At 57.5% G+C, this 115,343-nt stretch carries 104 protein-coding genes and 3 tRNA genes (2 of these 107 only partly in view); 40 read left to right on the top strand and 67 right to left on the bottom strand.

What is annotated here, in order from left to right:
- Both Q1A74_RS03155 and Q1A74_RS03150 read right to left on the bottom strand, forming a co-directional pair.
- Positions 1-59, bottom strand: the 5' end (the start) of a protein-coding gene (locus Q1A74_RS03155) for an SDR family NAD(P)-dependent oxidoreductase (RefSeq protein ID WP_299592305.1). Its footprint begins 796 nt before the window's first position; the window shows 59 of its 855 coding nt (coding positions 1-59); the start codon lies at positions 57-59; its stop codon lies beyond the left edge, outside the window.
- Positions 60-69: 10 nt separating this feature from the next.
- Complete coding sequence (locus Q1A74_RS03150) at positions 70-378, bottom strand: REDY-like protein HapK (protein WP_299592303.1); 309 nt, start codon at positions 376-378, stop codon at positions 70-72.
- A gap of 200 nt (positions 379-578) precedes the next feature.
- On the opposite strand from Q1A74_RS03150, the gene Q1A74_RS03145 reads away from it, so the two are divergent.
- The 4 genes from Q1A74_RS03145 to Q1A74_RS03130 all read left to right on the top strand — a co-directional run bounded on the left by Q1A74_RS03145 (position 579) and on the right by Q1A74_RS03130 (position 4,085).
- Entirely contained in the window at positions 579-1,247 is a 669-nt protein-coding gene (locus Q1A74_RS03145) for an isochorismatase family protein (RefSeq protein ID WP_299592302.1), read from the top strand.
- 9 nt (positions 1,248-1,256) lie between these two features.
- The gene (locus Q1A74_RS03140; RefSeq protein ID WP_299592301.1) at positions 1,257-2,213 is read left to right on the top strand and encodes a polysaccharide deacetylase family protein; all 957 of its coding nucleotides are present in this window, start codon (positions 1,257-1,259) and stop codon (positions 2,211-2,213) included.
- Positions 2,210-3,151: a polysaccharide deacetylase family protein gene (locus tag Q1A74_RS03135; RefSeq protein WP_299592299.1), complete on the top strand. Its 942-nt coding sequence runs from the start codon at positions 2,210-2,212 to the stop codon at positions 3,149-3,151. The genes Q1A74_RS03140 and Q1A74_RS03135 overlap by 4 nt, the downstream gene beginning before the upstream one ends.
- A gap of 142 nt (positions 3,152-3,293) precedes the next feature.
- Positions 3,294-4,085: a GntR family transcriptional regulator gene (locus tag Q1A74_RS03130; protein WP_299592297.1), complete on the top strand. Its 792-nt coding sequence runs from the start codon at positions 3,294-3,296 to the stop codon at positions 4,083-4,085.
- A 25-nt stretch (positions 4,086-4,110) separates the two neighbouring features.
- On the opposite strand, the gene Q1A74_RS03125 is transcribed toward Q1A74_RS03130, so the two are convergent.
- On the bottom strand, positions 4,111-5,043 hold the full coding sequence (locus tag Q1A74_RS03125) for a hydroxymethylglutaryl-CoA lyase (protein WP_299592295.1): 933 nt from the start codon (positions 5,041-5,043) through the stop codon (positions 4,111-4,113).
- 130 nt (positions 5,044-5,173) lie between these two features.
- Here Q1A74_RS03125 and Q1A74_RS03120 point away from each other — a divergent pair, with 130 nt between their 5' ends.
- Complete coding sequence (locus Q1A74_RS03120) at positions 5,174-6,409, top strand: CaiB/BaiF CoA-transferase family protein (RefSeq protein WP_299592293.1); 1,236 nt, start codon at positions 5,174-5,176, stop codon at positions 6,407-6,409.
- A gap of 78 nt (positions 6,410-6,487) precedes the next feature.
- On the opposite strand, the gene Q1A74_RS03115 is transcribed toward Q1A74_RS03120, so the two are convergent.
- The 5 genes from Q1A74_RS03115 to Q1A74_RS03095 form a co-directional block, all read right to left on the bottom strand.
- A complete protein-coding gene (locus Q1A74_RS03115; protein ID WP_299592291.1) occupies positions 6,488-7,885 on the bottom strand; it encodes an MmgE/PrpD family protein in 1,398 nt (465 codons plus the stop codon).
- Positions 7,882-8,541: a 3-isopropylmalate dehydratase small subunit gene (leuD, locus tag Q1A74_RS03110; RefSeq protein ID WP_299592289.1), complete on the bottom strand. Its 660-nt coding sequence runs from the start codon at positions 8,539-8,541 to the stop codon at positions 7,882-7,884. Before leuD ends, Q1A74_RS03115 begins: the two co-directional genes overlap by 4 nt.
- A complete protein-coding gene (locus Q1A74_RS03105; protein WP_299592287.1) occupies positions 8,538-10,019 on the bottom strand; it encodes a 3-isopropylmalate dehydratase large subunit in 1,482 nt (493 codons plus the stop codon). Before Q1A74_RS03105 ends, leuD begins: the two co-directional genes overlap by 4 nt.
- Positions 10,016-10,744 carry a hypothetical protein gene (locus tag Q1A74_RS03100; RefSeq protein ID WP_299592285.1) on the bottom strand — a complete coding sequence of 243 codons (729 nt, stop codon included), beginning with the start codon at positions 10,742-10,744 and terminating at the stop codon, positions 10,016-10,018. Before Q1A74_RS03100 ends, Q1A74_RS03105 begins: the two co-directional genes overlap by 4 nt.
- 65 nt (positions 10,745-10,809) lie before the next feature.
- The gene (locus Q1A74_RS03095) at positions 10,810-11,586 is read right to left on the bottom strand and encodes an enoyl-CoA hydratase-related protein (protein WP_299592283.1); all 777 of its coding nucleotides are present in this window, start codon (positions 11,584-11,586) and stop codon (positions 10,810-10,812) included.
- Positions 11,587-11,766: 180 nt separating this feature from the next.
- Here Q1A74_RS03095 and Q1A74_RS03090 point away from each other — a divergent pair, with 180 nt between their 5' ends.
- Positions 11,767-13,203, top strand: a complete 1,437-nt coding sequence (locus tag Q1A74_RS03090; RefSeq protein WP_299592281.1) for a sodium/proline symporter — start codon at positions 11,767-11,769, stop codon at positions 13,201-13,203.
- Here the strand turns inward: Q1A74_RS03090 and Q1A74_RS03085 are convergent.
- The 5 genes from Q1A74_RS03085 to Q1A74_RS03065 form a co-directional block, all read right to left on the bottom strand.
- The gene (locus Q1A74_RS03085; RefSeq protein WP_299592279.1) at positions 13,166-14,575 is read right to left on the bottom strand and encodes an amidase; all 1,410 of its coding nucleotides are present in this window, start codon (positions 14,573-14,575) and stop codon (positions 13,166-13,168) included. The two genes, Q1A74_RS03090 and Q1A74_RS03085, sit on opposite strands and share 38 nt — an antisense overlap.
- A gap of 47 nt (positions 14,576-14,622) precedes the next feature.
- Entirely contained in the window at positions 14,623-16,026 is a 1,404-nt protein-coding gene (locus tag Q1A74_RS03080) for a phenylacetate--CoA ligase family protein (protein ID WP_299592278.1), read from the bottom strand.
- A gap of 58 nt (positions 16,027-16,084) precedes the next feature.
- Positions 16,085-17,509 carry an MmgE/PrpD family protein gene (locus Q1A74_RS03075; protein ID WP_299592277.1) on the bottom strand — a complete coding sequence of 475 codons (1,425 nt, stop codon included), beginning with the start codon at positions 17,507-17,509 and terminating at the stop codon, positions 16,085-16,087.
- A 5-nt stretch (positions 17,510-17,514) separates the two neighbouring features.
- Positions 17,515-18,459: a polysaccharide deacetylase family protein gene (locus Q1A74_RS03070; protein WP_299592275.1), complete on the bottom strand. Its 945-nt coding sequence runs from the start codon at positions 18,457-18,459 to the stop codon at positions 17,515-17,517.
- A 64-nt stretch (positions 18,460-18,523) separates the two neighbouring features.
- Entirely contained in the window at positions 18,524-19,453 is a 930-nt protein-coding gene (locus tag Q1A74_RS03065; RefSeq protein ID WP_299592273.1) for a hypothetical protein, read from the bottom strand.
- Positions 19,454-19,602: 149 nt separating this feature from the next.
- Here Q1A74_RS03065 and Q1A74_RS03060 point away from each other — a divergent pair, with 149 nt between their 5' ends.
- Both Q1A74_RS03060 and Q1A74_RS03055 read left to right on the top strand, forming a co-directional pair.
- On the top strand, positions 19,603-20,817 hold the full coding sequence (locus Q1A74_RS03060) for a class I SAM-dependent methyltransferase (RefSeq protein ID WP_299592271.1): 1,215 nt from the start codon (positions 19,603-19,605) through the stop codon (positions 20,815-20,817).
- Positions 20,818-20,826: 9 nt separating this feature from the next.
- Complete coding sequence (locus Q1A74_RS03055) at positions 20,827-21,195, top strand: hypothetical protein (RefSeq protein ID WP_299592269.1); 369 nt, start codon at positions 20,827-20,829, stop codon at positions 21,193-21,195.
- Positions 21,196-21,420: 225 nt separating this feature from the next.
- Here Q1A74_RS03055 and Q1A74_RS03050 read toward each other — a convergent pair whose 3' ends face one another.
- The 6 genes from Q1A74_RS03050 to Q1A74_RS03025 form a co-directional block, all read right to left on the bottom strand.
- Positions 21,421-22,611 carry an aromatic ring-hydroxylating dioxygenase subunit alpha gene (locus Q1A74_RS03050; protein WP_299592268.1) on the bottom strand — a complete coding sequence of 397 codons (1,191 nt, stop codon included), beginning with the start codon at positions 22,609-22,611 and terminating at the stop codon, positions 21,421-21,423.
- Between the two features lie 154 nt (positions 22,612-22,765).
- A complete protein-coding gene (locus tag Q1A74_RS03045) occupies positions 22,766-23,419 on the bottom strand; it encodes a glutathione S-transferase family protein (RefSeq protein WP_299592266.1) in 654 nt (217 codons plus the stop codon).
- 15 nt (positions 23,420-23,434) lie between these two features.
- Positions 23,435-24,100 carry a hypothetical protein gene (locus Q1A74_RS03040; protein ID WP_299592264.1) on the bottom strand — a complete coding sequence of 222 codons (666 nt, stop codon included), beginning with the start codon at positions 24,098-24,100 and terminating at the stop codon, positions 23,435-23,437.
- Between the two features lie 96 nt (positions 24,101-24,196).
- On the bottom strand, positions 24,197-24,982 hold the full coding sequence (locus Q1A74_RS03035) for a hypothetical protein (protein WP_299592262.1): 786 nt from the start codon (positions 24,980-24,982) through the stop codon (positions 24,197-24,199).
- A gap of 101 nt (positions 24,983-25,083) precedes the next feature.
- The gene (locus Q1A74_RS03030; protein WP_299592261.1) at positions 25,084-25,818 is read right to left on the bottom strand and encodes a hypothetical protein; all 735 of its coding nucleotides are present in this window, start codon (positions 25,816-25,818) and stop codon (positions 25,084-25,086) included.
- A gap of 103 nt (positions 25,819-25,921) precedes the next feature.
- Complete coding sequence (locus Q1A74_RS03025; RefSeq protein WP_299592260.1) at positions 25,922-28,738, bottom strand: peroxidase family protein; 2,817 nt, start codon at positions 28,736-28,738, stop codon at positions 25,922-25,924.
- Positions 28,739-28,984: 246 nt separating this feature from the next.
- On the opposite strand from Q1A74_RS03025, the gene Q1A74_RS03020 reads away from it, so the two are divergent.
- Positions 28,985-29,659: a TetR/AcrR family transcriptional regulator gene (locus Q1A74_RS03020; RefSeq protein ID WP_299592258.1), complete on the top strand. Its 675-nt coding sequence runs from the start codon at positions 28,985-28,987 to the stop codon at positions 29,657-29,659.
- Between the two features lie 72 nt (positions 29,660-29,731).
- Here Q1A74_RS03020 and Q1A74_RS03015 read toward each other — a convergent pair whose 3' ends face one another.
- Together Q1A74_RS03015 and Q1A74_RS03010 are read right to left on the bottom strand one after the other, a co-directional pair.
- Positions 29,732-30,421, bottom strand: a complete 690-nt coding sequence (locus Q1A74_RS03015) for an NAD(P)-dependent oxidoreductase (RefSeq protein ID WP_299592257.1) — start codon at positions 30,419-30,421, stop codon at positions 29,732-29,734.
- Between the two features lie 120 nt (positions 30,422-30,541).
- A complete protein-coding gene (locus tag Q1A74_RS03010) occupies positions 30,542-33,154 on the bottom strand; it encodes a TonB-dependent receptor (RefSeq protein WP_299592255.1) in 2,613 nt (870 codons plus the stop codon).
- A 273-nt stretch (positions 33,155-33,427) separates the two neighbouring features.
- On the opposite strand from Q1A74_RS03010, the gene Q1A74_RS03005 reads away from it, so the two are divergent.
- The 4 genes from Q1A74_RS03005 (at position 33,428) to Q1A74_RS02990 (ending at position 37,125) form a co-directional block, all read left to right on the top strand.
- Entirely contained in the window at positions 33,428-34,405 is a 978-nt protein-coding gene (locus Q1A74_RS03005; RefSeq protein WP_299592253.1) for a DUF1838 family protein, read from the top strand.
- Positions 34,406-34,557: 152 nt separating this feature from the next.
- Positions 34,558-35,424 (top strand): NAD-dependent epimerase/dehydratase family protein, encoded by an 867-nt coding sequence (locus Q1A74_RS03000; protein WP_299592252.1) that lies wholly within the window; start codon positions 34,558-34,560, stop codon positions 35,422-35,424.
- Between the two features lie 62 nt (positions 35,425-35,486).
- Entirely contained in the window at positions 35,487-36,296 is an 810-nt protein-coding gene (locus Q1A74_RS02995; RefSeq protein ID WP_299592250.1) for an SDR family oxidoreductase, read from the top strand.
- A gap of 19 nt (positions 36,297-36,315) precedes the next feature.
- Complete coding sequence (locus Q1A74_RS02990) at positions 36,316-37,125, top strand: hypothetical protein (protein ID WP_299592249.1); 810 nt, start codon at positions 36,316-36,318, stop codon at positions 37,123-37,125.
- 104 nt (positions 37,126-37,229) lie between these two features.
- Here Q1A74_RS02990 and Q1A74_RS02985 read toward each other — a convergent pair whose 3' ends face one another.
- The gene (locus Q1A74_RS02985) at positions 37,230-38,036 is read right to left on the bottom strand and encodes a hypothetical protein (protein ID WP_299592248.1); all 807 of its coding nucleotides are present in this window, start codon (positions 38,034-38,036) and stop codon (positions 37,230-37,232) included.
- Positions 38,037-38,267: 231 nt separating this feature from the next.
- On the opposite strand from Q1A74_RS02985, the gene Q1A74_RS02980 reads away from it, so the two are divergent.
- From Q1A74_RS02980 to Q1A74_RS02965, 4 genes are all read left to right on the top strand, one after another.
- Positions 38,268-39,584 carry an MFS transporter gene (locus Q1A74_RS02980; RefSeq protein WP_299592246.1) on the top strand — a complete coding sequence of 439 codons (1,317 nt, stop codon included), beginning with the start codon at positions 38,268-38,270 and terminating at the stop codon, positions 39,582-39,584.
- Between the two features lie 81 nt (positions 39,585-39,665).
- Entirely contained in the window at positions 39,666-40,514 is an 849-nt protein-coding gene (locus Q1A74_RS02975; RefSeq protein ID WP_299592244.1) for a hypothetical protein, read from the top strand.
- Positions 40,515-40,548: 34 nt separating this feature from the next.
- The gene (locus Q1A74_RS02970; protein WP_299592242.1) at positions 40,549-41,445 is read left to right on the top strand and encodes an isocitrate lyase/PEP mutase family protein; all 897 of its coding nucleotides are present in this window, start codon (positions 40,549-40,551) and stop codon (positions 41,443-41,445) included.
- Between the two features lie 31 nt (positions 41,446-41,476).
- Complete coding sequence (locus Q1A74_RS02965; RefSeq protein WP_299592240.1) at positions 41,477-42,991, top strand: aldehyde dehydrogenase; 1,515 nt, start codon at positions 41,477-41,479, stop codon at positions 42,989-42,991.
- 107 nt (positions 42,992-43,098) lie between these two features.
- Here the strand turns inward: Q1A74_RS02965 and Q1A74_RS02960 are convergent, their stop codons facing one another.
- The 15 genes from Q1A74_RS02960 to Q1A74_RS02890 form a co-directional block, all read right to left on the bottom strand.
- Positions 43,099-43,557, bottom strand: a complete 459-nt coding sequence (locus Q1A74_RS02960; RefSeq protein ID WP_299592238.1) for a DUF2141 domain-containing protein — start codon at positions 43,555-43,557, stop codon at positions 43,099-43,101.
- Between the two features lie 61 nt (positions 43,558-43,618).
- The gene (locus tag Q1A74_RS02955) at positions 43,619-44,521 is read right to left on the bottom strand and encodes a hydroxymethylglutaryl-CoA lyase (protein WP_299592236.1); all 903 of its coding nucleotides are present in this window, start codon (positions 44,519-44,521) and stop codon (positions 43,619-43,621) included.
- A 51-nt stretch (positions 44,522-44,572) separates the two neighbouring features.
- The gene (locus Q1A74_RS02950) at positions 44,573-45,772 is read right to left on the bottom strand and encodes a CaiB/BaiF CoA-transferase family protein (RefSeq protein ID WP_299592234.1); all 1,200 of its coding nucleotides are present in this window, start codon (positions 45,770-45,772) and stop codon (positions 44,573-44,575) included.
- A 151-nt stretch (positions 45,773-45,923) separates the two neighbouring features.
- Positions 45,924-46,892 (bottom strand): hypothetical protein, encoded by a 969-nt coding sequence (locus tag Q1A74_RS02945; protein ID WP_299592232.1) that lies wholly within the window; start codon positions 46,890-46,892, stop codon positions 45,924-45,926.
- A 121-nt stretch (positions 46,893-47,013) separates the two neighbouring features.
- Positions 47,014-49,662 (bottom strand): TonB-dependent receptor, encoded by a 2,649-nt coding sequence (locus tag Q1A74_RS02940; protein ID WP_299592230.1) that lies wholly within the window; start codon positions 49,660-49,662, stop codon positions 47,014-47,016.
- 182 nt (positions 49,663-49,844) lie between these two features.
- Positions 49,845-50,621: an Asp/Glu racemase gene (locus Q1A74_RS02935; protein WP_299592228.1), complete on the bottom strand. Its 777-nt coding sequence runs from the start codon at positions 50,619-50,621 to the stop codon at positions 49,845-49,847.
- A 64-nt stretch (positions 50,622-50,685) separates the two neighbouring features.
- Positions 50,686-51,963, bottom strand: coding sequence for an MFS transporter (locus Q1A74_RS02930; RefSeq protein ID WP_299592226.1), 1,278 nt, complete (start codon positions 51,961-51,963; stop codon positions 50,686-50,688).
- A 17-nt stretch (positions 51,964-51,980) separates the two neighbouring features.
- A complete protein-coding gene (locus Q1A74_RS02925) occupies positions 51,981-52,814 on the bottom strand; it encodes an Asp/Glu racemase (RefSeq protein WP_299592224.1) in 834 nt (277 codons plus the stop codon).
- A 22-nt stretch (positions 52,815-52,836) separates the two neighbouring features.
- Positions 52,837-54,090, bottom strand: a complete 1,254-nt coding sequence (locus Q1A74_RS02920) for an NAD(P)/FAD-dependent oxidoreductase (RefSeq protein ID WP_299592222.1) — start codon at positions 54,088-54,090, stop codon at positions 52,837-52,839.
- Positions 54,087-54,707 (bottom strand): isochorismatase family protein, encoded by a 621-nt coding sequence (locus tag Q1A74_RS02915; protein WP_299592220.1) that lies wholly within the window; start codon positions 54,705-54,707, stop codon positions 54,087-54,089. The genes Q1A74_RS02920 and Q1A74_RS02915 overlap by 4 nt, the downstream gene beginning before the upstream one ends.
- Positions 54,707-55,627: an alpha/beta hydrolase gene (locus Q1A74_RS02910; protein WP_299592218.1), complete on the bottom strand. Its 921-nt coding sequence runs from the start codon at positions 55,625-55,627 to the stop codon at positions 54,707-54,709. Before Q1A74_RS02910 ends, Q1A74_RS02915 begins: the two co-directional genes overlap by 1 nt.
- The gene (locus Q1A74_RS02905) at positions 55,624-57,072 is read right to left on the bottom strand and encodes an aldehyde dehydrogenase (RefSeq protein ID WP_299592216.1); all 1,449 of its coding nucleotides are present in this window, start codon (positions 57,070-57,072) and stop codon (positions 55,624-55,626) included. The genes Q1A74_RS02910 and Q1A74_RS02905 overlap by 4 nt, the downstream gene beginning before the upstream one ends.
- Before the next feature lie 75 nt (positions 57,073-57,147).
- Positions 57,148-58,413: an acyl-CoA dehydrogenase family protein gene (locus Q1A74_RS02900; RefSeq protein WP_299592214.1), complete on the bottom strand. Its 1,266-nt coding sequence runs from the start codon at positions 58,411-58,413 to the stop codon at positions 57,148-57,150.
- Between the two features lie 121 nt (positions 58,414-58,534).
- Positions 58,535-59,281, bottom strand: coding sequence for a hypothetical protein (locus Q1A74_RS02895; RefSeq protein ID WP_299592212.1), 747 nt, complete (start codon positions 59,279-59,281; stop codon positions 58,535-58,537).
- Between the two features lie 126 nt (positions 59,282-59,407).
- Positions 59,408-61,192 (bottom strand): nitrilase-related carbon-nitrogen hydrolase, encoded by a 1,785-nt coding sequence (locus tag Q1A74_RS02890; protein ID WP_299592209.1) that lies wholly within the window; start codon positions 61,190-61,192, stop codon positions 59,408-59,410.
- A 250-nt stretch (positions 61,193-61,442) separates the two neighbouring features.
- Between Q1A74_RS02890 and Q1A74_RS02885 the strand changes: the two genes are divergently transcribed.
- Positions 61,443-62,786, top strand: coding sequence for an MFS transporter (locus Q1A74_RS02885; protein WP_299592207.1), 1,344 nt, complete (start codon positions 61,443-61,445; stop codon positions 62,784-62,786).
- A gap of 80 nt (positions 62,787-62,866) precedes the next feature.
- Here the strand turns inward: Q1A74_RS02885 and Q1A74_RS02880 are convergent, their stop codons facing one another.
- The gene (locus Q1A74_RS02880; RefSeq protein ID WP_299592205.1) at positions 62,867-63,682 is read right to left on the bottom strand and encodes an SDR family oxidoreductase; all 816 of its coding nucleotides are present in this window, start codon (positions 63,680-63,682) and stop codon (positions 62,867-62,869) included.
- A 259-nt stretch (positions 63,683-63,941) separates the two neighbouring features.
- On the opposite strand from Q1A74_RS02880, the gene Q1A74_RS02875 reads away from it, so the two are divergent.
- From Q1A74_RS02875 to Q1A74_RS02845, 7 genes are all read left to right on the top strand, one after another.
- Positions 63,942-64,556 (top strand): hypothetical protein, encoded by a 615-nt coding sequence (locus Q1A74_RS02875; RefSeq protein WP_299592203.1) that lies wholly within the window; start codon positions 63,942-63,944, stop codon positions 64,554-64,556.
- Positions 64,557-64,694: 138 nt separating this feature from the next.
- The gene (locus tag Q1A74_RS02870) at positions 64,695-65,708 is read left to right on the top strand and encodes a hypothetical protein (protein WP_299592201.1); all 1,014 of its coding nucleotides are present in this window, start codon (positions 64,695-64,697) and stop codon (positions 65,706-65,708) included.
- A gap of 15 nt (positions 65,709-65,723) precedes the next feature.
- On the top strand, positions 65,724-67,199 hold the full coding sequence (locus Q1A74_RS02865; RefSeq protein ID WP_299592199.1) for an FAD-dependent oxidoreductase: 1,476 nt from the start codon (positions 65,724-65,726) through the stop codon (positions 67,197-67,199).
- A gap of 83 nt (positions 67,200-67,282) precedes the next feature.
- The gene (locus tag Q1A74_RS02860) at positions 67,283-68,254 is read left to right on the top strand and encodes a hypothetical protein (protein WP_299592197.1); all 972 of its coding nucleotides are present in this window, start codon (positions 67,283-67,285) and stop codon (positions 68,252-68,254) included.
- Positions 68,244-68,783, top strand: coding sequence for a flavin reductase family protein (locus tag Q1A74_RS02855; protein WP_299592195.1), 540 nt, complete (start codon positions 68,244-68,246; stop codon positions 68,781-68,783). The genes Q1A74_RS02860 and Q1A74_RS02855 overlap by 11 nt, the downstream gene beginning before the upstream one ends.
- 108 nt (positions 68,784-68,891) lie before the next feature.
- A complete protein-coding gene (locus Q1A74_RS02850; protein WP_299592193.1) occupies positions 68,892-69,581 on the top strand; it encodes a Crp/Fnr family transcriptional regulator in 690 nt (229 codons plus the stop codon).
- A 71-nt stretch (positions 69,582-69,652) separates the two neighbouring features.
- Positions 69,653-70,738, top strand: a complete 1,086-nt coding sequence (locus Q1A74_RS02845) for an alpha/beta hydrolase (RefSeq protein ID WP_299592191.1) — start codon at positions 69,653-69,655, stop codon at positions 70,736-70,738.
- Positions 70,739-70,821: 83 nt separating this feature from the next.
- Here the strand turns inward: Q1A74_RS02845 and Q1A74_RS02840 are convergent, their stop codons facing one another.
- Together Q1A74_RS02840 and Q1A74_RS02835 are read right to left on the bottom strand one after the other, a co-directional pair.
- Positions 70,822-71,217, bottom strand: a complete 396-nt coding sequence (locus Q1A74_RS02840) for a heme-binding protein (protein ID WP_299592189.1) — start codon at positions 71,215-71,217, stop codon at positions 70,822-70,824.
- Between the two features lie 281 nt (positions 71,218-71,498).
- Positions 71,499-71,813 carry a cupin domain-containing protein gene (locus tag Q1A74_RS02835; protein ID WP_299592187.1) on the bottom strand — a complete coding sequence of 105 codons (315 nt, stop codon included), beginning with the start codon at positions 71,811-71,813 and terminating at the stop codon, positions 71,499-71,501.
- Between the two features lie 319 nt (positions 71,814-72,132).
- On the opposite strand from Q1A74_RS02835, the gene Q1A74_RS02830 reads away from it, so the two are divergent.
- Positions 72,133-72,597: a hypothetical protein gene (locus Q1A74_RS02830; RefSeq protein WP_299592185.1), complete on the top strand. Its 465-nt coding sequence runs from the start codon at positions 72,133-72,135 to the stop codon at positions 72,595-72,597.
- 10 nt (positions 72,598-72,607) lie between these two features.
- The gene (locus tag Q1A74_RS02825; RefSeq protein WP_299592183.1) at positions 72,608-73,273 is read left to right on the top strand and encodes a hypothetical protein; all 666 of its coding nucleotides are present in this window, start codon (positions 72,608-72,610) and stop codon (positions 73,271-73,273) included.
- 194 nt (positions 73,274-73,467) lie between these two features.
- Here Q1A74_RS02825 and Q1A74_RS02820 read toward each other — a convergent pair.
- The 10 genes from Q1A74_RS02820 to Q1A74_RS02775 all read right to left on the bottom strand — a co-directional run bounded on the left by Q1A74_RS02820 (position 73,468) and on the right by Q1A74_RS02775 (position 81,640).
- Positions 73,468-73,544: transfer RNA gene (locus Q1A74_RS02820), tRNA-Pro, on the bottom strand.
- A gap of 137 nt (positions 73,545-73,681) precedes the next feature.
- Positions 73,682-74,047, bottom strand: a complete 366-nt coding sequence (locus Q1A74_RS02815) for a MerR family transcriptional regulator (protein ID WP_299592181.1) — start codon at positions 74,045-74,047, stop codon at positions 73,682-73,684.
- Positions 74,028-74,333 (bottom strand): integration host factor subunit alpha, encoded by a 306-nt coding sequence (gene ihfA, locus Q1A74_RS02810; RefSeq protein WP_043315900.1) that lies wholly within the window; start codon positions 74,331-74,333, stop codon positions 74,028-74,030. The genes Q1A74_RS02815 and ihfA overlap by 20 nt, the downstream gene beginning before the upstream one ends.
- Before the next feature lie 132 nt (positions 74,334-74,465).
- Positions 74,466-76,856 carry a phenylalanine--tRNA ligase subunit beta gene (gene pheT, locus Q1A74_RS02805; RefSeq protein WP_299592176.1) on the bottom strand — a complete coding sequence of 797 codons (2,391 nt, stop codon included), beginning with the start codon at positions 76,854-76,856 and terminating at the stop codon, positions 74,466-74,468.
- Positions 76,857-76,914: 58 nt separating this feature from the next.
- Positions 76,915-77,928: a phenylalanine--tRNA ligase subunit alpha gene (gene pheS / locus Q1A74_RS02800; protein ID WP_299592174.1), complete on the bottom strand. Its 1,014-nt coding sequence runs from the start codon at positions 77,926-77,928 to the stop codon at positions 76,915-76,917.
- Positions 77,929-78,185: 257 nt separating this feature from the next.
- On the bottom strand, positions 78,186-78,545 hold the full coding sequence (rplT, locus tag Q1A74_RS02795) for a 50S ribosomal protein L20 (protein ID WP_010131381.1): 360 nt from the start codon (positions 78,543-78,545) through the stop codon (positions 78,186-78,188).
- Between the two features lie 36 nt (positions 78,546-78,581).
- The gene (gene rpmI / locus Q1A74_RS02790; protein WP_248215837.1) at positions 78,582-78,776 is read right to left on the bottom strand and encodes a 50S ribosomal protein L35; all 195 of its coding nucleotides are present in this window, start codon (positions 78,774-78,776) and stop codon (positions 78,582-78,584) included.
- Between the two features lie 148 nt (positions 78,777-78,924).
- Positions 78,925-79,452 carry a translation initiation factor IF-3 gene (infC, locus tag Q1A74_RS02785; RefSeq protein WP_299592170.1) on the bottom strand — a complete coding sequence of 176 codons (528 nt, stop codon included), beginning with the start codon at positions 79,450-79,452 and terminating at the stop codon, positions 78,925-78,927.
- Between the two features lie 55 nt (positions 79,453-79,507).
- The gene (gene thrS / locus Q1A74_RS02780) at positions 79,508-81,442 is read right to left on the bottom strand and encodes a threonine--tRNA ligase (RefSeq protein ID WP_299592168.1); all 1,935 of its coding nucleotides are present in this window, start codon (positions 81,440-81,442) and stop codon (positions 79,508-79,510) included.
- 121 nt (positions 81,443-81,563) lie between these two features.
- A tRNA-Val gene (locus Q1A74_RS02775) sits at positions 81,564-81,640 on the bottom strand.
- 241 nt (positions 81,641-81,881) lie between these two features.
- Here Q1A74_RS02775 and Q1A74_RS02770 point away from each other — a divergent pair.
- Entirely contained in the window at positions 81,882-82,844 is a 963-nt protein-coding gene (locus Q1A74_RS02770) for a DMT family transporter (RefSeq protein WP_299592166.1), read from the top strand.
- A 20-nt stretch (positions 82,845-82,864) separates the two neighbouring features.
- Here Q1A74_RS02770 and uvrB read toward each other — a convergent pair whose 3' ends face one another.
- A complete protein-coding gene (gene uvrB, locus Q1A74_RS02765; RefSeq protein WP_299592165.1) occupies positions 82,865-84,877 on the bottom strand; it encodes an excinuclease ABC subunit UvrB in 2,013 nt (670 codons plus the stop codon).
- Positions 84,878-85,113: 236 nt separating this feature from the next.
- Here uvrB and Q1A74_RS02760 point away from each other — a divergent pair.
- A tRNA-Asn gene (locus Q1A74_RS02760) sits at positions 85,114-85,189 on the top strand.
- A 199-nt stretch (positions 85,190-85,388) separates the two neighbouring features.
- On the opposite strand, the gene Q1A74_RS02755 is transcribed toward Q1A74_RS02760, so the two are convergent.
- The 14 genes from Q1A74_RS02755 to gyrA form a co-directional block, all read right to left on the bottom strand.
- Positions 85,389-87,422, bottom strand: a complete 2,034-nt coding sequence (locus Q1A74_RS02755; protein WP_299592163.1) for a nucleoside-diphosphate sugar epimerase/dehydratase — start codon at positions 87,420-87,422, stop codon at positions 85,389-85,391.
- 38 nt (positions 87,423-87,460) lie between these two features.
- Positions 87,461-88,330, bottom strand: coding sequence for a glycosyltransferase family 4 protein (locus Q1A74_RS02750; RefSeq protein WP_299592161.1), 870 nt, complete (start codon positions 88,328-88,330; stop codon positions 87,461-87,463).
- A 23-nt stretch (positions 88,331-88,353) separates the two neighbouring features.
- Entirely contained in the window at positions 88,354-89,310 is a 957-nt protein-coding gene (locus Q1A74_RS02745; RefSeq protein WP_299592159.1) for an NAD(P)-dependent oxidoreductase, read from the bottom strand.
- 91 nt (positions 89,311-89,401) lie between these two features.
- Entirely contained in the window at positions 89,402-89,698 is a 297-nt protein-coding gene (locus Q1A74_RS02740) for a ComEA family DNA-binding protein (protein ID WP_299592157.1), read from the bottom strand.
- Positions 89,699-89,864: 166 nt separating this feature from the next.
- Complete coding sequence (gene pyrF / locus Q1A74_RS02735) at positions 89,865-90,569, bottom strand: orotidine-5'-phosphate decarboxylase (RefSeq protein WP_299593828.1); 705 nt, start codon at positions 90,567-90,569, stop codon at positions 89,865-89,867.
- 82 nt (positions 90,570-90,651) lie between these two features.
- Positions 90,652-91,842, bottom strand: a complete 1,191-nt coding sequence (gene lapB / locus Q1A74_RS02730; protein WP_299592155.1) for a lipopolysaccharide assembly protein LapB — start codon at positions 91,840-91,842, stop codon at positions 90,652-90,654.
- A 1-nt stretch (position 91,843) separates the two neighbouring features.
- Positions 91,844-92,152: a LapA family protein gene (locus Q1A74_RS02725; RefSeq protein ID WP_299592153.1), complete on the bottom strand. Its 309-nt coding sequence runs from the start codon at positions 92,150-92,152 to the stop codon at positions 91,844-91,846.
- Positions 92,153-92,352: 200 nt separating this feature from the next.
- On the bottom strand, positions 92,353-92,658 hold the full coding sequence (ihfB, locus tag Q1A74_RS02720) for an integration host factor subunit beta (protein ID WP_299592151.1): 306 nt from the start codon (positions 92,656-92,658) through the stop codon (positions 92,353-92,355).
- Positions 92,659-92,798: 140 nt separating this feature from the next.
- Complete coding sequence (rpsA, locus tag Q1A74_RS02715) at positions 92,799-94,478, bottom strand: 30S ribosomal protein S1 (RefSeq protein ID WP_299592149.1); 1,680 nt, start codon at positions 94,476-94,478, stop codon at positions 92,799-92,801.
- 183 nt (positions 94,479-94,661) lie between these two features.
- Positions 94,662-95,351 (bottom strand): (d)CMP kinase, encoded by a 690-nt coding sequence (gene cmk, locus Q1A74_RS02710; protein ID WP_299592147.1) that lies wholly within the window; start codon positions 95,349-95,351, stop codon positions 94,662-94,664.
- Between the two features lie 98 nt (positions 95,352-95,449).
- Positions 95,450-97,708 carry a bifunctional prephenate dehydrogenase/3-phosphoshikimate 1-carboxyvinyltransferase gene (locus tag Q1A74_RS02705; RefSeq protein ID WP_299592145.1) on the bottom strand — a complete coding sequence of 753 codons (2,259 nt, stop codon included), beginning with the start codon at positions 97,706-97,708 and terminating at the stop codon, positions 95,450-95,452.
- Positions 97,709-98,812, bottom strand: a complete 1,104-nt coding sequence (gene pheA, locus Q1A74_RS02700; protein ID WP_299592143.1) for a prephenate dehydratase — start codon at positions 98,810-98,812, stop codon at positions 97,709-97,711.
- A gap of 41 nt (positions 98,813-98,853) precedes the next feature.
- Entirely contained in the window at positions 98,854-99,933 is a 1,080-nt protein-coding gene (gene serC / locus Q1A74_RS02695; RefSeq protein ID WP_299592142.1) for a 3-phosphoserine/phosphohydroxythreonine transaminase, read from the bottom strand.
- 205 nt (positions 99,934-100,138) lie between these two features.
- Positions 100,139-102,730: a DNA gyrase subunit A gene (gyrA, locus tag Q1A74_RS02690; protein WP_299593826.1), complete on the bottom strand. Its 2,592-nt coding sequence runs from the start codon at positions 102,728-102,730 to the stop codon at positions 100,139-100,141.
- A 246-nt stretch (positions 102,731-102,976) separates the two neighbouring features.
- Between gyrA and Q1A74_RS02685 the strand changes: the two genes are divergently transcribed.
- The 5 genes from Q1A74_RS02685 to murQ all read left to right on the top strand — a co-directional run bounded on the left by Q1A74_RS02685 (position 102,977) and on the right by murQ (position 107,688).
- Positions 102,977-104,344: a TRZ/ATZ family hydrolase gene (locus Q1A74_RS02685; protein ID WP_299592140.1), complete on the top strand. Its 1,368-nt coding sequence runs from the start codon at positions 102,977-102,979 to the stop codon at positions 104,342-104,344.
- 14 nt (positions 104,345-104,358) lie between these two features.
- On the top strand, positions 104,359-105,063 hold the full coding sequence (ubiG, locus tag Q1A74_RS02680; RefSeq protein WP_299592138.1) for a bifunctional 2-polyprenyl-6-hydroxyphenol methylase/3-demethylubiquinol 3-O-methyltransferase UbiG: 705 nt from the start codon (positions 104,359-104,361) through the stop codon (positions 105,061-105,063).
- An 18-nt stretch (positions 105,064-105,081) separates the two neighbouring features.
- Positions 105,082-105,750 (top strand): HAD family hydrolase, encoded by a 669-nt coding sequence (locus Q1A74_RS02675; protein ID WP_299592136.1) that lies wholly within the window; start codon positions 105,082-105,084, stop codon positions 105,748-105,750.
- A gap of 84 nt (positions 105,751-105,834) precedes the next feature.
- Positions 105,835-106,578 carry a YciK family oxidoreductase gene (locus Q1A74_RS02670; protein ID WP_299593824.1) on the top strand — a complete coding sequence of 248 codons (744 nt, stop codon included), beginning with the start codon at positions 105,835-105,837 and terminating at the stop codon, positions 106,576-106,578.
- Between the two features lie 177 nt (positions 106,579-106,755).
- Entirely contained in the window at positions 106,756-107,688 is a 933-nt protein-coding gene (gene murQ, locus Q1A74_RS02665) for an N-acetylmuramic acid 6-phosphate etherase (RefSeq protein ID WP_299592134.1), read from the top strand.
- Positions 107,689-107,770: 82 nt separating this feature from the next.
- On the opposite strand, the gene Q1A74_RS02660 is transcribed toward murQ, so the two are convergent.
- Positions 107,771-108,109 carry a hypothetical protein gene (locus tag Q1A74_RS02660; RefSeq protein WP_299592132.1) on the bottom strand — a complete coding sequence of 113 codons (339 nt, stop codon included), beginning with the start codon at positions 108,107-108,109 and terminating at the stop codon, positions 107,771-107,773.
- Positions 108,110-108,275: 166 nt separating this feature from the next.
- Here Q1A74_RS02660 and Q1A74_RS02655 point away from each other — a divergent pair, with 166 nt between their 5' ends.
- From Q1A74_RS02655 to Q1A74_RS02640, 4 genes are all read left to right on the top strand, one after another.
- Positions 108,276-108,731, top strand: a complete 456-nt coding sequence (locus tag Q1A74_RS02655; protein ID WP_299592130.1) for a hypothetical protein — start codon at positions 108,276-108,278, stop codon at positions 108,729-108,731.
- Positions 108,732-109,059: 328 nt separating this feature from the next.
- On the top strand, positions 109,060-110,211 hold the full coding sequence (locus tag Q1A74_RS02650) for a sigma-70 family RNA polymerase sigma factor (protein ID WP_299592128.1): 1,152 nt from the start codon (positions 109,060-109,062) through the stop codon (positions 110,209-110,211).
- Between the two features lie 120 nt (positions 110,212-110,331).
- The gene (locus Q1A74_RS02645; protein WP_299592126.1) at positions 110,332-110,928 is read left to right on the top strand and encodes an acyloxyacyl hydrolase; all 597 of its coding nucleotides are present in this window, start codon (positions 110,332-110,334) and stop codon (positions 110,926-110,928) included.
- Positions 110,929-111,131: 203 nt separating this feature from the next.
- The gene (locus Q1A74_RS02640) at positions 111,132-112,145 is read left to right on the top strand and encodes a glycosyltransferase family 4 protein (RefSeq protein ID WP_299592124.1); all 1,014 of its coding nucleotides are present in this window, start codon (positions 111,132-111,134) and stop codon (positions 112,143-112,145) included.
- On the opposite strand, the gene Q1A74_RS02635 is transcribed toward Q1A74_RS02640, so the two are convergent.
- Positions 112,124-113,314 carry a glycosyltransferase family 4 protein gene (locus tag Q1A74_RS02635; protein WP_299592122.1) on the bottom strand — a complete coding sequence of 397 codons (1,191 nt, stop codon included), beginning with the start codon at positions 113,312-113,314 and terminating at the stop codon, positions 112,124-112,126. The two genes, Q1A74_RS02640 and Q1A74_RS02635, sit on opposite strands and share 22 nt — an antisense overlap.
- 175 nt (positions 113,315-113,489) lie before the next feature.
- Between Q1A74_RS02635 and Q1A74_RS02630 the strand changes: the two genes are divergently transcribed.
- Positions 113,490-114,443 (top strand): TraB/GumN family protein, encoded by a 954-nt coding sequence (locus tag Q1A74_RS02630; protein ID WP_299592120.1) that lies wholly within the window; start codon positions 113,490-113,492, stop codon positions 114,441-114,443.
- Between the two features lie 90 nt (positions 114,444-114,533).
- Positions 114,534-115,343 carry the 5' portion of a porin gene (locus Q1A74_RS02625; RefSeq protein ID WP_299592118.1) on the top strand. Its footprint extends 453 nt past the window's final position, so the window shows 810 of its 1,263 coding nt (coding positions 1-810); the start codon lies at positions 114,534-114,536; the stop codon falls past the right edge of the window.

Below are 115,343 nucleotides of genomic sequence, written 5' to 3'. Positions count from 1 at the left end.
CCGGTAATGACGGCGACCTTGCCTTCAAGTTCCGGATATTTACTTGCCAGATTGGTCATGGCCGCCTCCTCAAATACTCTCGGTCAACATGAACTGCGGGTTGTCGGCAAACTGCTGAAACTCGGCAGCGACCTTCTGCATGGTCTCACTGGATACATCGCCACCAAGCTGGGCCATATCCTTCACTTCCAGCAGTTCCACATACTGAAAAGGTGCCGGCGCGTCGGAGCCGAGCAGACCGGTGGTGCGCAGCACGGAAAACTGGGCGACAGACGGCAGCCGGTTCACATTGGGCAGATCCGTGGTGCGCGCCCATTCCTCGTAGTCGGAGGCATTCACACCGGATTTGAGGTTGAAGAGGACAACAATCATGGTCATGGCGGTAACCTCGCAGAAACACGTTTGGTGATGGATTGCGAAGCTATGGTCACCCAATCGGCGGGCGCCATCTTTGACTTTTGTCGTGTTGGCGGGCACATCGCCGGGGTATACCTATGCCATCAAACTGGCACAGCTGACAGTTACCCCCCGGTCACGTCAAATGATGCCAATACGAGAAGCAACAACAAGGCTGAGTGATGGAAACAAGCAACAAGACCGCCCGCGAACTCTACGAGGAAATCAAGGCCAATCCTGCGCGCAAACGGTTCGGCTTCGGCAACAAGGCCGTGCTCGTCAACGTCGACCCTCAGAAGGCCTACACCCGCACCGATCTGTTCAAAACCGCCTACGCAACCGACCCAGACCAGATGCACCACATCAACGAGCTGGCCAAAGTGTTTCGGGAAAAAGGCTGGCCGGTAGTGTGGACTCAGGTGGCGTACATGGACTCCGCTGAAGATGCCGGCGTCTGGGGTACCCGCACCGATACCCCCGACTCCCTGCAGAACATCAAATTTGACAGTGAGCGCAGCCAGTTCGACGACCGCCTCGAGATCGACCGGCAGCGGGATGTGATTTACTGCAAAAAAATGCCCAGTGCCTTTTTTGAAACCCAGCTGCAATCCCTGCTGGTATGGCACCAGGTCGATACCGTGGTGATTACCGGCGGTTCCACCTCCGGCTGTATTCGGGCCACGGCAGTAGACAGCTTGTCACGGGGCTACCGCACCATCGTGCCCGAAGAGTGCGTGGCCGATAAACACGAGAGCTACCACTTTGCCAACCTCACCGACCTCTCACTGAAGTACGCCGACGTGGTGGATGTGGCCGAGGTGTTCGAGTGGCTCAATGGCAGCAACGATTGAGGTGCGGGCATGAAAGCAGATCCCGGCTTTTACGATTACTGGCCCTACGAAAATCGGCCAAAAATTCAATGGCCCGGCGGCGCACGTCTGGCCTTTTGGGTGGCGCCCAACATCGAGTTCTACGAACTTAACCCACCGGCCAACCCGCAGCGCAAAGCCTGGCCCCACCCCAGCCCGGCGGTGCCCGGCTACAGTATTCGCGACTACGGAAATCGAGTCGGTCATATGCGCCAGATCGCGGTGCTGGATAAATACGGCGTGCGCGGCTCCATCTCCCTGTCCACGGCTCTGTGTGACCACCATCCGGAAATCATCGCGCTGTGCAAGGAGCGCGACTGGGAATTTTTCAGCCACGGCATCTACAACACTCGCTACACCTACGGTATGTCCGAGGCGCAGGAGCGGGAGATGATTCGTGATTCCATTGAAACCATCTATCGCCACACCGGCCAGAAATGTGCCGGTTATCTGGCACCCGCCCTCTCCCACTCCGAGCAGACCCTGGACCTGTTTGCCGAAGTAGGCACCGAGCTGTTTGGGGATGACGCCGGCTATTACACCTGCGATCTGTTCCACGATGACCAGCCCACCCCGATCAACTTGCGCAGTAACAAGCGGTTTGTGTCGATTCCCTATTCTCTGGAGATGAACGACACCATCGCGTACGTGGTGAACAAGGTAGAGCCGCGCCGCTACGGCCAAATGCTGAAAGACAATTTTGACCGGCTGTATGCGGAAGGCGCGGAGAGTGGCACGGTGATGTGCATCCCCACGCACAACTACCAGGTAAGTTGCCCCCATCGCCTGCGCGCTTTTGAAGAAGCGCTGGAATACATCACCGGCCACAGCGACGTGTGGGTGACCACCGGCCGCGAAATCGCCGAGTACTACCGCACGCATTATTACGATCAGGCGCGTCAGGATATTGCGGAAAAATCCAATATGACGGCGGAGGTCTGTGCATGAGCAGCTCGCAACTGGATAAGTCCCACCTCGAATACCCCCAACGTCGCCACGGCATGGATCACAACTGGTACGACTGGCAAATGCTCAGCCAGCGCAACCCGGTGCACTGGCCAGACGGCAAGAAGCTGGCCCTGTGGGTCAATGTGAGCCTGCAGTTTTTCCCGCTGAATCAACAGGGAAAACCCTTCCCGCCCCCGGGAGGCATGACCATGCCCTATCCCGATCTGCGGCATTTTTCCCTGCGCGATTACGGCAATCGTGTAGGCATCTACCGGATTCTCAAGGCGTTGGACCAGCACCAGATACGCGCGACCTTCGCCATCAATGGAGAGCTTGCCGAGCGCAGCCCGTACCTAATGGAGGTACTGCGGTCCCGCGGTGACGAGATCATCGCCCACGGCTGGAACATGGACCGCCCCCATTACGGCGGCCAACCGCTGGAAGCGGAGCGCGAACAAATACGCGCAACCCTGGCGACATTGCAGAAATACACCGGGCAAACGGTCAGGGGCTGGCTCAGCCCGGGGAAGGTGCACAGTGAAAATACCCCCAACCTGCTCGCCGACGAAGGGGTGGAATATCTTTGCGATTGGGTGAACGACGACATGCCCTATCCCTTCCACACAGACAACGGCAATCTGTGGGCTATGCCGTTGTCCACGGAACTGGAGGACCAGTTCATCCTGCGCAACAACCAGCATTCGGAAGCGTCTTACCAGGAGCAGATCGAAGATGCCTGTCGGTTCCTGCTGACGGAAGCCGAACACAGCGGCGGCCGCATACTCGCACTCAATATTCATCCCTGGATGCTGGGGCAACCCCATCGCATCGCGTATCTGGAGCGCGCCCTCGGGTTTATTACCGCGCAACCGGGTGTGTTCAGCGCCCCGGCCGGTGAACTGCTGAGCCATTGCAAATCGATGGCAGCGCCTGGGTAGGCAATTTCCCTGCGCTGGCAAAAGATATAAAAAGATATATCATTAGGTGCTTTCACCAGCACCACTCCAGCACCCCGCCGCGCCGGCCCCGATATTACAGTGCCGACGCGATTCCGGGGCATACCGCATAAGAGCCCGCCTCATGGACGCCGTATCCCAACTGTTTACCAAGCAACAACTGAACTCGCTGTCGGAAGATACGCATACGCCGCTGTATTTTCAGCTTTACACCCTGCTGAAAACCGCCATCGTGAATGGCACGCTCGAGCGCGGTGCGCAGATGCCCACGGAACTCCAGTTAGCGGAAGCCTTTGGGGTATCGCGCATTACCGCCAAGCGCGCCATGGATGAATTGGCTGCGGAAAGTTTTGTGGAACGAAGACGCGGCAAAGGCACCCATGTTATTTACCAGTACAAACCGCGCCCGGTGAAAGCGCCGCTGGTGGCAATGCTGCAGGAAATTGAAAGCATGGCTCGCCACTCGGATGTAAAAGTCCGCGCCTGTGAGCAATTGCAGCCCCCGGCCGAAATACGGGAAGCACTGGGACTGGAGGCCGGAGAGCAAGCCCTCTACCTCGAGCGCGTCCGGGCGAGAAATGGCTCCCCTTTCGGACACTACGTCAGCTGGACCACCGGACTGGACGGCAAAATTTCCGCACGCCAATTTAGCAAGACGCCGCGACTGGAAGTCTTTCGCGAACACGGGCTGGAAATATCACACGTCACCCAGACATTGAGCGCCATCGCCGCCAGTGAACCGGTCGCCAGCGAACTGGACATCGCGCCGGGTGCACCACTACTCAGCCTGACCCGGCGCTCCTACTGCAAAATTAACGGCGAGGAAAAGCTCGCAGATTTTATGCAAGTCTTGTATCACCCCGACCGTTTTCAGTACCAGATGGATTTGACCGCGGAAGACCTCAAGGCCGGCTAGTGGCCGGCGCACTTCCGCAATCGAGTCAAACGCCCGGCTGAAACCCCTTCGGCAGCCCCGCATCCGGTGTGAATCCGTACAGGGGAACATCGGTTAAGGCTGCCTGAAGTACCTTGCGCGCTTCGAGCATTTTGTCGAAGTCCACCCCGGTACGCAGCCCCATGGCCTCCAGCAGGAATACCAGATCCTCGGTCACGATATTGCCGCTGGCGCCGGGAGCAAAGGGACAGCCACCAATCCCCCCCATTGAAGCATCCACCGTCGTCAGGCCGGCTTCCACCGCCGCCAATACGTTCGCCAGGCCCTGGCCACGGGTATTGTGCAAGTGGATGCCGGTGAGGCGATCGCGCCCCACCGCCTCGTGCACCCGGCCAATCATTCGCCGTACCTGCACCGGGTTGCCGTAGCCGGTGGTATCCGACAGGCCCACTTCGTCGCAGCCGGCGTCGATCAAGGCTTCCGCCATACGCACCACCAGGTCCTCACTCACCGCGCCTTCCAGAGTGCAGCCAAAACAGGTGGAAAGACTGCCCTCCAGATGCGGGCGCTGCGCCTGCGGTAATCCCCGCAGCAAATCCGCAACGCCGCGCACTTCATCCAGCACCTGCGCGTGCGTGCGGCGCAGGTTTTTCAGGCTGTGGGTCTCACTCACCGAAAGCGGAATCGTCAACTTGTGAGCGCCCGCGGCAACCGCGTCGGAGGCGCCGCGTAAATTCGGCACCAGCACGGCCACGGTGACCCCTGGAATTTCTCGCGCAAAACGCACAATTTCCGCGGTATCCGCCAACTGCGGCAGGATCTTGGCGGGTACAAAAGAACCCACTTCAATTTCGCCAAACCCGGCGGCGGCCAACGCGCTTATCCACGCCTTCTTGTCTTCGGTGGCCATGATCTGGGGGATGCTCTGTAACCCATCCCGCGGCCCCACCTCACTGATTTCGATATCCACCTTTGCCATTGATCAACTCGCTTTGCCGGCTTGCTTAAAAGATCTATTGTTATATCATATATGCAATTAAGCAGCGAGAGCTACCCCCGGTTGCCGAGCCAACCCGGATAAACCAATAATTGAACGGCGGAGAAATGCCATGGCTGACACCCCCAACCTGCCCCTGCAGGGCATAAAAGTTATCGAATTCACCCACATGGTGATGGGGCCGGCCGCTGGCGGAATTCTCGCGGACCTCGGCGCCGAGGTCATCAAGGTAGAGCCCTACCAGGGCGACAATACACGGCGCCTCAAAGGTTCGGGTGCAGGTTACTTTGCCATGTACAACCGCAACAAAAAGAGCCTGGCGCTCGACCTGAAATCCGATGAAGGACGCACCCTGGCGCTCAACCTGATCGACAGCGCGGATGTGGTGATCGAGAACTTTCGCCACGGCGCCATGGACCGCCTCGGATTCGGATACGACGCTCTGAAAGCGCGCAATCCGGGCATTGTGTACTGCTCACTGAAGGGCTTCCTGAGCGGCCCCTATGAAAACCGCACCGCCCTGGACGAAGTCACCCAGATGATGGGCGGACTCGCGTACATGACGGGCCTGCCAGACCGGCCGCTGCGCGCGGGCACCTCAGTGGTCGATATCACCGGCGGCATGTTTGGTGTGATTGGCATACTTTCAGCACTGCAACAGCGCCAGCACACCGGCGAAGGCCAGCGTGTCACCAGTTCCCTGTTCGAAACCACCGCGTTTCTTGTTGGGCAGCATATGGCCCAGCAGGCGGTCACTGGCGAAGAACCCCCGCCCATGTCCGTGCGCCGCAGTGCCTGGTCCATCTACGATATTTTCCACAGCGCCGAGGGCGAGCGAGTGTTTGTCGGCGTGGTGAGTGACACCCTGTGGCGGGCCTTCTGCGCGGAGTTTGCGCTCGATGAGCTGGCAGCGAACGAAGACCTGGCAACCAATGCCGGACGGGTAGCCGCCCGGGAAACCCTGATTCCACAGATCGAAGCCCTGTTCGCCAGCCTCAGTAAGGAAGAAATGATGCAGCGCCTCGATCGCGCCGGCATTCCCTTCGCCCCCATCAACAAACCCGCCGATTTATTTGACGACCCGCACCTCAACCACGGCGGTGGCCTGCTCGACCTGGATTTACCGGAAGGCGGCAGCGCGCGTTTGCCGGCACTGCCCATTGAGTTGGGACACGGTGCCGATATTCACCGTCCGGGTGTTCGACACAACCTGCCCCTCGCCGGCCAGCACAGTACGGAAATTGCGCGTGCCGCGGGCTTGAGCGAACAGGATATTCAGGACCTGATCGATCGCGGCATTCTGCGGGACAAAGCGAACACGCCACAAAAGGAAACCGCCGAGGCCTGATGCGCACTGCGCCCAACGAAAAAACCGGAGCCAGTGCTCCGGTTATTTTTGGGGTATCCCCGGCTCTGTCCTTCTCGACTATTTTTCCGGTTTCCTTTCAGGTTTCCTCTCCGGTTTACCTGCAAGCGCATCGGTTAGCGACGCAAACCACCCATCCAGCGACGCCGCACCAAGCAGCTGAAGCGTCGATTCACACACTTTGTCAATCGCGCCCCCGTTTACCTGCGCCGCGGACATCAGGGTATGGCACTTATCCATTAGATCCTGACGTTGTAACGGGTTTTCCGGATCGCCCCAGGCATCGGCAATCTGTACCACCTGCTCACTGCCATCATTGAAGCGCACGCTGACCCGAGCACCAAACTGCTGTGGATATTCCCGGGAAATATCCTGGTCTTCGAGCACCCGCACCTTGCCTCGCAAAGCGGCTACCGACGGGCGATGTAACTTATCCGCCTCGAAGGACGCCAGGCGTGGCCGCCCCTCCAGCAGGCAGATGGCAACACAGTGTTGCAGACTGAATTGCGCCTGAATTCGGTCGGCGGGTAGCGGCCGATCACAAAATGTCAGCGCTTCGGCATAGGTCGCCACTGTCACCGATTCGATTTCCCGAACCTGGCCTGAGTTCAAGTCCAGGGCCAAGGCGCCGTCGATTGCACTGTGGGTGTGCCGGCAGGCAGGCCAGGGCTTAAAACTGCAATCAAAGATCAACCAGGGACCTTCCGGATCTGCGGTTACCGCTTCCGGCATCGCATCCGCGGAGGTAGCGCCGTACAAGCCTTGCGCGCCTTCCAGCAACCGCGCCGGGCCGCGAAATTCTTCCGCCGCCAGCATTGCGGCCATCACACCGGTGCGCGCTGCCTCGGCGTTGTGTAGCTGCTTGCTGTCGGTCGGTTCATGACGCATCTGCCAAAGCCCGCCGGTGCGTGTGCCAGCGTTACCCAGCGCCCACACCCACTGCTCCGGCGACAGTTGCAACAGGCTCGCGGCAGCCGCCGCTGCACCAAAGCTGCCGCAGGTAGAGGTGTTGTGATAGTAGCGATAATGACCCCGGCCCAGTGAGCGGCCGATACGTATCACCGCCTCGTAGCCGATCACTATCGCCTGTAACAGTTGCCGCGGTGACGCCTTGATTTCCTGAGCCACCGCCAGTGCCGCCGGGATCACCACCGGGCCCGGGTGCAGCGTTGATGTGCGGTGCACATCGTCCATTTCCAGAACATTGCCCACCGCCGCATTTAGCCACAATGCATCGGCCCACGCGTAGCGCTGACCATCCACACAGAAATGATCCCCGCTCCCGCCAAAACGCGACAGCGTACGCGCGATTTTTTCGGCCACAGGGCTCTGCACCCCCAGCGTTGCGCACCCTACCCAGTCCAGCAGGTGCCATTGTGCCCGGTCCAGATCTGCATCGCTGGGCGAACGCTGCAGAAGCTCGACCAGCTCGGTCAATATTGTCGACGGGCGCTTCATGGCTTGAACTCCGCCGATACGGCCGACCCAGCGTAATCGCGAAATGCCCAGGGGTGCGCTGTCGCCCGCGCCTGCTCAAACTGCGCAATCGCCTCACGGTCCTGCAACGTCTGCGCAATGGGATCCAAACCTTGCAACAGCATTTCACGGGCACCCTCATCGAGGGAAAACACACAGTGCTGCCCGCCCTCGCCAGTGACCTGCATCTGCTCCAGGTCAATGGTGAGGCAATGGCGCTGCGGATCCTGTTGAACAAAATCTGCCAGTGCGCGGATATCCCGTGCGGGCAACACCACCGGCAATACGCCGTTGCGAATGCAATTGGTGTGAAAAATTGCCCCGAAACTCTCCGCGATAATCGCGCGAATACCGTATTCGACCAGCGCCCAAACCGCGTGCTCTCGCGACGAACCGCAGCCAAAGTTTTCACCGGAAAGTACGATCGAGGTATTGGCATACGCCGGCTGATTCAGCACAAACGCGGGGTTGGCCTCGCGACCGCCGGGCATGGTATAGCGCCACGCGGCAAATAGCCCCTCGCCCAAACCCAGTTTGGATACCCGCTTCATCTCCCGCGAGGGAATAATGGCATCGGTATCAATATTGCGCCGCAGCAAAGGTGCGGCAACACCGGTGTGCGTTGTAAACGCCTTCATCCAATTGCCTCCTGTAGTGCCGCCGCGTCCGCTCCGGTATACATGTTCTCTTCAGGTACCGCGGCGCGAATACAACCGGCAATGGCCGATGCCGCGACGGTCGCAGGGCTTGCCAGGTGTGTGCGCGTACCGGGGCCCTGCCGCCCCTCAAAATTGCGATTGGTGCTTGAAACGACCCGCTTTCCGGGACCAAAGGTTTCGCCACCGGCGTAGAAGCACATGGAGCATCCGGAATCCCGCCACTCAAAGCCGCTCTCGATAAAAATCTTGTGGAGCCCTTCCGCTTCCGCCTGCCGCTTCACCCGGCGGGACCCAGGCACCACAACGCCGGCCACACCGGGGGCAATTTTTTTGCCGCGCAGGATACTGGCCGCCAAGCGCAAGTCGCTGATGCGGCTATTGGTACAGGAACCGATAAACGCGGCATCAATAGCCAACTCGGCCATCACCTGCCCCGGCGCAATCCCCTGGTAATCCAGCGCTTTCTGCGCGGACTCTGCCCCGGCGGAGGGAAAGTTGTGTGGGTCGGGCGCGCAGCCGCTTACGGGCACCGCGTGCTCCGGACTGGTGCCCCAGGTCACCATTGGCTGTATTGCATCGGCATCGAGGATAATTTCGCGGTCGAACACCGCGTCCACATCACTGCGCAAACTGCGCCAATAGTCCGCGGCCTGATCCCAATCATCTGCGCTGGGTGCGTGATCCCGCCCTTTAAAATAGGCTTCGGTGATTGCATCGGGTGCAATCAAGCCGGTAAACGCAGAAAATTCGACGGCCATATTGCACAGTGTGAGGCGGGCTTCCACGCCCAGCGCCTCGATAGCACTGCCGGCGAATTCCACCGCGTAACCGCTGCCGCCGTCGGCACCATAGGCGCTAATAAGATGCAGAATCAGATCCTTGGCGGTTACCCCCGGCTTCAATTGACCGCGCACGGTTACGCGCATGGTCCTGGGCTTGCGCACCCGCAAGGTATTGGTGGCCAGCGCGTGCTCCGCCTCACTGGAGCCAATGCCCCAGGCCAGCGCCCCAACAGCACCGAGACTGCAGGTGTGGCTATCCGGGCATACCAGGGTAAGACCGGGGAGTGCAATGCCCTGCTCCGGTGAAATCACATGGGCTATACCCTGGTCCGGGTGATCAACATCAAACAGCTGCACCCCACTTTTATTCGCCGCTGCACGGGTTGCCACAATAAAGTCGGTACCGGAAGGCATCAGGGTTTTGTCCCCGCGCCCGGGAAAAGTGTCGACGATGTGATCCATGGTGCAGAACACCCGCTGCGGATCGCGCACCGGGTAGCCGGCACTTTCCAGGCTTTGCAGGGCGATGGATCCCGTGCGCTCGTGCAGAAAGATCCGGTCAATATAAATCAGCGAGTCCCCGCCCGGGAGCAGGCGCACTTCGTGGGCCTGCCACAATTTATCAAACAGGGTGGTCGGGGATGCCGCCCCGGCAACAGGTGCTACCGCGCTCATTCGATGACAAGCTCCACAAGCTCGTAATGGGTCTGCATGTAACCGGCAACACCGGCGCGCAGCAGTATGTAATCATCGTCTGCGGTGACCCACACATCGTAGGGCGGGTGCTCTTCGGGCAGGTCCGCCGCGGTATCGGTTACCTGAAAATGACGGGCGCGAAACTCCCCGGCCTCCACCCGAATATCCTCTTCACCCACATACACCAGCGAAAAGCCCATCGGGAAAAGCATCGGGCCGGTAGCGCCGCGGTGATCCGGGGAAGACAGCATCATGTTGGGAAAGTGCTGCTTGCCGGGCCCGTGCGTAAGGTCATACAGCTTCATCAGCAACCCATCGCCGAAAATCGGGTGGCATTGCATCCACGCGATCGGCTGCTTGAGTTCAATTTTCTGATGAATACGGCCATCGCGGTGATTGATGGTTTCACACTCGACAGCATTGTCGCTAAACCGAAACCAGCCACTGCCTTCAAACCGATGCCCTACGGTCAGTCGCACCGAGCAGTCCTTGGGCGCGGAGGTTTTGTGATCCAGCGCCTGACTGACATCGCGAATGACTGGCGGCGCATCATCAATTTCACAGTGCGCCAGCAGTACATCGGTGCCATCGGGTTGCTGGGTGAGCGTAAAGTACTCGCGGCCACGCTCCTCGTTCATGCGCTCCGGCTTGCGGCTGGCGTATTGCAATTTTCCGCGAATGGTTCGGTACCCTTCTCTCGCCATTGTCAGAATTCCTCAAGTATTTCGTGAACCGGTGTGTGTTGGATTTTATGATTGAGCCGTTTGACTCATTTGAATTTCGCCGGGCGTTTTTCCAGAAACGCCGCCGTACCTTCCCGGCAATCCTCCGCCGTGAAGGCCTCGTCAAACAGGGATTGCAACTGCTCCGGCGTGTGCTGGCCGTAGCCTTCGATACTGGCGAGCATCGCCTTGATACCGCAGAGCGCGTACCGCGACGCACCGGCCAGCTTTTCGGCCAGGGTATCGCAAGCGGTTTGCAATTCGGCCGCCGGCAGCAGCTGATTCAGCATGCCGATCTGCAGCGCGCGCTGGCCATCGAACAGATCACCACCGAAAAGAATCTCACGGCAATGAGCCGGCCCTACAAGCCGATGCAGCCGACGGGTGTCTCGCTCGCTGTACAGCAAACCCAGCCGCGCCGGGGTAATACCGAAGGTTGCGTTGTCGGCGGCAAGACGGTAATCACAGGCAAGCGCCAGGCCACAACCACCGCCCACACAGGCGCCGTAAATCAGCGCGATGGTTGGACGCGGGAAGGCTTCGAGGCGCGCCTGCGCCTGTTGAATCCGACGGTTGTTTTCTGCGAGCCGCTGCGGATCGGCGGCCAACTCGGCAAATTCCGAGATGTCCGCACCGGCGCTGAAGGCCCGCTCGCCGGCACCGCGCACCACCAGCACCCGCACCGCGGGGTCGTCGGCCAGCTGCACCAGAGCATGCTCCAGCTGCTCCCACATCCCCCCATCCACGGCGTTGCGACGGGTTGGATTGTCGATAACCAGCGTGGCAACACCCTGGTGAATCTCCGCGGTAATTAACCCGCCCATATTCTCTCCTGATTCCTATGACCGCCCGTGGCGTTCGCGCGGCTTCACTGCACCGCCTCAAATGCTATATACATATATCTTTATATTCAATCACAAGATACACTTCTGATCAGAACATTCCCGCCCAGCACTCTCGGGCAGGGACGACGACTTCCACCGGCACTGACTCAGGGTGTTGCCATGCACACACAAACCGTTCTGATCACACTCGTTCTCTACAAACTGGTGTTACTCGGTATCGGCCTGTGGGCGCGGCAGCGCACGCGTGACAACAGCGATTTCTTTCTAGGCGGGCGCAACCTGGGGCCGGTTGTGGCCGCCATCAGCTACGGGGCCAGCTCCGCCTCCGCCTGGACCCTGCTTGGCATGAGTGGCGCGGCCTACGTAATGGGCCCCGCCGCGCTCTGGCTCGCACTGGGTGCGATGCTCGGCTGCGCGATTGCCTGGCTCTGGATAGCTCCGCGCCTCCGGGTACACAGTCGCGAGCGCAACCAGCTGACACTGACCGAATTCCTCGCCGAGGATGCCACGCCCAATCGCGCGCGGCAGATCAATATCCTGGCCTCTGCCATCGTACTGTTCTCTTTTGTGTTCTATATCTCTTCGCAATTCCAGGGTGCGGGCAACACCTTTGCGACGACCTTTGCCATGCCCGCCGCGGAAGCCATTGTGCTCGGCGGGTTGATTATTGTTGCCTACACCCTGCTCGGCGGATTCTGGGCGGCGAGCCTCACCGACACCCTTCAGGGAGGGCTGATGCTGGTGGCCGCCATCCTGCTGCCGGCGGTGGCCTGGCACGCGGCTGGTGGTCTGCAGGGCGTACAGCAGTCACTGAACATGTCGGAGCTATCACTCGCCCTGCAGCTTACCGCCGGAAACCTCGGTATTACTGCCATTGGATTTGTCGTCGGCGGGCTGGCGGTGGGGGTTGGCACCTTCGGCCAGCCGCACCTGCTCAACCGGTTTATGGCACTGCGCGATGCGCGCGCGTTGCGACAGGCTCAGGTCATCTCCATCGCCTGGTTTGTCATCGTTTTTGGCGGCATGTTTCTGCTCGGCATTCTCGGCAGAGTCCTACTCCCGGTGGTCGACAATCCGGAGACGCTGTTCTTCTTGCTGACCACAGAACTGTTGCCACCCGTGCTGGGGGCCATACTGCTCGCAGCAGTGCTTTCCGCCATCATGTCCACCGCCGACAGTATGTTGTTGGTCGCGGCAAGCTGTGTATCCCACGACCTGGGGTTGGCCAGACGGTTTCCACAGCGTGCACTGTGGATCTCGCGGTTTGCCATGCTACTGCTCGCGCTGCTGGCAATCGCCCTCGCGATAGGTTTGCCCAGCAGTATTTTTAATCGGGTCCTGTTTGCCTGGGTGGCGATTGGCTCCGCCTTTGGCCCGGTGATCTTCCTGCGCCTTGCGGGTATGTCGCTGTCCGGTGAAAGTGTGCTTTGCGCTATTCTGACCGGGTTTTCCAGCGCGGTTGCCCTGTACCTGCTGCCCAATAGCCCTGGGGATATCGCCGAGCGGGTGATTCCTTTTATTGCCGCAACCGGCGTACTGCTGGCGATGCGCAAACGTTTTACAGCAAGCCCAGATTCGGCTGCGGTCGGGGCATGAATTGGGCGAACCACTGTGCCAGGGCAATCAGCTGCAAATCGCTACCGTGAGGACCGATGATCTGTAGCCCCAGTGGCAAGCCTTCACCATCCGTGCCCATGGGCACACTGATCGCCGGATGGCCGCTCATATTCGCCATATTGGTCAGGTCCGCCTGACCGGCGGGCGCGGGCTCGCAAAAATCGAAGGCGGCCTGGGGCGCGGTGGGCAACACAAGAAAATCACAGTCTTCCAGCCACGCGGCCATTTTTACCACTGCCTTATCCAGACGCCGGTCGGCACTGGCAAAATCCACCGCACTTTTACCGATGCCGTAGGCGATCAGCTTACGCAATGCGGGGGAAAAGTATTCCGGATGCTCGCGCAATAGCGGTTGCTGGTCGACAAACAGATCCACCTCGCACAGCATCAACCCGGCCCGGCGCGCGCTCGCGCAATCCAGGCTCTGCAGATCCTGACGCCGCTGCTGCGCACCGGCATCGGCGAACCGCGCCAGCGCACTCGTGTAGGCACTCTTAACCGATTCGGTCACACCCAGTCCCTGGGTAACATCGGCGTAGCCGATCACCAGCTCGGCGGGATTCGGATTCCACTGCTCAAATAAAACGTTCGCCGACTGCGCACACCCCGGATCGTAGCCCGCCATCAATGGAAGGATCAGGCTGAGATCTCCGGGGGCGCGCGCCAGCGGGCCGATGTGATCCAGGCGCCGGCTGAGAATACGGCTGCCACCAATACTCACTGCGCCACGGGTGGGTTTGATCCCGGAAACGCCGCAATAGCTCGCCGGAATACGCACGGAGCCCATGGTATCGGTGCCCAGTGCAAACGCGCAGAGCCCCGCAGCCACCGCAGCACCGGAACCGCCGCTGCTGCCACCCGGCGTAAATCCCCCGCGGTGCGGGTTGATGCAACGGCCGTGGTGGTAATTATCGTTAGTCGCACCCAGTGCGGCCTCGTGCAGGTTGAGCTTGCCCAGAATGATGGCACCGGCGCGGCGCAACTTGTTCACCACAAAACTATCGCGCTGGGCCACCGGCGTATTTTCCGGCAAGCCGAGCCCAGCAGTGGTTACCAGCCCTTTCACATCGATATTGTCTTTGACCGCAACCGTCAGGCCGTCGATCGCCGATAGCACCTCGCCCCGCTGACGCCGCGCATCCGATGCCTGTGCAGCAGCCAGGGCACCTTCCCGGTCCACGGCAAAATAACAGTTGAGTTTTGGGTTCAACTGATCGATCGCAGAGAGAACCTGCTGAGTCAGCGCCACACTGGAAAGTTCGCCTTCCCGCATCAACGAGGCGTGGATGGCAGCATCCTGCAGCAAAAATTCGTAGTCGACGCTTTGTGGATTGTTCAATTCAGTGATCACCCGAGGTCTCCGGTTCGACGCAGTTTTGGATCAAGGCTGTACGCAGGCTATCCGCTGAAGCGCGTATCCTTCAGGCGCAGGGGCTTTTGTCGTTTGTCTACTTCCGTCAGCGCGGCGGTGCCGCCAACGGCCACGAGCTCGACCGCCACCTCTATACCAATCTTCCGTTTCAGGGTTTCTGCGAAAACGGCTTTCAACCCGTCGAAATCCGACTCTGGCACCTGCACTTCGGCAATGAGTTGAAACTCATCACGCCCCTCGGGGGTGCGAATTGCGCGGCAGAAAAACTCTCCGGCAAATTCCGGGTGCTCCGCCAACATGCCGCCGATTCCGTGCGGATAAATATTGATACCGCGGATTTTCACCATATTGTCGGAACGCCCTACAAAGCCGCGAATGCGCCGGAACGGCAAATCAAACGCGTTGTCGCCGGGAATTTCTTCGGTCACATCACAGGTGTTGAACCGGATCACCGGGTATACATCGTCTTTGTAAAGACACGTCACCACCATGTTGCCGCGCGCACCGGGGGTTACCGGCTTGCCGGATTCAACATCCAGAATTTCGAGATACTGTGCATCTTCCCAGACATAAAGGCCATCGTGATCCGGACCTTCCGCTGCAATACACCCGGTGTCTGCAACCCCATACCAGTCGAATAGCTCCGCACCACCCCAGGCGGCACTCAATGCTTCGCGGGTCTCCTGCCCCAGGTGTCCGATGATCATGTCGACCTTGATATCTTTCCCCGGTACCAGCCCTTCCGCGTTCGCCACATCGGCGAGCTTCTTGATGTAATCCGCAAAGCCCACCAGCACATTGGAACCAAACGTGTGCATCAGGTTGACCTGCTGCACAGAGCGGGTTTCTACACCGGTGCCTGCCGAGAGGAAAAGCGCATTGGTGTAGCGGCTTACCGCCTCGCGAATATAGTGGCCGCCGTTGATCATGCCGTGACCGTAGCAAGACTGGACGGTGGCCGCCGGCTTGAGCCCCATAAACCGATAGGAACGGCCGACGAGCAGAGACTGGACTTCGCGGCCACGAGCGCCAAACACAATCGGCTGCGGCGTGCCTGTTGTACCACTGGTGGTATGGAAGATGACGGGTGGCCGCTGCTCCGGGGGCAGATGCTCGAAGCCATTGAAATCGCCGATGGGCGGGTACTCGGCAACGCTGCGCATAATGTCGGACTTGGAGTAAACCGGCAGGCGCTCAATATCATCGATGCTGCGGATATCCTCCGGACGAACACCGGCCTCCCCCCACAATCGCTGATAAAAAGGAATTTGCCAGCCCCGCGCCACCAGCTTTAAAAACCGCTGATTCTGCTCTTCGCGCAACTGCGCGCGGGACATCCCCTGGTAACGACTGAGCAACGCATCCCCCAGAGGAAATTCCTGCAACATCGCCGGGTAGTCAAAGCTTTCGTAATAGGTCGGGTAACTCATCGGGTACTGGCTCAATAATAGTTGGGTACTTGGCGGTACAAGGTTATGAATTCGATGATCACGCGGAAACCGGCGGGGCCGTGATTGCCCCAGAAGTTACAGGGGTACATATTTTGTCGATCAGGCAACGCACATCCTGCAACGATTCCAGCTGATCAATGGCATCAACTAATTCCTGGACATGCGTTTCTGCCAGCGGCTTGCTCGCCAGGGCACAGCAGCGCCGGAATTTTTCCAGCTGACGCGCGCGCGAAAATGGTCGCTGTGGATGCCCAAGCACAGCAGGTAGATCGATCGCCAATTCGCGGCCATCGCGCAACACAATTTCTACGCGCTGTGGCGCCAGCGCGTTGGGATCATCACTCGCATTCGGTGCCATGCTGATCCGCGCCGCCAGGGACAGACGCATAGGGTCGCGCAGTTTTTCCGGCTGGTAATCCGTGAGATCAACACGACCGGTAAGCAGCCAGGTGGCCGCGATATACCCCATGCACAGCTTGGCGTAATTGTGTCCCATATCGGAGCGCGCGGGCCTGTCGACCAGTCGCCGCACCAGGGGTGGCGCTTTGATGCAGACAGTTTCGATATCGTCTGCAGAAAACCCGTGTGCGCTCTGCAAGCTGATAATGCCATCGAGACCACCGTGGGCAGCGCGCCCGGTCGGGAATGGCTTGTGGCTGATACGGGTCATTTGCCACTCTGTGCCGAGTAATGCAAAAGCGGCGCCCGCATTGCCCGCATCTTCGATCAGGTTGAAAAAGCCAAATGGCCCCGCGAGAAAATCTGCCGGCCCATCCAGACCGGCGGCCGCCATATCCAGCGCCATAATGGCATTGCGCGCGTTGAACGCGACCTGCATGGGCAGCGTAGATGAGCCCTCGAGATGGGCCTGCATGGTGCCGCAGCACTGACTGTACATAATCCCCAACGCGTGACGGGTTTGCGTGCGATTGAGTTGGGCGAGTTTGCACAGGCCGGCGACGGCACCCAAGGCACCACAGATCCCGGGCCGGAAAAAACGCATGGGGGCCTGCGCGCACTGGCCCAGTACCGTGGCAACATCCACGGCAATATTGAGCGCGACGATCAGTGGCTGCCCACCGATTGTTTGATGCTGGCTGCGCTCGATATACGCAATCAGGCTTGCCAGGATTACCGCCATGGGGTGAACAACCGCCGCCTCATGCACGCAATCAAATTCCTGATTGTGAATCTGATAGGCATTCTGCATTGCCGCCAGAGGGGCCGAGATACGCTCGCCGGTACTCCACCGGCGAGCGCCCGGTTGGTCGGCATCGATACCCCCCCACTGCCCCTGCGCAAGTGCGAGCAGCTCCGCGGAAAAAGGTACTCGCGATCCGGCAATTCCCACGCCCACGGAATCGAGCACAAAAATACGGGTCGCCGCCACCGCCTGGGGTGACAGATCGGCGTACTCGGTGGACTCCACGTGATCGAGAATCCGCTCTACCCACTCATCCATCGCCATTACTCGGGTAATTGCTCAGGCGCACGCAGTGCAACGCGCGCAGGTTGATCGACGCATTCACGGGCAAAGTGTTCGGCTATATCACTGCGGCTTGCCAACCACACGCCCTGTTTGCCGCGCACATATCGCAAAAATTCTTCCAGTGCCCAGATGCGCCCCGGGCGCCCGATAATCCGCAAGTGCAAGCCCAGGGACATCATGCGCGGCTGCTCCGCCCCCTCTTCATACAACACATCAAAGGTGCGCTTGGCGTAAGTCAGCCAGTCTTCCGGTGTCAGGGAAGGTGCAGTCCAGAATTTCATATCGTTGGAGTCCAGCGCATAGGGCAGGATCACCATGGGCTCCGGAGAGCCGTCCACAGCGCCCCAGAAAGGCGCGTCCGCGCTGTAATCATCCATGTGATAAAGAAAACCCTCCTCCTGCAGCAAGCGGCGGGTGTTATCCGTATGCAGGTAACGAGAGAGCCAGCCGCGCGGGCGCTGGCCGGTGGTGTGCTCAATGGAGTCCGCCGCCTTGCGAATAAATTCGCGCTCCTGCGCTTCGTCCATATGAAACTGGTGCATCCAGCGGTAACCGTGGGAGCAGGCTTCGTGCCCCTCGTCGCGGATTGCTGCGGCAATATCGGGCGCGCGCTCGAGGGATACTGCGGCTGCGGTAAAGGTTGCGCGCACGTTATATTTTTGCAGCAATTTATGAATGCGCGGCCAGCCTTCCCGCAAACCATATTCGTAGTTGCTCTCGTTGCCGTGCATTCTGAGCGGCTTTTTTAATACCACACCGAGTTCATCCACAGGCTCGGGGCCGCGGTCACCGTCGAGCACTGTGCTCTCTGAACCCTCTTCCACATTGACCACAATCGACAGCGCCAGGCGCGCACCCTCGGGCCACGTATAGTGGGCGCTGCCATTTGTTCCAATTGTCTTCTCTGCTACATCCGGGCTCATATCATTCATCCTGTTGCCTATCCGCCGGTTGTCACCGCGGACACAAATCACTACATCAAATTGATTACACAGTTCGCTCGATCAGCTCGATCAGCTCACCCGCGGTCCCCTGCAGCATCGCAACCCGTCGCCCAGCATAGGGCGCCTCGGTGATTCTGCGTGGTGACTGGATCAAGGTAACGCCGGCAGACGCCAGTTGGTCAAAGCTATCCACCTCGAAGCTGATGCTGGCAATGCCTGCTGGCAAGGTTCCTTCGCTAACGATATGCGGGCGGGCCGGCGCCAGTTCATCGATCTCGATCAGGCTCTGGCCGCGCAACGAGACTGTCGCTACCGGATGCTGCTGCTCAAGGGGCAGTCCGAATGCCTGGTTGACGACGGTAATTCGGGTTTGAAATTGCAGGCACTGGGTGCCGGGAAAACCCTCGTAGAACGTCATCGACGCTGCGCGATCTGGCACGCTCACCACGGGAATAAATAAACGGTCCACCGGGCACCGCGCCCGCGGCAGATCAAATGGCGGCACCTCGCCACTGATGCGAGTGAGATACAACACCTCGCCACAGGGCCCGGCAACCTGACTTGCACGAATCTTGTCGGACAGCTCCAGATCGGCGGCGGGCCTCAGCACTTCAAACCCCGATGCGCTGCCCTGCTCCTGAATCGTCTGCGCCAGTCCGTCCACATCCTCCACCACCACTTCCAGAGCCATCCAACCGTGGTAGTGCAACGGCGTTGTGGTGCTGACCGCCGGATCCTCCACGATCCGCACAAACGGCTCACCGAGGGCGTTTTCCAGCAAGCACTGGCGGGCACCGGCCAAGCCCGGGCAACCCCACAAGTCAGCCAGCGCCGGACTCACGAACTCCATGCCGCAGGCACTCTGATTTAGCGCTAGAAATTGTTTGTAGGCGGCCACCGCCCGATCGAGGTCGCGGGTCACCAACGTGGCGAATACCGATGGCCCCAAAGAGGCACTTGAGACTTCCGACAAGAGCACTTACCTCCGCTACCAAGCCTGATATTTTTATGTTCAGAAAGCTTAACGGGGCGTCGGAAATTGGGGTTGACTATTGTCAAGGCGACCGAGTGATGGGCGTTTACACTGCGTAAACAGTAAGGAATCGATTGCCGGAGGCTTTTATGTCTAGCATGTCTAGCAAGTCAAGAAAAACACCACCGGGCTGGCATGTGATTGGCAAACACGGCGTGTTTCCAAAGGCCAATCACGACGAAACCGCCCGCTTTAATTTTCTCACAAACCTGAACATGCATGTGGCACAGGAAGTCATGCCCGGGGTTCAATCGGCTTATGAAAAGCGCGCACGACCCCGCTTTGAATCCGACAAGGGGCGCCCGCCCGCCACTCGCCAGGAAGTGCGCCGCCTGATGGAGGCAGACCCCTACTACCAGACCTGGAGCTCCCTGCGGCGCAACATCATGGAAATGCGCCAGCAAAATGGCCGCAGCCTCGCCTATCGCCAGTGGGACCAGCTCAACCAGAAAGCCGCCGATCTCAACAGCGGTAGCACCCAACTGCAACTGGACCCGGCGCTGCCCTTGCCGCGCTATGTTTCGGCAGTGGACATCCACTGCATGCCCGGGTGCTACTACACAGAGTATTGTGAGGACGATGTTTCGGTCGCTGCGAACTACGACTCCGGCATCTTCGTGACCACCGCCGGTATGCTGGGCAAGTACAGCGATGGCGGCGGCCAGGCAATCGTGGCCTGGCTACACGAGCAGGCAAAACAAGGGTTCAAACCCAAGCGCATTCTGGATATGGGGTGCACCGTGGGCCACAACATCGTACCCATCGCTCAGGCTTTCCCGGAGACGGAAATCGTCGCCGTGGATGTCGCCGCGCCCGTGTTGCGCTACGCCCATGCCCGCGCCAAATCCCTCGGGGTCGAGAACATTACCTTCCGTCAGGCCAATGCGGAAAGCCTGGATTATGCCGACGGCAGCTTTGACCTGGTGATTACCTGCATGTTTCTGCACGAGCTCTCGTCCACCGCATTGCCCAATGTGATCAACGAAACCCATCGCCTGACCCGCGCAGGCGGTCGAGTACTGCATATCGAACAGCCGCAGTTCACCGATGACATGCCCCTGTTCGAGCAGTTTATGCGCGACTGGGATAGCCGCAATAACAACGAGCCCTTCTGGGGCACCATGCACGATATTGACGTCTTCGCGCTGATGGAAAACGCGGGCTTCGCGCGTAGCAAGCTCTCCTCCATCGGCCTGACCGCGGTGGTAGACGAGAGCCTGTTCCCCAGCGCCGGGGATACCGACGATGCCGCTGAAGACTACGGACGCAAACCGGCATGGCATGTTTACGTCGCCGAGAAGTAGGAAACCACTATGAGCAACGACCATATCTCCCTCGCCGGAACCAAAGCCAAGGGCAAGCGCCCCCAGTATTTTGAGCTGGCGGAAAGCGAACGCTTGATGAGTATCCTGCTGGCGGTAGCGGGCGAGCTCGCGGTCACCCGTGAACGCCTGGATACCATGGAGCGGCTACTGGAACAGAAAGGCCTGCTGTCGACATCCGACATCGAAACCTTTGAACCCGACAGCGAAGCCAGTGAAGCCCGCGCATTGCTGCATCAGGAATATATTGCGCGGATCCTGCGTATCGTCCAGCAGGAAAAAGAAGCCATCAACGAACAAAAATCCGCAACCGACGCCACATCACTGGAGAGCGTGATTCAGGAGCTGGCCGAGATCTGATGTCCGCAACCTGATCCAGGGCCCCGGGTTTCCGGGGCTGTTCTCTGCCGGTTTATCCCTGCTTGCCCCCTTCCCCGCTTGTCTATTTACTCCTTTCTCTCTTTCCGGCTTTTACTCACCTTTCCACTTTCACGCGAATTTCCTGCGGGCACAAAAAAGCCCCGGGGTGAGCGGGGCCAAACCACAAAAACAATCAAGGAGTCGATTGAATACTGAACATCGCCGTTACGCGGATTCCGCCGTCTGCGCCGTTTCACTGACACCACCGGCGACCGTTGTTGTTGGTATCAGATCAGGCTTTCCCGTGACCAATGGTACTGTTTCCAGCGCCCACTTCAGGTCCGGGTTGGTCTTGCGAGCCGGTGACGGAATGGTAAATACTTTTTCCCCTTCATACGCTTTCATTGCCCGCGTATCGATCTTCCAGCCCATATCAATATGCTTGCGCCGGATCACGCGCCAGGCACCCATAAACTTGTCCTGCTCTACAGACACTTCGTTCTCCAGGGTTTCCGGCAGATAGTTGGGGGACAGCGCCTCCACGATCTCCGCGTCCTGCTGGAATACGTTGCGGGTGCGTTTGATGGCGCCGCCATCGAACATAGGCCACTTGAAGAAGTTGCGTACCTGGATGGCAAACGAACGGGTGGTATTCTCGTCCACCGGGGTGTTCGCATCGAAAATCACCATATCCATCCACGAGTTCACCTTGATATGCAGGCGCACGCAGTGACCGGGAAGATAGAATGAAGGCGTCACGTAAGTTGGCTGTTTGTCCTTGCGGAAAAACTTCATCAGACCGAAATTGCCTTCCAGCTGAGGCGGGTGAAGCACATTGGAGGAGCGCCCCCAATACTCGCCACGCTCCACATCAATAATCTTGTTCTGGTCCGCCATTTCCGGATAACCAAATCCCGGGTGGACGAAGGAGGTATGCGCGATATCGATCCCGTTTTCCACCACCCGATCCACGGTGCCCTTCCAGGTGAAATCCAGGGATACCGGGCGCCAGTTGTCGCGGTCGTCGTACTCGGGGAATTCGGGAATCGGGTAACGCTCGGACTCCGGCAGATCACCCATAAATACCCAGATCATGCCGTAGCGCTCTTCCGTGGGATAGGCATCGATGCGCGCCCGCTCGGGGATGGGTGCGCCCTCACCGCGAGACGGAATAAACTGCACCTTGCCTTCGGAATCGAATTCCCAGCCGTGATACGGACAGGCAACGCAATTGCGATCGGTAGTCCAACCATTGGACAGGGAGCCGCCGCGGTGAATACACACATCACTCAGGCAGTGCACCTTGCCCGCCTTGTCCCGGTACAGAACGAAGTTCTGACCGAGCAATTTCGCCTTCACCGGCTTGTCCTTGACCACGTTTGACCATTCGGCCACATACCAAAGGTTGGTCAGCATTTTCCGCTACCTCGATTTTTCTGTTTAGGTACCGCTTGGTACGGTTTGCACCACCGCGGAGATCACTGTCTGAAGACAGTCTAGCGCCACAAATAGGCCCTAATTTGACTAATATCAACTGCCGAAACAGCCCAAAAATCACCTGGCCGCGCCATCACGCAGAAGCTTTAGCGCCGGCAAAGGCTTCGAATGCTTCCGCGACACCGTTGAGCACACCCGCGAGCTCCGGAATATTCCGGATCTCCTGCCACCAAGCCGAAAACGCCGGAAACTCACAGAGTACAGCACTCTCTCCCACGCCACCGGTGAGTAGCTCGAGGTACAGGATGCTGGGCGCCAGTGCGACATCACCCAGGTCAAGGCAACGGCCCGCGATCGGGCCTCGGGCCTGAATCAACCGCTCGCCCTTAGCGAGCTCCGCGCGCAATGCCGCTTCGGTATCTTCACCGAGGGCTTGCCCGGCCAGCGCGGAGCGGAACAACGGAAACAGCGCGTTGGGGGAAAGGTGCAGATCCGCGTAGCGCGCAAGCTCACTCATCCGCGCGCGCGCCAGGGCATCTTTCGGGCTCAGTGAACGACTGGAAGTCGATGTTTCCTCCAGGTATTCGAGAATCGCCCAGCTCTCTCCCAGGCAGCTACCGTCGTCCAGCTCCAGAATCGGAACTTTGCCCAGGGGAAAGCGCTTGAAGAACCCCTCTGTGCGCAAAGCTTCGGGGGGCGGCAACACCTCGATCGGAAGCTGCTTCAGCCGGATCAATGCACTGACTCGGGCGCCATAGGGGGAATGGGGAATACTGTAAAGCTTCAAAGTTCGGTCCTCAGGTCAGCTGATCAGGTGCAGGCCATAGGCTGCATTGGCCAGGAGGCCAATCCAGATAACGTACACGAAGGGACGGCAGGCAGCGATGCTGTTGCGAATCGTCTGATTCGTCTGATCATCTGCCGATCCGGCCATTACCTTACCCCAAGCGGCAATAAAGCTTTTCAGGCGCACCCGAATCATCAAGCCGCAAAACACCATCAAGGCAAAGATGCCGAGTTTGATGGCCAGCCAGTCCGCGGGAAAAATCGCATTGGTCGACAGGGCAACCAGGGCCACACCCAATAGCCCAACGATCAGAGCTACCCTCAGTCCGAAATCAAGCCGGGTCAGTGCAGGAATAAACGCATTACCGTGACTGAAGTGCAACACCGCCACCAGCACGAACCAGGCAAGACACAGCACCCAAGCCGCGGCGACTATCGATGCGGGCACCGAGAACTGACCAGTCAAATACGCCAGTTGTAAGCCCAGCGGCAATATCAATGGCATACAGAAACGGGGCCCCTGATCACAGCCCATCATGATGGTCAGCGCCGTGTTGCGCGCCTGAGGGCTGAGGTCATCGCGGGCGACAAAGCGGCTCGCATAAAAGGTGCCTAGGTCACCGCCCAGCCAGTAAACAAAACACAGGTTATGGAAAAACTTGATCAGTAGATAGATGCTCATTGTGACCGTTCAGTTATTATTTGTGACTTCATTGGTACCCGACTATATCCAGATGCGCTGGCCGGCAAATTGATAAAGGTCACAGGTAGATGCAGGTTAGCGGCCGAACATCTCATCTGGCCAGGTGCCCGTCATTCCGGCAAGCGCGACGTGCCAGTTGCCGCCTGTTGACTGGCCAGCCTGCCGCCAGGTATACGCCTGGAGCAATCCGTTTGACAGCCAAAAGCGCGTGTCCTCCCCGTATTGGTCTCCCAGGTACGCATAGCACCGTAGCGTTTGCGGCGTGGGTATCGGCGATGAGGGTGCCCGTGCATCGGGCGGGCTAGGCAAAGGCGCGCCGCAACTGCGAACCTGCCGCTGAGATACGGAGGGGCTCAGCAGCTGCGAGGTTTGCGCTGGGTCTTTGATCCACGGAATAAACAGCTCGACATCCAGTGCAGCGCCCCCACTAATGCCGGTCTGATCATTGGAGGACTGATCGATGCAAACCGGCACAGCGGAAAATACGGTACCGGTGAACACCCGGAGAAGCGGAAAGAAATTTGCCTCTCGGAAAGAGTGCCGCCGGGAACCGGCACCTGCCACTCGATGCAGGTAGTCGTGGCCGTCGGCACTGCGTTTAAAGAGCGCGGAAGCCACTCGCTGGCCACCCTGGCACCAGCGGATAAAACTGCGGGCGATCTTCCCTTCTCTGATTTCAGCGCTTACCGTGAGCGACAACTCCGCTGCCGGCACCCGGCGTTCACTCTCCAGCCACAGGCCATCAATGCCCTCATAGAGCCCCCAGTCCTCGCCAATGGGCTGCAAAACGCCATCGAGAAAGTAATCGTAGCGGCCACTGGCAAGCATTTTCCTGCGGTATGGAGCTGGGGCGTCGTTCATGGTCGGGACTCGAGCGGTAACAAGCACAATAACAACAATCGTCACCGAGCTGCGCTTGATTCGCGTTGAGCAAAGTCAATTACGCCCTTCTCTCACTCGAGTTACAGCATGGTCGCCTGTTCGATCTGCTCGGTCACGGCTTCCCCGTACAGCATGACCACCTTTTCTCTATCCGGGTCGCACTCAATGATCGTGCGCATAATTAACTCACGGCGCCGGATGCGATCCTCGACCTCACCCTCACTACAGATCTGTGATGCGGAACAGAGGTCCATCCAGTCTTGTAAATACGCTTGCGCGTATCCACAGAATTCCGCGACCTGCGCTTCCTTGACGCCATAGGCGAGCAACATATATGGCGAGGCAAACGCCCGCATATGTAGCATGCGCGAGGGTTCGGTAACCAGCGCAGAACTATCAAACCGCGCGCGGGTATAAGTATCCGCCGCCCGTTTGTAATGACTTCTGAAATACTCCAGGTTCAACATGATATCCATGTCGGGATACAGATCCATCGAGATCTGGCTCCCCTGAGGGGTAAGCATCCCCTCAAAGGAGAATCGCGGGATACGGTAGCAGGCCCGCGGGATCAGGTGCACATTGAAATAGCACATACCGGGCATGAAATTGAGAGTCAGAAAGGCCGCTTTCTCAATCACTTCTCCTCGATACACGCGAGCATATCCGGTGGCGCGCCCCTGAAGATTCTTGATCGACGATAACGACTGATATTCCGGGACCGGCTTCAAGCCCAATCTGGAGATCACCTGCGCTTCGATCTCTTCGCAACACTCTCCGATTTGGATTTGCGCATCCGTCACTTCTGCAGTTTCCATAACCATAAATCCTTTTTACGGGAAGACAACAAAGAAGAAAACCGGGCGCGCAAAAGCTTCACGCACCCGGCCGTATCAGTTACTTCAGTTTACCGCTTGAGCCTCAATATCTTACCGGCGGCGGGTAGGCCGAAACACCGGGAGAAGGCGCAGCGCCATCCACCCATTCGCCGAACAGGCCGCCTTTCAGGAAGTTTTTATCGTCACTGGTACACCAGCGTTCCACTTCCGCGGTATTCAGCGGCGGACCAAAGGGAACACCATAAACCTTGTCCCGCATATGGATAAAGCCCTGCCGACAGGTACCCAGCGCCGGTAGTACGGCAGCGGGACCAAACTGGAAGTTCACGTGCTGAGGCTCCAGTGCGTCTGGGCAGATCTGTCCTCCATACGGCTTGGCACTACCCAGGTAAACCGACTGGAATGGTGGCACGTCGGGAATGCCATCACCGGTGATATCACCATTGAATGAAGCGGCATCACAGGCATCCCTGGAGTAGCTCTCCGAGCAGGCAATAAAATTACTTGCCCGAGAAAAGTCTTCAGGTGCATCCAGATTGGGGTAGAACCCCGCATGGACACAAGCGCCCGCTTCGTATGTGATTTGTGGGATAGATGAATCCACCGTGAAAACATTCAGATACCCACTGGAATCCGCCACACCCAGTTCCTGCTTTGCCAGGCTGCAATTGGGCTCACCCACACCGCAGGCGGTCTGGGCGAAAATATCGGCCATGGATACAGAGCGGATCTCCGACAACATTTCTTCATCATTATCGAAGATCAGTTCATACCAGAAACGATCTGACGCGCGCTTATTTTTGAACTCTTTAGCGATCATTTTCGCCATAGTACGCGGCAGCGGCGATCCGGGCACCTTGTCCTCTGCCAGTAGTCCCAGCAGGCCTTCGACATTGGAGACTTTTTTGAAGCGGTCCCGCAGCGCCTGGGCGACAGACTCATCAGAGGTCACCTCGAGGAAGCAAGCGAGGGGGTCTGTTTCGTACAGCCGGTGCCACCAGCGGCAAGCGTCGTTTTCACCGGTCTCGCTGTAAACCGACTTTCCGCGGTAGAACGTACGCAAGGTATTGAAATCCGGAACCCCCACTTCCCGGGCTGAGCGCAGATCGATTGCCGCCAGGTCAATACCGGCATTGATCATACTCTGTGCGGCCACAACATCCCGCACACTGTCTTCGTAGATCAGATCGATATTGGAGGTAATCGTGCGGCTCATAGAGCGAAACACATTGGCAATACCCTGACCGGAGGCACTGTGAAGCGCCACATGGCTCACCAGAGTAAAGGGTGGATTGGGACCGCTCTGGGAAAGCCCCGGTACATTCTGCGTACCGAACTCCGGAATAAAGCTGCGGTTTACCACATCGGCAAAACTGGCCACCGGTGGCCCTGCTGGATCCGGGTATTCCAGCGCCACCTGAGGCTTGATGACGTTATCGCCATTCTCGTCAAACACCAGAAACTCTTTTGGCACCGAGCTGTGGGCGTACCGGAAAGCCGCGTTCCACATATTGGTGTTGGAGTCTGGGCTCACAAACGGGTTGTAACCCTGGTAGCTGCCGATCAATTCGTCAAACTGCGATCCCAATAACGCGGGCAAATACTCGTCAAACAGTATGTGCTGGTAAACCGCAATCACAAATCGGCGCGTCTTCTGGAAGAGAAACTCGTCCGCAGTCTCCGCTGACATGATTGACGTCACTCCCGCATACTTGTTGGCCATCTGCTCGGCAACGCGATTATGGTAGCGATGAAATGCGAGGTGAAACGCCATTAGCTGCAGGTTTTCCGAGGCGCGATCATCACCGGAGAGGAATTCATCCTGAGGATTGAACGCTCTGGTGGGGTCGTTCGGCCGCGGATGCGCCGGTATTTTGTCGGCTGTTGGCAGGAACTCATAGAGATCCACCTTCAACTCCGGATTGGGGCGGTAATGAACGGTTTTTGCATCGGGACCAAGATAATCATAGGTCGCCAACTTGCCCCCACCTACCGGAACGCGCGGACCAAAGGGATCCTGTGGATTGGGTGTGGAGCGCAGATCCGCGTTCACCGCCGCAGAGTCGCCATAAATAGATGAGAGGTCCAGCCACGCATTGATCTTGTTGCGAATGGCTTTTTTCTCGTCTTGTACCTCGTAGATCGCCTCCGGGTGCACAATAACCGGCGTGGACACCGCGCCAGTAAATGGCAGCAATGGATTGCGTGAGAACATGATTCGCGCAATCTCATTATCGATGGATTCAGGATTTATCACCCGAATGCCCGGCACATCATTGGCGTCGATGTAATCCTGAGCCGCCTCAATGGCAAAATCCCGCTGAGGCACTTTTACCGCACAGGGAACAAACTGAAAGTATTCATCAAACTGCGGCAGGCATTTGCTGGGGTCATTCGGGTGAACACCAAGCCACTGATACATATCGGCGCTGGTCGGATTCTGTGGATTTGCCCCCAGAACCAGGCGGGGCAAGGTATCCGTGTAATAGGCGTGCTCAAAGCGGTTCCGATCGATCTTTGACGCATCGTGGGTGACAAATTGCCCCATCCACAGCACGTTGTGTGACAACGCCGAGTCACTGTTCATGGAAATGCCAGTCTTGTTTGCCATCAGGGCGTTACTGATTGCCCGCTCGTTGATGGCCTCAACACCCAGCCCGCGCTCTTCGATCCACGGCGATACACCGTCCGCCGCATAGCGCGCTCCTTCAGTACCATGTGTGTACAGTCGATCTGCCGCCCCCCACTGCGGAAACAACAAGTTATTACAGGTGCCGTCGTAAGACTGGGCATCCAGTAACCCACACTGGCTCTCCGCATTGGCGCCGAGGGAATAAACCCCGAGCCCGGTTGCGATAGCCAGAGCGAGTCCTGCAGTATGCAGGTTCGTTATTTTCATAATCAGCTCCATTCTGATTTAAAACATTGCTAACTACCTCACAAACACTCGCCACCACTGCGGGGCCCATCACCGGCAACCAATTCCCATGTGACTTGGAAGTCGCTTTAATTGACTTCAAAGTCACCTTAAGTGTAAAAAAGAAGATGGCGGTTGAGATTTATCAACTTGCTGGCATAAATTTCACAACACAATTCGATCAAAGCGGTGAAGCGTGCACCCCTTCACACCAATGAGGGAAATAGAATGACAACCAAAGCGCCGGTCAAGAAACACCGAGGAAAGAGTGAGCCCCGCACGCCCGCCGAACGCCCCAGCGGCCGGCGCAACCGGGAACACACCGAGCAATTGCTGCTGGATGCCTGTGAACGGTTGCTGGTGCGCGATGGTCCGGACGGCATTGGGGTCAATAATGTGGTCGAAGAGGCCGGCGTCGGGAAAGAATTGATTTACCGCTATTTTGGCGGTCTGCCCGGTCTCGTGAAGGCCTGGCTGTTACGCAGCGCTAACTGGCCCACGGCTCTGGAACTGGTGGGTGGGGACGTTCAGGCGTTTGCCGAATTATCTTTGCGGGAACAGTTTCGAAAAGTGCAGCACAACTATATTTATGCGTTGCGCAGCCGCCCAGTCATTACACGCATAATGGCAAGTGAGTTGATGGCCGCAACAGAAGTGACGGTGATACTGGAAGACGCCAGTGACAAAATCGCGCGTGAGCTGACGAAAATATTCCGCGAGCTCGACCAGGGGGATCACGAAGACATCGTATCGCTTTCGTTCGTGTTTTACTGCATGACCAACTATCTGTGTATGCGAGCGGTCACCAGCCCCCACTGCTTCGGCATGGACCTGAGTAAAGACAAAAGCTGGCAGCGTATCGAGGGTACGATTGATCGGGTCATCGACCGCTTTCTGCCCTGAACCGATGGCGCCTAGCGATGACAGCAACTACCGATAGCACCGACCGATAGCACCTACCGATAGCACCTGTTATCAATAGGAAATCTGATAGGCATTTCCTATAGTGCCCGGATCTTTGGCCAACGCCAAAAGTGCATCCGCGGTATCCCGGGTGCTAATTTTCCATTTGATCGAGTGTTTTGGTGGCGTACCGGACCAGCGAATATAAGGTTTGGAGACATCGCTACCGACCAACTGTGGCGGGCGCAACACGGTCCAATCCATACCCGACGCGCGAACCAATTCCTCCTGTTTTTCCTTATCTTTCAGCACATACGGGAGAATAAATCGGCTTACCATTGCCACCACCCAATTCCCCTGCCCTTTACTATCACCAACCCCAAGGGACGACATCAATATCAGCCGCCGCAGCCCGGTTTTCTGCATGGCCTGCACCAGGTTCTCGGTGATATCGGCCAATGGTGTGGCATCCGTTTTATGGAATATACCGAGCGTTGAGATCACCACCCCCTTCACCGTCGCCAATACTCTGGCGATGGATTCGGTATCGTGCATATCCAGAGACACTTTCGTCAACCGCGGGTGCTGCGCTGAGATTTTCTCCGGGTAACGGGCGCAGGCCGTTACAGCATACCCTTCCTCCAATGCCGCTTTGACGAGCTGCGACCCGGTCCTGCCACTGGCACCGAGAATAATGACACGGGATTCACAGACAGCGTTCTGATCAGATTCCGGGACTGAGTGCACATTCGGGTTATCCATTTTCCCTACCCCGAGAAACTTCACCCAATAGCGCTACACGCTTGTGGGTGCGAAAAAAGACCGGTTGGAAATACACACAGGCTAAGTGCACTCCACCGGTCATGAACAGGAAGCAAAAATTTAGAAGTCGTAACTCACCGTTGCCCCATAAGACGGGCCTGTACCGGTGGCAACAATCATTTTGCTGAACTGGCTCAGCACAAACACACCACCCACATACTCTTCATCGAGAATATTTTTGCCCCACAGGCTGAACCGCCAGTGGTCGCCGGAAGAAAGCCCGATGTTGGCATTGGTGATAGTGCGGGCGCCGGTATTGGCAAGGTTCAGCGGTGTCACATACTGCTCGGACTGATAGTTGCTATCCAGGCGGGCACGCACTGTCCAGTCGCCAAACACCTGCGCCTGGTAGTTGATACCGACCGATCCCTGCCACTCACTGGTGCGCGCCAACTGGTTGCCACCCACATCGGAGTTGCCACACACGGTTGTGGTCTGCGGAGATTCCATGATCGGCATATCGCACTGGTAATTGATAAACAGGCTCGCCTCTTCGTAGGTTACCCCTTCGTCATAGGTGGGATCAGACCAGGACACCGCGAAATCGGTACTCCAGTGATCCCCGACCAGCAGGCGCCCATCCACTTCAAAACCGAGGGATTCTGCATCGCCGATATTGGCGATCAGTAGTGTATCCCCCAGCCCCCCACTGATCGGCGCCTGGGAGCCCTGTACGTCTTCCCAGTCGATCAGGTAAAGCGCGGCATTCAGTTGCAGTGCGCCATCGAGCAGCCAGTTTTTGCTACCCACTTCGTAGGTCCAGTTCTGCTCCTCGTCGTAGGTCAGATGAGCCTGGTCAGAGGTGTTGTTGAAGCCACCGGATTTCACACCCATGGCCGCTGAAGCGTACAGAAACTGGTCGTTGTTCAGTCGGTACTCGGCAGTGAGGCGCGGGGTAAAGTAATAGAAGTTTTCCTGGTCCTCAGGAGTCACAATTCCCGAAGGCGCAAAGCCTCCGGGGGCGATCCCGAAGCCGTCGGTCAGGCGCACAATGGACTTGTCCTCTTCGGTGTAGCGCATCTCACCGCGGAGGGTCAGGCCGTCGCTTAGATTGTAGGCGAGCTCGGCGAAAACCGCGGCGATGGAATCATCAAATTGCGTGTGTTTGGCCTGAGCGCCGTGCCATGCGGCAAGCATCTGCGCCGTGGAGTCACTGGAGCCGGCGAGAGGCGATGGCACACTGCCGTCTGCAGGCAGTAAACAGCCCTCTTCCCCACTGATTCCATAATCCTCACCGGGGTTCACCGGCGCACACAGTGGCATATACAGAGTAATTTCATGACTTTCGTCATCAATATTGCTGTAGAAAAACCCTGCCGAGCCTTCCCAACCTTCGCCAGAAAAGTTCAGTCGCAGCTCGTGAGAATCACTTTCCAATTCGGAAAGCGGGCGGCCACTGAAGCTGTTCACGTAGGCAAATTGAGGGATAACAATCGGAGGGCCGAAAGGCGGTGAAAACATCTGGGCGCCCCAGGGGGTCGTCACACCGGAAATTGGATCGCGGTCTGCGGAGCCACCGTTGGTTCTCGAGTCGCTGCTGGTCATGCCGAACAGATAATCGAGGCTAACGTTTTCATTAAATTCGTAGCTGGTCTTGAGGCTGACGACCTGTGTGTCCGCCACCGCACCAATGGACCGGGGGTCGATGGCAATGGCGTTGTGCCCGGTATCATCGGGTATTCCGGCCTGCGGTGGAGCGAGATTGTGCGGTGCGCTCGTGGGCATGGATGGCACTTCGCCACACCACCAGCTATTCGCGGTGACCGGGAACCCGAAGCTCGCCTGACGCGTCACCGAGTTACAGTTCATATCGCTGTATGTCGTGAAACCCCAGGCCACGTTGTTGACCCCGGAGAATGTATAGTAGGGTTGCGGCTCGCGCTCGATCTCCGCCTTGTAGTAATCCAGTTTGAAATTGAGTTTATCGGTGGGCCGAAGCTCCAGGGTGGCGGAAACGGTCTGGTCATCCCAGCCGCCGATATTACCCGTGGTACCCGGTCCAGGCACATCCACATCCGCAAAGGGGTGTGCGTTTTCTGTATGACCATCGTACTCGGAGCGAGCAATATTCAGCTTGCCCAGCAGCACATCGCCAATAATCGGGCCACTGACTCGAACCTTCACATCCTGCCGCTCATTGTCGCCGAGTGTGGCCTCAATATTGGCTTCGAAAGTTTCCGTGGCGGGGCTGGTAATGTAGTTCACCGCACCGGCGAACGCGTTGCGACCGTACATGGCGCTTTGCGGACCCTTGACGACTTCCACCCGCTCCATATCGATGAGGCCGAAGTTCATCATGCTCTGGCGCTGAAGGTGGATACCGTTCAGGAAAAAGGCGACGTTCTGGGTACGCGCAGTGGTGAAAGTCTGGGCCATACCGCGGACAACCGCGTTGCCGTTGGTACCACTGGTTGAAAAGCCCTCGTAGGTAAATCCGGAGGTGGCCGCAGCGATATCATCAAGACCTGTATAAGCGCGCTGTTTGATCTGCTCACCGGTCACCGGTGAAATGGAAATGGGTACTTTCTGCAAGCTTTCATTGCGGCGCCTGGCGGTAACCACAACTTCTTCAATGGCCTGTGCAGACTCGCCGGCTTCCTGTGCACTGGTCATTACAGGCATGCCCGCGATCGCGATTGCAGCCGCCAAGACCTGTTTCTTATATTTATACATCCCCTTGCTCCCTCGGTTGATATAACAACAACTGAAACATTTCGGGGCGAAAAGTCTAACCTCGGCTTACTGCATCGCCTCTATCTGTTCATTTCTATCGAAAAACCTCGCAACACCGCCATTTACAATCTCCACATACCGCTTGTTAGGCCGTATGTGACTTTTAATTCACAATTATTGACTTGAAAGTCTCATCAGTTCAATACTCTCAAGGCCGGGCAGTTTTGGCGAAGTAACTTTCTCAACCATCACCCCAGGACGAGGACTTCTCCGATGAGTCATATTCCGAATCTATTGCGACGCCTGCTTTCTAAAAATGACAAATATCAATTTGCGGAAGCAAACCACGGTAACCAGCAAAATACACAGCTCGACTTCACCAAGCCCCAGGACAATCTCTATGCCTTCGGCAAACTCTGGGCCACCTACGACAGCAAGCCGGTGTTTTCAGCCTTTCACGGCATCATGTTCGGGGTGGTGGGGAGCGAGCGTGCGCGCCCGCTGTTCGGATACTGTGGATTTGGTCAATTCCAGGCAAAGCAGCTGGCAACCGGCAACATCCGGTTGCGCGGCAAGGAAACCGGATACTTCTACGACCCGGCCAGCGGGGACATTTTGCGGGACTGGCTCAACCCGTACACCGGCAAGCGGGTTGCGGTATACAACTTCCTGAACGACCGAATCCGGGGCGAACTGACACCGGCGATGCCGAGTTTCGCCATGGGCGAAGCTGACGATGCCCCCACCCTGATGAACGAGGCCACCGCGATCCAGAACCCCGACGGCAGCTTTCCGTTTATCCTGCCCTGGCAGCGGTACGCGCAGAACCTGACACTGGAATGGGATTACACCCACCGCTACCGCAACCCGGTATCCGCCGACCTCTGGCCCGAGGCCAGTACCGGGCCGTACATCAACCCCTCCGAGCACTTCACCTTCTCCACACCACTCGCCGAGATTGAAGATCGCGATACCCCATCGGCGAGTTTCAACTGCGGATTCTCTCGTATATCCCCCTGGTGGCCCTGGATGAAAATGGGAAAAAGCGGCATTGATGGTGTGCTCTTCGGGCGCATGAACTCCCACAAGTCCAACAGCGGCCTCGCCGATATCCCGCGCAAGGTGCTCGATTTCACCGAACGCCATCACCCCGAGTACCTGGAGCCCTGTACCGACTGGGACAGCGGCCACCCCATCGGCACCTGGGAAGCCTACGCACGCGATGTACCGCCCGAGGTAGCGCCGGCGTAAACCGGCCCGGCACAGGTTTTTGATATTGATCAATGTGCCCCACACGCCAATTACCTAATTTGCCCTGGTGAAGTTCCAGAAGCCGATCGCCTGGCGTTTTTCGATGGGCATTGAAAAATAACGAAAAAATTCCCCAATGAAGGAGCTGGAAATTGAAAATTCTCATTCTGGGTATGGGCCATGTGGGCAAAGCCCTCGCCACACGTTTGAAAAACGAAGGCCACTATGTGGTCGGCACCACCACAACACCGGAAAAAGTGGCGGAACTGGAAACCATCGCGAACAAAGTCCACGTACTGCGCGGCAGCGAGGCGGAAAAAGTGGCACTGGCAGCCGAGAGTTGCGACCAGATTGTCGTCACCGTCGCACCCAATGTTAAAAATACCCGCACCGTGGAAGAGCGCCACACACACTATCGGGAAGTGTTGGTCGACAGCTGCCACAATGCGGCGAACACCGGTATTCCCACGGTATTTTTGTCTTCTTTCTCCGTCTACGGCGACGGCGGGCCTGATACCGGCCCAATCACTGAGGAGACACCCACCTCGAACCATGAAGAACCCTCCTCCCGCTACTATCAGGAAGCCGAACAGGCGGTTCTCGGCGGCACAGCGGGCTGCGTTCTGCGCTTCCCGGACATGCACGGCGCACCCGGCGACCTGAGTTTCCCGGAACGGGTGAAAATGGCCCACTCCTATTTTAGCGGCAAGACACTGTTTGGTGCAGATGCCCTGCTCTATGCCATTCACTTCGAAGATGTGGTAAGCGCGGTATTCCATGCAATTGGCCAAAAATTACAGGGGGTATACAACGTATGCGACAACCTGCGCACCCCCGCAACCAACAAACAGATCTTCGATGCCATCTGTGCCCGTGAAGAATTAGCGCCCCTGGAATACCTGAACAGCATCAAGGCACCACAGCGAAAGATATCCGCAGAAAAAATATACCGCACCGGCTACCGGGTACTGCACCCGGACCCCAATGCAGACCTGATTCCAACGGAGTCGCCCGCATAGCACAGACACAATTCTGCTCAATAAAAGCAGACACTAAAAACAAAACTCTTTAAAGGTATTTTATGGCCTCGGTGGTAATCACAGGCAGCAGCAAAGGCATAGGCTTCGGTCTCGGAAAAGCATTTCTCCTGTCCGGCCACAACGTGGTTTTCTGCGGAAGTAATGCCGAAACCACACAGAATTCTCAGAGTAAAGTCGCCGACCAGTGTCAGAGAAATCTGCCGCAAGCGCGCTTTTTCCCCTGCGATACGACACAGCCAGAGCAGGTTCAGGCCCTGTGGGACTACACAAAAAGCGAATTTTCCCAGGTTGACCTGTGGATCAACAATGCCGGTCTCGCACGCACTGGCTGGAGCATTCTGGATATACCCGCCAGTGAAATTCAGCGCATGGTACAGACCAATCTGATCGGCACGATTAATGGATGTCGGGTAGCTGCCAAAGGCATGTCCGGTCAGGGCGAAGGGAAAATATTCAATATCCTCGGCGGCGGTAGCGATGGGGAATACTTTCCCGGTATGGGTATTTACGGCTCCACGAAACGCGCGCTGGATTACTTCACCAATGCGCTGACCAAAGAGCTCAAAAACACCGGCGTGCTTGTAGGAAAAATCCGCCCGGGGATGGTCATTACCGAAGCGATCATCCGCGAGGCGCAGGAAAATCCCGAGACCTTCGCCCGCTCACGAAAACTCATGAACAACCTGGTCGATCAGGTGGATACCGTTGCCCCCTACTTGGCTAAACGCATGCTCGAAACCAAAAAAAGCGGGCAGAAAATTGCCTGGCTGAACGGCGGGAAAATCGCCGGGCGGATGCTGGCGGGACTATTCCGCAAGCGCCCGGACCAATTTTTACAACACGGACTCTAACGCCTCCAGGAGCCCAGCTATGCTGCACACGGACACAAAGACCATTGACCAGTTTCTCGCGGAAAATCCCGATGTAGATGTCAGCCGCGCGTGGGAGCGCTGCTGGGGGATTCTGACACGGATAAAAGGCAAAATCGCCAGCCGTTTCGATCACCTTGAACTGGAGCCCAATTGCCGAGACCGGGAGTACTATCAATCGCCCAATGGTGAATTTGAAGGATCGTTTCAGGCATGGAGTGGGGGCGATTGCGAGTGGCTGGTGAATTCCTGGCTGGGCAACCGGAAAGCGAGCATTCTGGATATGAATGCCACCGCCTACCTCGGACAGGACACCGACGTCCCCCATTTTGTGATGGTATTTGGCACCATTCCGAAGTTGTTCTTTTACTTTGACTTTATGCCGCGCCGTAACCTGATGCTGGATACGGACTATCTGGACCGCTACTACGCGCCCATCAATAGCGAATACCTGGCCCTGCGCGGCAACCCGAATTTCCAGTGGTCGGTCAGCCATGGCCCCTATATGCGCACTCTGGTCAACCCATCCACCCAGAGCCTGACCGCAGACCTGAACGACAGCAACATTTCCGTTCTTGAAGATTACGCGGAATCCATGCTGGAACATTGGCTGAGCTGGTACGACAAGGCGCAACCGGTACCCACGGCAGACCGGGCGCTGCTGCGCACCACCGACCATACCCTGCGCCGCCTGTGTTACGAGCGGGACCCGATGAACAAACTCGCCGAGCAGGTGTTTGGCAGTGATGGGGTAAAAGAAATGCTGTCCCTGCGTATGGGCGAGTCGCAAATGGCCAGAATATTGCGCTAACCGGACCCAAGTGCATTGCCATGTTGGCACTGCACCAAATTTTCATCGCTCTAAGGTGAAACGCTTTACCGCCCGTTTTGGGCGGTTTTTTTATCGACTCGGGCTCACTCCAGGCCCGGTGCCTCCAGCTCACTTTTCAGTAATGCCTGCAGATACTCCGGCGCGATGGTGTGGCAGTAATGGGTGCCCATAAAGCTGTCCGGCAGTGGCATCCAGCGCGTGTACTCCGCGTGCAGGGCCTTGCTGCGCAGGTGCAGATCGCCCCCGGCCTGATAAGCGGCCTGGAATGGGAAGGGGTTCACCCACAGTGGGCCGATGTAGACATTATTTTCTTTTTCCAGACGGACACGTTCTCGCGGTAATAATGTATTGCTCGATGTGGCCTCCGATGTGGTCCCCGCTTCCGCCGCGCCATCGGCTGCCCCGTATACTGCATCCAGCATCGCTTCGGTCCATTGCTGGCAGGTACGGTCTTCATCCGCAGCCGCCGCGTCTTCCGTCAACCCGGCATGCGCAGTGCGAATCCGCTCGGCGGTCTTGAGCTTGCAGGAAACAGTGACTGGCATTGCTTGTGTTTTGCCACTGGGCATCTGATAGCCGACGTACTGGTGAATGACCAGAGGCTGTGCGGTGGGCTTGGATTTTTTGAAACCGACATCGTAGTCGTCGCCGCTGTATTGAATGGTCTCCGGGTTAATGCGGGTACCGGCAATAAACTGCTGCATGGTGGCGCAGTAGTCGGGGCCGGTGTGCAACGGCGGTGCAACCACCGCCTCGCTGGGCTCTGCAGCTCCAGCGGCGTTCGCTATGGCGATGGTAAGGCCGACGATAGCGGTCACAGATCGGCAGGTGGTATACATGAGGGGCTTTTCCTTTAACAGGGCCAGGTCGAACGGCGCAGTATCAATCAACAGGATTCCCAGGCATCTACGGCCGGATTCTAGCGCTGGATCACCGGTGTGGCCCAATGTCACACAGGTGCCACCCGGGAAGTTGATAAAAAGCAAATAGCGGTTTCACTGCCATTGCTACATTGTGGTTCTGGTCACGCTCTAGCGAGGGCGTGTGAATGGTCAGCAGCGTTCTCGAACTGACCACGACCGACAAATAACCGTTAAAAAACCAAAACCGAGAGCTGCGCCATGGATCATTCGCCCCGCCTGCTCGGCGTCACCCTCGCCGACGCCATCCGGCCTCGCCATTTTCTGATCTATCTCTTTGCGGTATTCATCTCGTCTGGCTACGCCGGTGCTCTGGCCATTTTACAGCCAGGTCTGCTGGCGGTGATGGCCATTGACCAGCAGGCGCAGGCCACCCTGACCGGCTACCTCAGTGCATTTCAGGAGCTGGTGTTTATTGTGCTGCTGGGGACCTTCGGTGCCCTGTCTGATCGGATCGGGCGCCGCCCGGTATACGTGTTCGGCCTGCTGGTCACCGGCCTGGGCTTTATCCTCTACCCCCATGCCAGCAGCGTGTCACAGCTGGTGGTGTTCCGGCTGGTGGTCGCTGTGGGCAGTGCCGCAATGATTGGCATGATGGTAACCGTGGTCGCCGACTACGCCAGCGAATCCTCCCGCGGGCGCGCCAACGGCCTGCAGGGTCTCACCGCCACCTTCGGCGCGTTTATTCCGCCACTACTGGCGGTACTGCCCAAAGTCTTCACCGGTCAGGGCTTCGATGAGCTGACCGCGCAAAAACTCACCTTCGCCTGTGGTGGCGCTCTGGGCGTGGCGGCTGCGGCGGTGGTCGCCCTGGGCCTGGCACCCGGGCTCGCCACGGCAACACAGCGAGCGGCGAAAGCATCACAGAATCTGTTCGCCGATATGCGCTCCGGCCTGCGCGCCGCGCGCGACCCGCAAACCGCCCTGTCTTACGGGGCTGCGTTTATATCCCGGGGCGATCTGGCGGTAACCGGCGCCTTCATCTCCCTGTGGCTGGTACAGTACGGCACACGGGAACTGGGCATGACGCCCAGCGAAGCCATGTTCCAGCTGGCCGTGCCGCGCACCCTGGCGGTGGTGGGCGGTGCACTGATTGGCTCGCTGCTCATGGGCTACATCGCCGACCGTATCAGCCGTGTCGCCGCCGTCGCCCTCGCCTCCGGGCTGGCAGCCGCTGTGTACGGTGGCGTCTTCCTGATCAGCGACCCAACTGCAGATTGGGTGATGGTCCTGCTGCTGGCGATGGGCATTGCCGAGATCAGCGCATTTGTGAGCAGCCAGGCACTGGTGGGGCAACAGGCACCAGCGGCACAACGTGGCGCGGTGATCGGCTTTTTTGGCGTCGCGGGTGCGGTGGGCATTTTTGTTGGCACCTCCGGCGGTGGGCTCTTGTTCGCCCATGTGGCACCCAGCGCACCGTTTGTGCTGTTTGGCGTGCTCAATGGCCTGGTGTGTTTGTGGAGCCTCGCCCTGCTGCGCAAACCCAGCATCCAGACCGCCAGCGCCCAGGGGGCGTAAGCCATCCCCTTTCAGGGACTATAAAATAGCCGCAGATACGCGGATCAGAAGATTCATTAGCACTATTCGGGAAGTAACACCGTGACTGAAGCAAAACAGAAGCTCACCAAGGAATTCGCCGCGCACCTGGATGGCGACAACCATATCGATACCAGCGAAACCTATACCGCCGTGCTGGCCACCCGTGACCGCGTGTGGGAAAAAATTTCGTCCGTGCTGTCACTGCGCGAAGACAATCGCTGCGCGGACCTGCACAGTTTTAACAATGTGGATGGCGAGCCCATCGGGCGTATGCGCACCTTCACCGGCGACCAGTCCCCCATCGACTGGATCATCCATTCCAATATCGGCAGCCCGAAGAAAACCTTCACCAATATTCACCTGACAATCTATGTGAACGACAGCGTGGATATACCGCACCTGGGTATGGCATTCGGCACCTTGCCGGACGCCTTTTTCTATGTGGACCCAATGCCCCGCTATGAAGTATTGAGCGAGCCCGATCACCTGCAGGAGTATCTGGCGCCGCTGAACGACACCTATATGGCCCTGCAAAACGAGCTCTTTGAAGCCGGAGTAAAACCGTTTAACCCGGCTATGCCGTTTATTCGCTCCAGCCTCTCACCGGTGGCACTTGCGGGGGTTGTACCGCTGGCGTTCTACCTGGAAAAAGTGGAACCCAAAATTTTCGCCTACGTCGATCACTGGCTCGAACTGGTCAAAAATGCGCGCACCGTCACCGACCAGGACGAACGCAAACGCCTGCGTGAACGGGACGTCCGTGTGCGCAGTAATATCGTACACCTCGACCCGGCAAACCCCATCGCCGAGCGCCTTGTAGGCAAGGAAACTGCCGACCGGCTGGTGCGAATCCTGTGCGCCGATGAACGGGAAGGCGCCCCAGCGGGCGACCCCGCAGCCACGGTCTGACCCCACCGCGACAATGCCAAGGTAGAACCCAGCCATGATCTCAGCTTCCACTAATCCGCCCGCGTCCGCGCGCGCCCTGACTGCGCTGCTTGCAAGCGATGACGCGCTCCAGGCGCCGGGCATTTATGATGGCCTGAGCGCGCGCCTGGTGGAACAGGCGGGGTTTCACGCAGCGTTTGTCTCCGGCGCCTGCGTATCCTTCGCGCGCTTTGGCCGCCCGGACATGGGGCTGGTGAGCGCATCGGAAGTTGCGGAAACCGTGGCGGTGATTCGCGAGCGCACCGCACTGCCGTTGATCGTAGATATGGACACCGGCTTTGGCAATGCGCTGAATGTGCAGCGCACGGTACGCACCTTCGAGCGCGCCGGGGCATCTGCGCTGCAGATGGAAGACCAGTTAATGCCGAAGCGTTGCGGCCATATGAGCGGCAAGCAGGTGATCAGTGCGCGGGAAATGGAAGGCAAGATTCGCGCGGCACTGGACGCGCGCCACGATGAAAACACACTCATCATTGCGCGTACCGATGCCCTTGGTGTCCACGGTTTTGATGAGGCCCTGGAGCGCGCAGAGCGTTACCTCGACGCGGGTGCAGACCTGCTTTTTGTGGAAGCACCGCAGACTCTGGAACAAATGCAGGAAATCGGCCGCCGCTTTGGCGATCGTGTACCACTGGTGCACAATCTGGTCGAAGGTGGCAATTCTCCGGTGCACAGTGCCGCGGACCTGAAGGCTCTGAACTACAAAATTGCACTGTTCCCCGCATCCCTGCTGCACCTGTTCCTGCCCGCAGCGCAACAGTTGTTGCGCGACCTGAAATCCCAGGGACATGTGGGCGAGCACCGCGATCGCATGGTAGACCTGACGGCAATCAACGACCTGTTGGGTGCCGAGGACTTGCTCAATGCGGGCAAAACCTATCAATACGAATAACCACGACGACGGACCAAGACGGTAAAGATTTATGGACCGCGAGCTTGAACCCTTGAACGATTCCGACACCGCCACCAGCGCCGAATTCGAATTACCGGCACTGCAAAACTATATCGACGGAAGCTTCTCAGCACCCTCGCAGGATCGACAGCTATACCTGAACGATGCCAATACCGGCCAGCCGATGCAGTTGCGCCGCAGCTCGGATCGCTTGCAGGTTCAGACTGCCCTGGAGGCCGCAGATCGGCTCCACGCGCAGTCGACGTTTGAAGACATGCCAGCGGTCGAACGCGCCGCACTCCTCGAGCGCGTCGCCGATGAACTGACGGGCGATGACTACGCCGATACCATCAGCCGCGCCGACAGCCTCACGTCGGGGGCCATCATCCGCACCACGCGCAAAATGGCCAAACTGCTGCCTCTGGTCTTTCGCGGTGCCGCCGCCTATCTGCGCGAGGGGCACCTGGACAAGTCCGTGCCTGGCCCCTGCGGCGCCGTGGATTACCTGCGCCGCCCCTGGGGGCCGGCGCTCCTGATCGCGCCCTGGAATGGGCCTACGGCAATCGGCTCACACAAAGTGGCCAGTGCCCTCGCAGCGGGCGCGCCCTGCATCCTCAAACCCTCGGAATTTACGCCCCACTCTGCGGTGATGATGGCGCGCGCCATTCACAAGGCCGGGCTTCCCACCGGCGCCTTCCAACTGACCCTGGGGGATCGCACCATTGCCGGTCAGATGGTGGAAGACCCGCGCATCAAGGCGGTGTCGTTTACCGGTGGGCTCACGGGAGGCCGCGCCATCGCGCGGGCCTGTGCCGACGACTTTGTGCCAACGCAATTGGAACTGGGCGGTAACAATCAGTTGGTGGTATTGGAAGACGCCGACCTGGATAAAGCCGCGACCGGAATCGCCTTCGGCCTCACTAATTTAAACGGCCAGTGGTGCCGCGCACTCGGCAGGATTCTGGTCCACGAATCCCTCAAGGAACGGCTGCTCGACAAGGTGCTGTCGATTCTGTCGACCATCAAACTGGGGCATTCACTGGATGAAGACAGCGATATGGGCCCACTGGTGCACCAGGGCCAGTACGACCAGATACAGAGAGATCTCGAACGCCTGACCGCCCGTGGCGGTCACATGCTGAGTACCACCCCACTTCCGGCGCTTTCGGGGTATTTCGTTGCGCCGACATTGGTCGACGGCTGTGTCGCGCACGACACCCGCGAAGAAGTATTCGGCCCGGTGGCCACGGTACACACCTTCAAGAACGACAGCGAAGCACTGGCACTGGCCAACGGCACCGATCTGGGCCTCGCGGGCTACGTTTACAGTGAGAGCACCGACCGCGCCTTCGCCTTTGCCCGGCGGATGCGCACCGGCGGAGTAAAAATCAATGGCTACAGCTTGCTCAGCATTGGTGAGGGAACGCCGCGGGGTGCCTGGGGGCTGTCTGGACTCGGCGAGGAAGGCCACGCCCAGTCGATCGAATTCTTTACCGGTGCCCGTGTGGTCGGTGTTTCACCGCAGGATCCGCTCGGCGGTCGCTAACCGCGAAACGATAAAATTAGACAGTACAGAAATAGACAACAAAAAAAGACCCGCAGGAGAAATCCTGCGGGTCTTGTTTAATGCCGTGAACCGAAGTTGACCCGTGATCAGTCGATCAGCTCAATGGTGGTCGCCTGTTGGGGCTCGCCCACAGTCATTGCCGCCTTGTCGAATTTAGGCGGACCAAACCGCGGCACATGATTGTTCGACAGGCCCATGGGTTCGGCGGGAATACCGAAAAACCCGTGATCGAGTTTTCCATTGGCGTTGTCATCGTGGTACACCGCAATGGCGTAGGTACCGTAGGGTAACTCCAGCTCCACCTCCGCAGCCCCCTCTTTCAGCAATCCCTCGAGTACCACCTCTTTGGCGAGGACTTTCGTGTCCCCGAGAAAGGTATCTTTGGAATCAAACACATTGATAAACAGGTTGCCGGTGGTCGACTGTATATTTTTCACCGTCAATTTCAGGCTGGCGGTGTCCGCCATGGCGCTCATACTCGCAATACCCAAAGCCGCAATGCCAGCCACCTGAATACAAGCCACCCGAACAAATCCCTTCAACATAATCATGTCCTCACTGTTATTCTCAAATTAAACCTCGGAATACCTATGTCTATCTCTGTATTCAGCCCTTGATGGTCAGTTCGCGCCATTGCGCGGCGCGGCCACCAGTAGGCACACCGGTCAATTCGCCAGCCAGCTTGCCAACCTGCATCAGCTTGAACAGATCAATGCCCGTATCAAAACCCATCTGCTCCAGCATCATGACCACATCTTCGCTCGCCACATTACCGGTGGCGCCGGGTGCGAATGGACAGCCGCCCAGGCCACCCACCGAACTGTCGAATTTGCGGACACCGGCTTCCAGCGCAGCATACACATTGGCCACGCCCATGGCGCGGGTATCGTGAAAATGGCAGGCCAGATTCTGGCCGTTAAACTCTTGTACGAGTGCCGACATCAATCGGTTCACCTGTGCCGGGTTTGCCGCGCCAATGGTGTCGGCAACGATCACATCTTCTGCGCCCATGGCAAATAACTGCCCGCTCAGGTCCAACACCTTCGCCGGGTCCGTTGCCCCCTCGAACGGACAGGCCCAGGCGACCGCGACACAGGCGACAACCCGCACGCCGTCTTTTTTGGCCGCCCCGCAGATTTCCCGGGCCTGATCCAGGGATGCGCGAATATCCTGACGCACATTGCGCTGGTTCATGGTCTCGGTGGCACAAACCACCAGTACCACAGTGCCGGCCCCCGCATCCCGGGCCAGTTGATAGCCTTTCAGATTGGGGATCAACACCTGATAGTCTACGCCCGCGCCCTGGGGCAAAGCGGCCAGCACCTGGTCCGTGCCCGCCATTGCCGGCACCGCCTTGGGCGATACAAAGGCGCCCACCTCAATGGATGGCAACCCCGCTTCAATCAGGCCCGAGACCAGCGCAATCCGCTGCTCAACGGTAAGAATTTTTGCCTGATTCTGCAGACCATCCCGCGGGCCCACATCGTTGATCCAAACGCGTTCACGCACCGTCATTCTCCTTGTCAAACCTCGCTGGGAATTTCCCGTTGGTTTGCGTCATCAGCCCGCGTCACCACTCTGTTTGAGCGCGTCGACATCCGCGGCGGTGTAACCACACAGCTCCTGCAGGACCTCTTCCGTATGTTGCCCCACATAGGGCGCGGGCGAAAAAGTGTCTTGATGGGTGCGGGACAGTTTGATCGGGTTGCCCGGTGCCTTGGTGGTCTTGCCGTTGGGGTGGGCAATATCCACCACCATATTGCGATGCAACAGCTGGGGGTCACTCAGAGCACGCTCGAAATTATTAATGGGCGCACAGGGAATACGCTGGGCTTCCAGTTTGGCCAGCCAGGCATCGGTGGCATCGGTGGCAAATACTTCCGCGAGCTTACCGTCGATAAACTCTTTGTCTGCGAAACGCCCCGGTTGGCCATCGTATTTTGGATCGTCAAACTCGGGAATATTGACCACCGGCTTCAGGTTCTGCCAGAAATTGTCGGTGATCACGGCGATGATGATAAAACCATCGGCGGTGGCATAACTGTTGTAGGGCACATGCACGAAATGCGCGTTGCCGATCGGGTAAGGATTGTTACCGCTGAGGAAAAACATCGTGGCCATATAATTCAGCATGGAAACCTGACAATCCACCATGGAAATGTCCACGTGCTGGCCGACCCCACTGGTGGCACGCTCGGTAATCGCCGCGAGAATACCCATAACCGCAAACATGCCACCACCCAGGTCACCGGTAGGGATACCGGAGCGCACCGGATTGGCCGGGTCATCCCCGGTAATCGACATGCCGCCGCCGTAGGCCTGCGCCACCTGATCAAACGCCGGGCGCTTGGCCCCGGGCCCATCGGAGCCGAACCCGGAAACACAGCAGGTAATAATTTTCGGGTTGATTGCACTCAGGCTGTCGTAATCAATACCAAGGCGCTCGGGCACACCCGGGCCGAAGTTACTCACCACCACATCCGCATTTTTCACCAGATCATAAAAAGCCTGGCGGCCGCGTTCGCTTTTCAGGTTCAGGGCGACGCTGCGTTTGTTGCGGTTTAGGGTGAGATAGTAAGCACCAAAACCGTCAATGGAGTTCTCCGGATCACTTGCGAGCAGTTTGCGTGTGCCCTCCCCGGCGAGCGGCTCCACCTTGATCATATCGGCACCCAGATCCGCAAGAATCATAGTGCCGTAAGGCCCGGACAGCATATGGGTCAGATCCAGGATTCGAATACCATTCAAGGCTTTGTTCATTGCAGTATCCTCAATTACGTGACGCGGCTATTTCACGCATAAAATTTGGGCGCAGCTCTCCCCTACCTAAACTTCAGGTATCGAAATTACAACGAGTAACAGGCAGAAACACCGCGTGGACACCGGGGTATCCACGGGTGGCGTAAACAGATTAGAGCGACTTGCCGGTTTGGGGATTGACCGGGGTCTTCCAGAACAGCACGGCCAGGGCGGCATAAGCAACGATGATCAGGCTCGCCGTCACCGGGTAATCCAGGTAGTAAACCCAGGGCTCACGGAACCATTCCCAGAGCACCGCCTGCTCCGGCAAGAACCAGAACACGCCGCCAACAGCAATGGCGTAACGGATCGACAGACCCACTTCGCGCTGTTTGAATTGTTTGTAAATAATATACCCGGCCCACAGGGTCACCGCCGCTGAGGTGACATAAGTGACGATATGGTGCAGGCCGAAAATGCGCTCATCATTGACCAGCAGCATCAGCGTATACATAAACCAGTTGACGAAGAGCACTTCCATGGCGGCAACACGAGCGTACTGGGGTTTGTAACCCTGGGTCGGTTTACCCGGGCGCAGACCAAACAATTTCCGCACCCAAAGAATCAGGCGGCAGCGGATATCCTTGTTCATGCCCATGTAGATCATCAACATGGTGCAGAACAATGTGGAGCTCTGCAAGAACACGTGTGCACCCATAAAATACGGGCGCGGGATTGAGGTATCCCCGGCGAAGAGTGCCTCCACCTGCGCTTTATCCAGGTACTGGATACCGGCATCCGTCGCAGCCAGCGCGAAATTGTTATTTGCGCCGATAAAGTGCAAATACATCTCAAACCAGAATACCCACACCAGGCCACCACCCATAAAACCCATCCAGGTGGCCCGCACTTCATTTTTATCCAGCCCCTTCCAAACCAGGACCAGACCGAAGGCACCGATGACAAAAGCAATGCTGTAGGCGATCGCCTCTGGAATACCCGCATAAATGAGCGTGACCAGATAGATATGCGCGATCATTTTTTCCAGCACTACCCAGGAGAATGCCAGGCCACCGACATAGGGTGCGCTGTAATACCAGGGTCGCTCCGCCATACGGGCGTCAAGGGAAGCGGTGGTCATGGGAGTACCTCTTGTTCACTCTTATATTCATTATTCATCGTGTTGTGGCCGGTTACCCGGCACACAGGGATCGTACCGGTGACCCGGAGCGATGGCACCATCGCACCGGGTCACCACTGCGTCAGAAGCTGTAGCTTGCGCGCAGGCCGACGGTACGCGGGTTCGGCAGGATCAGGTCAACCACCTGCGGGGTGAAACCACCGCTCGGCAGATGTCCGTAACCAACATTCGTGATACCGGCTTTGACCTTGTCGTCATCCAGCAGGTTGTTCACGTAAAGTACCAGATCCAGGTCTTCCCAGCTGATACCGCCCTGGAAGTCCACCAGGGTATACGCGGGCAAATAGGCCTTGTTACCGCGATCCAGAAAACGCTTGGACTCATAGTTCCCCAGCAGCTCGGTAAAGTAGCTGGAACCACTGGCAAATTCACCATCGTAGCGAATAGAGGCCAGGGCCGATGCCTCCGGGGAATTGATGAACTGGTTGCCGCTGTAGTCACCGTCAACGGTGCCGGTCCACAGTTTGTCCAGTGTACCCGGGTCGCCACCATCGGCAACTCGGAAATCGTCAAAGCGACTCTTGGCACCGGTGTAGGACGCGGTAAATGTCCAGTTGGTGGACGGACGATAGACCGCGCCGAGCTCGATCCCCTTCAGCGAACTCTCGCCCACGTTTGTGACCGCCGCGTTCTGCGCACCGGTGTTCACATCGGCAACGAAGTAGGAAACCTGCTGATCCGTGTAATCGTACAGATAGGCCGCCGCGGTTAACTGAAGACGGTTATCCAGCGCACTGCCCTTGTAACCCACTTCGTAAACAGTCAGCTCTTCCGGGTCGTATTCGCCCACGGAAATATCGCCGTTGCCATCGGTGGTTGTCATACCGCCCGGTTTGAAGCCATCCGCAAGCGACACGTACACCATATTGGTATCATTGACCTGCCAGTCAACGCTCGCACGGGGTACGAATGCGTTATCGGTACGGGCATAGGTCTGCACCGGTGGCTCACCAGGAATAAAGGTCATCGGATCGTAGTAAGGCACACCCATCAGACCGTTGAACTGGGTAGACAGCGGCACACTGCGATAGTCGATATTTTCTTCCAGGTAGCGCCCTTCCAGAGTCGCGCGCACCGAGTCGGTAATGTTGTAGTTGAACGCAAAGGCCACGGACTTGTGGTCGGTTTCACGGGACATGGGAATGGGCAGATCGACCGGGCCAGTGCGGTGATTCACCAGTCCAAGGCCACCGAAGAAGCTGTCCATGTACGCGTCCCAGAACTCCTTGTCCACGCCTTCGCGCAGCCACCACTTCTGGTTCATCACCGTGTCCAGGGTCTCGGTCCAGTAGAGCGCGCTCACCTGCCAGTCGAATGTATCGCCACCGCCAGACACGCGGAATTCCTGGCTGAATTGCTCGGTGTCGAACGAGGTATCACTATTGGCATTTACACCGTACTGGGTGTATTCACCGGGATAGCCTGGAAAGTACGTTGGATCAAACGGGTGCGGAATAAAGGCACCGGTGCCCGGCCCCAGTGACTGCACCGTATAGTTGGTGCGGTCGAAGTCTTCCTGCACGCGCGAGTCGTTGTAATTGATACCGGTGAGCGAGACAAAATCAAAGCTCTCGGTGTTCCACGCGAGTTCCAGCGTACTGCGAACGCTGCGAATCTGGGTGCCGGCAAAATCTTCACCGGTCAGTGGATCTGCGGAAAGATCAATCTCATTGGCACTCGCGTTACCCATATTGCCCGTGAATATGGGAGCACAGGCTGCGGGCATGCCAATCAGATAGCCATACGGCATGGCTGAGGCACAATCCGCCGCGGTTGTGCCGGTACCCGGAACAGGAACGATCACGGTGTTATCGCCGGCTGAACCGAGCAGCGCAAAGTCACCGGGTGCAGAGCCGGTATTTACAAGACTCTCCCGCTCTACGATCGGCCGTGGCGAGTAGCTTTCCTCGCTGTACTCCCCTCGCCAGTATGCGGAAAACGACTCGGTTGGGGTCCAGTACAATGCCGTGGCAATGCCCTCGGATTCCGTCCCCCCGAGATCGCCACCGGTATTCGGATTGGTGTAGTAACCATCAAATTCGGTTTTCGCCAGGTTGACTGAACCCGCAAGCACGCCGGGCACCATCGGCAGATCCGTGGCTACCTGTAATTTGGCAAACCCCTGATCATTGGCATCGGCACTGATGGTGGTCTCCGCGGTGTCGCGGGGGCGCTTGGTGACATAGTTCACCGCACCAGAGAACGCAGAGCGGCCATAGAGCGCACTTTGCGGCCCCTTCACCACTTCCACGCGCTCCAGATCCATCAGATCCAGGTTTGGCCCGGTGCCACTACCGGCGGAGGTCATGGACTCGGAGGAAATATCCACCCCGTCCACAAGAATCGCCACATTGGAACGACCGCGAGTAGACGAGAAGCCGCGCAAACTGATGCGGGTATCGTTCGGCAGCAGGCCGGTTTCGAAATCGAGGCCCGGTGTGTAACGGGCTACATCGTCGAGTGCCGAGATGCCTTTTTCCCGTATCGCCTGGCTACCCAGAACGTCGATGGCCACCGGCACGGTGTCGAGAGTTTCTTCGCGCTTACGCGCGGTTACCACCACTTCTTCGATGGCAAAATTATCGCCGCGAAGTGCCGTAACATTTTTATTGTGATCCGCGGTGGAATCCTGAGCGTATACCGTTGTAACGAAAGTACCTGAAGAAATCACTGCCGACGCAATGGCCAGCGTTAGAGGTTTCCTGTTCATATCGGCTCCGTCTTATTGTTATCTGGAGATCCAGCTTGTGAATGTCTGACAGGGCGTAAAACGTCTACATCCTATCGAGGACTTTCATCGCTCATTGTTCGCATTAAATGCGCACGGCTCAGGCCGCTTCTAGTTATCCGAAACTCTCGCCCCCGGTGCCTCGGTTGACGCACCGCCGGGTATTAAAACTCTTCCAGCAGACGCCCTTTCCCGGTAATCCGGTCGTTCACGCCACAGGCGCGCAGCGCGTGCCAGGCAGTGGCGACATTGATTGGCAACAAGGGTTTCTGCAGCCAGTGCTCCAGAGTGGGGAATACATCCATGGTGGAGAGGTTTGTCCCGCACTGAATAATGGCGTCCACGTTGTCGCCGTCCACTTCGCGCACCGCATCCAGTACCTGCTGGATTGGCGTCTCGGCGATGGAGGTGGCGGAGGGGCGATTCATCCCCTTCACCTTCACCACCTCAAAGCCAATGTCGCTGAAGAAGCGGTACACATTGTCGTCGCCTACCGGCGGGTACGGCGTAATCACGGAAATACGCTTTGCCCCGAAGCAGTTGAGCGCATCGCGGGTGGCGCCCGCTCCGGTAGTCAGGCCCAGGTCGCCGATCTGATCGCGAATTTCCTGCTCAAACTGGATGTTGCCATCCAGTCCGCCCCAGAAGGTTTCCGCCGACATGCCAAGCATGATGTGATTGACCTTTGCGGACAGCACATTGCGGATCGACGTGGGGATCTCATCGCGCATGATGTCGAGAAAGCGCTCGAACACCGTATTGGCATCGTCACCGGTCTTTTGCATCTCGTCCGACCAGTTGCGCAGCTCGATCCAGAAGCGCGATGGATGCCAGGTCACGCCATCGAGACCCAGCTTCTGCAGGTCGTATTCCACACCGGTATTGGTGGAGGGAATGATGACCCCGATCTGCGCGCGATGCGCTATTTGGTAGTTTTCCATGCACAACTCCACAACAACTGTTGAATGTTATAAGCCTATGTCTTTTGGCGCGAAATGACTTTTATCAATTGCCGGGATTCGCCGTCGATACCGGTCCGGAATGAACCACCGTTGCGGCTACTGTAGGTGCCGCCTGCGCCACCGAATTCGCTGAAAGTTTGCCCCTGCGCACCACCAGAACCGCGAGCACCAGCAGTACCACCATGCACAAGGCACCGAGGTAATACGGGGCGTGAAGGTGTACTCCCGAGAAGAGCGCGCCGGTGGCCGCCGTGCCGATGCCCCGGCCGAGCGTGCCCAGGGCACTGTAACTTCCCATCACCGCGCCGCGATTGCTCGCCAGAGCCTGTTTCGACACCAGCGACTGCATGGAGGTAATGACCAGCGCGGCACCAATGGCCTGGGCCACCAGTGCGCCGGTAGCACCCGCCGCTGACGACGCGGTTCCGGCCAGGGTCAACGCCAGCACCGCCAGTGCGAACAGCACACTGCCAGCCACAATCAGCCGGGGTTCGCCAAATTTGCGGCTCAGGGGACCAATGGCACCCCCCTGCATGATCACCATGGCGATACCGGCAATCAGCAGGATCGGTACCAGCCCCTGGGGCCCATCGGCAATACCGGTCGCTTCCGCCCAGATGGGAAACACAGCCTCCACCAACCCCGCAGCCACGTTGTATATGGCCATGGCCATAAACAGCAGCAACAACAGGGGTTGGCTGGCGAGCAGCCAGCGCAGGAAGTCGCGGTAGGAAGTGGCCTGTGCCCTGCCCTCGCTATCGGGTTCCTCGCTGGGCGGACGGCTTTCCTTGAGAAACAGCAGTACGCACAGCAACGCGGAGGCGGAGAGTATTGCGGAGACCAGAGCCGGCAACTGCAGGTTGGCATCCTCGAAACTGTCCCCTGCCAAAATACCGCCGAGCAGTGGGCCCAGAATAAAACTGAGACCAAAGGCGGCGCCCAGCATCCCCATGCCTTTTGCCCGATCTTTCTCGTCGGTAACATCCGCCACGTAGGCCTGGGCCACCGAAAGATTGCCCGCCATCAATCCGCTGAACAGACGACTGGCGGCCACCATCCAGACTTCGGTGGCAAACCCCAGCACGATATAGCCCAGCACGCTGCCCGCCAGGCTGATTGCCAGAATCGGCTTGCGCCCGAAACGATCCGACAGCCGCCCCCACACCGGGGTACCGATAAACATGCCGAACACATACAGGGCCATGCAGAAGGTCGCGGTGGAAGCATCCGCCCCCAGTTGCAGGGCGTAGTACGCGAGGATCGGCAACATGATGCCGAAGCCGATCATGTCCAGCAGTACAACAAAAAATGCAATTTTCATAATGAGCAATAACCGCTTTAGTGTTCTTCGAACAGCCAGCCCATATTGTCAAACCGATCCTGAATCCCGCAGCTGCGCAGCGCGTGCCAGCAGGTTGCCACGTTGATCGGTAATACCGGTTTCTGCAGCATTTTTTCCATGGTGGGGAATACGCCTGCGGTGGAAAGGTTGGTACCCACCTGCACGATGGCATCCACATCGTCACCATCGATTTCGCGCACGATGTCCAGCACCTGGGGTTCCGGTACCAGCGCGATGGCATCGTGGGCATTTTCGCAGCGCAGACCCACAAGGTGTTTGATGCGGTAACCGGCATCTTCGAAAAATAGCTTTACGTTTTTGTCCCCCACCGGCTGGTATGGGGTAATGATGGACAGGGTTTTACCCTTCCCTTCCGGCACACCGAGTGCTTCCAGGGCAGAAATCACCGCGTTGGCGCCAGTGGTCAGCCCGGTATCTTCCCCCACCAGCTCCTGAATACGATCCACAAAGCCATCGTTGCCCTTGATGCCGCCCCAGAAGGTCTCCGCGGACATCCCCATCATCACGTGGTCGGGTTTACAGGTCATCAGGCTTTCAATGGAATCGCCGATGGTTTCGCGCAGACGCTCGAGGAACTTGAGGAAGTTTTCGTCGTCACTCAAATCCGGGTGATCGATCATGAATCGGGTGGTGTGCCAGCTCACGCCCCGCGGCAATAATCGCTGGCAGTCGTATTCCACTGAGGTATTGGTGGATGGAATCACCACGCCGATTTTCGCGCGGTGGCCAATATAGTTATCGCGATGACCATTGGTCAGCTGATCGCGCTCCCGGGTGCGGGAAAGGTCGATAGATGTAGGGAAATTCATACCGGGATCTCACTTTTCCAGGTTAGGCGACTTGAAGGCTTTCGCGCAGGCAATTAATCATGGATCTTTCCAACAAGAAGGCGCGCGCCTTCTCCGGACACGCGGCGGTGTCCATCAGCATTTTCTGACGCTTGCGCTGAATATCCGGGTCGGTGGCTTCCATCAGTTTTTTATTCTGGATGGTGTGTTCCTGCACAAAGCGCACCGCCAGTTCTCGGCGCTGTCGATCGTACTGCGCCAGGGCCTGCTCCGCAGATTGCGTACCAGCGAAAATTTGCTGAAATTTTTCCGCGAGGTTGAAAGCATCGTGCAAACCGCCATTCATCCCCATGCCACCCAGGGGATTATTGATATGACAGGCATCCCCCACCAGCACCGCGCGGCGGTCATAGTAGGTTGAGGCAACCCGCTGATTCACCGCATACAGGCTGCGGTGGTGCACGTTATAGTCACTGCCCTTGTCGTGCAGGCGCTTGAGGCGCTGCTGAATAAATTCATCGGTCAGATAGGTGGCTTCGTCCTGTTCGCTCTCCGGGAACACCGGAACCAGCACCCGCCACAACTTGTCGGTACGCAGGATGACGCACCACTCTTGCGGGTCCGACACATAATTGACGTAGGAGAAATCCTCGAACACCGTTTCGAACGGAAATTCGGTGCTCACCACAAGAAATTTTTCGTTGTAGGTGAACCCGGAAAACCCTATCTCGCTGCGTTTGCGCACCACACTGCGCGCCCCCTCCGCACCGACCAGATAGCTGCCCGCGATTTCCCTGCGCCCCTCCGGGGTATCCACCACCGCAACCACACCGTCCGCCGTCTGCTCGAAGGACACCAGCTCATGGCTGAACAGGACCTGCGCAAGGGGCTCGCCCTGTAATGCTTCCACCAGAAAGTGGGTCAGCTCGTATTGCTCAAGCTGCAGGCGAAATGGAAAGCGCGTTTCATCGGCAATCATGTCCATTTCAAAGGTGGCCACCTCACCGGTGGCACGATCCCGGTATTGATAGCGGTCGGCCTTGAGGCCTTTGTTCAGCATTTTTTCGATCACACCCGCATCGAGGTCTGCGATCATCTCCAGTGACGGCGGATGAAACGTGGAGGCACGCAAATCAATGGGCAGCGATTCGCACTTCTCCAGCAGCACCACTGGAATCCCGTTGCGCACCAGAGAAAGTGCCAGCACACCGCCACTGGGGCCGGCGCCAGCGATAATTACCGGGTCGGGTCTATCTGTCGGGGAAATGGCGTTAGTCGCATTCGGTGTTACATTCATAGGACGGTACTGCTGATGGAAGAAGGATATTCGGCAATGGCCTTGAGCACCGATGCCAGTGTTTCCACATCGGCATACTTCGCGTGCATATCAAAAAGGTTGGCCCGGTGCGCCTCCAGATTGCGATCACCCACGGCCTCTTTGGCCACCACAACTTTCAAATCGTGTTGCAGCGCATCCACTACAGATGCTCGGACACAGCCACTGGTGGTCAGGCCTGTTACCACCATCGAATCGACATTCTCACGCGCCAACTGTGCGGCTAATTCTGTCCGAAAGAAGGCACTGGGCCACTGTTTTTCAATCAACACCTCACCGGGTTGCATGGCCAGCCGCGTATCGACTTCGACCCAGGGCCCACCGGCCTGTAGCCATCCCAGATGTGGAATACGTTCGCGAAACACTGGCGCTTCGGCGGTATCGCGATACACCACAGTGGTAAAAAAGATCGGTAACGATTTTTCCCGGAAGGCCGCGAGCAGCTGCCGATTGGCGTCCACCACCTGCGGGCAGTCGGTGCCCAGTGGGCACTCTGGATCGGTAAAACCTTTCACCATGTCTACCAGCAGTAGCGCTGGCCGCCGGCCCAGGCCGAGAGAATTGCGCGTTAAATCCATCAGCTGAGACTTCCCCGGGTGATTGTTTCCACCGTTGATATGACCCGGGTCGAAGCGCCTTGGGCTGATTCCTGTCCGGCCTCTTGGGCTGTTTCCTGGGAGAAGAACTCCCGCAAGGCAGATGCTACAAATGGGGCGTGGGTTTCACACACGTAGGTGGCGGCATCCACTTCCGACTGAAGCGTGCGCGCGTCTCGGGCGATTTTTTTCGACGCAGCAACGGCGCCGTACAACAGGTCTCGCTTACCGGCGAACAACAGAACCGGGCACTGAACCCGCGCAAGGTCGGAGGAAAAATCGTAATCGGCCACCGCTTGATAACAGTCGCGATAATGCCTGCCGCAGGTAAAGGCCAGCTGCAATTCGCGCTGGCTGATTTCCAGCGGCGCACTCTGGTCTTTCTTGCGCAGACGCCACCACATTTTTTGCAGGTGGCCACCGTCTTCCTCCAGCGCGATCTGCTCGGCGGAGTGCGGCAAGGCGTGGCGCTGTGCTTCTGTCAACAACGGGGGGCCACTCAATGCCAGCGCGCTAACCCACTCCGGGTTCTCCGCGGCAATGCTGGTGGCTAGGGCCGCGCCGCTGTGGTGGCCGAACAGAAAATAGGGCCGGTTGTAGGTGTTGCGCAGCGCGCTGTGCAGTTCCTGCGCCAGCCGCCTGACGCTCACCCGCCCGGGCATAGGGTCGCTGGCACCAAACCCGGGGGTGTCGATGGCGACCACGTGGTAACGCTCGGCAACCAGACGCATCAGCGGCAGATACATTTCCGACGCACTCGGTGTCTGATGCATCAGCACCAGCAGCGGCAGGCTCGGATTCCCCATGGAGCGGATGTGCAGTTGGCCCCACGGATAGTCGAGATAGCCCCGGCGCAGATTGCGCTCCGGCGCGGGCGGTGGATGGAGATCAAGGGTACTCATACTGGCAAACTCCCTGTGTCCGCACTGATCCACTTCACTTCGGTAAACTCTTCGGTACTGTAGCGGCCGCCGCTACGGCCGAAACCCGACATGCCAACACCGCCAATGGGAGCCAGCGCATTACTCTGGAAACTGTGCATGCCAATATGCACCGCACCGGAGCGAATTTTTCGAGCCGCCTGCAATCCCCATTGCAGATTGTTGGTGAGCACCGCCGCAGACAGGCCGTACTCGCTGTCGTTGGCGATTTCGATCGCCTGCTGCAGCCCGCTCGCCTTGGCCACACAGGTCACCGGGCCAAAACTCTCTTCCCGCCATACCGCGCTGTCTTTAGGCGCATCCAGAATGACGGTTGGTTTGATCACCAGGGGGCCGACTGGCGAAATTTCACCACCGGTCAGCAGTGTCGCGCCGGCGGATTGTGCAGCACGCACCTGCTCCAGAACCTTTTCTACCGCGCGAGCGTTAATCAGTGGCCCGTAAACGGTGTTCTCATCCCGCAGATTACCCAGAGTGAGCGACTCGGCCTCGCGCTTCAGCGCTGCCACAAAAGCGGGGTAAATTTTTTCTTCAACCACAATCCGCGCATTGGCCATGCAAATCTGCCCGGCGTGGGTAAAAATCCCCTGAGCGGCGATGGCCGCCGCCTGCTCCGGGTCGGCATCTTCCAGCACCAGCAACGCACTTTTACCACCCAGCTCCAACTGGACCCGGCGCATTCCCTTCAATGCCTGTTGGGCCACCAGTACACCCGTCTGTGTACTACCGGTGAGCGCGACAGAATCAACTCTCGGATGGTTGACCAACTCAGCACCGCATTCGCTACCGAATCCCGGAAGCACACTGATCGCTTCCGCTGGCAAACCGGCATCGATAAGCAGCTTTCCAAAGGCAAGTGCAGTCAGCGGCGTTTCTTCGGAAGGCTTGATCACAATGGCGTTGCCCGCAGCGAGGGGGAAAGCCGCCATTTTGGTGAGCAACGACAGGGGCGCGTTGTAGGGGGATATCACCGCAACAGTACCCAGGGGCTCGCGAATCACCAGGCTGATTTTTTGCGGATCGTCGTTGGGGAAGGTTTCACCGTAGAGTCGCCGCGACTCGCCGGCGGCGGTGCGCAACAGATCTACGGTGTACTGAATTTCACGCCGGGCCTTGCGGATGGCCGAGCCGCTTTCATCGATCAACAGCTCGAGAAAACGTGCCTCCCCTTCTTCGGCCACTATTTCCGCGGCTTTCAACAGCACCGCTTCACGTTCGGCCGGGGTTTTGCGGTACCAGGCCAGAAAACCTCTGCCCGCCGCTTCTACGGCCTGATTGACATCCCTAGCACCGGCTCTGGCGACAGAACCGAGCACAAGTCCGGTTTCCGGGGCCAACACCGGAAATGTTTCCCCACTCGCGGCATTGACTTCGCGACCGGCGATCAAAAGACCTCGATGCAACATGGTCCTTTCCTGTGAAATTTTTTGAATTATTGTTCTACCGAGTTTCCGGCCGCCACGGGCCGGAGAATTCGCAGACTACTTACTGCCGACGCCGAACAGGCTCTGCTCCGCGCCTTCGATTTCCATCTGCGCGGCCATCAGGCGCCCGCGTTCGGCGGGAAACGCCTGCACCACCCCCATGGTGAGTTCGCGCAGGTAGCGCGCCGGGTCACCCATGGTGCCCGATGTGCCACTCGCCTTGAGTGCATTTACCGCAATATTGAATCCGCACTCGGCTACCACCCCTTTACACAGGCGCCACTGTTTGACGACTTCGTTTTTTGGTTTGAGCGGGGGCTCGCTGGTCTCCAGCTGCAATTGACGGCGCAACCACATCAGTGAGGTTTCCAGGTCCACCAGCATCTTGCCGATCAGCTCCTGCTGATAGGGTGCAGTGCCGATGGGCTTGCCGGTATCGGCAAATTTTTTCTCGGTCAGGTTGGTGATGGCATGCCGGTAAGCGGAATAGCCGGCACCCGCATAGCCACACACCGCGGCCATCTGGTTACCTACAAAGCTGCCACGGCTCATCTGCATGCAGCGGGTAAATGCGCCGGGAATTGCCAGTGCATTAGCGTCGGAGACAAAACAGTCTTCCAGTACGATGCCACCGGAACTGGTGCCGCGCATGCCAATGGCATCCCAGGGGGCACGAGGTTTTACGCCCTGACCGTTCGGGTCGACAAAGAAAGTGCACAAACCTTCCGCGGTTTCTACACCCTCTAGACTCGCCGTCACCAGATAAACATCCGCAATGCCGGTACCGGTGCCGAAAGATTTAACACCATTCAGCAGGTAACCACCGTCGACCTTGCGGGCAGTGGTGCTGATGGTAACCGCCGCCTTTTCAGACTTTACGGATTCGCTGGCAAAATTGGCGAACCACTTGCCATCCCGCCCCATGGAGTGCAGTACCTGCTCGGCAAAGTGCGCCACCTGCGGTGCCTCCGCCTCGGTAAACAGCCCCTCTTCCAATGCCTCTACCGCCAGCAGACCGCGCGACGCCGCGCTGCAATGGAAAAAGAAGGCCAGCGCAGTGGAAGGACAGGCACTGCCCAGCGCAAAACAGGCCGCAGCCAGATCGCGCAGGCCGCCACCGAGACCGCCGTAAACTTCCGGGATAATCAGGCCCAACAGTCCGCTCTCGCTGAACAGTTGCACGTGGGGCATATGAAATTGCGCGTTGGCATCCACCTCGCGCGCAGCTTCCCTCACCTGCGGCAGCACCGACTCCACCACCTGGGCGCGTCGACGTTCGGCTTCGTTCATATCTTCAAGCAGGATTTCAGCAGTCAATGGCATCGCTATTTCCCCTCGGGCACACGGACGTCGCACGTCACAGCACCCGGATTATTTATTCGATTATTCCGGCGATACAGAAATGGGTATTCAGCACACGTGGGCCGGGAAAGGCCTCGCGTGCTCAGCCGCACATGGTCAGCAGGTTACGCAGCGCCAGCGCGCTTTCTTCACCAATCAGGCCACCAATCTGATTCCAGACCTTGTCCACGGCGGGATCAAAAATAATGGCTTTATTGCGCGCATCGCGCCGCGCAAGAATTTCGCTGTTGACGTCGTCCAGCACGTCGCTGCTGATGCCCTTGTTGAGCAGTGTCAGCCAGTGATCGAGATACGCAGTTACGGTATCGTCGATTTGTTCAAAGGCTTCGGGCGTTGCACGGTGCGCAAGCATCCAGGGTGACATCACCGCGTTCTGGCGCGGGTCCAGGTGCGCGGCGGAGAGCCCTTCGATCGCACGTCCGGCCTTGCAGGTTTCCGTCAGCGGGGTGAAGGCCTCGTCCATGTAGGCGAGGTTGGCGCCGAGATCGAGGCGCGGAATCAGGTCGAGGTGAAAGGCGCAGTGCCCGCCCGCACCCACAGAATCGAGGGTGAAGTGCGGGACTGCGGTTTCACTGGGGGTAAAAGCAAATAGCATGTGGGAATCGAGGCCGATCTGCGGCACAACGATGGAGCAGCTCACCAGATGCAGGAGGCCGCCGCCGGTGTAGCGGCGCACCTCGCCAACGGACCCCTGGGCCATGGGAGCGTGACTTTCCAGCGGGATCCAGGCACCGCCTTGCGGGCCGGGCTGCTCGGTCAGCTGAAGCTCGTTAACGAGCCGGTCGCGGGTTTTGTCCGCCAGCGATTTTGGAAGAGAGGTTCCGCTCATAATGTTTTCCCAACGGGTCAGCGAGTGGCATATGTTGGATTTTATTGTCGGAATCTACCCCTTCACTAACATTGATAAATCTCAAAATGCCCGGCTTTTGCACAATGCATTTGCCGGGCTGGCCGCTCAGGAAGCAACGGTCGACTTCGCGGGCGCCTGCTTTTCGGCGGAAACCGCCGCGATCGGCCCACACAAGGCCCAAGGGCGATTGCGCACCAGGTCCGTATTGCGCGAAACCTCCTTGTTCTCGGCACAGGCTGGATACAGGGTGACATCCAGATGGCTATCGCCCGCGGCCATGGGATAGATTTCCGGCTCACTCAACAAGCCCTCAAAGGGCCGTTCTTTCCACTGGGTCATCACGGTGAACTCCCGCTGCAGTGCGGTGGCAAAACTCACCCCCAGTGGAGATGATTCGTCGACGCCGGGCATGGCCGGCGCCAGCAGGTTGATCCGGTTTTCCGCCGAACGCTCCAGCAAACCCGTGCGCAGCTCCCAGGCCTCGAGCGGCTCTACCGGAACCACGGCGGTGTCGACTCCGGCCAACGCCAGCAGGCGGAATGTCTCCGGATATATACTGTCGTCGCTGGTCACCAGCCCAAGGCGCGCAAACGGCAAGTCAACCGGCTCAAAACCCGCAGCCAATTCAGACCAGGCAAAGCGCTCGCTGCGATGCACCTGTGGCTGCGCCGCGACAATACCGCCCGATCCGATGAGCACTGCACAGTACTGGTAACCGCCCTGTGCCCGCGCCAGTGGTAGCGCGGTGGCAACGTAGGCATCTGCGGTTGCGGTCGCCAGCTGTGCGACTATTTTCTCTGCTGCCGCAGCCGCCGCAGGCACGTCACTCGCAATCAATTCGGCCCCCAACAGCGGCGAAAGACCAACCAACACCGCACCACGGGACACGGCCGCAGACACTTCTTCCGCAGCCCGCTGCGCCGACGCCAGCGCAGCGGACAAGGCCGGGGCCGCAGGCACTGAAATCAGGCTGCTGGCCAAGCTCTCGGCGCCGAGCCACGGCGCGTAATGCTGGCCGGCGGGATCCTGCGCAATCGCCTCGTACAGCGCCGGGCGCCGACTAGCAAACACGTCAGTACCATCCGGGCGCTGCTTGTTGTCCGCTGCGGCGGGCTCAATATCAGCCCATACCACCTCTTCCTGATCCCGGGAAGCACAGGCGAGCACGGTGCCGTCTGGCGCTACGATCTGACTTTCGCCGGAGCCATACAGATGTTTTTCCGGAATCCCGGTTGCCGCACTCACCGCGCCCAGCAACACCTCTGGCACCAATGGGCCAACCTTGTTGGCCGCCACAATAAATACCCGCGACTCTGGCGCGCGCACGGGGATATGCAGGGAACCCTCGTCGCTGGCAAAGGAGTTGACGCTGTTGCACAACACCTGTGCGCCGCGCAGTGAGAGGGTTCTCGGGGGCTCGTTAATCACACCGTCCATACAGGCATACATGCCGAGGCGGCCTACCGCGGTATCAACGATCGGCGCCGGTGTATCGGCGGCTTTCAGGAAATCATTTTCGTGACCGATGTAAATCTGCTTGGTGTTGTCTGCGAGCAACTTGCCCTCCGGGGAGTACAGCAAGCTGGAGCCGGTGACATCGCCGTTATCACGCAGCACGGTGCAGTTCACCACTACAAAGAAACCTTTTTCCCGCGCCTTATCTGCCACCGCCCGCAGAAACGGACCTTCCAGGGTGACCGATACCTCTGCGCAGTGCTCTGGGCCGTCGTACCAGGAAAGGTGATTGCAGAATTCCGGCAATACCACCAGGTCGGGATTCACCTCCGCCGCTTCGTCCAGCATACGCAGGGTGGTGGTCAGGTTTTTCTCAATATCGGTTCCTGCATGGAACTGAACAGCAGCGGCGCGGATGGTCGCTTTGGCATTCATGCGTTATCTCCAGCTTCTATTATCAGCATCTATCAGCTTCTTTGGTCTTCATCCCCGCTCCGGGCCGGCGCGGTAGCATTTGTTCTAAAATACGGTCATTATATCTTTTCCGCAAGAATCCGATTCGACGTTGTAGACGTAAGCAATGCAGTCTGAATGATTTACCCGGCGCCCTGCGCCCGGTTTTTCGGGCTTTCGAGAACGCCAAAATAAACACAATGGCCATTTGCGCCACAACCGGAAAAGAACCATGAACCAGCAAACCGGGCGCCGCATTCTCGGCATAGAACTCAATCCCGCGGTGAGCGGGGGCAATCTGCTTACGTTCTACTTCTCCTGCTTCGCGACCATCCTGTTCGCGTCGTTTATCCCCCAGAGCCAGCCGTTTCTGCTGACTGAATTTCTCGGTATCCCGCAGGAGCGCCACGGTGTCGTCAGTGGTTTACTGAACTTCTGGGCGGAAATTGTCATCATCATTGCGGTGGCAATCTTCGGCCCGCTGTCCGATCGGCTGGGCCGCCGCCCGGTCACCGGGTTGGGTTTTCTGGTAATGGCCGCGGGTATTGCGCTCTATCCACACGCCGACACCCTCAATGAACTGCTGGCCTTCCGCCTACTCTACTCCGTCGGTCTCGCTGCGGTCACCACCTGTATTGTTACGCTAATCGGAGACTACGCAGTCAACGATAGCCGCGGCCGCGCCACCGGCCTGCAAGGGGTCATGAACGGGTTTGGCGCCATGGTAAGCGTCTTTTTCCTGCTGCAGTTACCCGCCATTTTTCAGAGCGCCGGTGCCAGCACGGATGAAGCCGGACTCTGGACCTACTCAATGGTGGCCATCGCCACCGCCATTACCGGCATTGTCATGTTCTTCGGCCTGAAGAAAGGCACCAGCGAAAGCAGCGATGGCGAACACAGCGAGACTCTGTGGCAGATCACCCGCGCCGGCCTGCGCTCAGGCAAGGATCCGGCCATCGCCCTCGCCTACGGTGCCTCCTTTGTAGCGCGCGGCAACCTGATGATTGTCGGCACCTTCTTCACACTATGGGTCACCAATTACGGCACCGCAGAACTCGGCATGAACCGCGCAGAGGCACTGGGCCGCGCGGGTATGATCGTCGGCATCGCCCAGGGGTGCGCACTGCTTGGCGCACCGGTATTCGGCATTCTGGCGGACAAGATCAACCGGCTGGTTGCACTGCGTATTGCGCTGCTGATTTCAGCGATCGGTTACGGCTCGACCATTTTCATTTTCGACCCCTTTTCCCCCGCAATGATTTTCTGCGCGGTACTGATCGGCCTGGGAGAGATCAGCTGCATCATCACCAGTGGTGTGCTGATCAACCAACAGGCGCCGGAACGCCAGCGCGGCGCGGTGATCGGCTTCTTCACCTTAAGCGGCGCAGTGGGCATCCTGGTGGCCAGCGTGGTAGGCGGCTATCTGTTTGATGCCTGGCGCCCTTCCGGGCCTTTCGTATTCTTTTCCGCGGTGGCCTTTGCGGTTCTCACCTGGGCAATGTTTATCGGGCGCGACCGCAGCGCAGCAACACCTGGCAATGAAGCCAGCGCGAGCGCCACGCCCAGCGGCGTGTGATCAAGCCGGCAAGAAACTAACGAAAAACCAACTAGAAACAAACTGGAAAAAACAAGGGGCCACTGGCCCCTTGTTTGTTTTCAGGCAGACTGCTGTGCCTGAGCCTCATACTCGGCAAACAGGTCCCGCTTGTTGAAACCCGCGGTAAGAAAACGCGCGAAGGCTTTGCCGGTGGTGAGCCAGGCGACGCGGGCACCGGACTTGTCGGCCTTGAGCACGCCGTTCACCAGGAAAGGCGTCACGGTTTCCACCGTGTCCCCCAGGATATTGAGAATTTTTTTGGTCTTGCGCCACTCATCCGAAGACAGGTCGTAATCGCCTACGAGTAGATCCGTTACCACAATACCGGGGCTCAGGGTATTGACCTGCACCTTTGTGCCCTTGACCTCTTTCTGCAAGCTGCCATTCACATAATTCAGGGCACGCTTGGTAGCACCATAGGGGACCATACCCGGCGCACTCTGACCGTTACTGCCAAACCCTTCCATGTTCCAGATCTGGCCGTGGTCTTTGCGCAGCATCTCGGCGAGAACCACCTTATTGGCAATTAACAAACCGGTCAGATTGGTGGCGACAATCGTTTCCAGGTCTGCGACCGACTGCTCCGCCAGAGGCTTGCGTACAATGCTCATCCCGGCATTGTTAATCCACACATCCACACTGCCAAAGGTGTCATAAGCGGCATCCCACAGTGCCTGCACATCCGCTGCCGCGGTTATATCGCAAGCGCGACCGGCAACCCGCCCCGGATACGCGGTCTCAAGTTCTGACACAACGCGATCGACCACCGGTGCACTACGCCCGCTAATCACGACCTGGCACTCTTTGCGCAGAAAATTTTCCGCGAGCCCCCGGCCGATGCCCCGGGTACTGCCGGTAATAACGACGGTTTTCATTGCTCTCTCCTTATAGAAATTCAGATAGCGCAGGGCCGAAGTACGATTTGGGAAACAGAAGTCGAGCCTGTGCCGGGTTGCGATCGCATCACGTTTTCGCGTCAAATTATTGATATATGTCTATTTCAGCACGCGCAAAGTGAACAAAATATTCAACCATCTATCGCCAATGACCGCCGCCGGTCCACGGGCGTTTACCGCTCGCTTTCAATGCATCCAAAGCCGGGCGTGAATTCCGGTTTCAACAAGAGCATCGACCATGACAAGTCAAAACGACAATCACTATCCCACCTTCCCGGTTGGCTCCGTGGGTTATAACCTGATGCTGATGCGCGGTATCTGGCACGATCAAGTGGAGCTGTTTCATCTGGACGGCCGCCCACTTGAGGATGACACCAATGCGGGCAGTGGCACCCCGGGCCCCAGCCCCTTCGACAATCTTGTGTACCTGGACTTTGACGGCTACACCCTGAAGCTCACCAACGTGCACATTCGCGGTCGCGCACCGGTGGCCAAAACCTTTACCGGTCGCATGCAGGATGACCTGCTGGTCTTCGATCCTCTCGGTCCCGGTGCCTATGAGAATGTCGGTGTTTCCGGCGGCGTCGGGCTGCTGACCTTCAACGCCCGGCAACTGGATGCCGCCTGCAATGTTTATATGGAACCGGATTTCATTATGCTCACCGCACCGGGGCAACGAGTGCGGCACACCGTGCTCTACCGCAATGGCGACGCCGTGCGCACCCTGACCGCGCGCGGCACCCGGCTCTCGCCACTGTGCGATCACCGCCATGAACTGGATCCTCGCGGCCGCACAGGACCTGTCCACGAGACGCCGTTTCAGGCCAAAATCTGGCAACACCTCGCACCCTGAATCCCGCGCGCAGCGCTGCAATATAGGACTTAGTTTGTAGCGCAACCGCCTGCTTTTCTAATTGACAATTGTCATTCTCCCGGACCGGCAGCCAAATATCCTTGGGGCATAATCACAATGACAGGCCGAGTCCGGAATATGCCCACTACCCGCGCTTTCTTTACCAGCTTCCGTGTACCGACTTTGCAGTCGCCACACGACACAGCCACCCTCAAAGTGTACTACCCGGCCTCCCCCTCCAATTCAGACACGGAGCGGAATACCGGCCAGGTGCCCTGCGACAGTGAGCAGGCCCCCTTCCCCGTTGCGATCTTTCTGCCCGGCGTAAACGTAGAACCCAGTAGCTACAGCTGGCTCGCGGCGCAATTCGCAGCACTGGGCATCGTCACCGTGATCCCGTGGCTGATTGCCGAGGAAATGCCAGGGTGCGTAAGCCTCACCCCCGGTATCGACATCGCCGCCCTAAAACCGGACACCTTTGGCGAAAGCCCCTCCGCCGTATTACTCCCGTCGCTCCTGCAGGAATTGCACGCGCTGAATACCAGCGGGCTGCTGGCCGGCAAGCTGGACCTTGAGCGACTGGCGCTGGGCGGCCACTCCGCCGGCGGCACACTGGCATTGATCAATGGCCGCGACACCTGGTTACCCGGGCTGCGCGCCATGTTCAGTTACGGCGCCCACACCGGCGCGGCGACTGTACTGGGTTGGGAGCCGGACACGCTACTGGCGCCTCAGGCGGATATTCCGGTACTGCTCGCCGGCGGCGATCGCGATGGATGTATTGCCGCCAGTGGCAAGCGCTATGGTGATGGTGATGGTGATGGTGATAACAATATCAATATCGACAACAGCGCCTTGTGCAGCGGCCGCATCGAAGAAACATTCGCCCGCGCGGTCAGTGACAACCAACAGAAAAACTGGTTGTGTATTTTGCGGCAGGCCAATCACTTTAGCGTCTGTCATCCCGTCGACACCTGTACCGGCCGCGGATTTCTCGATTACCCGGTAGAAAACCCGGACGAGGCACGCCAGCTACTCGGCGAAATTTTTGGTGCATTTCTGTCAGTACACCTGCGCGACGATACGCCGGAAAACTTTTCCTCAATAGTGCAAGGCCAACGCACGCGCATGGCCATCGTTTGTAATAAGTAATTGGAAAGAATCACTATGCAGTATCGAGTTTGGGAGTGCCTGGTCTGTGGCTGGGTATATGACGAACAGAAAGGAGCCCCGGAAGAAGGCATTGCCCCGGGAACACGCTGGGAGGATATTCCCAACGACTGGCTCTGCCCGGAATGCGGCGTCGGCAAAGGCGACTTCGAAATGGTAGAAGTCCGCACCGTCGAAGCACAAAATGACCCCGAGCCAAGCACAGAACAGGCCGCACAAACCGCCGCCGCAGAGCACAGCGAAGCACAGGCCATTCCCGCCGATGCCGTTGCAGCACCCGCAGAAGTCTCCGCACATATCGATTACAGCCTCCCGCCAATCGTCATCATCGGTACCGGCCTTGCCGGGTACAACCTGGCGCGAGAAATCCGCAAGCTCGACACCACCACACCACTGGTCATGGTGAGCGCAGACGACGGGACTTACTATTCCAAACCGCAGCTCAGCACCGCCTTTCAGAAGCGTCGCGCACCGCAGGATTTGATGACCAGCGACGCGCGTACCATGGCGCAAACCCTGGCCGCACAGATTCTGACATTGACGAGAGTGCAGGCGATCGGCAGTACCGATCAGACCATCACCCTGGAAACCGCCGGGCGCACACAACAGCTGCCCTACGGTCGACTGGTACTGGCAGTGGGCGCAGATACCATCACCGCGCCCATGGAAGGCAATGCCGGCGGCGCGGCCATGCCCATCAACGACCTGCAGGATTTCCAGCGTTTTTACGCGGGCAGTAGCGGCGCCCGCTCGGTGTTGATCATCGGCGGCGGATTGATCGGCTGCGAGTACGCCAATGATCTGGTGCAGTCGGGCTTCGAAGTCCATGTGGTGGAACCGCAGGGCGAAGTCCTCGCCACCCTGCTCCCGGCACCCGCGGGCCAACTGGTGAAACAGCATCTCGCCGCGGCGGGCGTCAACTTCCATCTCGGTACACGTGTCGCCCGCCTGGACCACAGCCAGGGGCAGCTCCTCGCCACGCTGGAAAACGGCCAGCAACTGCGCTGTGATCGGGCAATCTCTGCCATTGGGGTACGTGCCCGCACACAGATTGCGGAGCAAGCCGGACTCAAGGTCGCCCGCGGCATCGTGACCGACCGACTACTGCAAACCAGCGTCGAGAATATTTATGCCCTGGGTGATTGCGCGGAAGTAGACGGTCGCAACCTCTGCTACGTGGCGCCACTGCTCGCAGGCGCCCGCGCACTGGCACAGACGCTTTGCGGCACGCCGACCGAGGTACGTTACGGCGCAATGCCAGTCACCATCAAAACGACGCTTTGCCCGGTGACCGTGTCGCCGGCACGCCCGTGGATTTCCGGCAACTGGGAAATCCAGCGCGCCGATGACACCGGTGTACGCGCTGTATTTGTCGATAGCCAAGGGACGCTGCAGGGATTCGCTCTGTGTGGCGACGCCACCAGCGAGGCCGCAAACCTGACCGAACAGGTGCCGGCCCTGCTACAGAATTGATTTTTGGCAAGGTCTCCGCCCGAGCACGCGGTAACGTGTGCTCCATATAAAGTGCAATTTCGAATTCCCGAACGGAAGAAACCATGAGCGACAACAAACAACCCAGCAACTGGCAAAAATCCATTGAGGGCGAATGGCACGGCCTGCCATCCCTGTTTGAAGCCAGCGGCACGCATGTGGGCTACAACAAGGTCACCCGAGCCAGCGAGTTCGCCGATGGGCGCACCACCTACTGGATGCAAACCCGTTTCGATGCCACCGGCCCACTCAACGACCGGTTCGAACTGGGCAGCCCCTTCAAATTCGGCGTGATCGACTCCGACCAGGATCGCATCTACACCGGCCCCGACTTTGTCGGCAGCGGACGCCCTTACGGCCTACTGGTGGACTCCAACTACTACTCCCCGGGCTGGAATGTAAACCTGCGTACCATGAATCACGTAGTGCCGGATCTCGGCATTCAGGTGTACTCCTCGCAGCTGTTCGAAGCAGACACCCTGGTGGGCGTTTTCAATGGCCTCTACATCGTCACTGACGACCACGACTCCAACTCGAAAACCCAGAAGCGCGTGGAGCAGTTCCTGGAACAGGAGCGCAAGGACGGCAAGCGCCCATTCAACCTGCCGGTCAAACACGCGGGCCGCTTTACCGGCAAATTCGAGGTCTACAACGACAAACAGGAGCTGGTGGGCCACAACGAAGTGACCATCCACCACAAGCCGATCAACCTGCTGCACTCCGAGCAGACCATCGAAATCAAAGGCGTGGTCAACGCGCGCTGGACCGCCATGCGCACCCGCAACGGCAACCACCACCAGTATCACGGCCCGGATATGTTCGGTAACGGCATGTCTTACGGACGCTATCTCTATTCGGTGCGCCACGTATTCGGCCAGGCCTTCAAACTCTGGTCCCGCGAGACCCAGATCGACGAAGACTACACCCTGGTCTGCGCCTGGCAGTTTATGCAGTCACAGAAAGAGCAATACACCACCTTCGGCGTACTGCGTTGGGAGGAAGGTGACCTGGTACTGGGAGCACAGTATGTCGAGTAAAGCAGAAGCCCTGGCGGTTGAGGCCGCCCCCACGGCGCCGTCCCCAGAGCCCGCCGCGGCTATTGACCCACTGGCCCTGCGCCAGGTGTTCGGGCAATTCGCCACCGGCGTCACCATCGTCACCACCCGCGATCAGGACGGCCAGCCTGTGGGGATGACCGCAAGCAGCTTTAACTCGGTGTCACTGGACCCGCCGCTGGTACTCTGGTGCATCGACCGCAAGGCGGGTTGCTTTGACGCGTTTAACAACTGCAACCATTTTGCCATCCACGTGCTGAATCAGGGCCAGAGCGACCTCTCCAGCCTGTTCGCGCGCAAGGGTGTGGACCGCTTCGAACAGGTTTCCTATACCCTGAACACTCAAGGTGTGCCCCTGCTGGAAGAGTACTGTGCACGCCTGGAGTGCAGCGTCGAGCACCGCTACGCCGGCGGCGACCATGTAATCATGGTCGGGCGGGTACGCGGCATGAGCAACCAGGAACACGCGCCACTGGTCTTCCACCGCGGTCGCTACGCCCAGATCGCCTAAAAAACGACCAGGGACGCCCGTACCAACCCGTACAAAATTACGTCGTAGACAGGGTCACTTATACGCAATAAGATCTGGAAACAGCCATTTAATTATAAGGTTATAACCGTGACTGCCACCGCTCTGAAAAGTCCTGAAACCTTTTTCCACTCCAAGATGTTCCGTGGACTGGGGCACGAAGAGCTCGGCCGTCTAACCCAGATCTGCCAGCGCCGACGGGCCTCCGCTGGCGAATACCTCATCCACCAGAACAGCACCGCACAAAACGTCTATGTGGTGGTATCCGGCATTCTGATGATCGAACGCCTGTCCCGCGCCGGGCGCCGCCAGGTCATCTCCTTCGCCTACTCTGGCGATTACATCGGATTTACCAATACCGATGAGTTTGAATACAGCGTCGTCTGCCTGAGCACCACAGAGCTGCAGATGTTCCCCCGCCGGGCATTACTCGAAATCATTGATCAGTACCCTCTGCTGAAAAGCAACGCGCGCACCATGGGTGGCAACGTACTGGCACAGGCTATGGACCACCTCTTCGCCATGGGGCAAAAGAAAGCCCACGAGCGCGTCTGCTTCCTCCTCGACCAGATCCAGCGCCGCCAGTGTGGCATCACCAAGACCGAGATCGACCTCGTTATGAGCCGCCAGGACATCGCCGACTACCTGGGCCTCACCATCGAGACTGTGAGCCGCGCACTGGCCAAGCTCTCAGGTATCGGTATCATCGAAATCGCCAGTGCCCATCGCATCAAAATTCTCGACCGCGCACAGCTGGAAGATATGGCCAGCGTGCACTGATTTTCGCCGCCAGTATTCCCCTTCTGCGCCGGCCAAACCAATACACAACCGCAAGGAGAGCGAAGCGTTATATGTCGCACAAAAATCGGAATCGCGCCTGGTTTACCCGCCAGGCCGTCAAAGCACTTCTCACCCTCACTGTTCTTTCTTCTTCCGCATCCTTCGCCACAGATACTGCAACCAGCAGTGCGCCCAAAATAGCGCCGCAAGACGCGCTCCTGAGCGCGATGGAATATCCCTACCCGGTAAAAACATTCGAATTCACCGCCCAGCAGCAACCGGTAACAATGGCCTATATGGATGTGCCGCCAGCAAAAAAGGCAAACGGCAAAACGGTGGTGCTGCTCCACGGCAAGAATTTCTCCGGCGCCTACTGGCAGAGCACCATTGATGCGCTAACCAAACAGGGATACAGAGTAGTCGCACCGGATCAAATCGGCTTTGGCAAATCCAGCAAACCAGAAGGTTTTCAATTCACCTTCCAGGCACTGGCCGACAACACAAAAGCGCTACTGGATAAGCTCAACATCGCCCAAGCCACCATTGCCAGCCACTCCATGGGCGGCATGCTTGCCACCCGCTTTGCACTGATGTACCCGGACTCCGTAGAAAAACTGGTGCTGATCAACCCCATTGGCCTGGAAGACTGGAAACGCACCACCCCCTACCAGCCAATCGACCAGGCGATCGCCCAGGAAAGGCAACAAACACCGGAGAAAGTGAAAAGCTATATGACCGCCGCCTACTTCGACGGCAAATGGAAAGCAGACTACAACCCGCTGCTCGCCATCCAGGCAGGTTGGACCATCGGCCCGGATGCAGAAAAAATCGCAGAGATCGACGCCCGCACCTCCGACATGGTCTTCACCCAACCGGTCCTATATGAATTTGGCGACCTGAAAGCTCCCACTCTTCTCATTATCGGCACCCGTGACCGCACCGCGGTCGGCCGAAGTCGCGCACCAGAATCCATCCGCGCACAACTCGGCCGCTACGACCAGCTCGGCAAAGCCGCTGCGAAAGCCATACCAAATGCAAAACTGGTGGAACTGGAAGGGATTGGGCATGTGCCGCAATTTGAGGATTTTGACCGCTATATAGCAGCGCTCAAGGGTTTTCTGGCAAATGAATCACCAGAGACGCGCTCAGGCAATTGATACCCTGACACACAGGGTACTGCGCAAAGGGCCCGGACTACTCTAAGTAGCCCGGGCATTCTCCATTTTGTCGATCCAGGGTTCTATTGAACCAGAGATATTTTTCCGATGGTTTCCGCACCGGCAATAGAGATCTCCCGATCCTGGTAATCCTGGACGCCACTGGTAGCGACGGCACCAATCAGCTTGCCCGCGACATACACCGGAACACCACCTTGATAAGTGACCCCACCTTCGATTTCATCGATCTCACCCAACTTGATCTTGGTGGCATACTCGGCTGTTGAAAGGCCAGTTTGAGTCACAACAAGCGCTTTACTCGTGGCGAAGCCGATAGATCGGATTGAAGCTCCGTCGAGGCGACGCAGCATAACCGGATTCGCATTTTCATCCGTCACCAGAATGGTCACATTCCAATTCTTCTCGCGCGCATATGCTTCAGCGGTGTCAATCGCCTTCAACGCCAAATCATAGGTCATCGTTTTATTACTTTCTTCGGCGCATACGCCAAGCGAGCATAGGCACAGGAGCCCGATTACAGCGCTTTTATATATTCTTTCAATCACTTTTGTTTCTCACTTTACAGCCGGTGTAAGGCTCTTGATTACGCACGAAATCTGAAAAGTTTCTTATGCCCAAGTAAGATGTCGCGCTAGGACTATCATGTCAAGATTTGCCCCCTTTTCTTGACTCATTCTCCTGCTTCACTTTCCCACTGACAGACGACTGAACAACAAAGACTAATAATTAACACAGCACTTCAGCGATAAAACACCGCTAGCCAGGTCGTCGTCTCCGTGGGATGGGTCCAGATAACACGGTGTCGCTCATGAGCAGAAATATTCACGTAATCTCCGACCTCCAGCAGCAACTCTTTCCCGTCTTCAAACAACAAGCGCCCCGCACCCTGCAACACCATCACCCACTCGTTTTCGTCCTGGTCGTACCACTCGCCTTCGGGAGTGGAGTGGCCTTGAGAGATGATGCGTTCGATTCTTACGTTTTCGCGGGAAAGCAGTTCAACGAATTTTTCCTGCTGACAAAAATTTGGAACACTCGAAAATATATTTTTCATTCTCGCTCCGATTATGAAATACGAATAGCCAGCCTATGCATAGTAAACATTCAGATTACAGCGCCCTACGCTGCATGAACTGGCACCACAGTACCGGCAAACTGAATATCAAAAATCGTGTATAGGGGATAGAATCCGATACTCAGCAAGAAATACGGAAATTGATCATGCCCCTTGATGCTACGATTCGGCACACTGTCGCAAAAAACTCGAAGAATATGAAGGCAGATACAACCACTTATATCTAGACACCGCAGGAAAAGTTACCGTTGGTATCGGCCACTTAATCCCCGACCGCCACTCCATTACAACGGTTCCCATGTATACCACACAGAACGGCCTGGCCGCAGCGCCAGCCTCTACGATTCAAAAACAACAAGAATTCGATCAAATATTCAAGCAAAAGCGTAACTACCGTGCAGCGTGGTATAAACAGTATTGCAAGCTCATAATGAAGGACAGTGATATAGAGATCCAGAGGGACAGGCATATCAACAGCTTTTATGCCGAACTGAGCACGCTCTACAGTATCAGCGGAGGCCACCCAAAGAACTTCGACTTCCTACCACGGCAAGTGCAATTGGCCCTGTTCGACATGATCTTCAACGTTGGGGCAACCAAACTGAAGCACCAATTTATAAAGTTCAACACTGCTATTCAGAATGAAGACTGGCTGACCGCAAGCATTGAGTGCCATCGCCCTCAAGTCAGCCCCAGCAGAAATACTTCTGTAAAGGATCTTCTGCAGTTGGCCCGCCAAAATGCCATTGCGGCTAAACCCTGAGGAGCACGATGTGAGAGCCTTATTAACAATTTTCGCGATAGTTTCATTTTCCGCCTGCGCTCAGAAATCAGAAAATGGCGAAATAAAAAAAGTTATTTATACCGACAACTTTCCCGGACTAATCGAGCTTGGAAGCAATTACGGCGAGAGTAAGTTCGATTACAAGCTGGATGCAAAAGATGGATCGACAATCCAATTTAGGACATGTAGCGACATAGAAAACACGACGGAAAACTCCGTCAAAGAAGATCAATTCCCTCTGTTCACCATGTTGAATATAAATTGCGATGCCCTAAAACACTATTTCACTGCAGACCATTCTCAAAAGACGTTCTTCCCCCAAAAACTTGCCAGCGAAATTATTCAGCAACTACCTGCAAGCGCCACCCCAAACTTAGGGGGAAATCAACCACCAGCACCAAACAAAAAAATATCGGAGGCTTTCCCCAACGCTGAGGCAACGACAATAAGCCCAACAGTGGTTCGAACCAACCTAAATGGACTTGACATTGATTACACCCTGTTAGCCAGAGGTGATCTTGATAGCGATGGCACTGAAGATTGGATTGTGCGGCTTGACTGGAGCAACCCCAGTGCATTTGGCAATGGTTATGAACTACTGCTTATTGGGGCCAATAAGGGGCGCATCCAGCTACTGAAAAACGGAACCAACTGATTATCACAGCACTTCACGCCATAAGTGCGACGCCTGTAGCACTTAGAGGTCAATAGACTTACTAAGCCTTCATCAACTGTACAGCCCGTTTTGGCTCACCCTTATAATTGGAATCAATGTGGACTAAAACTTCGGGCACAAAAAAGCCCGCTCAGCAGGCGGGCTTTTCAGTCGTTGAGATTCAACGAGAATAATGGTCGGAGTGGCCGGATTTGAACCGACGACCACCACACCCCCAGTGTGGTGCGCTACCAGGCTGCGCTACACTCCGATAAGAGCAAATCAAGCGGGGTAAAAGTTACGTAAGTGCTTGATTTATAAGGGGCACCGCTTTGCGATGAGGCGCAAATCATACCGAAGTACGGTGGGAATGCAAGTCTGTTTTGCGCCTTTTTGAGCGGGCCTGAATCAGGCCTCGACCTCCAATAGTTCCAGTACACCTTCCAGCTCAGCGATCATCTGTGGGATTACCTGCTGCATCTGTACGGTCTGTACTTTCTCCGAGCTGCCGCTTTCCATCTGCAGGCGGGCGCCGCCGATGGTGTAGCCCTCTTCATACAAGAGTGCACGGATCTGACGTATTAGGATGACATCCTGGTGTTGGTAGTAGCGGCGGTTACCACGACGTTTAACCGGGCTGAGCTGTGGGAATTCCTGTTCCCAGTAGCGCAGTACATGAGGTTTGACTGCACACAGCTCGCTAACCTCACCAATTGTGAAATAGCGTTTCCCCGGGATTACAGGGAGTTCGCTGTTATGACTCGCTTCCAGCATCTTCTTCTACTCGTGCCTTGAGTTTTTGCCCCGGCTTGAAGGTAACGACCCTTCTCGCGGAAATGGGGATTTCTTCACCAGTCTTGGGATTCCTTCCCGGGCGCTGGCTTTTGTCACGCAGATCGAAATTGCCAAAACCCGACAGTTTGACCTGCTCGTTATTTTCAAGGGCGTTGCGAATTTCCTCGAAGAAATATTCGACGATTTCTTTAGCTTCGCGCTTGTTGAAACCCAGCTCTTCGTACAACTTCTCGGCGAGCCCGGCTTTGGTCAGTGCCTCTGTCATTGGTTCCTGCCCAACAGATTCAGAGGCGTCGACTCCCGGTTATTAAGCCTGGTACCGCGTTGGCTTGGAACCCGGAGGCAGACGCTCTCGGGATACGCGCATCAGCCTGCGTATCCCGGAGCGTTTACCGAATCAGCGCAGGCTGGCGTTGTATTTTTGTTCTAGTTCAGAAACAACCGCTTGCACGGCGGCATTGATTTCTTCGTCGTTAAGGGTGCGCGAGGGATGCTGAAAGGTCAAGCCCATGGCGACACTTTTTCTATTAAAATCAATGCCTTTGCCCTGATAGACGTCAAAAATGTTGAAGTCTGTCAAAAATTCACCAGCCGCCTTGACTGCTGATTCAGCCAACTGGCCGACCGGGGTGTCCACATCGGCCAGTACAGCCAGATCGCGACGCACTTCAGGGAACTTGGACAGTGGAGCAAAGGCAGGAATGACCGCTTGCCCCAAGCCATCCAAGCTCAATTCAAACAGGAAAGTGCCCTTCGGCAGGTCGTAGGCCTTTTGCAGCTCCGGATGCAGAGCGCCCAGTACGCCAACGGGCTTGCCGTTGCGCTGCAGCTCGGCACACTGGCCGGGGTGCAGTGCCGGGTGTTTGGCGGGCGCAAAGGTAAACTCGCCCTGGGCGTCGTAGTGCTCCAGCAGGGCTTCCACATCCGCTTTGATGTCGTAGAAGTCCACCAGATCCTTGGATCCGGTCCAGCCTTCGGGCTGGCGGGTACCGTAAATCAAGCCGGCAATCATGCGCTCCTGCTGCAACTGCTCCCGGGAAGCGTCGCTACCTGGAACAAATCGCAGGCCGGTTTCGAACAGGCGCAAGCGGTCCTGCTGACGGTTGAGGTTGTACTGCAGGGTTTTTACCAGGCCCGCCATCAGGGTTGGGCGCATCACCGCAAGCTCTGCACTGATGGGGTTCTGCAGAGCGACGGGGTCTACTTCTGGCTCGAATTTGGCGGAGGCTTCGCGGTCGATAAAACTGAAGGTAATGGCTTCTTGATAACCGCGCGCCAGCAGGGTCTGCTCAAGCCGTGACTGAGCCACATGGGCTTCTGCGCGGGGCACGATATCCAGAGACGCCTTCAGGCTGATGCTGGGGATGCGGTTGTAGCCATATACCCGGGCCAACTCTTCCAGCAGATCAGATTCGATGGCGATATCGAAACGGAAGCTGGGCACCAGGAAGGTCCAACCTTCGGTGTCTTCGCCAATTTTTTCCAGGCCCAGGCGAGTGATGATCTCGACGATCTCGGCATCGCTCATTTCGATACCGAGACCACCGCTCACGCGCTGACGACGCAGGGTGATACGACGCTCGGCCGGCATGGCCTCGGTCACTTCACGCAGGTGTACCGGGCCAGGTTCGCCGCCGACAATGTCCAGCAAGAGCTGGGTGGCGCGCTCGATGGCTTTTTCCTGCAGGCGGTAGTCCACGCCGCGCTCGTAGCGGTGAGAGGAATCCGTGTGCAGACCGTAGGAGCGCGCTTTACCGGCGATGGCCAGCGGGCTGAAAAAAGCACTCTCCAGGAAGATGTCTTTGGTGGCTTTGGTGACGGAGGAGTGCAGGCCACCCATGATACCGGCGATAGCCAGCGGGCCTTTCTCGTCCGCGATCAGCAGAGTGTCGGCTTTCAGCTCCACTTCCTGCTCGTCCAGCAGGGTGAGCTTTTCGCCCTGCTCTGCCATACGCACTTTGATACCGCCGTTCAGCTTGGCGAGGTCAAACGCGTGCATGGGCTGACCCAACTCGAGCAGCACATAGTTGGTTACGTCTACTACCGGGTCGATACTGCGCACACCGCTGCGGCGCAGGCGCTCCTGCATCCACAAAGGGGTTACTGCATCGATATTGATATTGCGAATCACACGACCCACGTAGCGCGGGCAGGCCTCCTCGGCCAGCAGGGAAACCTGCAGGCTGTCGTCGATGGCCGGTGCTACCGGTTCAATGGCCGGCTCGGTGACTTCGCAGCGGTTCAGTACGCCGACTTCGCGAGCGATACCGGCGACGCCGAGGCAGTCGGAGCGGTTCGGGGTCAGGTCGACTTCGATGGTACTGTCGTCTAGCTGCAGGTATTCGCGCAGGTCGGTGCCCGTAACGGCATCTTCCGGCAGCTCCCAGATACCATCGCTGTCGTCACCCAGTTCCAGTTCGGTCTGGGCGCACAGCATGCCGAAGCTTTCCACTCCGCGCAGTTTGGCTTTTTTGATTTTAAAATCGCCGGGCAGTTTGGCGCCTACCAGGGCAAATGGAATCTTGATGCCGGTGCGCGCATTGGGTGCGCCACACACTACCTGCACCTCTCCTTCCGGGTGTCCTTTTACTTTACACACACGGAGCTTATCGGCGTCCGGGTGTTGCTCACAGGCGACGATTTCACCGACGACTACGCCAGAGAATGTGCCGGCAACCGGTTCTACGGCGTCGACTTCCAGGCCCGCCATGGTGATCTGGTCGGCCAGCTGCTGTGCTGTCAGGTCCGGGTTTACCCACTCCCGTAACCAGGCGTTGCTGAATTTCATAGTCTTTCTCTAATTCTGAATTCTTTACGGCACCTTACGTGCGTTCGTTGTTCGCTATTTAGAACTGCTTCAGGAAGCGCAGGTCGTTGTCGAAGAACAGGCGCAGGTCGTTTACGCCGTAGCGCAGCATGGCCATGCGCTCGACACCGAGGCCAAAGGCGAAGCCGGAGTATTTTTCGCTGTCGATATCACAGGAGGCGAAGACGTTGGGGTGCACCATGCCGCAGCCGAGAATTTCCAGCCAACCAGTACCGGAGCATACGCGGCAGCCTTCGCCGCCACAGTTGGTGCACTGAATGTCCGCTTCTGCAGAGGGCTCGGTGAACGGGAAGTAGGACGGGCGGAAACGCACCGGCACGTCGGCTTCAAAAAAGGCTTTCAGGAACTGGTCGATACAGCCTTTCAGGTGCGCGAAGCTCACACCCTCATCGATCACCAGACCTTCCACCTGATGGAACATGGGCGAGTGGGTGACATCCGAATCGCAACGGTATACCCGGCCCGGGCAGATGATGCGCAGGGGCGGATTGGTTTTTTCCATGGTGCGGATCTGCACGGAGGAGGTGTGCGTGCGCAATACCGTGGCGGGGTCGATATAGAAAGTGTCGTGCATGGCCCGCGCCGGGTGGTGGGCGGGAATATTCAGGGCTTCGAAGTTGTAGTAGTCACCCTCAACTTCCGGGCCCTGCTCTACAGAGAAGCCCAGGCGCTGGAAGATTTCTTCAATGCGACGCAGGGTGCGGGTGATGGGGTGCATGCTGCCCTGCTCTTCACCACGACCCGGCAGGGTGACGTCGATGGTTTCTTTCGCCAGCTTTTCTTCTATGGCGGCGGTTTCCATCGCGGTACGGCGCGCGTTGATGGCTTCCTGTACCTGCTGCTTGGCCTCGTTGATTTTGGCTCCCGCTGCCGGACGCTCTTCCGCAGACAGTTTGCCCAGCCCTTTCAGCAGCGCGGTGATCTGGCCTTTTTTACCCAGGTAATCCACCCGCACCTGGTCCAGTGCCGCGAGGTCGCCAGCCTTTTCTACCAGCGCCAGCGCCTGCTCGGTGAGGGATTGCAATTCTTGCATTGAAACTTTCTCGCTTTTGGCTCGCTCTGACTCGTTCTGATCGATGAGTGACAATTGTTATTTTGAAACACTTGTTCAGGAACAACTGCTTGGGAACACGGCAGATCATTGCAGTCCGCCGTGTCAAAAATTCGTATGTGACCGGCTGACCAACCCAGTTAGCGCCGATAAAAAAAATAGGGAAGAGCCAAACAGCCCTTCCCTATTCTTTAAGCACAAATCCGCCCTTGCGGGCCGATTTATTCTGCAGGCGCTAATTAAGCGGCCAGGGCTGCCTTGGCTTTTTCAACTACGGCAGCAAAAGCGGCTTTATCGTATACCGCCAGATCAGCCAGAACACGGCGATCCAGTGCGATATCCGCCTTCTTCAGGCCAGCAATCAGTCGGCTGTAGCTCAGGCCTTCAGCGCGGGATTGCGCGTTGATACGCGTGATCCACAGTGCGCGGAAGTTACGCTTCTTAACGCGACGGTCGCGGTAAGCGTACTGACCAGCTTTGATGACTGCCTGCTTGGCTACGCGGAATACACGCGAACGTGCACCGTAATAACCTTTAGCCTGCTTCAGAATTTTCTTGTGACTACGACGCGCCACTACACCACGTTTTACACGGGCCATATAACTATCCTCTTAAACCTTTACCGGTGCAGCCAATTACTTGGCGCGCAACATACGATCGACCAGGGTGGCGTCAGACTTATTCATAAGCTGAGTGCCGCGCAGCTGACGCTTACGCTTGGTGGTCATCTTGGTGAGGATGTGGCTCTTGTTCGCGTGCTTGTGCTTGTAGCCCGAAGCGGTCTTCTTGAAGCGCTTGGCAGCGCCAGAATGTACTTTTGCTTTCGGCATTTTGTACTCCAAATAGTTTTAGGTTCGCCTGCAAGCAGACGCCTACGTTGATATTGGCCACCCCAAAAGGGGTGACTTGCGGGAGTGAGAAGGCAGCCGTCGCCCGATCACTTCCCGAAAAGAAGACTCAGATACGAATATCCGGGTCTTACTTTTTCTTTTTACTGGGAGCGATAACCATAATCATCAGGCGGCCTTCCATCTTGGGCCGCTGCTCCACAGTACCCAGCTCCTCGAGATCTTTCTCGATGCGCTGCATCATTTCCATCCCCAGCTCCTGGTGAGCCATTTCACGGCCGCGGAAGCGCAGGGATACTTTTGCCTTGTCCCCGGCTTCCAGGAAGCGGGTCAGGTTGCGCAGCTTGATCTGATAGTCACCGATATCAGTACCGGGACGGAACTTCATTTCCTTGATCTGCTGCTGCTTCTGTTTCTTTTTAGCCGCATTTTTGGCCTTCTTGGCCTCAAAAATGTGCTTACCATAGTCCATGATTTTACAGACGATGGGATCGGAGTCCGATGCAATTTCAACGAGATCCAGGCTGGCCTTTTGCGCTGCTTCCAGCGCCTCTTCCAAAGTTACAATACCGACCTGTTCGCCATCCGCACCAATCAATCGCAGTTGAGAAGCTTCGATCTGATCGTTGATGCGGGCCTTTTTGGACCGTCCTTTCATATCTCGTTTAATAACACTCGTCTCCGGTAATTAATAAAAGTGCCTACCTGGGTGCTTATTCTGCTGCACCTTCAATAGACGAACGGCCGCGGCGATCCACGTCCTGCTGGAGAACCTCAAGGAATGACTCATAAGTCATTGTACCGAGGTCCTCACCGCTACGTGTCCGCACGGCGACCGTCTGATTTTCCACTTCCTTATCGCCGATTACCAGCAGATAAGGAACACGCTGAAGCGTGTGCTCGCGGATTTTAAAGCCGATCTTCTCGTTTCTCAAGTCGGCAGCGGCACGGAAGCCTTCCGCCCCCAGCTTGGACTCGAGATTCCGGCAATATTCAGACTGGCGATCAGTGATATTCAACACCGCCACCTGCTGCGGCGCCAGCCAGGTCGGGAAGGCGCCCTCATAGTTCTCGATCAGAATACCGATGAAGCGCTCGAATGACCCGAGAGTCGCACGGTGCAGCATGACCGGAGTCTGGCGGGAACCATCTTCCGACACATATTGCGCTTCCAGGCGGCCCGGCATGGAGAAGTCCACCTGAATGGTACCGCACTGCCAGACCCGACCGAGACAATCCTTCAGGGAGAACTCAATCTTGGGCCCGTAGAAGGCGCCCTCACCCGGCAGCTCTTCCCACGGCAGGTCGGCCGCATTCAGCGCGTCCGCCAGCGCTTTTTCCGCCTTGTCCCAACTTTCATCGGAACCGACGCGCTGCTCCGGACGGGTAGATAAACGATAGATCACTTCTTCGAAGCCGAAGTCTTTATAGACCGCGTGCAGCAGGTCCATGAATTCGGACACTTCGGACTGGATCTGGTTTTCGGTACAGAAGATGTGGCCATCGTCCTGCACAAAACCGCGCACGCGCATCAGGCCGTGCAGAGAACCAGATGGCTCGCTGCGGTGACAGGAGCCAAATTCCGCCAGGCGCAGCGGCAGATCGCGGTAGCTACGCAGGCCCTGATTGAACACCTGCACGTGACACGGGCAATTCATGGGCTTGATCGCAAACTGGCGGTCTTCGCTTTCCAGGGTAAACATGTCGTCGCCAAACTTGTCGGCGTGACCGGACTTCTGCCACAGAGAAAAGTCCACCAACTGCGGGGTCTTGATCTCTTTATAGCCACGCTCGCGCTGACGCTCGCGCATGTAGTGCTCAATGGTGCTGTACACAGTCCAGCCATTGGGATGCCAGAACACCATGCCCGGCGCCTCTTCCTGAATATGGAACAGGTCAAACTTCTTCGCCAGCTTGCGATGGTCGCGCTTTTCCGCCTCGGCAATGCGGTGCAGGTAGGCCTTGAGCTCTTTCTTGTTGGCCCAGGCCGTGCCGTATACGCGAGTCAGCATTTCGTTCTTGGCGTCGCCGCGCCAGTAGGCACCGGCTACTTTGGTCAGTTTGAAGGCCTTCAGCTTGCCAGTAGACGGCACATGGGGGCCTCGGCACAGGTCTTCAAAGTCGCCCTGACGATACAGGGAGATATCTTCGTTGGTGGGGATGCTGGCGATGATCTCCGCCTTGTATTCCTCACCCATCTCACGGAAGTATTTGACCGCGTCATCGCGGGGCAACAGACGGCGACTGACCGGAAGATCTTCCTTGGCCAGCTCGTTCATGCGCTGCTCGATCTTCTCGAGATCTTCCGGGGTGAACTGGCGCTCGTAGGCAAAATCGTAATAGAAGCCATCTTCGATCACCGGGCCAATTGTGACCTGGGCACCGGGATAGAGCTGCTTGACCGCCTGGGCCAGCAGGTGCGCGGTGGAGTGACGAATAATCTCCAGGCCTTCTGGCTGGCGCTCGGTCACGATCGCAAGATCGGTGTCTTGATCGATCACATAACTGGTATCCACTTCCTTGCCGTCTACGACACCCGCCAGCGCAGCTTTCGCCAGACCAGGGCCAATATCATTGGCAACGTCGAACACAGATACAGAATGGGAGAATTCGCGACGGGAACCGTCAGGGAGGGTGACAACAGGCATTGCACTTCCTTTTCTATCAGTGGCGACCCCTACGAAAGACCGCGTGATTCACAGTGTGTGAGATTTGGGCTTGAGCCCGGAACGAGTCAGATCAGAATAGATGAAAAAACTCGTGAGAAACTGGTAGACCCGAGCAGACTCGAACTGCTGACCTCTGCCATGTCAAGGCAGCGCTCTAACCAACTGAGCTACGGGTCTATGGTGTTGCAGACTAGGGGAACCCATGAGACTTTCATGGCGCACAGCCCCGCTGCGAAGGAGGCGAACTTTATCACCGGCTTTTGGGCTTTTCAACCGCTCAAATCAGAAAACATTTCCGCCAATCAAGCACTTGGGGTATCGTGGCCCAGCTGCAGGACGCAGCGCCAGGTCAACGCCGCGGCGACCCCACTGCTGCCCGCGCGCGCCTGGTCTCTCAAAGTGGTTCCCGAAGGATTTTATGAGCACCTCACCGATCGCCAGCAGCGGCTTCCTGCTGGCCCTGGGCGCAGCCGCCCTCTTCTCCATCAAAGCCATCTTTATCAAACTCGCCTACCGCTACGGCGTCGAGGTAGAGACATTTATCCTGCTGCGAATGGCGCTGGCACTGCCTTTCTATATTGCGATCCTTGTACTGCTGTGCAGCCGCGGACAGTGGCAACCGGTAAGTGGCCGCAATCTGCTGATCACCATTGTACTGGGGCTTTGCAGCTACTACCTGGCCAGCTTCCTGGACCTACAGGGGTTGCGCTATATCAGCGCCAATTTCGAGCGCCTGATCATTTACCTGTATCCCACGCTGGTATTGATTCTAGGCTGGCTGTTTCTCGGCAAAAAAGTATCACCCCGACAGCTAATGTGCCTGGCCGGTGCCTACGGCGGGATTCTGTTGATTTACTGGCAGGATCAGAATTTCAGCACCGGCGTGGCCACACCACCCTGGGTAAATCTGGACGGCATCAGCTGGGGCGCCCTGCTAACGTTTGGCAGTGCGTTCAGTTTTGCACTGTATGTGGCATTCAGTGAAAAAGTGATCAAGACACTGGGAAGCAGGCAGTTCACCGCGCTGGCAATGATGGCGGCGAGCGCTGCCATTGCTGTGCACTTTGCCATCCAGGGGGACTGGTCGCGCCTGCAACAACCATGGCCGGTATACGGCTACGCGCTGGCGGTCGCCTTTCTTTGCACTGTAGTGCCATCACTGATGATGAGCGCCGCCATCCTGCAGATTGGCTCGGCATCTACCGGCGCCATCGGCACATCTGGCCCAGTTGTCACCCTGATTGCCGCAGCACTGATTTTGGGTGAACCCTTTACGGCATACCACCTGATGGGCATGGCGATCATCATCGGCAGCCTGCTGCTGTTGAAGCAGGCTCCACAACCAAAAGTCGTGGAGCCCAACCCTTCGCCGAACCAGTAATCCGCAGCGCCCCCTTCCCCCTAGGGTGCCGACTCTTTGAGCTTGGTAATTTCATCGCGCAATTTGGCGGCGGCCTCAAATTCGAGGTTTTTGGCGTGCTGATACATCTGCTCTTCCAGCTCTTCGATTCTGGCCCAGCGCTGCTGATCCGTCAGCGGCTTCTGATCGGCTTTGTAAGCTCCACCCTTCTCCGCCACTTTGCGGCGGCCGCGAGCCGGCACACCGGGCGCGATAGCACCCTCCATGATGTCGGCAACACTTTTGAAAATACCCTTGGGGGTAATCCCGCGCTCTGCGTTATGTGCCAACTGCTTTTCGCGGCGCCGCTGGGTTTCATCCAGCGCCCGCTGCATCGAGTCAGTGATGCGATCCGCATACAGGATCGCCTTACCCTCCAGGTGCCGGGCGGCGCGGCCGATGGTCTGGATAAGTGAGCGGTCCGAGCGCAGGAAACCCTCCTTGTCCGCATCAAAGATGGCCACCAGGGACACCTCGGGCATATCCAACCCTTCCCGCAGCAGGTTGATCCCAACCAGCACATCAAACTCACCGATACGCAGGTCGCGAATAATCTCCACCCGCTCCACCGTGTCGATATCCGAGTGTAAATAGCGGACGCGCACACCGCTGTCACTCAGATATTCGGTAAGATCTTCTGCCATGCGCTTGGTAAGCACGGTGATCAACACCCGCTGATCTTTGGCGACACAGCGGTGAATCTCGGAGAGTGCATCGTCAACTTGCGTAGCCGCAGGGCGCACCTCCACCACTGGATCCACCAACCCGGTGGGACGCACCACCTGCTCTACGACGGCACCGGCGTGCTCGGCCTCGTACTTGCCCGGTGTTGCAGAAACAAAAATGGTTTGTGGCGACAACCTCTCCCACTCTTCAAATTTCATCGGGCGGTTATCCAGCGCCGACGGCAAGCGGAAGCCGTACTCCACCAGCGTTTCTTTACGCGAGCGGTCACCGCGGTACATGCCGCCAATCTGGGGTACGGTTACGTGGCTCTCGTCGACAAACAGCAGAGCATCGTGCGGCAGGTAATCGAACAGGGTGGGCGGTGGCTGCCCGGAATCCCGACCGGACAGATAGCGCGAATAGTTTTCCACCCCGTTGCAGTAACCCAGCTCCTGCATCATCTCCAGGTCGTAGCGGGTACGCTGCTCCAGACGCTGAGCTTCCAGCAACTTGTTGTTGTCCCGCAACTGCTTTAGCCGCTCCTCCAACTCGTCCTTGATCTGGTCGATGGCTTTAACGATGGTTTCGCGCGGGGTCACGTAGTGGGACTTGGGAAAAATGGTGATGCGGGGAACCTTGTGCAGCACCTCGCCGGTAAGCGGATCGAACAGAGTGATCTCTTCGATCTCCTCATCAAACAGCGAAAGGCGGACTGCTTCCAGGTCGGAGTCTGCCGGGTAGATATCGATGATATCGCCGCGCACCCGGTAGGTGGCGCGCCGAAAATCCGCATCATTGCGGGTGTACTGCAGTTCCGCCAGTCGACGCAGAATGGTGCGCTGATCGACGATATCGCCGCGATCCAGGTGCAACACCATCTTGAGGTATTTGTCCGGGTCCCCCAGACCGTAGATGGCCGACACCGTTGCCACCACGATAACGTCTTTGCGCTCGATCAGCGCCTTGGTGGCCGATAGGCGCATCTGCTCGATATGCTCGTTGACCGAGGCGTCCTTCTCGATAAAGGTATCCGACGAAGGCACGTAGGCTTCCGGCTGGTAATAGTCGTAATAGGAAACGAAGTACTCCACGGCATTGCGCGGGAAGAACTCCTTGAGCTCGCCGTAGAGCTGGGCTGCCAGCGTTTTGTTGTGTGCCATTACAATCGCGGGACGCTGCACCCGGGCAATGACATTGGCCATGGTGAAGGTCTTACCGGACCCGGTCACCCCGAGTAGGGTCTGGTGCGCCAGGCCGTCGCCAACCCCCTCTACCAGAGATTCGATGGCAGCGGGCTGATCACCCGCCGGCTCATACTTGCTCACTACTTCGAATGGCCGCGTTTCCATTAAGGGTCTACTCTAAATCTACTCAGTGCGACAGTCGCACTCCTGAGGAAGAATTGTAGGCGGACTAACCGCTGCACGACAAATATCCGCCTTGCCAAGCCCATGCCCGGCGAGAAAATAAACACTGCAAAATCAATGAGTTATTTTTGAAAAAAGGGGTTGACCTCCCCCAAGGCGCTATATAAGATACGCGCCATCTGAACGGGAGCACATACGCAACCGAGCAGATATACAGTTCCGCCTTAGCTCAGTTGGTAGAGCAAATGACTGTTAATCATTGGGTCGCTGGTTCGAGCCCAGCAGGCGGAGCCAAATAACGAAACCCCGCACCTGAAAAGGTCGCGGGGTTTTCTTTTTTCTGCCCCTCAAAAAAGATTGAGAAAATGGGCCGGGAAATAAATAGCCGATAAAACCGGCACCCAGACTGAAAATCAGGCGGAAAATAAAAAGCCCCGCGGAATACGCAGGGCCTCTTCACATTCGATCCAGCCTGATCCAACCCGCCGGCCAATCACACCTCGGGCATCTCTCCAGTTAAACGCTGACGCACCCTGCTCCGCCCGGCCAGCGGCAACTGCTTCACCTCTGCCCCCTCACTGAGTGCAGCCAGCGCCTCACCAGCGGCAGACTGAGTCCACACTGTATCGACCAGCTGCTGCTTGGGCGCATAGTCTTTAACTGACTCCACCAGTATCCGATGCACACCCTCTGCGTCCTGACGGATACAGGCCTCCCGCAACTCACCAATAAACATTTGCAGTTGCTCGCTGGGCAAGCGCTCCTCTTCGGCACGCATAATTGAAGGGTGATCGGTACCGGCTACCTTGTCACCGAGCAACAACTCCTCGTAGAGCTTTTCCCCGGGACGCAAGCCAGTAATCTGAATTTCAATATCCCCGTCCGGATTGGCTTCATCGCGCACGGTGTGCCCCATGATCTGGATAAGACGACGGGCGATATCGAGGATGCGCACGGGCTCCCCCATATCCAGCACAAACACTTCACCTTTGCGCCCCATGCTACCCGCCTGCAACACCAGCTGGGCTGCTTCGGGAATAGTCATAAAGAAACGGGTGACCTTGGGATGGGTAACCGTGACCGGGCCACCGGCATTAATCTGATCAGTAAACAGCGGGATAACGGAGCCAGAGGAACCCAGCACATTGCCAAACCGCACCATACAGACACGGGTACGGCCGAACCGGCGCCCGAAATCCTGACAGATCAGTTCTGCGAGACGCTTGGTCGCGCCCATCACATTGGTCGGGCGCACCGCTTTGTCGGTAGAGACCAGGACAAACTGCTCGACACCCGAAGCCTCTGCAGCCTCAAGCACGGACAAGGTACCCAGCACATTATTCTCCGCACCCACCACGACATTCTGCTCCACCAGCGGCACATGCTTGTAGGCCGCGGCATGGTAGATGGTGTGCACCTCGAACGAACGAATAATCTCGGTGACTCGGGCACGATTGCGCACATCGCCCATCAGCGGAATCACCTCGACGCACAGGTTTTCATCCAGCTGTTGCTGACGGAGCTCCCGCTCAATCTGGTACAGGGAAAACTCGGAAGCCTCGAGCATGACCAGCTTTGCCGGCCCCCAGTGGATAATCTGGCGGCACAGCTCGGAACCAATGGAGCCACCGGCACCGGTCACCAATACCACCTTGCCGGCAATAGACGCGGAAACCAGGTTTTTTTGCGGCTCGACCGGGGCGCGACCGAGAATGTTCTCATAAATCTGGGAGACGTCAGATACCCGACCTGCACTATCCACCAACTCTTCCATTCCCGGAATAACCTTCACCACCACACCGCGCTCGCGCAGGCTGCGGGTGATCTCCCGGCGACGACGCTTGGGCACCCCCGGCATGGCCAGCAGTACCTCGGATATATCCCGCTCGGCGATCACATCAAGGATATTGGCGGGACTGTAAACCAGCACGCCGTCGATCAATGTGTTCTGCTTGGATGCGTTATCGTCGAAAAATGCCACGGTTTTGTACATCTCACCGTGAATCAAGCCCTTGTAGAGCTGCAGGCCTGCGGTGCCGGCACCGTAGATCGCAACGCGGGATTTATGAATCTCCAGAGCCATCTGGTAATACACGCGCACCAGCCAGCGGGAGCCGCCGACGGTGATCAATGCAAAACACCAGTATATGACCGGTACCGAGCGTGGGACCCCGGCATAAGTAAGGTAGGAGGCAACGGCGAGCACCACGGCGGACGCAGTGACCCCCTGAAGGACAGCGACAATGGCCTGCTGCCCCATGTAGCGAATAACAGTGCGGTACAGACCGAGACGAAGGAAGATGAAACTACTGGATACCAGCGTCATGCCCAGGCAGAGTGCCATGGCAGGTTCCGTGACCAGCGCTGCCCCATTAAAACGAATGGTCATAGCCAGCAGGAATGCTGCGGTGAGCATCAACAGGTCATAGCACAGCATCAATACTGGCTTATAGTTTTTTTGCGCAGCTTTATAAAAGCGCTTCACCATTCCCCCAATATGATCCGGATCCGAATCATTGTGATCCATTCACTACTCAAGTACATCTTGCCCTTCCAATGGAACCTTCAAACCACCCCGGATACTACCAGTAGCACTGCCACCAAAGACGTGCTTAACATCACGCCGAGCTCAATAAAAAGCGAAGTCTTTACATTAAATTTCAACGCTGTCCGCTGGTAAAAATGTTGTCGGTGCGCCTCCCACCAGCGCTCCCCTCTTGCTACCCGCAGCAGAAGTGTCGCCGTTGCATCCAACCAGAAGGGACAAAAAATTATTAGCGGAATTACCCAGTGGAATACGCCCTGCTGCCAGCCCGCAACACTGACGGTAAAAACGGCGAGGCCAATTACGGTAGAGCCCGCATCGCCAAGAAAAATCCGCGCCTGCGGCCAATTGTAGTACAAAAATACGGCACTACAGGCAGCCACCAGGAAGCAAACCCCCGCCAGCGCGTGTGCACCCTGAAACGCACAGATAATCCCGAGCGAACCAAACCCGATCGCCGTCATGCTGCCAGCGAAGCCATCCATCCCATCCATAAAATTGTACAGGTTGATCACCCAGACGCCGCCGACAAGCAGAGGAATCCAGATAACCCAGTGCAAAACTTCTGGCGCCAGCGCATACAACACCAGCAAAACGGACAATATTTGAACAAAAAAACGCGTACGCGCCCGCAATGGCCGAAGGTCGTCAATCAATGAGACCGCAAACAAGGCTAGAAATGCGACTACCATCGGCAAAGAAAGCGACAGGCCACTGACGATCAGACCGACGGCCATACCTGCAATAACCGCCCAACCACCAGTGCGAGGAACCGGTACTTCGTGCAGCGAACGATGATTGGGCGTATCAAGCGCCAGCTGTCCCAGGCGGGAAAGGAGTAGCCATAAAACAGCCACCGTGACAGCAGATGCCGTGATCAGTGGAATCATCCAGTGATCCAGTACTGCCCCCATTAATTCTCCCCCAGAAATCGACTATAGCGCTGCAACGGCTGCCAGTTGAGCCGAGTTTTGAGCCGCTCTGCACTATAAAGCTCGCTCCGACCCACATCAAGGAAACCTGTCTTAAGTCCCATAAATCCCAAGATCTTAAATGGAAACAAAGCCAGATGTGTAAATCCTCGGCTACTTTTTATACATCGACCACTGGCTGCTGTGCCGATGGATGCCAGATTGTAATAACCGGGCTCGGCAATAATGAAGATTTCCTGGCGACATTGTGAATCGCCGACACACACAATCGCTGCAATAAGGTCCTCGAGCGCCACAACACTTCGATAGCCCGTAGCGGGAACAACCGGCACCACCCTGCACCAGGCCCGCAGCCGGTACTTCCACTTCATCGCACGCTTGGGCGTTAGTGGCTCAACAGCGGAGCTGCCCCTGCCGCCCCCACCACTAACGCCACCACAATAGCTTCCATAAACTGCCGCTGGCCGCAAAACGTTGACCCGAACCCCTCCTCTGCGAGCGAGAAGCTGCACTTCCGCACGCCACTTGCTGCCACCGTAAGAATCACTGGCGGGCACGCCCCCCTCTTCCGTCGCGACAACGCCTGCCGGCGCGCGTACCGCCTTGATACTCGAGAGATAGATAAACTGCTCTGCTTCAACAGCATCCGCCAACGCCAGCAATTCGGCTGGTAGGCGGCAATTCAATACCTCGGCCTGGTCGGGATTTTTTCGGCAGTCACTGGACGACGCCAACCCCGCAGCATAGACAACAATATCGCCAGCCTGAAACACGTCGGAAAAAAGTGCCGGGTCAAATACCACAATCTGGCGATGCGCACAGCCCACAGGCCCGGATTCAGCACGGGAGACGGAGAGCACCGGCTCTCCTGCCTGCACCAGGTAACGGCACAGCGCTGAACCGATATAGCCGGAACTACCAATCACCACCCAGCGCATTGTCGAATTTCAAACCTCACACATCTTACGCTCGCCTTCCGCAAGCACCACCAAAAAAGACAGCGCCTTCGCGCTGCCTTTTTTGAATTCTTTATAACTCGATACGATCTTTGTTCTTATCCAGAGTGGCCATCCCGATACCCTTGACCTCAAGCAGCTGCTCAACGCTGGAGAAGCCTCCGTTGGCCTCACGGTACTGCACGATAAGCTCCGCCTTTGCCGGGCCAACCCCTTCCAGTGCCGCTGAAAGCTCTTCCACTGTCGCAGAATTGAGATTTACCTGTACCTGCTCCTGCACAACTACATCTTCAGCACTGGCCGAATGAACCTGAGCCAGCATCAGGAAAACAGCAAATATTGCAGTAAGCGGGAGTCGAATAAATTTCATGGAAAAAGTCCTTTTATTGGTTAACGTTGGGTCTTCACTCCGTGGGACCACAAACCTCCCCAGGCACTCGGGACTTTACCAGTAATTTTCGCCAAGTTAAGAGTTCGGCCATTACAGGCCATTACATTTGCATACAGCCAGTCACAAACTGGCACGCCTGTTTTATTCAGGCATTCTCTATATCGGCAACGATCGCCTTGAGCGCTGCGGCCGGGTCTTTTGCGCCGGTAACAGGGCGACCAATCACCAGGTAATCGGAACCGTTGTGCAACGCATCTACCGGTGTAACGATTCTTCGCTGATCGCCTGCATCGGTACCAGCCGGACGAATCCCCGGAGTCACCAGCGCGAAATCGGAGCCGCAGGCAGACTTCAATGCTTCAGCTTCCTGTGCCGAACACACCACACCATCTAGGCCGCTTTTTTTTGCCAGCTCAGCCAGCGCAATCACCTGCTCTTTCAATGGGCGATTTACCCCTACCGGCGCCAACTCATCTTCCGCCGTACTCGTCAGCACGGTAACACCGATCAACAGCGGGCGATCATCTCCCAGCGGTGCCAGGGCCTCGGCAGCCGCCAGCATCATCCGCTCGCCACCAATGGCATGGACATTGACCATCCACACACCCAGATTGGCTGCAGCGCGTACCGCAGCCGCCACCGTGTTGGGGATGTCGTGAAATTTCAGATCCAGAAAGACCTGGAACCCCGACTGCACAAGCTTTCGCACCAGGTCCGGGCCGGCGATAGTAAACAACTCTTTACCCACTTTGACACGGCACACCGCCGGGTCGAGCTGCGCCGCCATCGCCAGGGCTGCATCTGCGTTGTCGTAATCCAGAGCGACAATTACCGGGGAAGAGACAGGCACAGGAGAAGTAAAAGAGTCAGTCAATGGACACCTCAAGGTCAAAAAATTGAATTAAGTGAATACCGCTTGAAATAGCTGGCGATTACTCGCCTTCGATTCCCTTCACAGAACGCACGCTGTCCCAACGCTTGCAGCTAGGACAGAGCCAGTGCAGCTGGTTCCCGGAAAAACCGCAGCTGTTACAGCGGTAATGGGGGCGGCTGGCAATCAGCTGATCAATCAGGTTTTTCAGTAAAAAGAGATTTTCTCGCGCGCGGCCCTGGGTGCTGTCTACGTGCAGATTCAGAAAATGCCCGAGTCCGCGTAGGGATGGCCGTATGGCCAGCTGCTTGCCGATAAATGCCGCCGCATCCGCCTCACTTTGCTGCTGATGAATCCGCTCGGTCAGAGCGATCAAAACGCTATTTGACGGATGCTCTTTGAGAAGCCGCTCAAGGTAGGTGACCAGGCCAGCTTCATCCCCCAGCGTTTCGTAGCAGGTAATCAGCAACTCGAGAATTTCAGGGATATAGTCTGGACTTTGACGAGGAATCCGCTCGAGGACTTTAATTGCCTCTTGTGGGCGCCCCAGCAAGTGCTCCATTTGCCCCAGTAACAAGTTGGCACGGACCGAGTGACGGTCGTATCCGAGTGCCGCATCAATGTGTTTGCGTGCGCTGAGGTAATCTTTGCCGCTAATGGCTTCGTCCGCCAGCTCGCAACAGAAATGCGCCTGGATCGGCGCCCACTCTTCCGGCAACCGCTTGAATCGACGCCCATGCAGCAGGTTGACCGCATGAATGGCCTTGGCCCACTCACGCTCATCCCGGTAAACCTCCACCAGGTATTCGAGACTGGTGCTACGCAGCTCAGAAGAGGTTTCCACCAGCTCCTGCAGTAGACGCTCGGCCCGGTCGAGCCAACCGGCGGCGATATAGTCTCGCGCCAGCTCCAGCTGTGCCTTTTGCTGACTGATGCGATTCAGGCTCGGGCGCGCGAGAAGGTTCTGGTGTACCCGGATGGCCTGGTCGTGCTCGCCGCGCTTGCGCAGGAGGTTACCGAGGGCGAGATGGGTTTCGAAGGTGGCGCTGCTGACTTCCAGCGCATCAATGAATTTTTCAATGGCGTCGTTATGGCGCTCACTGAGCAGGTAGTTAAGGCCCTGCGCATAGGACTGCGCCAGCGCCTGATGCTGATTATTTTTCGCGCCTTTCTTTTTGCCGCTCTTTCGCCCGAGGTACCACCCAATGGCGATGGCCGCAAAAATGAAAATGAAAAACGTCAGGTCGCTCAACTCACTCTCCGGCAACCTGGCGTCGCACTGTCTGCAGCTCTCGCTCCGTGCGCAATAGCTGGCGCTCCAGAGCCTTAACCCGACGACGCTCGGTCCAGTAAGGCAGCAGGCTCGCTAAAAATCCCAGCAGTGCTCCGATCAATAAAAATCCAATCAGCCAGAAACCCACACTCCCCGGGAACAGGTCAAACCCGGCGAACCTGGGCGTAATACTCTCGGGGTTATCGACTGCGAAATAGACCCCCAGGGCGATACAGGCCAATGCCAGTACCCCAAATAGCAATCGAGATATCCAACGCAGAAATGACAAGTAAACCTCCGGCTCCGGAAGGAGTGAAAAATCGTTTAGTCCGTTACAGTGTTAGCCCACTGTCATCAGCTCGGCACTATTTTCGGCAACATCTTCGGTGCCATCTCTGGCACGACCTTTGGCACTACCTATAGCAGCCCCAATAGCCTCTATACACGGGGTAACCGAAAAATTAGCCCGACACACAGGCGATGCGCCAATCACGCGTCTTCATACGCGCGATGCATCTGCTGATTTACTCTGTCCCTGAGCTCTTTTCCCGGCTTGAAGTGCGGCACGTATTTGCCCGCCAGCTCGACGGAGTCGCCGGTCTTGGGGTTGCGGCCGGTTCGCGGCGCGCGGTAGTGCAGGGAAAAACTGCCGAATCCCCGGATTTCGATCCGCTCTCCTTCTGCCAGAACACCCGACATGGTGTCCAGCATGACTTTTACCGCCAGTTCTACATCCTTAACCGGCAGCTGATCCAACCTCAGAGCAATCTTATCGATCAGTTCAGACTTGGTCATGCAGTCCGCAATCCTTTCTAAGTCATTGATTATTCTCGAATAGCGGCAATCATCTAATAGAAAGCCGGACTGGGCAACCCCAGTCCGGCTTTCGCATAGCCCTAAATCATTGATTTTGGGCTTTTAATAACAGGACCTTATCAGTCTTTGTTATTCATCTGCGCCTTGATCAGGTCACCGATAGTCGCTGGCTGAACCTGTTCGGCCTGCTTCTTGGTGTGATCCTTAACGGCTTGCTTCTCGTCGTCCTGATCCTTGGCTTTGATGGAGAGGCTGATCACGCGGTTCTTGCGATCCACGCTGGTGATCTTGGTCTCGATCTCTTCGCCTTCTTTCAGGGCGTTGCGGGCGTCTTCAACCTTGTCACGGCTGATTTCGGAAGCGCGCAGAACGCCTTCTACTTCGTCAGCCAGAACAATGACAGCCTGCTTGGCGTCTACTTCTTTGATGGTACCCATCACGATGCTGCCGCGATCGTTGGTGGCAACGTAATCGGTGAACGGATCGGATTCCAGCTGCTTGATACCCAGGGAGATACGCTCGCGGTCGGAGTCGATACCCAGGATAACGGTTTCCAGTTCGTCACCTTTCTTGAACTTGCGTACAGCGTCTTCGCCAGCTTCGTTCCAGGAGATGTCGGACAGGTGAACCAGGCCGTCGATGCTGCCGTCCAGACCGATGAAGATACCGAAGTCGGTGATGGACTTGATCTTACCGGAGATCTTGTCGCCTTTAGCGAATTTACGCGCAAAGGCATCCCACGGGTTTTCTTGACACTGCTTGATACCCAGGGAGATACGACGACGCTCTTCGTCGATATCCAGAATCATTACCTCGACCTCGTCGCCAACATTGACAACTTTGGACGGGTGAATGTTCTTGTTGGTCCAATCCATTTCGGATACGTGCACCAGACCTTCCACACCTTCTTCCAGCTCGGCAAAGCAGCCATAGTCGGTCAGGTTGGTTACAACCGCCTTCACGCGGCTGTTTTCCGGGTAACGAGCCTTGATGGAAACCCAAGGATCTTCGCCCAGCTGCTTCAGACCCAGGGATACACGGCTGCGCTCGCGGTCGAACTTGAGGACTTTTACGTCGATCTCGTCGCCAACGTTCACGATCTCGCTCGGGTGCTTGATGCGCTTCCAAGCCATGTCGGTGATGTGCAGCAGGCCGTCGATACCGCCCAGATCTACGAAAGCACCGTAGTCGGTCAGGTTCTTCACGATACCTTTGATCGCCATGCCTTCTTGCAGGCTGGCCAGCAGAGCTTCGCGCTCTTCGCTGTTGGCAGCTTCCATTACGGCGCGACGGGAAACAACAACGTTGTTGCGCTTGGCGTCCAGCTTGATGACTTTAAAGTCGAGCTCTTTGCCTTCCAGGTGCGCGGTGTCGCGTACCGGACGTACATCTACCAGAGAGCCTGGCAGGAATGCGCGGATGTTAGCCACGTCAACGGTGAAGCCACCTTTGACCTTACCGCTGATAACACCTTTAACCACTTCATCTGCAGCGTGTGCAGCGTCGAGGATTTTCCAGGCTTCAGCGCGCTTGGCTTTTTCGCGGGACAGACGGGTTTCACCGAAGCCATCTTCAACAGCTTCCAGGGCAACCTGTACTTCGTCGCCGATCTGCAGATCGACTTCGCCTTTCTCGTTTTTGAACTGCTCTGCCGGGATAACACCCTCAGACTTCAGGCCCGCGTGTACGGTTACCCAGTCTTTATCGATGTCGATGACCATACCGGTCACGATAGCGCCAGGCGCCATCTCAACACTCTTCAAGCTCTCTTCAAATAACTCAGCAAAGTTCTCGGTCATTACTCATACCTATATGGGTAGGTTCGGCCGTGGATGACGATAAAAAGTGTCTATCTTCAGCGCAAACCCCGCCGCGCTGCCAGCACGCGGGTTAGATTACGAAAGCGGCCGGGCAATTCTGGCTGATCCCGGCCGCTGTCGTTAAAAAACTATCTGTCTGTACCGGAGCTTAGCCGATGCCTGTCAGCCGATACGCTGCTGCACCAGGTCCAGTACTTTGTGCAGGACACCGTCGATATCGATGTCCGTACTATCCAGCACCACCGCGTCTTCTGCGGGGGCCAGAGGGGAGGCTGCGCGGTTCATATCCCGGTCGTCCCGGGCGCGGATGTCCTCCAGCAGGTCGCGGAGGCTAACAGAAACCCCCCTGCCCTGCAACTGATCGAAGCGGCGACGGGCGCGCTCTTCGGCACTGGCGGTCAGAAAGACTTTGACCGGCGCGTCAGGGAACACTGTAGTGCCCATATCACGACCGTCTGCGACGAGCCCCGGCAGTGCGCGGAAGTCCCGCTGGCGCTGCAACAGCGCCTCGCGCACGGCGGGAATTGCCGCCACTTTCGACGCCGCCATGCTCACTCGCTCCATGCGGATGTCGCGGCTTACATCTTTCCCCTCCAGCACAGCACTGACCTCGCCGCCAGCAATAGCGAAGCGGATATCCAGGTTGCCGGCAATTGCCGCGACCCGTGCCTCATCCAGATTGTCGCCATCCAGTGCCACGTCGGCATTAAGCGCCGCCAGCGCCGTCAGGCGGTACAGGGCGCCGGAATCCAGCAGTGCATAGCCGAGCTTGTCCGCCAGCAGCTTGGCGATGGTGCCTTTGCCAGAGCCACTGGGGCCGTCGATTGTGACTACAGGAGGGATAGAGGTCATATCAGTCATCACTAATTTGGTACTACTTTAGTTGGCTGGTATTGCAGATGGCAGGAATATTACCCGAGGCGCACGCGCCCAATGCCCACAAGGTGCGCTTAGCGCACCTCAAGGTTCATTCCCGCACCCGTTGCCAGTTCGGCAAAGTTAGGGAAAGAGGTAGCCACGTTAGCGCAGTGCTGGATACGAATATCCGCGCCCGCACGCAGTGCAGCAACGGCAAACGACATGGCAATACGGTGGTCACCAAGGCTATCCACTTCCCCACCACCAAACACCGGAGATTCGCTGCCACCTTTACCCTGGATCACGATACCGTCCGGAGTTGGCTCAGCATCAATGCCCAGAATCTTGAGGCCATCCGCCATGGCTTGAATACGGTCACTCTCCTTAACCCGCAACTCTTCCGCGCCAGTTAGTACCGTTTCACCTTCCGCACAGGAAGCCGCCACGAAAATGGCCGGGAACTCGTCAATGGCCAGGGGGACCTGATCTTCCGGGACCTGGATACCTTTCAGTGGCGCGTAGCGCACACGAATATCTGCCACTGGCTCACCGCCAACTTCGCGCTGGTTCTCCAGCGTGATATCCGCACCCATTTCCCGCAGGATGTTAATCGCACCGTCACGGGTAGGATTGATCCCTACGTGTTGCAACAACACATCGGAGCCCGGCGCAATGGAAGCCGCCACCATATAGAAGGTTGCGGAAGATATGTCTGCGGGTACATCGATATGTCCAGCGGTCAATTTGCCGCCACCGCTCAGGCTGGCACGGGGACCGTCGCGCTGCACTTCATAGCCAAACCCGGCCAGCATACGCTCGGTGTGATCGCGAGTGGGGGCAGGTTCCGTGGTGCTGGTTTCCCCTTCGGCGTAGAGTCCCGCCAGCAGAACGCAGGATTTCACCTGGGCACTGGCCATGGGCAAGGTGTAATCGATGGCCCTTAGCTTGTTACCACCCTTAATTTTGAGCGGCGGACGGCCATCTTCACCGGTTTCGACCACCGCACCCATTTCACGCAGTGGATTGGCCACACGATTCATCGGGCGCTTGGACAGGGATTCATCGCCGGTAAGCACCGTGTCAAACGCCTGCCCAGCCAGAAGTCCGGCCAGCAAACGCATGGAGGTGCCCGAGTTGCCCACGTAAAGCGGCCCGGGAGGCGCTTGCAGGCCATGCAGACCAACACCGTGAATGGTAACGCGACCGTTCACCGGACCTTCGATCACAACACCCATATCACGGAATGACTGCAGGGTGGCCAAAGCATCCTCCCCCTCCAGAAACCCTTCCACCTCGGTAATGCCTTCCGCCAGGGAGCCCAGCATGATCGAGCGGTGTGACATGGACTTATCACCGGGTACCCGCAGTTCGCCATTGACCGCACCGCCCGGGTGGGCAATAAAAGTTACTTCGTTCGCTTCCATAGTTTCCGTATACGCTTTTTTGGCCAGCATTTTGGTGAAGTGATCCCGTGCCGCCTTGGCCCGGGTAAATACCCCCATCAGATGTTCGCTGTCGCCGCTGGCAATGGCACTGCGCAGTGAATTCAGGTTGGAGGTGTAGAGATCAATCGACTGCAAAATCGCATCGCGATTGGCGAGCATGATGTCCCGCCACATGACCGGATCGCTGGAGGCGATGCGGGTAAAATCACGAAAACCGCCGGCGGCATAACGGAAAATATTTTCGTTTTCCGCATCGTGGGCCAGAGTATCCACCAGGCCGAAGGCGATCACATGGGGAAGGTGGCTGGTAGCGGCGAGCACTTCATCGTGCTCCTCCACCGGCATGGTCAATACTTCCGCACCCACCGCTTCCCACATGCGTTGAATGCGCTGGGTATGCTCTACCGCGGTCTCTGCCAGCGGCGTAAGAATAATACGGTGGGCAATATACAGATCGTCCCGCGCCGCAGTAACACCGCTCTGCTCGGAACCTGCGATGGGGTGACCGGGCACCAGAAATTCCGGCACCACCCCCCAAACATTCTTTGCCGCAGCAACAACACTGCCCTTTACGCTGGCACCGTCGGTTACCGTCACGCCGCCAGGCAGGCGACCTTTTAGTTGCGCGAAAACCGCTTCCACCGTCAGAGTCGGCACCGCGACAAAAATCACATCCCCCGCTTCCAGCTCGGGCAAAATCTCGGCAAGATCGGTAACCGCCCGGTCCACCACACCAAGGGCGACAGCCTGCTCACCGGTTTGCGCGCGGCGCGCGACACCGATGATCTCGCGGCACCCGCTCGCGGCCCTGAGCCCCAGCGCCAAACTGCCGCCAATCAGCCCGATACCTACAACAACCAAACGGCCCACAGCACCCTGCTTTGCCCCCTTCCCTAGATCCGGCATTTACAATACTCCGCGAGGGTATGATCCGAGCACTTTCATATCAGCGGCGCAGGCACCTACATCTTTCAGTGCAGCGGCGACATTTTCGCTGTCGCGGTGGCCAACAAAATCGATGAAGAACACATAGGTCCAGTTGCCACTTTGTGACGGGCGGGTTTCTACGCGGGTCAAATCAATCTTGTGTGTCTGGAACGGCACCAGCAGATCGTGCAGCGCACCCGGCTCATTGCGCATGGAAACCATCAGTGAGGTCTTGTCATCGCCGCTGGCAGGCACTGCCTGGGAGCCGATGATCAGGAAACGAGTGGAGTTGTCCGGGCGATCCTCAATCTTTTCATTCAGGATTTTCAGGCCGTACATATCTGCCGCCATATCACCGGCGATGGCCGCGGCATTCCACTCACCTTTTACCCGCTTGGCGGCCTCCGCATTACTCGCAACCGCTACACGCTCCACATTCGGGTAGTAGGAGTCCAGCCACTTGCGGCACTGCGCCAGGCTCTGGGCATGGGAATAAATACGGGTGATAGAGTCTTTGCGAGTAATATCAGAAATCATCAGGTGCTGGTGAATCCGAAGCTCCACCTCACCGCAGATTTTCATGTTGGAAGTCATAAAGTTGTCCAGGGTGTGATTCACCACACCCTCGGTGGAGTTCTCCACCGGCACCACACCGTAATTGACCGCGCCTGCTTCTACTTCGCGGAATACTTCATCGATGGCCGACAACGGCTTGGATACGGCGGAATGGCCGAAGTGCTTCAACGCCGCCTGCTGGGTAAAGGTTCCTTCCGGGCCCAGGTAAGCCACCTTGATCGGCTCTTCCAGAGCAAGACAGGCAGACATGATCTCGCGAAACAACCGCGCCAACTCCTCGTTGGTCAAGGGGCCAGGGTTTCGCTCCATGGCCCGACGCAGTACCTGCGCTTCCCGCTCAGGGCGGTAATACAGCGCATTTTCGCCGTTACTTTTTTTCACTTCTGCCACTTCCAGCGCGCAGTTGGCACGCTCGGAAATCAGCCGCGCGATATCGCTATCGAGACTGTCGATGCGATCGCGAAGTTCCAGCAGGCGCTCGTCCTGCTTTGGCTTGTCTTCAGACATAATTCTCGCCTAACAATGTAAATTCCGTTGCTTGTTCACAATCAGCCGTGGCGCTGTTCAAAATCCGCCATAAACGCGACCAGCGTTTCCACTGCTTCCAGTGGAACAGCGTTGTAAAGCGAGGCGCGCATACCACCGACGGAGCGATGCCCCTTCAGGGCCAGCAGACCAGCAGCTTCCGACTCTTTCAGGAACTGCTTGTCCAGAGCATCGTCCGCCAGCACAAAAGGTACGTTCATGCGCGAGCGACTTTCCACCGCCACCGGGCTCGAGAAAAATGCACTACGATCAAGGAAATCGTACAGCAGCCCGGACTTTTTCAAGCTCAGTTCGGCCATGGCGTCAACGCCACCCTGGGCTTTCAGCCACTTGAACACCAGGCCCGACAGATACCAGGCAAAGGTGGGTGGGGTGTTATCCATGGACTGCCCATCTGCAGCAACCTTCCAGTTCAGGCTGCGCGGAATGCCCGGCAGTGCCCGATCCAGCAGGTCATCGCGCACAATACCCACCGCAATGCCAGACGGGCCAATGTTTTTCTGAGCACCCGCATAGATAAAACCGAACTTCTCCACCGGAATCGGTTGCGACAGAATGGTCGAAGACATGTCTGCAACCAGCGGGCTCTGCACTTCCGGGATATACGGAAACTCCACGCCACCAATTGTCTCATTGGGCGTGTAGTGGAAATACGCCGCATCGTCGCTTTCCTGCCAGGCATCTGCGGCCGGCGCGTAACAGAAATTGCGATCTTCCGATGACGCCACGATATTCACATCACCGTATCGGCGCGCCTCCTTGATCGCCTTATCCGCCCACTGGCCCGTGTGGATGTAATCCGCTTTTTTACTACCAGCGCCCAGCAGGTTCCAGGGAATGGCGCTGAACTGCCCCGTTGCCCCGCCCTGTAAAAACAGCACCTTGTAATTGTCGGGGATGCTCAGCAGATCTCGCAGATCCTGCTCAGCCTCTTCCGCGACCGCAGTAAATTCTGGCGAGCGGTGGCTAACTTCCATTACCGAACAGCCAGCGCCCTGCCAGTCCAGCAACTCTTCCTGCGCCTGCCTTAACACTGGTTCCGGCAGTGCCGCAGGTCCCGCACAGAAATTAAACTTTCTCATTGATTCACTTCCACAGAGAAAACAAAGTTGAATTTGATCGAATTGAATTAAAACTTTGGCCCAGAGAGAAAAGTCGAGATACAAAAACCCCGTTTAGGCACCTCTCGATTACAGATCTTTCGACCGCAGGCCAGCTCTACCCGTTAAAGTCAAAAAAGGCCGCGAGTGATCGCAGCCTTTTTTGAGGGGAAAGAGGAATCTGTTGTTACTCCTCAGCAGCGCCGTCTTCAGCTGCTTCGCCGCCTTCACCACCCTCACCTTCGGGAGCTTCCGCTTCCTGAATCCGCGCCAGGCCCACCAGGTTCTCATTTTCCTTCAGGCGGATAACGCGAACCCCCTGGGTATTACGCCCCAACTCGGATACTTCATCGACCCGGGTACGCACCAGGGTGCCCTGATCGGAAATCAACATGATTTCCTCACCGGAATGCACCTGACAGGCACCGACCAGCTCACCATTTCGCTCACTGGAGGCAATCGCAATCACGCCCTGGTTACCGCGGCCCTTGGTCGGGAAGTCCGCAGTAGCGGTGCGTTTGCCGTAGCCGTTTTCGGTGGCCATCATCACCGAGCCACCCTCTTCCGGGATCACCATGGCGATAACGTACACACCTTCTGCCATACGGATACCGCGCACACCGCGGGAAACGCGCCCCATGGAGCGCACATTTTCCTCGGCGAAACGGGCAGCTTTACCGGCACTGGTCAGCAGCAGTACATCCTGCTTGCCGTCAGTAATAGCGGTGGCCACCAGGCGATCGCTTTCTTCCAGTTCAATTGCCCGCAAGCCAACACTACGCGGACGGGAAAAGGCGGTCAGCGGGGTTTTCTTCACCGTGCCATTGGCCGTGGCGAAGAAAATAAAATGATCTTCATCGTATTCAGACACCGGCATCAGGCTACTGATGCGTTCGTCGTCTTCCAGCGGCAACATGTTCACCATCGGGCGACCACGGGAGGCACGGCCAGCGGTAGGTACTTCATAGACCTTAAGCCAGTACACCTTGCCCTTATTGGAGAAGCACAAGATGGTGTCGTGGGAGTTGGCAATCAACAGGTGCTCGACAAAGTCTTCATCTTTTACCTGAGTGGCGGATTTACCCATACCACCACGGCGCTGCGCCTGGTAGTCCGCCAGTGGCTGGCTCTTGGCGTAACCGCCGTGCGAAATGGTCACCACCTTGTCTTCCGGGGTGATCAGGTCTTCAACGGAGAGGTCCTGACGGGACGCGACAATCTCGGAACGACGCTCATCGCCAAACTCCTTTTCCAGCACTTCCAGCTCGTCGCGAATCACCTGCATCAGGCGCTCAGGGCTACCCAGAATTTCCAGGTACTCAGCGATCTGCTCCAGGCGCTCACTGTACTCGGCCAGCAACTTGTCGTGCTCCATCCCCGTGAGGCGGTGCAGACGCAGTTCGAGAATGGCCTGGGCCTGGGCGGGCGAGAGATAGTAGCTACCATCGCGCAAACCAAACTCTTTTGGCAGGTCGTCCGGACGACAGGCGTCTGCGCCGGCGCGCTCCAGAAACTGCTCCACCTCGCCAACCGGCCAGCCCTTGGCCAGCAAGGCTTCACGCGCTTCTGCCGGCGTAGCGGACGCTTTGATCAGCTCAATCACCGGGTCGATATTGGAGATCGCAATCGCCAGACCTTCCAGGATATGCCCACGCTCACGCGCTTTGCGCAGCAGGTATACCGTACGGCGGGTAACGACTTCCTGGCGGTGACGGATAAAATATTCCAGCAGCTGCTTCAAATTCAGCAACTTGGGCTGGCCATCCACCAGAGCCACCATATTGATACCGAACACACTTTCCAGCTGGGTCTGGGAGTAAAGGTTGTTCAATACCACATCGCCAAGCTCGCCGCGCTTGAGCTCAATCACTACGCGCAGGCCGTCTTTATCGGACTCGTCGCGCAGCTCGGAAATGCCTTCGATTTTCTTCTCTTTTACCAGCTCGGCAATACGCTCGATCAGGCGCGCCTTGTTCAGCTGGTACGGAATCTCATGAACGATGATGGTTTCGCGATTGGTCTTGTCATCGCGGATCACTTCCGCTTTCGCGCGAATATAGATACGTCCGCGGCCAGTGCGGTAGGCCATCAGAATACCGGCGCGGCCATTGATAATGGCGCCAGTGGGGAAATCAGGGCCCGGGATATATTCCATCAAATCATCGATGGTCAGCTCGCTGTTGTCGATCAGCGCCAGACAGCCCCGCACCACTTCACTCATATTGTGCGGTGGGATATTGGTCGCCATACCCACGGCAATACCGGAAGAACCGTTTACCAGCAGATTCGGTACCCGCGACGGCAGGACTTCCGGCATCTGCTCGGAGCCATCGTAGTTGTCGACAAAATTGACGGTTTCTTTATCGAGATCGGACAGCAGCTCGTGCGCCAGCTTGTCCATGCGAATTTCGGTGTAACGCATGGCTGCCGCACTGTCACCATCGATGGAACCGAAGTTGCCCTGGCCATCCACCAGCATATAACGCAGAGAAAATGGCTGCGCCATACGCACAATGGTGTCGTACACCGCACTGTCGCCGTGCGGGTGGTATTTACCGATGACGTCACCCACCACACGGGCGGACTTTTTATACGGCTTGTTCCAGTCGTTTTTGAGTTCGTTCATGGCGTAGAGCACGCGCCGGTGAACCGGCTTCAGGCCATCACGCACATCTGGCAACGCGCGGCCTACAATCACGCTCATCGCATAGTCGAGGTAGGATTGCTTCAGCTCTTCTTCGATATTGATCGGAGAAATTTCTTTGGCTATTTCGCCCATGTTTTCAGGCATTCCTTATCGTTAACGCCGCCAGCAGGGCTGGCCCCTCTTCAGCCCTGGCACTACACCCCTTCGTCGGGCGGCACTGCCAAAGGCCGGGAAACAGGTGGGGCTCACTGGTCACAGCCCCGATCAAGCGGGCGATTCTACCACAATTGGCGCAGGGAAGGACGACTTGTACGGACTTGTTCACGCGCCTCCCCGCCGTTAAAGTCTGCAGCTTTCCAGCGGAACAAAAAACACACAATGGCCAACAGTAATCCCAACAGCACACGCCAGAAACCGGGCAAAAAACAACCAATCGATACCCTGATTCACGCCCGCTGGATTATTCCGGTGGTCCCGGAAAAACGCGTGTACGAAAACTGCTCACTGGCCATCGATAGCGGCATCATCACTGCCATCCTCCCCAGCAACGAGGCCCGCAACCGCTTCGACGCAAACGAAGAGCACCAGCTGGGCGACCAACTGCTGATCCCAGGCCTGATCAACACCCACAACCACGCCGCCATGAGCCTGCTGCGCGGATACGCCGACGACCAGCCGCTGATGACCTGGCTGGAAAAACACATCTGGCCAGCCGAGCAGCAATGGGTCAGCCCTGAATTCGTCGCCGACGGCACCCGCCTGGCCATGGCGGAAATGCTCAGAAGCGGCACCACCACATTTTCCGACCAGTACTTTTTCCCGGAAGACACCGCTGCGGCCGCTCACGATGCCGGCATGCGCGCCCAGATCGCCTTCCCGGTGATCGACTTCCCCAACAACTGGTCCAGAAACGGATTTGATGCCATCGACAAAGGCCTGGCGCTCCGGGATGACTACCGCTCCCACCCCCGCATCAGCTTCGCCTTCGCGCCCCATGCTCCCTACACCGTGGGTGACGAAACCCTGAGCAAGATCGCTATCTACACGGAAGAACTGCAAATGCCCGTGCAAATGCACCTGCATGAAACCGCCGGGGAAGTGGAAAAAGCCATAAAGGATACCGGTGAACGTCCAACCCAGCGCCTGCACCGACTCGGCCTGCTCTCCCCACAGATGCTGTGCGTACACATGACCGCCCTAGACGACAGCGACATCGCCCTGATACAGCGAACGGGCGCCCATATAGCGCACTGCCCGCGCTCCAATCTCAAACTCGCTTCGGGATTCAGTCCTGTGGCCAAACTGCTCGAAGCGGGCATCAACGTGTCCATCGGCACCGACGGCGCCGCCAGCAACAACGGGCTCGACATGCTCGCGGAAACCAACACCGCCGCCCTCCTCGCCAAGGCCGTCGCCGGCCAGGCCGACGCCCTCCCCGCCCACCAGGCACTCACCATGGCCACCATCAACGGCGCCCGCGCTCTGGGGATCGACGACGTCACCGGCAGCATCGAAGTCGGCAAAGCCGCCGACCTGTGCGCGGTGGACCTGAGTGGACTGGAACAGCAACCCCTACACGACCCGCTGTCGCAACTGATCTACACCGCCAACGGCCACCAGGTACGCAACGTCTGGGTCGCCGGCAAGCAACTGCTCAAAGACCGGAAACTCACCACCATTAATGAAGAGGAGCTGAAGCAACGGGCTGGGAATTGGCGTGATAGAATCGCGGGTCGCACGAATTAGGCAGTCGATTACTGATGACCAACGTAGATCCGGCGGAAATCGCCAAATTTGAACAGCTGGCCAGCCGCTGGTGGGACCAGCAGGGTGAGTTCAAACCCCTGCATGAGATCAACCCCCTGCGCGCCAACTATATCGACCAGCGCGCCCCCGTTGCTGGTAAAAACCTGCTCGACGTGGGCTGCGGCGGCGGCATCCTCACCGAAGCCATGGCCCAACGCGGCGCCCGGGCCACCGGCATCGACATGGGCGAAGCACCGCTCAACGTCGCCCGGTTGCACGCACTGGAGTCCGGCGTCAGCATCGACTACCAGCGTATTCCCGTAGAAGAACTCGCGGAAAAGCAACCCGGCAGCTACGACATCGTCACCTGCCTGGAAATGCTCGAACATGTGCCCGACCCGGCCTCCGTCATCCGCGCCTGCGCCAAACTGGTAAAACCCGGCGGCCACATCTTCTTCTCCACCATCAACCGCACCCCCAAAGGCTGGCTATTCGCCGTAGTTGGCGCCGAATACGTACTCCGTATGCTCCCCAAAGGCACCCACGAATACGGTAAATTCATCCGCCCGTCTGAACTGGGGCGCTGGGTGCGCGAAGCCGGCCTGCAAAGCCGCGACATCACCGGCATGACCTACAATCCCCTCACCAAGCAGTACAAACTCAACCCCAGGGACGTAGACGTCAACTACCTGATGCACACCACCCGCCCAGCAGAATAAAGCCAGAAGTATCTATTGATGAAAGCTGTACTCTTTGACCTTGACGGCACCCTGTTCGACACCGCCCCGGATTTTGTGGTGGTGCTCAATCAACTGCGCGAACAGGAAAAACTGACGCCGCTGGCGGACACCACCATCCGCGAAGTGGTCTCCAATGGCGCCCGCGCCATGGTACGGCTGGGCTTTGGGGTCGATGAAGGGGAGGCCGGGTTCGACGAACTGCGTCAGCGGCTGCTGGACCTGTACCTGATGCATCTGGCCAAGCACACCGTGCCCTTCCCGGGTATCGAAAAGCTCCTGAATCAGCTGTCGGAAAACGGCATTGCCTGGGGCGTGGTCACCAACAAGCCCTCGGCGTACACCATCCCGCTATTACAGGCATTTGCGCACCTGCCCACACCGGGAGCCATTATCTGCCCGGACGACGTCACCAACCGCAAGCCGGACCCCGAGCCGATTCTGCTCGCCTGCAACCGGATTGGCTGTGAACCGGCGGACGCCATTTATGTGGGCGATCACGAGCGCGACATCATGGCGGGACGCGCCGCCGGCATGCCCACCATCGCCTGTAGCTACGGCTATATCGACGCTGGCGACGACCCGGAAAACTGGAAAGCGGACCACCTGATACACAACGCCAGCGAGATCTGGCCGCTGATCCAACAGCACTATCTCAAGAGTGCCTGACAGCAGGCCGGGCGCTGAAAGCGCCCTCACTTCGGCCCGCTAAACAAAAAATTGAAACGAGTTCAACCACCGATGTCTGAATCCATCACCGATTACTCTGCTCCCGCAGACCTGCTGAAAGACAAAGTTATTCTCGTCACCGGCGCTGGCGACGGTATTGGCCGGGTAGCCGCCAAAACCTATGCAACCCACGGTGCCACCGTGATCCTGCTGGGACGTACCGTACCGAAACTGGAAGCGGTGTATGACGAAATTGAATCCGCAGGCGGCGCCAAACCGGCCATCCTGCCGGTGGATCTGACGCACGTAAAATGGGAAGAACTGGAATACCTCGCCCAGGGTGTGGATCAGGAGTTCGGGCGCCTCGACGGCCTGCTGCACAATGCCGGCGTGCTCGGCCAGCGCACCCCCATCGCCAATTACCACTACGCCACCTGGCAACAGGTGATGCAGATCAACGTGAACGGCGCCTTCGGTTTGACCAAGGCAATGATGCCGCTGCTGGAACAATCCAAAGCCAGCTCCGTGATCTTTACCGGCTCCGGTGTCGGCTTCAAAGGCCGCGCCTACTGGGGCGCCTACTCGGTATCCAAATTCGCCACCGAAGGCCTGATGCAAGTACTCGCCGACGAAGTGGAAGGCGTTTCCAATATCCGCGTCAACAGCATTAACCCCGGCGCCACGCGCACCAACATGCGCGCCGCCGCCTACCCCGCGGAAGACCCGCAAACCGTCGCCACGCCCGAAGACATTATGCCCACCTACCTGTATCTGATGGGTGACGACAGCATCGGCGTTAACGGCAAGTCGTTCAGCGCACAAGGCTGAACCGGCAGAACACCCCGCCTGTCTATCTCCACTGCACCTGCTATTCCCCTGCAACATTCAATGCGGGGGGTTTAGTGGTGGCAGAGCACTCCCGCGATTAAACTTCCCAAGGGCTGACTGCGTGCAGATGACGCGGTCGCGACTTGGAATGCAGCGCGCCCGACGGGCGAGGGGGATATGAAAACGTCACTCACTAACGAACTCGGCGCCCTGGCCAGCGAATCCCGCAATCCGGATACGCAGGATATCGACCTGCTGCCCACTCTCGGCATACTGGAAAAAATCAACGACGCAGACAACGGTGTGCCGGCGGTGGTGCGCCAGCTGTTACCGGAGATCGCTGAGGCGGTGGATGCCGTTGTTGCCGCCTTTAAATCCGGCGGGCGTCTGATCTACATGGGCGCCGGCACCAGCGGGCGCATCGGCCTGTTGGATGCAGTAGAGTGCCCCCCAACCTATGGTGTGCCCGAAGGCATGGTAATCCCCCTGATTGCCGGGGGCGAAGCCGCCGTGCACCGGGCACAGGAAGGCGCAGAAGATGATCCGGCGCTGGGAGAGAAAGACCTGCGGAATATCGACCTGCAGGCGAAAGACGTGGTGGTCGGCATTGCCGCCAGTGGGCGGACCCCCTATGTGACAGGCGGCCTGCGCTATGCCCGCAGCCTCGGCTGCACCACTGTGGCTCTGGCCTGCAATAAAGCGGCAGCCATCGCCGAAGAGGCCGATATCGCCATACTGCCCGAAGTGGGCCCCGAGGTACTGACCGGATCCACCCGTATGAAAGCGGGTACCGCACAGAAGCTGGTGCTGAATATGATCACCACCGCGAGCATGATCCGCACCGGCAAAAGCTTTTACAACCTGATGGTGGATGTGAAAGCGACCAACCAGAAGCTGGTGGACCGCACTCGCCGGATCGTGGTGGAAGCCACGGGAGTGGACTTTGCGGAGGCCGACCGGGTACTGGCGCAGTGCGACCACAACGCCAAGCTTGCGATCATGGTGATCCTGAGTGGGCTGGAGCGCGCTCCGGCTGAAGCTGCGTTGAAGGAGGCAGGCGGATTTCTAAGGCTCGCACTGCAAAACACAGATAAAAAAATACCCGGCTGAGCCGGGTATTTTTCAGGTGCGCACTGGGGTATGGACCAGCCGCTACCTTATCCAATGAGATCAAGGTCTAGTGCGGCCAAACTCACTCTTCCGCGTGATCGATCTCTTCAACCACGTCTTCGGCCATCTCTTCCATCTCGTCTACAGCGCCTTCAATCGACTCGGATGTTTCGTCCAACGCGTGGCCCATGGCTTCCGGCACGTCCGCGAATACATCGCCCTCGACAGAAGCCATCATGGACTCAGCAGAATCCGCCGCTTCTGCACCGGCTTTTTCTACCTCAGCAACGGCTGCTTCCACCTCTTCTACGATGGACTCTTCCGCCGCAACTGCTTCTGGCGCCGTATTTTCCAGGTTCGCATAGTAGAGGTATCCACCAATCGCTGCGATGGCGACGGCGGGAATCACTAATTTCTTCATTTCCAACCCCTGACAGTGTGTTGTTATGTGGCTATTTTTTTAGGCTCAAGCCTGTTTATTCTTCCACGCTGTGGGCCCGGGAAACGTGACCGGCAGCTCAATTTGAATTGTATGGCGTCCGCTTGTCGGGCAGAATCCTGAAGACTCAACGATCGGAACTGTCATTATGAGAAAAACCACCACCCGCCGTCTGACTTTTGCTTCTGCCTTTCCCCTGGTGCTATTTTCTACCCTGACCCTCCCGACTCAGGCCGAGACGGTAAACGAAGAACTGCAACAATGCAGTCAGTTCAGCGACGATAAAAAACGCCTCGCCTGTTTCGACAAGCTTGCGGGCAGCCTGCAACAACATGCGGAAAAGCAGTTCGGTCAGGAACAGAAGCAAGTGATTGAGGAGGCACCGGACTCCATTACCGCAACGGTGACCAGTGCCACAAAAGGTGCGTTCGGAAAATACACGTTCACCCTCGATAATGGCCAGGTCTGGCGCCAGGTGGAAAGCAGCAGCCGCAATATCTGGCGGGGTGGAGAGCAGATAACTGTGGAGCGCGGTGCACTCGGGTCTTTTATCATGCGCAAAGCAACCGGCGGACGCTCCCTGCGCGTGAAGCGGGTAAAGTAGACCTTCCCCAATACCGCGCGCACTGCGTTCTGCTACGGCCACCCCACGCTGGGGTGGTTATAACTTTTGTGACTAACCGAGGGTGGTCTCACGTCTGACAGCCCTGTCAATTCCTCCTCTCCCACTTTTTCCTGCCTTCAGGCCCGTAAAAAACCCGCTGGTCGGTCTTTTTTCGGCGCACTATTCAACCCTCATCTATAGTCAATTTGTCTGCATGGCATTTTCCACGCCATGCCTCGATCCTGCGAAAGGACACCGCCGGTGATTCTACGGCAGGCAGGCGGCCGATATGACGAGACCGCACTGCCCCAAGCATAAGGTTCAGACTTTGTCCCGAGTAAACATCGACTCCAGGGATGACGAATGGCTGAAGGAAAATAGCAACAATCTCACCGGGGAAAGCTTCTCCCAGGAAGACCCGGAACAACCCACACAGGCGCGCGCGGATACTTCCGATGAAGAGACTGCACCCAGTGAGTCGCCGGCAGAAAATGTCAGCACTCCGATGCAGAATTACCTGAAGCATCTGTACCGGCTCGATCTGTTAACTCCGGAGGACGAACACACTACAACCTGCCTGCTTCGCGAGCTGGAAGAAAAGATCATCGCCCTGCTGCAAAAACGCGGCACGACGCTGGTAGATTTGCGCAGTGAAGGCGTGGAGCAGCGCGGTAGTACCGGGGCCTACGATCACGGCCTGATTATTGCCAAAGCTAACGAACTGTTGGATAGCGGGAAAATCTCCCAGCGGGACCGCAGCTCTCTGCAAAATCTGATGAAGCGCTTCAAGGCACAACGCAAAAAGCTGATCCAGTGCAACCTACGCCTGGTGATTGCCATTGCCAAACGCTTCCGCAACCCATCGGTACCGTTTATCGACCTGATCCAGGAAGGCAACGTGGGCTTGATGAAAGCCATCGAGCGCTTCAAACCGCAGATGGGTTACCGCTTTTCCACCTATGCCTACTGGTGGATTCAGCAGGAAATCCAGCTCACCCTGCGGCGCAATGACGACATGGTTCGCCAGCCCGCCAATGTGCAGGACGATCTGCGAAATATTTACCGCGCCATCAACCAGGTGCGTTCAGAAGGGCTGCCGGCGTCCGATGAAAACGTCGCCAAACAAACCGGGCTGGATCTGGAGCGGGTGCAGAGCCTGTTGAAGCTACCCGGCCCCACCGGCTCCCTGGACGACCCCATCTCCGACGATCAGAACAGTACCCGGCTGGACTATGCACCGGCGAACGAACTGTTCAATACCGACGAGCTGGTATCCAACCAGGAGCAGGCTCAACAGCTCAGGGATGCGGTGGCCAAACTGCCACCCCGCCAGCGAACCGTACTAAGCCTGCGCTACGGGCTTATTTCGGACCGCGACTGCTCCTTCCGGGTAATCGGTGAGCAACTGGGGCTGAGCCAGGAACGCGCGCGACAATTGCACTCAGATGCTTTGAGGCAACTGAAACGCCAGTGGCGATAAACTTCCACGCCTGACAATCCATCCCCTAAGAAGCCGGGCACCTACGTGTCCGGCTTGCCATCGTCTCAAATCCGGCTAATCTTGCAAAACCAGCTAACAGCAATAACTGGCGCTTGCACCATGCCCACATCCCGATTGACTACCGCCCTCGCCCACCGTGTTTGCCCCCTGTTTTTCATCGCCATTGCTCTTCTTCCGCAGAGTGTTTGCGCGGAAGGGTGGCTCAAGGAAGGTGCTCACGAGCTGATATTGAGTGGCGGCAAAGGGCTGGGCAGTGCGCTGATCCAGCAGAAATCCATCGCCGGCTCGAACATGGTGGGCGCCAACTGGTCCTACCAGTTTTACGACTATCCCAGCGAGCATCGCCTGCAATGGTGGGCACAGGTCAGCTACAGCTATATGTGGAATGACTATCGCGGGCAGGATCAGAAACAGCACATCTGGGAATTGAAACCCGTACTGCGCTGGTATCCCCGCCGGGAAGCTCAGGGACTGTTTGGCGAAGTCGGTGTGGGTGCAGCGTATCTGACCGAGCGAAGCTTCGGTGCCATCGACCTGTCCACCAACCTGAATTTTTCCCTGCACTTCGCTGCCGGGTATACCCTGCAGGGCGGAAACACAATATCCCTGCGGTACAGCCACTTTTCCAACGGCTACACCAACACGCCCAATCCAGGATTCGACTTTGCCTCACTGAACTGGCACACCAGGTTCTGAGCAGCGGTGAGGCTGAGACGGAAACAAAACAGTCACAATCCGATAAAACTTCTGTCACACAGTTCGGGAAGAATAGCGCTTCGCTGAACGCCTCAAGAGGCGATCGACCGGGCGCCGTACCGAATTCGCAAAGCTGCGAATATCCTGCCTGATTCATCCAATATAAACAGGCGGCGCACCAGATACATCGGACGTGTAGCCCCATGATTCAGACAATCTGCCACCTGATCGCCAGCCGCGAACACGGTGGACTGGAAAAACATGTCGCCGACCTGTCGCGCTGGCAGGCCCACCATACTGATGCGCAGGTGGCGGTGATCGCACACCCGCGGTATCTCCCCACGCTGGATGCGCGCATCCAGTTTATTCCCCTGAATACCGACCGCAGCCGTCACCACCCCAACCTAGTGTGGCGGCTGGCCAACCTGATCCGCCAGGGCGAATACCAAATCGTGCATGGTCACGGTTCAAAATCCGCACAATTGATGGCTGCCGTACAGCCTTATACGGAAACCCGCCAGGTAATAACCCGGCACAACGTCCGCCACCCGCGGGACAAGCTCGCCAGCGCCTTCGACGCCCGTATCGCCATCAGCCACAACACCGTGGCAAATTCAAAACTCGACTGGAACATCATCCCCAACGGGGTGGAGCTGTCTGCACCTGCGGCAAATGCGCCCTTGCTGCACTCCCTGCCTCAAGATAAAACGCGGCTTCTGGTCGCCAGCCGGCTGATCAAGGCACGCAACGTCGACCTACTGATCGAGACCATGCCTCTGCTGCCAGATTGTCGATTGATGGTATTGGGGGATGGGCCGGAAAAAGAACCTTTGCAGCAGCAGGCAAGCGCACTCGGCCTCGACGAACGTGTGGCCTTTTTCTCTGGGGACAGCGCGGTAGCCAACTTTATGGAAGCCGCGGACCTGGTAGTGATACCGTCCACCCCAGAAGGCACCCCGTATACCCTGATAGAGGCCCTGCTCCACCGCACACCGGTGATCGCCAATCAAACCACCGATACTGTGGACTACCTGCCGGAGCAATACCTGCTGGACGAACTCGAGCCCCATGCCATTGCCGGGAAAATCAGCGGAGCCCTGTTAGACCCGCAACTGGATAGCGCGTTTGCCCCACTGTACAGCCGTGCCGAGGACCAATGCACCCTCGACACCATGGCCAAAGCCACCTGGCAAGTTTACGCGCAGTTGATTGCCTGAAGCTCTCGGAACCAATCCACCGCTTGCGAGGTGGTTTCCGCAAGGCTGAACCCGGAGAACTCCACCGGCCGCGGGTGCTCAAGAATTTTATTCGCCGCCTCCACAAGGCCCTCGACGTTCGCGGCATCTGCAGCCCCCTCACCGGCTACCAGCAACCCCTGCGGAAAACACTGCTGCAGCAGCTCCACACCGGTACCGCTGGCAGCGATTGCCGGGCACCCCATGGCGAGCGACTCCGCCACAATACGCCCGCTGGACGGCGCCATCTTGCCGCGGTCGCCCACCAGGTCAAACGTAATCCGCGCACTGGCATACAGCTCGCGCATATCCCGGCGTTCACCTAGAAAAAGCACGTATTCCGAAAGCCCCATGGACTCGGCCCGCCGCTCCAGCGATCGGGCGAACTTTTCCTGGCCCGGCACCACGTTGCCCACCACCAACCCGAAAATATCCGCGCGCTCCTGTTTCAGTGCTGCCAATACATCCAGGAACCGCTCCTGGCCCCTGCCCGGCCCGATGGCTCCCGGCAACAACAGCCAGTTGCGCTCCTCCAGCTGGGGAAAATCGTTCAACAGGCGGTGGTGCCAGTGCCCCGAAACCGGCGCACTCTTGTCCAGCTCCCGGGTATTCACCCCGCGATACAGAGTGCGCAGTTTTTCCACTGACTGAGTGGGGGATGCCCCGGGTTGTGGGCTGGAGGGGCCTGCCACATAGCGCTGAGCAAGCTGTTCCCCAAGCGTTCTGGAGGCAGAAAGCACCAGCTCACCCTGTACGAGCGCAGGATTGGTACGCCGCCCACGCAATAGACCCGTAGACGGCCATTGATGGATACTGGTGACCAGGCGCGGGCGCTGTGACGGAGCCATTCTTTTGTGTACCTGCGCACCGTGCCAGGCACACAGAGGGCCACGGCAAAGCAGGATATCTGCCTGCAGGGATTCCAATTGCCGGCGCAGCTTGCGGTGCAACCTTCCGTTCAGCAGCTTTTTCTGATTGAGGGGCAAAGCAAAATGCTGGCAGTTATGCAGGGTAAGGCGCGACACCAGAGCACCACCGGACGATACCACTATCGATTCGTGCCCTTGCCGGGCCAACTCCTGGGCAAACTCCAGTGCCTCCTGGGCAAGCTCTCCCGCATCCAGTGACGGCACCAGTTGAACAATCCGCATGGCTGTAACGCCTCAATTCCATTCCGACGAAACCACGATTGTACAGGTGATTTCTACGCCACGACGCACAATTTCTGCAATGGCGATACAAATCACAAATACTGCGGAATTCGGTAGAATTTTTGCCACTCTGATTTCAGAATGAACAAAACGCAAACAACAAGGCCACACTAAAATGACTGGAATCTGTATAAAAGCCCGGACAAAAAATAGCCTTGGACCTTCGCCCAACTTCATACCCTCGCTTCCTTTCCACACATTCCTGCACGCCATACTGCTTCTCCTTTTCCTCGCAAACCCCGCCCTCGCCGCAAACGATCGGGGCCTGCTGCTGGAAGCCCGCAATGGCGATAAAACCGTCTACTTGCTGGGCTCCATACACTTGGCAGACCAGAGCTTTTACCCCCTGCGAGACACCATCGAAAAAGCCTACCGGGAGAGCGACGCACTGGTGGTCGAAGCCGATGTACTGGCGATGGAATCCGACCCGGTACTGCAGCAAAAAGTCATGCTGGAATCCCTCTACCCACCGGGGCAACAACTGAAAGACCATATTCCGCCGAAGGTTTATACCCAGTTGCAGGAGTGGCTGCGCAAGCGTCAGATTCCGGAAGCCAATTTCAATCGTATGCGCCCCGCCATTGCCATGATTACGCTGAGCCTGATCGAAATGCAGGCCCGGGGCCTTGACCCCAAAGCGGGTATTGACCGGCACTTTCTCAATCAGGCCCACAAAGAAGGTAAAACCACACTGGAACTGGAGAGCGTGATGCAACAATTGCGCATGCTAAACAGCCTAGAAAACCCCGAACTTTATCTACAGCAAACTCTGGATCAAGTTTCAGAAATGGGCACCTTCGTTCCGCGTATAACCAAAGCGTGGAAATCTGGTAACCAGGAAACAATTTATCAGCTGGTGATTCAGGAAAGCCTGAACGAAAACCCGGAATTTGAACCGCTGCTTGAGCTGCTGTTTTACCAGCGCAACCGCGAAATGGCTGAGAAAATCCGCACACTCAGCGACAAGCACAAGAAGCTATTCGTGGTGGTTGGTGCCGGTCACCTCGTGGGGGCGCAATCCATCACCGAATTACTGGAAAAGTCCGGTTTTTCCATCGAGCAGATCTGACCCTTCGCCGTCCTGCAACTAGAATCCTCTTATCCTGGAGTACCGGTTATTCGCGGCGGCACATAAACGCCAGGGAGAGGATTCTGGAAAATGAAAAAAAACACGTCGACGACGGAAGCGATTTCCCGACTCACACTTATCGTCACGACCATAAGCACGGCACCCGCCGTCAGCGCCAACGAGGACGTAGCAAACACAAAAGGCCAGCTTGAAATCCAGTCCCGCGACGGCAATCTCTCGGCCTCACTCGGCGGCATGATCCATTACGATCTGTACGCCTTCGCCCCGGATATCGCAAACCCCACGTCCACTACCGAATTCCGTCGCGCTCGAATCATCCTCAAGGGAAAAATTTACGACTGGCAGTACGTTCTGGAACAGGACTTTGCTGCGGGCAATACTCTCAGCGGTTTTCGCAACGTTTATCTCGCCCGAACCTTCCCGAGTGGCGAGTTGCATATCGGCCAGTTCAAACCCTTCCGCTCGATGACGGAGATGACCAACTCCAACGACTACACCATGATTGAACGACCGTTCAGTGGGAACGGGCTCTACGAAAACCGGCAGTTCCAACAAGGTATCGGCTGGCTCGGACATACCCGGTGCCTGACATACGGGTTAATGGCATTCAATTTGCGCGATGCCGCCGCGCCGCGCAACGAAGGTGTAGGTATGGCAGGGCGCACTACCTGGACACCGATCAATGACGATTTACGCACGATACATTTTGGGACGTCCGTCAGTTTTGAAAACGCAAATCAGAATAGTGAAGACCTGCCGGCTGAAATCGACTACGCCGGGCGGCGCGGACCGCAACAACAACTCGCTCTCACTCCCGGCAATACCGGCGCTCATGTCACCACCGCCGGCCTTGAACTCGCAGGAACCTACGGCCCCTTG

The organism is uncultured Microbulbifer sp. (assembly GCF_947504145.1).
Lineage (GTDB): Bacteria > Pseudomonadota > Gammaproteobacteria > Pseudomonadales > Cellvibrionaceae > Microbulbifer.
This window is presented reverse-complemented; position numbering and strand designations above follow the sequence as displayed.

Coding starts and splice junctions, on each gene's coding strand:
- Q1A74_RS02950 (WP_299592234.1), bottom strand. CDS start 45,772: ATGAACAAAGCCTTGAATGGTATTCGAATCCTGGATCTGACCCATATG.
- uvrB (WP_299592165.1), bottom strand. CDS start 84,877: ATGGAAACGCGGCCATTCGAAGTAGTGAGCAAGTATGAGCCGGCGGGT.
- Q1A74_RS02755 (WP_299592163.1), bottom strand. CDS start 87,422: ATGGATCACAATGATTCGGATCCGGATCATATTGGGGGAATGGTGAAG.
- pheA (WP_299592143.1), bottom strand. CDS start 98,812: ATGTCTGAAGACAAGCCAAAGCAGGACGAGCGCCTGCTGGAACTTCGC.
- Q1A74_RS02945 (WP_299592232.1), bottom strand. CDS start 46,892: ATGACCACCGCTTCCCTTGACGCCCGTATGGCGGAGCGACCCTGGTAT.
- Q1A74_RS02855 (WP_299592195.1), top strand. CDS start 68,244: ATGTCGAGTAAAGCAGAAGCCCTGGCGGTTGAGGCCGCCCCCACGGCG.
- Q1A74_RS02925 (WP_299592224.1), bottom strand. CDS start 52,814: ATGAATTTCCCTACATCTATCGACCTTTCCCGCACCCGGGAGCGCGAT.
- Q1A74_RS03145 (WP_299592302.1), top strand. CDS start 579: ATGGAAACAAGCAACAAGACCGCCCGCGAACTCTACGAGGAAATCAAG.
- Q1A74_RS02745 (WP_299592159.1), bottom strand. CDS start 89,310: ATGCGCTGGGTGGTGATTGGTAGTTCCGGCTATATCGGTTCAGCGCTG.
- ubiG (WP_299592138.1), top strand. CDS start 104,359: ATGACCAACGTAGATCCGGCGGAAATCGCCAAATTTGAACAGCTGGCC.
- pheS (WP_299592174.1), bottom strand. CDS start 77,928: ATGCAAGAATTGCAATCCCTCACCGAGCAGGCGCTGGCGCTGGTAGAA.
- Q1A74_RS02900 (WP_299592214.1), bottom strand. CDS start 58,413: ATGCCATTGACTGCTGAAATCCTGCTTGAAGATATGAACGAAGCCGAA.
- Q1A74_RS03090 (WP_299592281.1), top strand. CDS start 11,767: ATGCACACACAAACCGTTCTGATCACACTCGTTCTCTACAAACTGGTG.
- Q1A74_RS02860 (WP_299592197.1), top strand. CDS start 67,283: ATGAGCGACAACAAACAACCCAGCAACTGGCAAAAATCCATTGAGGGC.
- Q1A74_RS02770 (WP_299592166.1), top strand. CDS start 81,882: ATGAGCACCTCACCGATCGCCAGCAGCGGCTTCCTGCTGGCCCTGGGC.
- Q1A74_RS02845 (WP_299592191.1), top strand. CDS start 69,653: ATGTCGCACAAAAATCGGAATCGCGCCTGGTTTACCCGCCAGGCCGTC.
- cmk (WP_299592147.1), bottom strand. CDS start 95,351: ATGACCTCTATCCCTCCTGTAGTCACAATCGACGGCCCCAGTGGCTCT.
- Q1A74_RS02740 (WP_299592157.1), bottom strand. CDS start 89,698: ATGAAATTTATTCGACTCCCGCTTACTGCAATATTTGCTGTTTTCCTG.
- ihfA (WP_043315900.1), bottom strand. CDS start 74,333: ATGACAGAGGCACTGACCAAAGCCGGGCTCGCCGAGAAGTTGTACGAA.
- Q1A74_RS03015 (WP_299592257.1), bottom strand. CDS start 30,421: ATGGATAACCCGAATGTGCACTCAGTCCCGGAATCTGATCAGAACGCT.
- Q1A74_RS03120 (WP_299592293.1), top strand. CDS start 5,174: ATGGCTGACACCCCCAACCTGCCCCTGCAGGGCATAAAAGTTATCGAA.
- rplT (WP_010131381.1), bottom strand. CDS start 78,545: ATGGCCCGTGTAAAACGTGGTGTAGTGGCGCGTCGTAGTCACAAGAAA.
- Q1A74_RS02910 (WP_299592218.1), bottom strand. CDS start 55,627: ATGAGTACCCTTGATCTCCATCCACCGCCCGCGCCGGAGCGCAATCTG.
- rpmI (WP_248215837.1), bottom strand. CDS start 78,776: ATGCCGAAAGCAAAAGTACATTCTGGCGCTGCCAAGCGCTTCAAGAAG.
- Q1A74_RS02885 (WP_299592207.1), top strand. CDS start 61,443: ATGAACCAGCAAACCGGGCGCCGCATTCTCGGCATAGAACTCAATCCC.
- Q1A74_RS03095 (WP_299592283.1), bottom strand. CDS start 11,586: ATGGGCGGGTTAATTACCGCGGAGATTCACCAGGGTGTTGCCACGCTG.
- Q1A74_RS02675 (WP_299592136.1), top strand. CDS start 105,082: ATGAAAGCTGTACTCTTTGACCTTGACGGCACCCTGTTCGACACCGCC.
- murQ (WP_299592134.1), top strand. CDS start 106,756: ATGAAAACGTCACTCACTAACGAACTCGGCGCCCTGGCCAGCGAATCC.
- Q1A74_RS02980 (WP_299592246.1), top strand. CDS start 38,268: ATGGATCATTCGCCCCGCCTGCTCGGCGTCACCCTCGCCGACGCCATC.
- Q1A74_RS03125 (WP_299592295.1), bottom strand. CDS start 5,043: ATGGCAAAGGTGGATATCGAAATCAGTGAGGTGGGGCCGCGGGATGGG.
- leuD (WP_299592289.1), bottom strand. CDS start 8,541: ATGAAGGCGTTTACAACGCACACCGGTGTTGCCGCACCTTTGCTGCGG.
- Q1A74_RS02935 (WP_299592228.1), bottom strand. CDS start 50,621: ATGGAAAACTACCAAATAGCGCATCGCGCGCAGATCGGGGTCATCATT.
- Q1A74_RS02630 (WP_299592120.1), top strand. CDS start 113,490: ATGACTGGAATCTGTATAAAAGCCCGGACAAAAAATAGCCTTGGACCT.
- Q1A74_RS03060 (WP_299592271.1), top strand. CDS start 19,603: ATGTCTAGCATGTCTAGCAAGTCAAGAAAAACACCACCGGGCTGGCAT.
- Q1A74_RS02645 (WP_299592126.1), top strand. CDS start 110,332: ATGCCCACATCCCGATTGACTACCGCCCTCGCCCACCGTGTTTGCCCC.
- Q1A74_RS02905 (WP_299592216.1), bottom strand. CDS start 57,072: ATGTTGCATCGAGGTCTTTTGATCGCCGGTCGCGAAGTCAATGCCGCG.
- Q1A74_RS02870 (WP_299592201.1), top strand. CDS start 64,695: ATGCCCACTACCCGCGCTTTCTTTACCAGCTTCCGTGTACCGACTTTG.
- Q1A74_RS02685 (WP_299592140.1), top strand. CDS start 102,977: ATGGCCAACAGTAATCCCAACAGCACACGCCAGAAACCGGGCAAAAAA.
- Q1A74_RS02840 (WP_299592189.1), bottom strand. CDS start 71,217: ATGACCTATGATTTGGCGTTGAAGGCGATTGACACCGCTGAAGCATAT.
- Q1A74_RS03115 (WP_299592291.1), bottom strand. CDS start 7,885: ATGAAGCGCCCGTCGACAATATTGACCGAGCTGGTCGAGCTTCTGCAG.
- Q1A74_RS03080 (WP_299592278.1), bottom strand. CDS start 16,026: ATGAGTTACCCGACCTATTACGAAAGCTTTGACTACCCGGCGATGTTG.
- Q1A74_RS02815 (WP_299592181.1), bottom strand. CDS start 74,047: ATGCTGGAAGCGAGTCATAACAGCGAACTCCCTGTAATCCCGGGGAAA.
- Q1A74_RS02920 (WP_299592222.1), bottom strand. CDS start 54,090: ATGAATGTAACACCGAATGCGACTAACGCCATTTCCCCGACAGATAGA.
- Q1A74_RS02635 (WP_299592122.1), bottom strand. CDS start 113,314: ATGCGGATTGTTCAACTGGTGCCGTCACTGGATGCGGGAGAGCTTGCC.
- ihfB (WP_299592151.1), bottom strand. CDS start 92,658: ATGACCAAGTCTGAACTGATCGATAAGATTGCTCTGAGGTTGGATCAG.
- serC (WP_299592142.1), bottom strand. CDS start 99,933: ATGAGAAAGTTTAATTTCTGTGCGGGACCTGCGGCACTGCCGGAACCA.
- Q1A74_RS02915 (WP_299592220.1), bottom strand. CDS start 54,707: ATGGATTTAACGCGCAATTCTCTCGGCCTGGGCCGGCGGCCAGCGCTA.
- infC (WP_299592170.1), bottom strand. CDS start 79,452: ATGAAAGGACGGTCCAAAAAGGCCCGCATCAACGATCAGATCGAAGCT.
- Q1A74_RS02750 (WP_299592161.1), bottom strand. CDS start 88,330: ATGATTCCACTGATCACGGCATCTGCTGTCACGGTGGCTGTTTTATGG.
- Q1A74_RS02655 (WP_299592130.1), top strand. CDS start 108,276: ATGAGAAAAACCACCACCCGCCGTCTGACTTTTGCTTCTGCCTTTCCC.
- Q1A74_RS02895 (WP_299592212.1), bottom strand. CDS start 59,281: ATGAGCGGAACCTCTCTTCCAAAATCGCTGGCGGACAAAACCCGCGAC.
- Q1A74_RS03035 (WP_299592262.1), bottom strand. CDS start 24,982: ATGAACGACGCCCCAGCTCCATACCGCAGGAAAATGCTTGCCAGTGGC.
- Q1A74_RS02940 (WP_299592230.1), bottom strand. CDS start 49,662: ATGAACAGGAAACCTCTAACGCTGGCCATTGCGTCGGCAGTGATTTCT.
- rpsA (WP_299592149.1), bottom strand. CDS start 94,478: ATGACCGAGAACTTTGCTGAGTTATTTGAAGAGAGCTTGAAGAGTGTT.
- Q1A74_RS03005 (WP_299592253.1), top strand. CDS start 33,428: ATGAGTCATATTCCGAATCTATTGCGACGCCTGCTTTCTAAAAATGAC.
- Q1A74_RS02660 (WP_299592132.1), bottom strand. CDS start 108,109: ATGAAGAAATTAGTGATTCCCGCCGTCGCCATCGCAGCGATTGGTGGA.
- Q1A74_RS03140 (WP_299592301.1), top strand. CDS start 1,257: ATGAAAGCAGATCCCGGCTTTTACGATTACTGGCCCTACGAAAATCGG.
- Q1A74_RS03010 (WP_299592255.1), bottom strand. CDS start 33,154: ATGTATAAATATAAGAAACAGGTCTTGGCGGCTGCAATCGCGATCGCG.
- Q1A74_RS03020 (WP_299592258.1), top strand. CDS start 28,985: ATGACAACCAAAGCGCCGGTCAAGAAACACCGAGGAAAGAGTGAGCCC.
- Q1A74_RS02970 (WP_299592242.1), top strand. CDS start 40,549: ATGATCTCAGCTTCCACTAATCCGCCCGCGTCCGCGCGCGCCCTGACT.
- Q1A74_RS03025 (WP_299592260.1), bottom strand. CDS start 28,738: ATGAAAATAACGAACCTGCATACTGCAGGACTCGCTCTGGCTATCGCA.
- Q1A74_RS02960 (WP_299592238.1), bottom strand. CDS start 43,557: ATGTTGAAGGGATTTGTTCGGGTGGCTTGTATTCAGGTGGCTGGCATT.
- Q1A74_RS02990 (WP_299592249.1), top strand. CDS start 36,316: ATGCTGCACACGGACACAAAGACCATTGACCAGTTTCTCGCGGAAAAT.
- Q1A74_RS02965 (WP_299592240.1), top strand. CDS start 41,477: ATGGACCGCGAGCTTGAACCCTTGAACGATTCCGACACCGCCACCAGC.
- Q1A74_RS03040 (WP_299592264.1), bottom strand. CDS start 24,100: ATGAGCATCTATCTACTGATCAAGTTTTTCCATAACCTGTGTTTTGTT.
- Q1A74_RS02640 (WP_299592124.1), top strand. CDS start 111,132: ATGATTCAGACAATCTGCCACCTGATCGCCAGCCGCGAACACGGTGGA.
- Q1A74_RS03055 (WP_299592269.1), top strand. CDS start 20,827: ATGAGCAACGACCATATCTCCCTCGCCGGAACCAAAGCCAAGGGCAAG.
- Q1A74_RS02890 (WP_299592209.1), bottom strand. CDS start 61,192: ATGAATGCCAAAGCGACCATCCGCGCCGCTGCTGTTCAGTTCCATGCA.
- Q1A74_RS03150 (WP_299592303.1), bottom strand. CDS start 378: ATGACCATGATTGTTGTCCTCTTCAACCTCAAATCCGGTGTGAATGCC.
- Q1A74_RS03030 (WP_299592261.1), bottom strand. CDS start 25,818: ATGGAAACTGCAGAAGTGACGGATGCGCAAATCCAAATCGGAGAGTGT.
- Q1A74_RS03070 (WP_299592275.1), bottom strand. CDS start 18,459: ATGAGCCCGGATGTAGCAGAGAAGACAATTGGAACAAATGGCAGCGCC.
- gyrA (WP_299593826.1), bottom strand. CDS start 102,730: ATGGGCGAAATAGCCAAAGAAATTTCTCCGATCAATATCGAAGAAGAG.
- Q1A74_RS02875 (WP_299592203.1), top strand. CDS start 63,942: ATGACAAGTCAAAACGACAATCACTATCCCACCTTCCCGGTTGGCTCC.
- Q1A74_RS02865 (WP_299592199.1), top strand. CDS start 65,724: ATGCAGTATCGAGTTTGGGAGTGCCTGGTCTGTGGCTGGGTATATGAC.
- pheT (WP_299592176.1), bottom strand. CDS start 76,856: ATGAAATTCAGCAACGCCTGGTTACGGGAGTGGGTAAACCCGGACCTG.
- thrS (WP_299592168.1), bottom strand. CDS start 81,442: ATGCCTGTTGTCACCCTCCCTGACGGTTCCCGTCGCGAATTCTCCCAT.
- Q1A74_RS03075 (WP_299592277.1), bottom strand. CDS start 17,509: ATGGATGAGTGGGTAGAGCGGATTCTCGATCACGTGGAGTCCACCGAG.
- Q1A74_RS03105 (WP_299592287.1), bottom strand. CDS start 10,019: ATGAGCGCGGTAGCACCTGTTGCCGGGGCGGCATCCCCGACCACCCTG.
- Q1A74_RS02995 (WP_299592250.1), top strand. CDS start 35,487: ATGGCCTCGGTGGTAATCACAGGCAGCAGCAAAGGCATAGGCTTCGGT.
- Q1A74_RS02930 (WP_299592226.1), bottom strand. CDS start 51,963: ATGAAAATTGCATTTTTTGTTGTACTGCTGGACATGATCGGCTTCGGC.
- Q1A74_RS02880 (WP_299592205.1), bottom strand. CDS start 63,682: ATGAAAACCGTCGTTATTACCGGCAGTACCCGGGGCATCGGCCGGGGG.
- Q1A74_RS02830 (WP_299592185.1), top strand. CDS start 72,133: ATGTATACCACACAGAACGGCCTGGCCGCAGCGCCAGCCTCTACGATT.
- Q1A74_RS03100 (WP_299592285.1), bottom strand. CDS start 10,744: ATGGCGAGAGAAGGGTACCGAACCATTCGCGGAAAATTGCAATACGCC.
- Q1A74_RS02705 (WP_299592145.1), bottom strand. CDS start 97,708: ATGCCGGATCTAGGGAAGGGGGCAAAGCAGGGTGCTGTGGGCCGTTTG.
- Q1A74_RS03135 (WP_299592299.1), top strand. CDS start 2,210: ATGAGCAGCTCGCAACTGGATAAGTCCCACCTCGAATACCCCCAACGT.
- Q1A74_RS02835 (WP_299592187.1), bottom strand. CDS start 71,813: ATGAAAAATATATTTTCGAGTGTTCCAAATTTTTGTCAGCAGGAAAAA.
- Q1A74_RS03130 (WP_299592297.1), top strand. CDS start 3,294: ATGGACGCCGTATCCCAACTGTTTACCAAGCAACAACTGAACTCGCTG.
- Q1A74_RS03050 (WP_299592268.1), bottom strand. CDS start 22,611: ATGCTGACCAACCTTTGGTATGTGGCCGAATGGTCAAACGTGGTCAAG.